Source organism: Ruegeria sp. H7 (assembly GCF_056532945.1).
This window is the reverse complement of record NZ_JBQFNZ010000003.1, coordinates 55,172-168,762: the sequence shown is the minus strand read 5'-3', so window position 1 is coordinate 168,762 and position 113,591 is coordinate 55,172. Positions and strand designations below refer to the sequence as shown.

The following is a 113,591-nucleotide window of genomic DNA, read 5'->3' as shown; positions in this document are numbered from 1 at the left end:
CCGGCATCGCATCCAGCGTCACATTCAGCCCGGCCTGAGTCAGCATGGCGGTGATCGCCTGACAAACCGCTTCATCATTCAGATAGCGATTGTTGGAGCATTTGAAGCTGACCTCGGCCCCCTCTGCCCCCGCTTCGGCAAGCAGCGCCTTGGCCCCGTCGGGGTCATAGGCGTAAGGGTTTGAATTGGCCGCTGAATAGCCGCGCATCGCCGGGCTGACCAACTGGCTGGCTACCTCGGCATTGCCACGCATGATGGTCTGAAGGATGGCCGGAACGTTGACCGCCTTGGCCACCGCCTCGCGGGTTCGCGGATCAAGGAACAGGTCAGAATTACCCTGCCCGGCCTCGCTTGCGCCTTCCTGCTGGTCAAAGCCCAGCATAATCACGCGCGCTTCGATCCCCTGAATGACCTTTACATCCGGGTTGCCCTGCAAACGGGCGACGTCCTGAATCGGGACCGGGTTGATGAAATCCACATCGCCAGACAGCAGAGCCGCCAGAGCGGTCGCCGGGTTCTGGATCGGCACAAGTTCGGCGCGGGTCAGGTTGTGCTCTGCCTCGTCCCACCAGCCCTCGAAAGGCTCAAGGACAGTACGCAGCCCCGGTTCGCGTGCAGTGACGCGAAAGGCACCGGTTCCGTTGGCGTTGAGCGTCGCATGGTTCCCGGCCTCTTTGTCGGGAAGGGCGGCGTCGTTGGCCTCGGCCCAGCCGCTGTCCATGATCATCCAGTTGGCGATGCTGTCAGGAAAGATCGGATTTGGCGCGGTGGTCATCACATCGACGGTGTAATCGTTAACTTTCACCACCTCACTGACCGGCGCGAACCAACTACGGGTGTCTGAATTTTCATCGGACGCGCGCTGATACGAGAAAATCACATCATCGGCATTGAATTCGGACCCATCATGAAATGTCACGCCCTCGCGCAGCTTGAACCGCCAGCCTGCACCGTCCCCGATGGTTTCCCAACTGGTGGCCAGCGCCGGTTCGATGGTCATATCCTTGCCCCGACGCACCAGCCCTTCGTAGACATTGTTCAGGAACCCCAGAACAGGGGCGGAATTCACCGCATGAGGGTCCATCGTTTGCGGATCGGTGGTGACGGCAAAGGTGAACTCTTCGGCCGCAACCGGCATGGCAAGCGCGCCCAAAAGCGCGGCAGTGGTCAGACGTTTCATGATAGCTCCCACTTTTTTGGTGCCGGGCCTCGTACCCCGAGGCCCGGCGACACGGGTTAGTTCAGGCCGAAATGTTTCACCATCGGCTGATCTTCGGGATCGACGTTGATGTCCAGATTCTCGGCCATACCCCAGTTCAGCACCTGATGGTGGATCGGGATATACAGCTGTTCATCCTGCACCACGCGCCAGATCTCGGCGATATCCTGATCGCGCGCAACGAGGTCCGTGTTCGAGGCCAGAGACTTGATCTTGGCGTCCAGCTCGTCATTGTCAAAGCCGGTTCCGTTCCACGTGCCAATGTCGCTTTCACGACCGTGAACCAGGAAGTTGAAGATGTACTCCGAGTCATAGGTCGGAACACCCCAGCCCAGCATGTAGAAATCGGTCTTTCCATCCGTGATCAGCGGGAAGTGCTGCGCCTTGGGCTTGGCATCCAGATTCACCGTGATGCCGATCTGACCCAGCATCCCGACAGCGGCCTGACAGATGCCTTCGTCGTTGATGTAACGGTCATTCGGGCAATCCAGCCGGATCGAGAATCCGTCGGGATACCCCGCCTCGGCCAGCAGGGCCTTGGCGCCTTCGACATCCGTGCTGCTTTCACCGTCCATCTCGGCCGTCCAGCCATTCACGAAGGGCGGCGCGATCATCCCGGCGGGTTGCGACTGACCGCGCATGACCACCTGCTTGATGGCGTCGCGGTTGATGGCCTTGGACATGGCCTGACGCACGCGCACATCGGCCAAAGGATTCTTGCCATCGACATTATCCGCTTCGATGTCATCCCCGCCCTGGTTCATGCCAAAAAAGATCACCCGGTTCTGAGGTGCCTGTTTGACAACCAGACCATCCACGGCATTGACCCGGTCGAGATCCTGAACCGGCATGTCCTGAAGGAAATTCACCTCACCCGACAGCATCGCCGCGACGCGGGTCGCGTCGTTCTGGATCGGCGTATAGATGATTTCGCTGATCGCCATCGGGAACTGATCGCGGCCCCAGTAATCCTCGTTCCGCTGCATCACGGTTTTCACGTCCGGCTCGCGGCTGACCAGTTTGTAGGGCCCGGTACCGTTTACGTTGGTGGTGGCAAAGGTAATCTCTCCGCCTTCGAAATCCTGCACATCGACCGTGTTGTTCGCCTCGGTCCAGCCCTGATCCATGATGAACAGGTCCGTCAGGTTCGCCGGCAGGATCGGGTTCGGGCCGTCGGTCACAATCTCGACCGTGTGGTCATCGACAGCGCGCACTTCGACGATCGAGTTGATCAGTTCCTTCATGTCCGAGTTCGGCTGTTTGGCACGGTTGATGCTGAACACCACGTCTTCCGCCGTGAAATCGGCCCCATCATGGAACTTCACGCCCTGACGCAGGTTGAACACCCAGACATTGGGATCACTCTCACTGGGGGCCCAATCCGTGGCAAGTGCAGGCTCAAAAGCGCCGGATGTATCGCGGATAATCAGCGGTTCATACATCTGATGGCGCACGGTATGCGTGGGCCCTTCGTTTTGCGAATGCGGATCCAGCGTCAGCGCATCGCCCGAGCGCGCCCAGCGCAGGGTTTCCGCACTGGCCAACGTCGTCGACGTCATCAGCACCGCAAGTGCAAGCATTGGTTTGTTCATAATTTCCTCCCTTTTTGCAGTCATTTAGCTGCACCGAATTCACGATGCAGTGCCGCAAATTTCTGTGATTGTTATGGGAGTGGATAGCATACCAACTGCGAGAGCATGTCAATCATTCTGGGTCGGGTCCCCTGAATCGGTCTGGGCCTTGGGCCAAGAGGGCTGGTGTTCGCTCGGATGCGCCGACGGGTTCAATCCCTGTTTTGAGGGTGCTCCGCAGCTGATGGTTATTCCGATAGTGACTGACAACTATTGCGCTGATGATAAAGTAGGGCGCATGCGTGCCTTCGAAATTCTCTGGATCGTTCTGTTTCGCTTCAAGCCAATTGCCAGAGCTTGGGCCATCTGCCTGATACTTGTGAATCTGGCCTCTCTGCTCTTCCTCGATTCCTATTATGCTTGGTTCAACCTTGTCGCGGTCGGGGTCGGTATTTCGCTGATGATCGTGATTTACTTCAGATTGGGTTTTGTCAGGCTGCTTGGCGCAGGCCACTTTCTATGGGTCCCAATGATCGCCTATTTCGTTTCTAATTTGCCGGACAAAGACACGGACCCTGCGCTTTTTTGGTGGGTTTGTGTTCTTGCAGGCTTCAACAGTGTTTCATTGGTCATTGACGCAATTGATGTTGCACGGTTTTTGAAAGGCGAACGCAATCCGCATTACGTATGGCAATAGAGTAAGCCAATGACTGAAGTCAGATCATCAAAGAACCAAACACAGATGCCGCACAAAGATACTCAGGACTGGCTACCGCCCTATTCTCAATCATTGGGGCTAGAGCTGAAATCGGTTGAGCCAGAAAAAGTCATTGCCACTTTGCGTGTCAGACCGGACATGGGCAACCGGAACGGCGTCATGCACGGTGGGGCGATCATGGGGGCAGCGGACTCGATTGGCGGTGTTGCGGCGGCTCTGAACCTCGAAGAAGGGGCCAGCACCACGACATTGGAAAGCAAAACCAACTTTATTCGGCCAATTCAGATCGAAGACCAGATCACACTGACCTGCATTCCGTTGCACCGAGGTCGGAAGACGATGATATGGCAAACCACTGTCGCGCTGTCGGACGGCCGCCCGGCTGCCATTGTGACACAGACGCAGTTGACGCTGACCTGGTCAGATTGATGGTGCTAAGTCGACTTTGACTGTGCTTTTTTCTTTCGACGTTTTGGCAAGTCCCGGTCCATCTCGACAAACGCGACATGAAAGAGATCCCGCAGCTCGTCCTTCTTCAGTCCGGGAGATCCCTGTTCCTCGTCCAATACTATGACGCACTGGTGATCGTGATGATTCACGTCAGCGTTCTCGCTCGTTTGAGCCTTGCGAAGAACAGACAAGACATACGGTATCAAATTCTCTCCTCCCACTTATTTGCCCAAGCTTTGCCGCTGCGGGCCACATCCGAGCGCAACTGGTGAGGCAGGCTCTAGGATCCCCTTCCGTGAGTGCTTCCCGCAGCGACACCGCGGATGTAGGGGTTTCGTTTTGAGACGTAAGGGGGAAGGAATCGACGATTTGCATCAGTTTTTGACCGCGCAGTCAAAATAACCAGCGATAGTTGACGCTTACGTCAACTTGTTAAGGAAAGTGTCAACCAAAGCGACGTTACGTCGTTTTTTCGGGCGTCTCAGATTCAGTGCTGAATGATAGGTCCAATGCCGACCGTCCAACGGTCATCCGAAGCGATTGAGTCCAAAATCGACGGCGTTTTCACTGAGAAGAACTGGTGCCGCTGAAGGGACTCGAACCCCCGACCCCATCATTACGAATGACGTGCTCTACCAGCTGAGCTACAGCGGCACCTTGGGCCACCCGGACCCGGGTGTGAAGGCTCGTTTAAACCGTCGCTCTTGCGCCTGCAAGTCCAGATGCGCGGGAACCGGGCTTTGATCACGCTGCGCAGCGGTGACATCCTGGTTTGTGAAATTTTTGTAACGGCACCAGTCGCGAATTGATCCGTAACTCTTATTTCGATATTTCATGAAATATGATAGAAAGAATCACTGATCAACTGGCCATCCTGGGCCACCCGCAGCGTATCACTGTGTTTCGCATGTTAATGCGACGGTTTCCTGACAGCGTGCCTGCGGGCGAGCTTGCGGGGGAACTGGGCATCAAACCCAGCACCATGTCGAACTACCTGAACGCACTGCAACGGTCGGGGCTGGTCACTCAGGAACGATCCGGAACTTCGCTGCGCTACTCGGTCGACATGAAGAATGTGCAGGGGATGCTGGATTTTCTGATTGTCGATTGCTGCCGGGGCCGCCCGGACATCTGCATGCCTTTCACAAAAGGAAATGACACTATGACAGATCGCAAGTTCAACGTCCTTTTTCTGTGTGTTGGCAATTCTGCCCGCTCGATCTTTGCCGAATCCCTGCTGCGCCAACTCGGTGGGGATCGGTTCAATGTGCATTCCGCCGGAACCCAGCCCGCGTCCGAACTGAACCCGTTCGCCGTTCAGGTGTTGAAGGACAAAGGGCATGACACCTCGGTGCTGCGGTCAAAGCATATGTCCGAGTTCGCAACCGAGGACGCACCGGAAATGGATTTCGTCTTTACCGTCTGCAATCAGGCCGCCAACGAAGAATGCCCGGCCTGGGAAGGTCAGCCCATCAGCGGCCATTGGGGCATGGAAGATCCGGTCAAAGCCACCGGAACCGATGCCGAGAAAAGTCTGGCGTTCCAAAGCGCCTATGGCGCGCTGAAGCACCGGATCGAAGCCTTCACATCACTGCCGGTCGAAAGCCTTGACCGGATCGCGCTGCAATCTGCTGTCGATGACATCGGCAGAAACTCGGTCGGGGAATGATATGACCACATATGCTGTAAACGGCCTTGGCCGAATTGGAAAACTGGCGCTGAAGCCGTTGCTGGAGAAAGGCGCAAAGATCGCCTGGATCAATGACGCGGTCGGCGACCCCGAGATGCACGCGCATCTGCTGGAGTTCGACACTGTCCATGGCCGCTGGGATGCAACATTCGATCATGACGCCGACAGCGTCACCATCAACGGCACCCGTCTACCCTTTATCGGCACCATGGACCTGAACGCGCTGCCATTGGACGGTGTCGATGTGGTGATCGACTGCACCGGCGTCTTCAAGACCGAGGCGAAGCTGGCCCCTTATTTCGACGCGGGCGTGAAGAAGGTTGTCGTCTCGGCCCCGGTCAAGGACGGACCAACCGCCAATATTGTCTTCGGGGTCAATGATGCGATCTACGATCCTGCCGCCCATCAGATCGTGACGGCGGCCTCGTGCACGACCAACTGCCTCGCCCCGGTGGTCAAGGTGATCCACGAGAATCTGGGCATCCGACACGGCTCGATAACGACAATCCATGACGTGACGAATACGCAGACCATCGTCGACCGCCCCGCCAAGGACCTGCGGCGCGCCCGTTCGGCGCTGAACTCGCTGATCCCGACCACAACCGGGTCTGCCACCGCGATCACACTGATCTATCCAGAGCTCAAAGGGCGTCTGAACGGCCACGCGGTGCGGGTGCCGCTGCTAAACGCTTCGCTGACCGATTGCGTGTTCGAAGTCGAGCGCGAGACCACGGTTGAAGAGGTCAACGCCCTGTTCAAAACCGCCGCCGAAGGCGAATTGAAGGGTATTCTGGGCTATGAAACCCGGCCTTTGGTCTCGACTGACTATACCAATGACGAACGCTCCTCGATCGTCGATGCGCCGTCGACCATGGTGGTGAACGGTACGCAGGTGAAAATCTACGCCTGGTATGACAACGAAAAGGGCTATGCCCACCGTCTGGTCGATGTGGCGCTGATGGTCGGGGCCTTGCTGTGACCAACCGGCCCGAGGGACTGTCGGCCTATATCGCGGTCACGGCGGCCTATTGGGCCTTTATGCTGACCGACGGGGCCTTGCGGATGCTGGTGCTTTTGCACTTTCATACGTTGGGTTTCTCGCCGGTGCAGTTGGCGTATCTGTTTGTTCTCTATGAAATCGCCGGGATGGTGACGAACCTGGCCGCGGGTTGGATTGCGGCGCGGTTTGGGTTGACCTCGACCCTTTATGCCGGGCTGGGGCTACAGGTCGCGGCTCTGCTGACAATGACTCAGCTGGACCCGCACTGGACCGTCGCCACATCGGTTGCCTTTGTCATGGTTGTGCAAGGGGCCAGCGGGGTGGCCAAGGATCTGGCCAAAATGTCCTCGAAATCCGCTGTCAAACTGCTGGCTCCGGCCGAGGGCGGTGGGCTGTTTCGCTGGGTAGCCGTGCTGACCGGGTCAAAGAACGCGGTCAAAGGTCTGGGCTTTCTGCTGGGTGCTGCGATGCTGGCAACACTGGGCTTCATGACCGCCATCGTGGTCATGGCTGTTGTTCTGGCAGTGATCCTGTTCGCCGTCATCCGGTTCATGCCGCCGGGGCTGCCCAAAGGGCGCAAAGGCGCGAAATTCTCCGAGGTGTTCTCGAAATCCGCCAACGTGAACTGGCTGTCAGCGGCCCGTGTCTTTCTGTTCGGCGCGCGGGATGTCTGGTTCGTGGTCGGCATCCCGATCTACTTCTACGCCGTGCTGTCCGACGGCACCGAGGACAGCAATCGCGCCGCGTTCTTCATGATCGGCACGTTCATGGCGATATGGGTCATCCTCTACGGCGCGGTACAGGCCAGCGCCCCCAAGATCCTGCGCGCCTCGGACCGCAGCGAGGGCGACCTGATCCGCGCCGCCCGCAGCTGGGCGGCAGGTTTGTTCTGCATTCCTGCGGCTCTGACACTGGCTGTTTTGCTGTCCTCGGGACCCGAGACGTGGCTAACGATCACGTTGGTCATCGGCCTGCTGGTGTTCGGAGCGATCTTCGCCGTCAACTCATCCCTGCATTCCTACCTGATCCTCGCCTTCACCAAATCCGAGCGGGTGACGATGGATGTAGGCTTCTATTACATGGCCAACGCAACGGGCCGGTTGGTCGGCACCGTCCTGTCCGGCCTCACCTATCAGATCGGCGGGCTGTCCCTTGTGCTTGGCACAGCGGCGGTGATGGTTGCGCTGGCTGCGCTGACATCGGGCAAACTGACCGACCAAACATCCGAGGCATATTCATGAGCATTTTCGAACGCTACCTGACCATCTGGGTTGCCCTCGCCATGGTCGCGGGCGTGGTGATCGGGTTGGCTGCGCCCGGCCTCGTCGGGCTGGTCGCCTCGGCTGAGGTCGCCAGCGTCAATCTGGTCGTCGCCATCCTGATCTGGGCCATGGTCTATCCGATGATGGTTGGCGTCGATTTCGGGGCGGTCGCGGGCGTGGCGCGCCAACCAAAGGGGCTGATCGTGACGCTGGTCGTCAACTGGCTGATCAAACCGTTCACCATGGCGCTGCTGGCCGTACTGTTCTTCGACTATGTCTTCGCCCCGTGGATCAAACCCGAGGATGCGGCCCAATACACCGCCGGCCTGATCCTGCTGGGCGCGGCCCCTTGCACGGCGATGGTCTTCGTCTGGTCCCAGCTGACCAAGGGGGATGCGACCTATACGCTGGTGCAGGTTTCGGTCAACGACCTGATCATGGTTGTGGCTTTCGCGCCCATCGTGGCGTTTCTGCTCGGCGTCACCGACATCTCGGTCCCATGGCAGACCTTGGTACTGGCCACGGTTCTGTATGTTGTGCTGCCCCTGATCGCCGGGCTGATCACGCGGCGCAAGCTGGGCTCGCAACAGGCCATCGATGCCTTCTCGGCCCGGGTCAAGCCATGGTCCATCATGGGCCTGATCGCAACGGTTGTGATCCTGTTCGGTCTGCAAGGCCAGACGATCCTGTCGAAACCGATGGTCATCGTCCTGATCGCCGTCCCGATCCTTATCCAAAGCTACGGCATCTTTGCCCTGGCCTACGGAGCCGCCTACGCCCTGAAAGTCCCCCACCGCATCGCCGCCCCCTGCGCGATGATCGGGACATCGAACTTTTTCGAACTGGCCGTGGCCGTCGCCATCAGCCTGTTCGGGCTGAACTCGGGCGCGGCGCTGGCAACGGTCGTGGGCGTTCTGGTCGAGGTTCCGGTCATGTTGTCCCTGGTCGCCTTCGCCAACCGCACCCGCGCGCGGTTTCCAGAGCCAATAACACCCTAAACTGGCGACCCCGGCAGGATTCGAACCTGCAACCTGCCCCTTAGGAGGGAACCGTTCATAGCGCTATTCCTTCTGTGATTTCTTGCTCTTGGGTGTTTGTACAGTGTCTGCCTGTACATGGTTTGTACGAAATCGGGCCCTGACATCGGCCTCATCCGTCTCTGCATGGGCATAGATGCGCATAGGCAAATTCGGGTCTGACCAGCGGCCTGCCTTAGCTGCAGTGACGGGATCGACGCCTTGGCGCACGACCAATTCAGTGAAGAACCCGTGCCGCCCTGCCGGGTGGGCTGAGAGGTACGGAATACCCGCGCTCTTGCAGATCGTCTTCCAGCGGGTGTTGTAGCCTGTAGAGCTTCCGTAGCCAAAAACGCGAGGCTTCATGAACTTGCCAGTCTTGCGGTTCTTTGGTCGCTTCGGTGGCAAGGCCAGCAGCTCGTCCATCATCTGAGGCGAAACAGTGATCCAACTTTCGGGGTGGCCCTTCTGCGCCTTTACCCTGACCTTGTTCTCCGTGGGTCGCAGATCGTCAGGCTCAATTGAGACAGCCTGATCGATCCGCGCCGCCGTCTCGAACATGAACCGAACCAAAGCGGCGTTGTATGCGTCAGCGGCTCGGCAGAAGGCTTCGATCCACTCCTTGTCGGCAGGCTTGCGTTCCACGCGGCTGATCTTCCCGCGCCGCTTGTCCTGAGCGATCCGCTCGAACTTGTCGTAGGGCTTCACCCGGATCAGCGGCGTGCCTTCCAGCTCGTGCGCGTTATTGATGACCGCACTCGCTGGCGTCACGATCTCGCGCCACCAAGTGTCTGTCGATGCCTTTGGTTTTAGTTTGGGGCCAAGGCCTTTCAGCAGCGCACCTGAGATTGCGCCCAAAGGCATATCACCAACCTCTTCGACAATAGGGATCAACTGCTTCGCGGTCTTAGGCGAGGCATTGTAGAGCATGATTGCATCGGAGAACGTCTTGCTCGGTTCGTCGCCAACCACATGGCGGCGTATCTGGAGCTCGGTCTCGCGGTTTATCCAGTCCCGTGCGCCCGCTTCTGTAGATGCCTTAGTGCTTCGCCGGTATGGGCCTGCGATTGGCCTGCCGTTGTACTCGACCCAGCCCTTAGCCCAGTAGAAGCGACCCCGCTTGTAGATTTGGAGCGGCATGCCTGGCCTCCTTCAAAAATCTTGTCGATCTGCGCCGGTGTGATCAGCATGGTTCGTCCAAGGCGGTAGAAAGCGCCGGTGTCGTTTGCCCGCTCCCGCAAGGTGCGCTCGGAAATATCGATCCCCATGCCGGACATGACCTCGACCCACTGTGCAGGAGTTTTGCCTAGGCCAAGGATTTGAGAACCATCTGTTGCGTCCTGATTAAACATGGCTCAGCCCTCTCTGCGCGAGGTTGCCGTTCCCGGTTCGGCTTTGACTGTGAACTGCGCCACATACTTCTCCCAAGCCCCGTTGGGTATTTTCGGGTTCCGTTTTCCAGGCGCTGTGAAGATGTGATCCAGCATGTCTTCGCGGATCAGGTAGCGAACGTTGGTCACAGGAATACCAACGCGCTCGGCAAGTTCTTTCGGTGTTTCAAGAAATTTCGTCATGCGTCACCTCTGGCTGTCTGGACCACGAAACGAAGCAGAAGATTCTCTTTTGCCTTCAGAATGAAACAAAAGTACGCTCGGCATGAGAGAAACGAGCGCATAGCCACGCATCATGGTTACATCTCAAATATGTGACCATATTTGTGGTCAATGCAACTAATTTTAAGGTTGCGCATGACTGTTGAAGGCCTGGGACACCGATTGTCGGCAATAAGACGCCAAGAAAAATTGTCTCAAGAAGAGATGGCTGAGCGTCTCCATGTCAGCCGAAGCGCCTATCAGTACTATGAAAGGGGAGAACGCGATCTGCCCGGATCGCTCTTGTTGAAGGTGTTCCAAGAGTTCGAGGCTGACCCGCTATGGGTGCTGGAAGGCGACGTTGAGCCAGGACTTACCCGGCGTGAACGTGAAATGGCGCGAGCCTACCGCAAGGTTGGGATGGCTGTAGAGCACCGGATCAACGAACGCGGCCTGTCAGTCCCGGATGAGAAAAAGTGGGACGCGATTGATTTTCTCTTCGCGGAGTTCCTCAATCAGGATCCACTCAATACATCCGAGAATGCACCCGACACGCAACGAGTAGACCGCATCCTCGGGCTAGTCGCGTGATGTCCAAGGGTCAGTTGCCATCAAACGTCCACTTGCTGAAGCCACGAACCATTTCGCTCTCAGATAGGCTAGACCAATTTCTTGAGAAGAACGCACTCGCTCCCGACGAAGCACTAATCCGGTGCGATCCAACACGTCCCAAAGCGCCAGGGATCAACGCAATCAGGTGCGCCTGTTGCGGGCAGATGGAGTATCTCACGAGGGAGTATTGTCGTTGCGGGCATTACTTGCTCGGTCAGCTCGAGGATGAATTTCTGGAATGGAAAGATGGCCTCAAAAGAGCTAGCGAAGACATTGCCGAGACTACAGAACAAAGGCTGAGAGCAGTTCGGCTAATGAGCCTTGTCTCCATGCCCTTTATCGTTTCTCCCTTGCTGTATTTTGTATTCAATGGGTCTGAAATAACGATATATTCGATTTTAAGCATCGCGATTGGTGTGATGATCTTGGGCGTGATGGCAATCATAGAAGCCCACATTTGTAAGCCGCTTCGAGCAAGCAATGCCTTGTTAGAAAGCTGCACTTGGCAGCACTTTTTGGAGTTTCGTTCTTGGCATCAAAGCATTTCGAAAAATCTGGATTGACGATGGGCATAGCTTTCAGGGCCTTCACTAGGGCGACGATATGAGCATGAAGTTTATTGATCTTTTTGCAGGTCTAGGCGGGTTTCACAGGGCTCTCCATAATCTTGGACACCACTGTGTATTCGCCTCGGAACTCGATGATCAGCTGGCAGGGATATACGAAAAAAATCACGGCATTCGCCCTTTTGGTGACATAACAAAGGTCTCGGTCGAAAAGGTACCTGCCCACGACATTTTGTGCGCTGGCTTTCCCTGCCAGCCGTTCTCAAAAGCGGGCGCTCAACTTGGAAGGGAGTATCCTGGGTCAGGAACTCTTTTCGATGACGTACTGCGCATTCTACGAACACGCCGCCCCGGTCACGTAATTTTGGAGAACGTTCCCAATCTGTTGCGACACAACAGCGGCCAAACGTGGGCTGGTATGGAAGCTCAACTGGAAAATATTGGTTACGACGTCAAATCCACTCTTCTCTCGCCCCATATGTTCGGCGTTCCCCAAGTTAGAGACCGCGCCATCATCGTTGCAAAGCAAGGCAAGAATTCACTTGAGGATTTCACTTGGCCTGGGCGAAAAAGGGCTAAAGACGAACTGGATATCAGGGATATTTTGGATGATCGCCCGAATGATGCGAAGTACCTTCCGAAGAGCTTCATTTCATATCTGGATGCGTGGCAACGGTTCTTGGACATCTACCCCGAAGATGTTCCTCTTCCTTCGTTTCCGATATGGGCGATGGAGTTTGGGGCTACCTATCCATATGTTGGGCACACCCCTCACTCTTTAATCGAGCAGGCTTTAGCTGGATTGAGAGGCGCTTTTGGCGACCCATTGTCTGGCGACCGTGCATCTGACTTTGCTTCGCTACCGCCCTATGCACGCGAAACCAAACCTCGCTTTGCATCGTGGAAAGAGCGCTTCATTTCTCAGAACCGAGAGCTCTATGGCTTTTCTCCAGGGGCCTTTGATGCATGGTTGCCGTCGATTAGGCAGTTTGCTCCTAGCTTTCAAAAACTTGAGTGGAACTGGAAGGGCGGACCGCGCGATATCCGAAGTGGTATCATACAATTTCGTGCGTCCGGAATTCGGGTGAAGCGACCGACGGTAGCCCCGTCTCTTGTGGCGCTAACAACAAGCCAAGTGCCCGTGATTGGATGGGAACAACGGTATATGACTGTACGCGAATGTGCCCGGCTTCAGAGTATGGGTGACTTTGAATACATGCCAGAGACGAGGCAAGCAGCTTACAAAGCGTTAGGCAATGCAGTGAATGTAGAGGTAGTCCAGTCCGTTGCGGCGCGTCTGTTAGGTCACGATAATTTTTCATCCACTTTACACTAAGGCTCTTTAAATGGCGCTCCGAAAAGTTCCGATTAACCCCGGCGTCAGTGTTCTGGGCGTCTTAAAGCACCTGAACTACAAAGAATGGTTTGCCATCGCTGAATTCGTTGACAACTCAGTGCAGAGTTTTCGAGCCAACAGAAATGCCCTGGCTGCTGCCGGATCGAAATATTTGCGTGTTCAAATCTTGATCTCCGATGATGGCATCATTCGGATCGAAGACAACGCAGCAGGTATACCACTTTCAGAGTTCCCGCGTGCCTTTCGTCCTGCGCAGGCTCCGGAGGACGCCAGTGGCTTGTCAGAGTTTGGCATGGGCATGAAGTCTGCTGCCTGCTGGTTTGCACCTCGTTGGTCGGTCCGCACTAAAGCTCTCGGCGAAGCTGTAGAACGTACGGTAGAATTCGATATTTCCTCAATCGTCGACCAGTCTATTGAAGAGTTGGATGCGGACGAGCGACCTGCGCCAGAACAAGCACACTACACGGTAGTTGAACTACGCGACGTTGCCCGCCTTCCACGCACTAAGACGCTAGGAAAGATCCGCGAGCACCTTAGCGACATTTATCGACAGTTTATCCGGGAAGGTTGGCTGCAACTCGAAATCAAAGGAGAGGCTTTGACCTATGAGGAGCCTCCAATTCTCAATCAGCCTCCAGAATGGGACAAGGAAGCCGAACCTATTGAATGGTATAAAGAAATCGACTTCGATTTTGGTCAGGGTAAGAGCGCCAGGGGGTTCGCTGCACTGTTTGCAACCGCAAGCACGAGACGGGCTGGCTTTGCATTGTTTCGGCGTGGAAGGCTCATTCAAGGCAGTGCGGATGAGGGTTTTAAGCCACAAGCCATTTTCGGAAGCGCAAACAGCTTTAGACGCCAGCGCTTGTTTGGTGAATTAGAGCTCGAAGGTTTTGAAGTCTCACATACAAAAGATGGTTTCCAGTGGGACGAGAGCGAACAAGAAGCGTTCCTGGAACTCCTCAAAGAGAGACTTGCAGAGGACCCCGTCCCGCTCTTGAAGCAAGCTGATGATTTCCGTGCACGGAAAGCGAAGAACGAACTTGCAGTTGTCGCGCAAAAGGCTGCCGCAGAAACGGCGCATGACGCGGAAAAAGGACTTGTATCCGCGTCTACCGACCATGATGCGGTACCGCCAGTTCCGGAAAAAGAACCTGAAGACAATGCGCGAGCGCTGGCAGACGAGCACTTCGAGGCGAACATTGACGGCCAAAAGTGGGAAGTCCACGTCCAACCAACAGTTGATGACGCCGAACGAGACTGGCTAAGGATCGTAGATTCACAACTCAAGGATGGAACCCGGAAAGTTCTAATCCGGGTTTCAGCTCATCATCCTTTTAGCGTGAGGTTCATCGACGATGATGAACGTGCGTGGCAGGTCATGCTCCGGACTGCAGCGTCCATTGCGATTGGCCAACTGCTGGCAAAGCTCGGCAGCAAAGAAGCTGCACTGGGCGCATCCGCCACGGTCAGGGGCGTAAACAAGGCTTTGAGAGGTATGAGTGAATGACAGCGGTATCTGGGGTAGCAACTATCAAAAGCCAATCTCCGAAAGGCGGTTCGTGGAGTCCTGTGGAGGGACCGGAAGTAGGCGACTTGCTTGAAAGAACATTTCCCACTGATCCCATTGCTCGAAGAAGTCTTGCTGAAGCGTCAAGAGCGATCCTGGCACGGTGCGCCGAACCAGTTTCTAACAACGGAAAAACAAGTGAGGCCGGCCTTGCTGTCGGGTATGTCCAAAGCGGCAAAACGTTGTCGTTCACTACAGTGGCTGCGCTTGCCAAAGACAACGGCTACGCGATGGTTATCCTGATTGGCGGCACCTCGTTATATTTGCTTGGGCAAACAGAAGGGCGGCTAACGAACGATCTTGCCTTGGAGGAAAAGCGGACCTGGTTACATGTGCGCGGTCCCCGCTCGGGCATTAGTGAGGCTCAACGCAACGCAGATGTTCAAACAATTCAATCTGCTCTTGACGAATGGGAAGATGATGACTTCGACACCGATGAATGTCGAACCGTGATCATCACCGTAATGAAGCATGCGGGGAACCTCAGCACGCTCGCGAAAATGATCGAGCGCCTGAGAATTCCTTCCGCACCGGTGCTCATAATTGATGATGAGGCCGATCAAGCAAGCCTGGATGGCAATGCGGGTTCACCAAAGAAACCTACAGTTACAAAGACCTACGCTGCGATTTCGGAACTTCGAGATGCAGTGAAACTAGGTGGAGCAAATCATACGTTCTTGCAGTACACCGCCACGCCCCAAGCGAACCTCCTGATTGAGATAAGCGATGCTCTTTCGCCCAGCTTTGTTCAGGTTCTCGAGCCAGGTGATGCGTATGTTGGCGGGAGGGAGCTATTTCTCGAAAAAGAGAACGCCCACATAAGGAGGATTCCTACTGGCGAAGTCGACAGGGCTTTAGAACTGCAAGAAGGGCCGCCGAACAGTTTGCGGGATGCGCTCGCTTCATTCTTGGTTGGCATCGCGGCCGATTACTCTTCTGGGTTTTCCAAAAAACCCAAAGCAAATCGATCGATGCTGGTCCATCCTTCCAGACTCACCGGAGACCACTCCAGATTGCGTGAATGGATGGAACGCATGAAGTCAGACTGGTCCGATCTATTGCATGAAGACGCCGAGCTATCTGCGCCGGAGGAACGAAACGCTCTTTTTGACTTACTGGGCAAAGCGCACAAGGACCTGGTAAAAACAGACGTTTCCCTACCAGCACTTTCAGAACTCGTTCCATTCTTGCGCCGTGCACTTATCAGAACAGAAATCCTGGAGCTCAACAAAGGTGCGCCGCCTGTTCCGTGGAGTCGCCATTTCTCCTTCATACTGATTGGAGGTCAAGCAATCGAACGTGGCTTCACTGTTGAGGGTTTGACCACGACCCATCTCGCCAGAAGCCTTGGCCAAAAGTTAGCGGACTCCATTCAACAGCGCGCACGTTTCTTCGGCTACAAAAGAGGGTACCTCGGCAGAGTAAGGATTTGGATCGATGATGATACGCGCGCTGTGTTCAAAGAATACGCCAAACATGAACAGGACCTACGTTCTCGACTGAAGCCAATTGCGGAAGCGGGACGCCCCCTAAGAGATTGGCGGAGAGAGTTCCTTCTTGACCCAAGCTTGAAAGCGACCCGCAGAAATGTACTTGCCCGTGGCGTTAAGCAGAGACAACTTTCCGACGATTGGTTGACTTTGGACCGGCCAGCGTTGACCGGGCCCGATCTGGAAGAGAACCGTAGGCTTGTAGAACATCTGCAGTCTTCCTTGGAAATGGATGAAGATCATGGGCACAGCGAGCGCACACCTGAGCAACGACATTTGATCTCTTCCCCTATACCCGTTTCTGAACTGCTCGGTATCTTGACAGATGCAAGAGTTGCTGACCTCGATCAACGCGACTTGCTTTACGGAGCAATGCTGCAACTCGACGCTTTCAGCGGTGAACCTGGACGGATGGGTCGAGTGGTCTTGATGGGGAAAGGCAGTCCTCGCGTCCGCAAGATAACCAGCGGAAAAATCGCTCAATTGTATCAAGGGCGAAATCCTCGGTCAGGAGTGCCAATTTATCCAGGCGATCGCGAAATCATGATGCGCGACGAACCAACACTGCAAATACACATGTTGCAGTCAAAGGATGGCACTTTGCTTCAAATACCGGCCTTTGCTCTTTGGGTTCCCCAGAAGTACAAGGTTGGAACCCTAGTCCAATCAAATGCTTGAGGCGTTAGATGGCTATACTCCTGAGAAGCTTGAAGACGCTTAACCCTCCAAAATCCGCTACATTTAGCATTACCCAGTTGAGCAATAGTCCCGTCGTTTACGCCGCTTTGGATCATCTTGGTCGGCCTGCGCTATTGGTTGAGGCGAACGACGCACGATCACGAGAAGTAGTCCGGCGAGGGCTCCGCTTGCAGCATCGAGCTTCCTGCCATGTGGACTTGGACGGGAAAGAAGAACAACTCAACGTTTCGCTGGTCGCCTGCGAGTCCGATGATGTCACCCTTCAAGAGGCATTCATTTCAGTAGGCGAAATCGTGCTGCAACGCCTCCAGTCTGCTGCACAAGCAGACGTTGTTGCGATTTTGGAAGAACTCATTGAGCTTCTCGAGAGGCCTGGTGAACCAAGTCGTGAGGGAGCAATCGGATTGTTCGCCGAACTCCTGGTGCTTTCATTGGCCAATGACCCAATGGTAGCTGTAAGGGCATGGAGGGTAGGAGCGTCTGACAGATTTGATTTGGCGCTAGGTACCGCGCGCATAGAAGTCAAAGCTTCTGGAACAAGAGAACGCCGCCATCGTTTTTCCATGGAGCAATGTGCTCCAGACCCAGGTACGAAGGCTTTTGTCGCTTCCACTCTCGTCCATGAAACCTCTAACGGAACAAGCGTTCGAGAACTGGCGGAGCGAGTTCAAGGGTTAGTGAAGGCTGACGCAGAGCTTGTAATGAAAGTCCAGCGCACACTTTTTTCAGTAATGGGGCTTCCTCGTCCAGGCGAACCGACTTTTGATGAGGCACATGCGCTCACAAAACTAAGCTGGTATGACGTTGAAGATATTCCGGCGATCCGGTCTGCGCCAAAGCATGTGGACCAAGTCCGATATAGGATTGATTTAGAGGTTGCAGGGTCTCTGACCGTCGAAGAGGTCACATCCAGAGCCCCCTGCATTGAGCCATGTCTGCCACATTGAAAGGAGGCGCGGATGAGCTTGCATGAAGACCCGATGCACCCGGGTGAAGTCCTAAAAGAGCTTTACCTCGCCCCCCTCGAGATGGGGGCCACCGCGTTTGCGCGGCGGTTGGGCGTGCCTCGGACGCGGATCGAGCGGTTGATCAAGGGCACGACTGGGGTCACGCCTGACACAGCGCTGCGCCTCGCCCAGGTTTTCAACACGACGGCAGCCTACTGGGTGAACTTACAAACCAACTATGACATGGCGCAGGCAGCGAAAGAGATCGATGTTTCGGATATTGAGCCTCTAGTTGTAACTTAAGCGCTGCTTTGCGGACGTTTCGGAGAAAAACAGGAGCGACAAACTGTTGGCACTTGAGATCAAAGGGGCCGACATTACAAAAGGCAAAGCCAAGAGCGATGGGCCGAACCAAAAAAGAAAACTGCATTCGCGGCTTCGGTGTTTGCCAGTGGGACAGTAATGGCGAGAGAGCCAGATGTGGCTACAGCAAGATATCAGTAACTGCATCGACACGATGTCGACGCGGTTGAGAGACGCAATTCAATTTGCAGGAAGCTGATTGATTACAAAAGAGGGGGCGGTTGTGACAGACCAAGACAGTCCAGAAACTAAGACTTCAAAACTTATAGAGGAATACGTGCAGCAACACTGGGATGACAAAGGTACGGCGCACTACCTGAGCAACCTAGGATCACGGCTGAAGAAAGAGCTGCCGGAAAGCCAAAAGGTCATATCTGATGGTCTTGCTGAGTTCATTCGTAGAAATCCGGTGGTCAAAGTGGTCCAGCATCCTCGGATTTATCAAAAGATTGGAGCGGTCCCGCTTTCTGTAGCCGTTCCTGAGCAAGTCGAAGAGTTGTTTGCCAAGAAGGCCAGTTCAAGCGCCAACTCTGACGGGAAGTGGGGGTCGTATGAGCAGGCTTTTTGGGACGCATTTATCAAGCCTATTGATGGTGAGGTCCGGTTCGTGTGCGTCGATGAGGCAGGGTTTGAAGTGTCTGATAGTCAACCCAATGACGATAAAAGAAATTGCTATGAGATCAGGGCAGGAGATCAAACGAAAGAGCTGACCGGCGCGACCATTTATGAGCGTGTTGCCGCAACTCACGATGCGATCAACTCTTGGCTGGAAAAGAATGCTCTTACGCAAGAATTGTTCTCCGCGCAGAAGCCGAACGTCCATCGTAGAGTTGGTGGTCGAATTGACGAGCTGTTCGACGTGTTTGGGTCTTTGTCGGATAAGGACTTAGCTCGAATTTCGATACCATTGGACATTTTGTTCAAACTCAGTTCGAAGAAGTGACTATCGATCATTACATCGTGTTCATCGGGGCGAATGCTCCCCTGTCGACGGAACTTGGCTCTTTGAGTTCTGGGATTAGGGGAGCGCGGATCGTTGCACCCGCCGTCAAAAGGAAGCAGGTTGGCGCGACCCGACCCGCGATTTCAAAAGCGATGGCCTCACTGGTGTCAGAGCTGGCTAAGGCAGCAAGTCACTCAGAGCCGGCGCGTTTATCGCTCTGGTTCTATGAGCCAGAGAATGCGGATCAGTTTCGTGCCGTATGGGCGGTCTTTGGCCATTCGGCGTGGGTGGAAACCGTTCCGCGGTCACTGGCGAACAAGGTTGGGCCGACACGACAATACATTGAAGATCGGATCAACGTGATCAGACCTTTGCTTCACGAAGTATCTAGTGCTGCCTATGCCAAGCGAAAATCGTCGCCGTTGCCTTTGCCACTCAGGAATTTCAGTTCGCCTATAACGCAGCAACTCAAAACCTATTGGTACAACGATTTGGATGTGGATGGCCTATCAAAGGAAATCCGTTCTTTAAGGGAGAGATTTCGACAGTTGAAGGATCGGACTCTCGATGGCTACAAGGACGAGAAAGCATTGGTCTTTAAACCCGCCAAAGATAACGAGTGCCACGGAATCGCGCATCCAACAGGATCAGGTGGCAAGGCGTTCGCATGTGGTCGTTTCCGCTACGGCGTCGCTCTGTTTCCAGGCTTTCACTATGATGTGTCCGCCGCAAAGTCCCCGACTCTTAAGGTGGATCTTGAAAACTCATCTGGGACTGTTCGATCGCTAAAGAGCGAAAAGAGAAGCTACATAAATATTTTTCCGAACGACCATTTGCTACCCGAGAAATAAAAAACGGAGTATGATTTCATACTCCGTTTGGCGTTCTTTTGAGTTTTTTGCCACGGATTCAACTACTTCGTAGTCGATCGCCGAGTGCAGAAGTCCAGCCTTTTGATCATAGCTGGTGCCGCACTTATGCAGTCCCCTCTAACTCGTTCAACTCAGAATCACGGTTAGAGCTTTCCGCCGGATAAGGCTGTTGCGAGATATATAGGCCAAAAACTAACGAAAAGTCAATGCCAAGGCTTCGCAAGAGGCCGGGAGCAGCACTTCTCACGGAATACCTTATCCGGGTTATGTGGGTAGCGTGGAACTATGTTTCAATGCCTTAACCCACGTTCCGCATGGGCCTCCTGGCTGTCTAGCTGTCCCTCAACCTCTCGGCGGCGGCTTTCGCTAAGGTCAAGCTCTGCTGCAAGGTCTCGTCCAGCGTCTTGTAACTCGCCTCGTCGTTCAGCAATCCGCTCAAGGCCTTCATGGATGCGGCCTGCGAACGAATGAGCAAGGTCACGCAGTCTTTCAAGCCAGCCAGTTCCCTCTCGATCCTGCCGGTCGAGCGTGTCTCCAAGGCGGTGAATTCCTTCGCGGAGGCCTCTGAGGCCGTCACCAACCGCTCGACGCAGGCGAGCAAGTCGCGTTCCAAGGCTGTCAGTTGGGGCATCTAGTCCTCCTCGATCCGAATGCTGGTCACGTGTCTCTCGCCCATCGTGCAGGTGCGCAGGCGGGTCTTCGATGGGTCCAGGATCAGCCAGGTCCCTTCGGGCCGTTCGATCCGTGTCAGGCCCATCTCCGTCAGCTCCGAGCGCGTCAGATGCACCGTCCAGAAAAAGCTCGCGGCCATCATCGAGGCGATCCCCATCAGCACCATCCCTGCGATCAGCCAGGGCGAGATCGTCAGCCAGAGGCGGATCGACCTCAGCCGCGTCTCGAACAAGCTCGCGGTCTCGGTCTGAAAGCGGCGCGTATCGCTCGCGATGGTTTGCTGCGCGGCGCCCACAATGTTCTTCAAATCGATCCTGAAGCTCTTCAGCTGGGACGAAATCGAGGCGACGTGTTCCTGTCTGATCTCGTCGAGCTCCGCGTTCAACTTCTCGCTCAACCGGGTCGGCTTGCCAGTCTTCATGGAAAATCTCTCCTTTCAGCCGCCAGCGCTCGCCAGTCTCGGGATCGCGGGCGGTGATGTAGGCCTTGCCGGTGCGCGGTAGGTCGAAGCCCGCGTCGGTCAGCGCATCGATCATGGTTGTGCGGTTAGTGATCAGGCCCATGTCGATCTGGTCCTGTATCCAGGCGTGCAACTCGTCCCGGCCCTGGGCGCGGGTCGGAGCCTCGATGGTGTCGCGGACGTCCTGTGCCCGCTCTACGTCCATCGGATCGGCCCAGCCGTGGCGCTGGTTCATCACGTCGCGAAAGCTGTCGAAGGCGTCCTGGTAACCGGGTGGCGCGATGTTGAGGCTCTTGCCCGTCGTCAGCTCTAGGCGCGGGGTGCAGAAGTGCAGCTCGACCCGGCCTTCGTGGCGATGGCGGACCCAGAGCACCTCATATTGCTCAGGGTCCAGCCCCGCGAAGGCCAGCCGCTCGAACTGGTCCATCACCTCGGCCTGCTGGTATTCGGTTGGGTCGTCACTGTCCGCGAAGCTGATCACGCCCGCGCGGTAGGTCCACTGGTGGCGGCTGGCATCAATCAGGGTCTCGGTGCGTTCCGTGTTGCCGCGCAGGACCTCGGGCAGCGGGTCGCGGATGACGGTGAATGGCTGGCCATCGGCATCGCGGACCAGGTCGCGATTGCCATCATAGGCCAGCACCCGCTCGGCCACGAGGTACCCGACCGGTCCCGCACCCGCGCCTTTGCCGTTGGGGAAGAACTTGATCAGCACCGCCGCGCCTCATCGAGGAGCGCGGCGAGCTGGCGTTCGATCACCACCAGGCGGCGGGCGACGGTCAACGTATCTAGGTCCGTGCGCCCGACCTTCATGGTGTGGTTCAGCCAGCGGGCGATCTGGTTGAGGTTGCCGCCAATGCGCCCAATGGCGAGCACAAGCGCCGGATCGACGCGCGGCACTGGCTTGCGGCGGCGCGCCTCGGTCAGGCCCAGTGCCTCGCGCAGGAGCGTCGACGCGGGCAGGCCAGCGGCCTCGGCCTTGGCGCGCAGCTGGGCCTTCTCGGACGCGGTGCAGCGGAAGACAAAGGTCTCGGTCAGCGGCTCTTTGGCGGGGGCTTTGCCCACGCCGGTGGGGTTCGAAGGGGAGGCTTGCCGCCCCTCGCAAGGTCCCGTGTCATCGGCGCAGCCGTATGACATGGGTCGCCTTGCTGTTTGCGCTTCGGTCCGATCATTGATGCTCATGATCTGAGGCCCGCCGCCTGGATTTGATCTTGTGTCACCAGCTCGGCGGCCAGTAGCGCATCGACCTGGCCGGGTGTGATGTGGCGACACAGCGGATGGCAGTCCGTCACCCAGTTGGCCAAGCCCGTCAGCATCTCGGCTTCCATCGCCTTCGTCTCTTCTCGGCCCTTGGCGATGTCTTCGACATAGACGCGCCAGCGTCTCGACTTGAACCAGTTGTCCGAGAAACAGACCTTGGAGCGGGTGAAGCCAGCGCTCTCGGTCGCGTAGGCCTTTACGGCCTGCAACAGGTCCTGGACCTCTGTTCCGGCATCCATGGCCTCCCTGATCCGCCCGAGACACTCAGCCTTCCCTCGCATACGGTCGGGCGGATAGGCAGCCAGCACTTTCTCTGCCTCTTCATCCTCCGCCACCACGCGCTCGCGCGTAGGAGGTTTATGGATGGTTTTAGGATGGTTTGGGGGCCGTGGTGGCCCCGGTACCCCGGCCACTGTGGCCCCCGTTCCGGGTCCAGTCTGGACGGGGTCCACTGTGGCCCCCGTCTCGATATCGGGCTCGGCAGTCAGTTCCAGCGCCTCGATCCGGGCCAGATCGATCCGGTAAACGACCGTGAATCCGTTCTTGCAGCCGCGCGCCCCGGTCTCGACCAGGATGCCTTCCTTCAGGAAGTCCCGGATCGTGCGCTTGACGGTGGTCTCGCCAAGCTCTGTATGCCTCTGGATCGTCCCTTTGGAACACCAGATGCCAGAACCATCATCAGACGCCTTGTCTGCCAAGAACATGATGATCTGCTTGCGCGTCGCACTCCCGAACTTCCGCTCCGCACACGCATTCGCTACCCGCCAGCTCATCGGATGACCCCAAAAGCCGCACAGACGTGCGAATTTTGTACAGGTTTTGTACGAGATTTCGGTCGTTTTCGGAGAATTCGGTGGAAAACGAAACGGGCGTTTCTGCACGCTTCTGCGCAACGCCTTGCAAATAAGCCATATTTTTCAGGCAGTTTTGGCGACCCCGGCAGGATTCGAACCTGCAACCTGCCCCTTAGGAGGGGGCTGCTCTATCCAGTTGAGCCACGGGGCCGCGCAAGGGTCTCTGTACCTGTGTTTTTTCGGCTTGTCATGGGGTTTACGGCGGGTTTACGGCGGGTTCGTAGAACAGTTGTAAACTGCGCCCTGTTCACGCTACCATCGGGCAAAACAACAACGCAGGTGCCCTCTCGTGAATACTGAAACTAAACGCCCGCTTACCCTTCGCGATGTATCCGAGGCTTCGGGGGTCTCCGAGATGACCGTCAGCCGGGTCCTGCGTAACCGGGGCGACGTGTCCGACGCCACCCGCACCCGCGTTCTGGCTGCGGCCAAAGAACTGGGCTACGTCCCCAACAAGATCGCCGGTGCGCTGGCGTCCAGCCGGGTCAATCTGGTCGCGGTGATCATCCCGTCGCTGTCGAACATGGTGTTCCCCGAGGTTCTGACCGGCATCAATCAGGTGCTGGAAGATACCGAATTGCAGCCGGTGGTGGGCGTCACCGATTATTTGCCTGAAAAGGAAGAGAAGGTGCTGTACGAGATGCTCTCGTGGCGGCCTTCGGGCGTGATCATTGCGGGGCTGGAACACACCGAAGCGGCGCGGGCCATGCTGGATTCAGCCGGTATTCCGGTGGTCGAGATCATGGATACCGACGGCAAGCCGGTGGACGCAATGGTGGGCATTTCCCACCGTCGCGCGGGTCGTGAGATGGCGCAGGCGATCCTTAAAGCGGGCTATGAACATATCGGGTTCATGGGCACCAAGATGCCTTTGGATCACCGGGCACGGAAGCGGTTCGAAGGGTTTACCGAGGTGCTGGGCAAGCACGGGATCGAGATCGAGGATCGTGAGTTCTATTCCGGCGGCTCCGCTCTGGCCAAGGGCCGTGAGATGACGCAGACCATGCTGGAACGCTCACCCGAGTTAGATTTTCTGTATTATTCCAACGACATGATCGGTGCGGGCGGGCTGTTGTATCTGCTGGAGCAGGGCATCGACATTCCCGGACAAATCGGTCTGGCCGGGTTCAACAACGTGGAATTGCTGCAGGGCCTGCCGCGGAAATTGGCGACGATGGATGCCTGCCGGTTGGAGATTGGTCGCCAGGCGGCCGAGATCATTGCCGAACGGCTTAAAGATCCGAATTCCGAGATCGAAACCCGTGTGACCCTGACCCCCAAGATCAGCTATGGCGATACGCTGAAGCGGCGCTGACCCAATGGCGCTGCGACGGTTAGACAACCGGACGGCGCGGGCGCTGTTTATGGATCGCCACGCGCTGGCCGAGCCACCTGCGGGCGGTGCAAAAGGCGCGGAGTTGCTGGATCTGATCCAGCGGCTGGGTTTTGTACAACTGGACAGCATTAACACCGTCGCCCGCGCCCATGACATGATCCTGTTCTCGCGCAGGCCCAGCTATCGCAGCGGCAACCTCAAACGCCTGTACGAGCGGGATCGGGCCTTGTTCGAACACTGGACCCATGATGCCGCCGTCATTCCGATGGACTACTACCCCCATTGGCATCTGCGGTTTCAGCGCGATGCAGAACTGTTGAAATCCCGCTGGAAAAACTGGCGTCGTGACGGGTTCGAGCAGCAATTCCAGACCGTATTGGATCATATCCGCGACCATGGGCCGGTCTCGTCTTCGGATGTCGGGAAGGACGAAAAGAAGGGCTCTGGCGGCTGGTGGGACTGGCACCCGTCCAAGACCGCGCTTGAGTTTCTGTGGCGCTCTGGCGCTTTGACCGTTGTGGGGCGCGACGGATTCCAGAAACGCTATGACCTGACCGAGCGGGTGATCGAAACACATCTGTGCCCCGGACAGCGACCTTGTGACGAAGGGGCGACGGTCGATTGGCTGTGCAACGCGGCATTGGACCGGCTTGGCTTTGCAACCTCGGGCGAGTTGGCCGCATTCTGGGACACGGTCAGCCCGGCAGAGGCGAAGGATTGGTGCGCCAAAGGGCTGAATTCAGGTGCCCTGGAAGAGATTGAGATCACCTGTGTGGACGGGCGCGCGCGCAAGCTGTTCGCGCGACCCGACCTGATCGACGCTTCGTATGACCTGCCCCAACCCACGGGCCGCATCCGGGTGCTCAGCCCGTTTGACCCGATGCTGCGGGACCGAAACCGGGCCGAGCGGTTGTTTGGCTTCTACTATCGGATCGAGGTTTTTGTGCCCGAGGCGAAACGGACCTATGGCTACTACGTGTTCCCCCTGCTTGAGGGCGACAAGCTGATCGGGCGGATCGACATGAAAGCCCATCGGGATGCGGGCGTTTTGCGGGTCAAAGCCTTGTGGCCCGAGCGCAAGGTCCGGTGGTCGGACGCCCGCACCCGTCGATTGGACGCGGAACTGGATCGGGTCCGCCGCTTTGCCGGTCTGGATAGGGTCGCGTTTGCGCAGGATTGGCTGAAAGACCCCAAATAGGGTCTATTCTGCGTCTGTCAGTGTCAGGCGAATGGGCTCTAACCCGTCAATCCCGCCTTCGATCTTGTCCCCTGCAACCACTGGCCCGACACCGGCAGGTGTACCGGTCAGGATCAGATCGCCGGGGCGCAGGTGATAGAAACCGGACAGGTGGCAGATGATCTCATCGATCTTCCAGATCAGCTCTTGCAGGGTCGCGTCCTGACGGACTTCGGAATTGACGCTCAGGTGGATGCGCTTGTCATCGTCGGGCGACCAAGCGGCGGCCGGGGTCAGCGGCGCAAAGACCGCACCGTTTTCGACGTCTTTGCCCAGATCCCAAGGTCGTTGCTTGTTGCGCTCGCGGATTTGCAGGTCACGACGGGTCATATCCAGCGCGCAGCCATAGGCGTAAACCGCCTCCCACGCCTGTACGCGGGTGGCCTTGAACACCGGTTTGCCGATGGCAACCGCAAGCTCCATCTCGTGGTGGTAGTTCCCGGTGCCGGGCGGATAGGGCACTGTCGCATCCGTCAAAACGGCGTTTGCGGCGGATTTGGTGAAGTAAAAAGGCGCCTCGCGATCAACCTCATGCCCCATTTCGGCAGCATGGGCGGCATAGTTTCGACCGACGCAAAAGATGCGACCGACCGGATAAAGGTCCCTTTCCCCGACAACAGGCAGGCCGAGCGTGTCCGGAACTGGAAACAAATAGTGTTGCATGATGACCCCTAATTGCGTGTTCAGAGGCATCTTAGTTAAGACCGCGCCATCGGCAACCGGCGGAAACACGCCTGTTTTTACCAACGCCTTTAGATTGTTTCGGCATGGAACTGCTCAATTCCGGCACACAACCACAGATATGTTCCCTGAATCTGATCAACCCGGTTTGATCAAGTCCAGAGCGTCTATGCTTTTTGACCCCCGGCACAGATCGTTCAAAGGCATGTGTTGCAGGACCACATGCCTGAATTGAAGAATATAGCTTGGAAACCGCGGCTTTCGCACTAGAACACGTGGTATCGAAGCAAAAAAGACATTTGTCGCACGGCACCTGTCGTCGAGACAGGGAAAGACACACATCCGGTCCTATAGAAGACCGGAACAACAGCACGACCAAACTGACTCGAAGAAACCTCTTGCGGACAACCCCACAAGTCTGCAATTGGACGCGACTGTTTCGGAAGGAGCAAGGGCCAAAGGTCTACCCCCTAGACCCCAAACCCCGGTACTGAGCCATTTTCGGTTCTGCACTTTCTGAAACACGGGCCAGGCACAATTCCAGTCCGGGTCTGGCCACCCCGCCGGAGATTTCCCCCTACCATCTCCGGCGGGGTTTTAATGCAAATCGCGAATTTGCCCCTTAGCTTTCCAGATCTTTCAGCTCGTTCAACAGATCCAGCAGCATTTCATGCTTGTCCGGGCCAAGCTGGGTGCGGATGCGCTCGGCCTGTTCGACGCTGACGGCCAGATTGGCATGGATCACCTGAATACCGTCGGCGCTGATCTCGACGATCTGGCGACGTCGGTCCTGAGGGTGGCTGCGCCGAACAATCAGCTTCTTCTGTTCCAGCTTTTGCAGAATCCGTGTGAGGCTGGGCAACAGAAGACAGGCGCGTTCGGCAATATGGGTGGGTTCTTGCGGGCCTTCTTCGTTCAGCACCCGCAGGACCCGCCATTGCTGTTCGGTGACACCAGCGTCCACCAGCAATTTCCGAATGGGTCCCATAACCTTTTCCCGCGCCCGCAACAAAGCAATGGGCAAAGATCGCGACGTTAGGGGAAGTTCGTCGGTCATACTGAATCCTCACCTAAATCCAGAAATTGCGCAAGTTTTTGCAGTTGAAATTCGTGATACCAATCGATCTGGCTTTGTTTTGTTTAATGGGATGAGGCGGCTAATTCGCGGGGAAAAGAAGTAGAACTTGACCCCGGCCAATTGGCGGAATTCACTGACACCGCAAGAGCCTGAAACAGGAGTGTTCCCAATGCCCGCCCCACATAACCCGTTCAAACAGGCTCTGACACAGGGCAAACGGCAGATCGGCTGCTGGATGAGCTTTGCCGAACCAATCACCGCCGAGATCATGGGAACCGCGGGTTTCGATTGGCTGGTCATCGATGGAGAACACGCGCCAAATGACATCCGCTCGATCCGGGATCAGTTGGTGGCTTTGGCGAACAGCCCCTCGCATCCGGTGGTGCGTGTGCCCGTGGGGGAAACCTGGCTGATCAAGATGGTGCTGGATGCAGGCGCGCAGACTATTCTTGTGCCCATCGTGGAAAGCGCTGAACAGGCCCGCGCGCTTGTCCGCGCCTGCACCTATCCGCCCGAAGGGGTGCGCGGTGTCGGGGCAACCTCGGCGCGGGCGACGATGTATGGGTCCGTCAAAGACTATATCCAAACCGCCGATCAGGAAATCTGCCTGCTGGTGCAGGTGGAAAACCGCGCCGGGATCGCGGCGCTGGACGAGATTTTGCAGGTCGAGGGTATCGACGGGGTGTTCATCGGCCCCGCCGATCTGTCCACGGATATGGGCCACCAAGGCAACAGCGCCGCGCCCGAGGTTCGCGCGGTGATCGCAGACGCAATGAAACGGATCAGGGCTGCCGGCAAGGCTCCGGGCATTTTGGGCACGAATGACGAGGCGACCTCGGCCTATCTTGAGATGGATCCGGCGTTTCTGGCCGTGGGCATTGACGTGATGCTGTTGGCGCAATCCGCCCGTGCACTGGCGGCACAGTGGAAGCCGGAATAACCGCTTAGCCGCGCATGACCGCTGCGGCCTGCGCATATCCACCTGATGCACCATCGACAAAATGCACATGGTCGTCACGGGTGGCTGCAGGGACAAAGCAGGTCATCATCGCCTCATCCTGCGCGTGCAGGCCGTATCTGATCTTGCCGCGCCCGCGCGCCTCTTCCAGCATCTGCTCGATCTGGGCCAACGTCGCCGGGTCGCAATCCAGCGTCATTTTCAGCCCGTCATCGAATTTGCGGAAATCGGCGTTGCGACTGACCATATGCCTGTAATGCCCAGGTTCGAACTGGCCCATGCGTTTGCCGGTCCAGAACAGCATCGCGATCAGCAGGTTCTGACCCAACAGCATCAGCTTTTGCGCCAACAGGTTCCGCCCGGCGCGGGACACATGAGCATCCAAGCCCACATCCGGGGGCGGCCAGGTCATGGGCGGGCCCGTCTCGGGCACCGGATGGCCTGCACGGGCCAACCCGTCCGAGGCGCGCAGAACCGATTGCGCCAGATCGGCAAAGTCGCTTTCGGTGGCGCTTGCGGTCGGCTGCACCACAACCGACACGATGCGACCATGCTGCGCCGGACTGTTGGACCAGCGGCAGGACAGGCCGGTCAGATCCGGTTGGCTGCCCGGCTCAGCCATAGGTACTTCATGCACACCTGCTTTCATCTGCGCCTCGGCCCAGGCCAGTCCGCCGCCCGTGAACATGGCATAATCCACCCCGTTCGAGGGCGCGTAGCGTGCCACGCGCAAATCCTTGCCCGCCTTGCGCAACTCGGCCACCGGCACCAAGGCGGCGCGCAAGGGCATCGAGAATTCCTCCTCCGCCCAGCGCCGCAGGTCAGACAGTGTAGTGCGCGCGGTATCCGCTGCGCTGGGTGGCACCGCAAATCCGGCCCCGTCGCCACCAAAGACATAGGGAAACAGCTTGCCGTCCATGGCGTTGATCATGCCCGAGATTACCGCCGCGCCGACCATGTTGACCGTCTTGTAGCGCCCGCGCGCGATCTCTCCGGTCGAATCGACAATATCGGCGACGCCCAGAATCCAGTCATCGGGAACGGGTGCGAAGGTCGACGGGTCTGCCAGCCGGTTAAAATCCCGCAGCAGCGGAAGGTTTTCATAAAACGCAGAATGGAGGTCTTTCATTGTCCCCCTCAAATTGGCTTGACCCAAAAGCTAGCTCAAACGTGATCGAAGTCCGCCCTCTGCAACATTCTACACGCGCTTGTGCGTTTTGCCACGACGTGCCAAGGATTGGTGCCAAGATGTGAAGGGGATGTTACATGAAGTCAGGGCTGGTTGTACTGTGTCTGGCTTACGTCCTCAGCCAGTTCTTCCGCGCGTTTCTGGCCGTGCTCAGCCTGGATCTTGAGAAGGATATCGGTGCCACGCCCGAGGATCTGGCCTTTGCCTCGGGCCTTTGGTTTCTGGTCTTTGCCGCCATGCAGTTGCCCGTGGGCTGGGCGCTGGACCGGGTCGGCCCGCGCCTGACCGCCGCCGCTCTGCTGCTGGTGGGCGGTGCTGGCGGGGCGGCTGTGTTTGCCGCCGCATCCTCGGCCTTTCATATCAGCGTTGCAATGGCGCTGATCGGGGTCGGATGCTCTCCGGTCCTGATGGCGTCTTACTTCATCTTTGCCCGCGAATACCCGCCTGCCCGGTTTGCAACCCTTGCGGCGGTGATGCTGGGTGTGGGGTCGGTGGGAAATCTGGTCGCCTCTTACCCCACCGCGCTGGCGGTCGAACTGATGGGCTGGCGCGCCACCCTGCTGGGGCTGGCGGTGATCTCTGCCGTGATCGCCCTTGGCATATGGGTCAGCGTTAGCGACCCGGCCAAGGTCGAGACCGAGCATAGGGGATCAGTTCTGGACCTGTTGAAGGAACCCGCCTTGTGGCTGATCCTGCCGCTGATGCTGGTGGCCTATGCGCCCTCTGCCGCGCTGCGGGGATTGTGGGCCGGGCCGTATCTGAACGACGTCTTCGGGCTCAGCACCACTCAGATCGGGACCGCAACTCTGATCATGGGATCGGCGATGATCGGCGGGACCTTTGCCTACGGGCCGCTGGATCGCATACTGGGCACGCGGAAATGGGTGATCTTCGGCGGTAATGCGCTGGGGGCAGCGGCGCTGGGTATGCTGTGCCTGTGGATCGACAGCGCGATATGGGTCTCGGTCCTGCTGCTGGCGGTCATTGGGTTTCTGGGGGCCAGCTTTCCGGTGATCATGGCCCATGGCCGGGCTTTTGTGCCGCCACATCTGGTGGGGCGCGGGGTCACCTTGCTGAACCTCTTTGGCATCGGCGGGGTTGGGATCGCGCAATTCGTGACCGGTCGCATCCATGCGGCCAATACCGCCGCCGGAGCCACCGCGCCTTATCTGGCCATCTTCGGCTTTTTCGCCGTGACCCTTGCCATTGGCTGCGTGATCTATCTATTCAGCCGGGACAACGTGGATTGATTTAGAACCGGAGGGACGGCCCGTGCAGGATATCGAGGTGATCGCACCCAACCTGAAACACAGCCTGTCCGGGGTCACAACCACGGTCATCCGCCTGCTGCCGATCCAGAAAGAGATGATCGGGATCGTCGCCACCGGCCCCGGCCTGCCGGATGACCTGCCGCATATCCGCCTGATCAAGGTTCCGTTCCTGTCCAACCGCACTCGCCGGGTCTGGCACGCGCGGCGCAATACGGAAATGCTGATGGGCCTGTTTCTGCGCAAGGTCCTGCGGCGCAATCTGAAACTTCTGTTCACCTCTGCGGCGCAACGGGATCATTCCGGGTTTACCAAGAAGCTGATCTCGCAAATGGATGCCTTGATCGCGACAACGCCGCAGGCAGCCTCGTTCCTGCAGCACCCTTCGACGGTGATCATGCATGGCGTGAACACCGAACTGTTCCACCCGGCGACCGACAAACAAGCCCTGCGCGACAAGCTGGGCCTGCCCAGCAGTACGCTGATCGGCTGTTTCGGACGCATCAGGCCACAAAAAGGCGTCGATCTGCTGGTCGACGCCGCGCTCAGCGTTCTGCCCAACCATCCCAACGCCCACATCATCTTCACCGGTCGCGCCACCAGCGAATTCGAAGCCTTTCAGGCCGAGCAGGAAGCCAAGCTGCAAGCCGCTGGCTTGTGCGACCGTGTCCATTTTCTTGGCGAACGCCCGTGGGAGGAAATAGTCGAGACCTATCGTGCCCTCGATCTGTTCGTCGCCCCCGCCCGCCACGAAGGGTTTGGTCTGACCCCGCTTGAGGCGATGGCCTCGGGCGTGCCCGCCATCGCCTGCCATGGTGTGGGCGCGTTCAGTGCCCAGATCAAGGACACTGAGACCGGACGGCTGGTTGAAAAAGACAACGCCCCGGCATTGGCCGAGGCGCTGGATCAGATGCTGTCCGACCCGGCCCAACTGGCCACCGCCGGACAGGCCGCACGCGCCCATGTGGAACAGAATTTTCGAATCGAAGGCGAGGCCGAAGCCATCGTAAAGGTCTACCGCTCTCTGCTGGATGCGGAATAAGCGCAGCGAACCGCCTCAAATCCGCGTCAATCGGTGAAATACCCTGCGAAAGCCCTTTTTTCTTCGCTGCAACGCGGCTATGAACGCGCGTCCTTAACTTTGGAGACATGAAATGGGCTATCGCGTCGTCGTCGTCGGCGCCACGGGTAACGTGGGCCGCGAAATGCTGAACATCCTGGCGGAACGCCAGTTCCCCGTGGACGAACTTGCCGCTCTGGCAAGCCGCCGTTCGCTGGGCACTGAGGTGACTTTTGGCGACAAGACACTCACGACCAAAGACCTGGACACCTTTGATTTCACCGGCTGGGACATCGCCCTGTTTGCCGTAGGCTCTGCCGCGACCAAGGATTATGCGCCCAAGGCCGCTGCGGCGGGCTGCGTGGTGATCGATAACTCGTCGCTCTATCGCTACGACCCGGACATTCCGCTGATCGTGCCCGAGTGCAACCCGCAGGCGATCCACGATTACAAGAACAAGAACATCATCGCCAACCCCAACTGCTCGACCGCGCAGATGGTCGTCGCGCTGAAGCCGCTGCATGACCGCGCCAAGATCAAGCGCGTTGTCGTCTCGACCTACCAGTCGGTGTCCGGTGCGGGCAAAGAGGGTATGGACGAGCTGTGGGATCAGACCAAAGCCGTCTACAACCCGATCAACGAGGTTGAGCCGAAGAAGTTCCAGAAGCAGATCGCTTTCAACGTCATCCCTCAGATCGACGTCTTCATGGAAGACGGCTCGACCAAAGAAGAGTGGAAGATGGTTGTCGAGACCAAAAAGATCGTCGATCCATCGATCAAGGTCACGGCCACCTGCGTCCGCGTTCCGGTCTTCGTCGGCCATTCCGAGGCCATAAACATCGAGTTCGAGGAATTCCTGGACGAAGACGAGGCCCGCGACATCCTGCGCGAAGCGCCGGGCATCATGGTGATCGACAAGCGCGAAGCCGGCGGTTACGTCTCGCCCGCCGAATGTGTTGGCGATTTCGCCACATTCATCAGCCGCATCCGTCAGGACTCGACCGTCGAGAACGGCATCAACCTGTGGTGCGTCTCGGACAATCTACGCAAGGGTGCTGCGCTGAACGCGGTGCAGATCGCGGAACTGCTGGGCCGTGAGGTTCTGAAGAAGGGCTGAGCCCACTGAAGGATCAAGGACTTTGAAACAGACCCTGCCACTTCGGTGGCGGGGTTTTTTTGTGCGGTATGAGCGAATTCAGGCCTATGTAACCACTTCGCGACAAAACGCTATTGCCGGGCAGCAGAGAAAACCCAGTTTTCGGTGGTCACTTATTCCCCCTGCTTTCAGCAACTTGCATGCCCTGCCTTGTTTGATATTCAGCAAATCATCCAAATCGGTTTCTCAGCGCCCGCCGCGAAACAGGAGGCACAATGTCCTGGTCAGAACTGCATTTCGTCGAGGCCGGTAAGCTTGAAATTGCTTATCATGAGTTCGGTCCAACCGATGGTAAGCCGGTCATTCTGCTGCACGGCTTTCCCTATGACGTGCGCTCTTACGATCCGGTTGCACCGGATCTCGCCGGACAGGGGTTTCGGTGTTTTGTGCCGTACTTGCGCGGCTACGGTCGAACGCGGTTTCTGTCCCCCGACACGATGCGTTCAGGGCAACAGGCAGCAATCGCCGCTGATTTGCTGGCCTTCATGGATGCGCTGAGGATCGAACGTGCAACGCTTGGCGGCTATGACTGGGGTGGCCGGGCCGCCTGCATTGTGGCCGCGCTTTGGCCGGAACGCGTCAGTGGTTTGGTCAGTTGCGGCGATGGCTACAACATTCAGGACATTCCAAACGCATGGAAACCGGCATCGCCCGAGAAAGAAGCCCGCTACTGGTATCAGTATTATTTCCACACCGACCGCGGGCGTACGGGTCTGATTCAGCAGCGGTATGATCTGTGCCGCCACATATGGTCCCTTTGGTCGCCCAGTTGGGCGTTCGATGAAGTGACGTTTGCAACCACCGCCGCATCATTCGAAAACCCCGATTTCGTGGACATCGTGCTGCATTCCTACCAACACCGCTATGGCGGGGTTTCGGGTGACCCCGATTACAACGAGATCGAGCAGCTTTTGACCGGGCAACCCGACATCACGGTCCCCAGTATTGTTTTGTTGGGGCGCGACGATGGGGTTGAGCCTCCGTCTGACGAAGACCTCGATCAGCGCCACTTTATCGGCCCATACCAGCGCCGGATCATCGACGGAGTCGGCCACAATCTGCCGCAGGAAGCCCCGCAGGCGTTTGCGGCGGCGATCTCAGATTTGCGGGCCACGGCTGACTGAACGGATTCTGGTGGCGGGCGGTCAGTTTCTGACGGGCAAGCCGCGCGCAAAGCTGGTTCTGTCACCCCTGCCCCTCGACCAGTGCCTTCAGGTTGGTTAATCCGCGCTCATAATCTCCGCCGACCCAGCCATCCATCATCAGCCCCATCCAGCGCGTCATCGGGTTCAGGCCCAGATCGGATGTGAATCCCCAAGTGACCTGCGTCTGCCCGCCTTCGGGTTGCAGGGTAAACGACGCCGTAGCCGTGCCCATCGGGCCGAAATCCAGCGCTGTCTGGACGCTCTGGTTCTCAACACTCTCTACAATTTCTTGCGAGCCGGTACCAACCTGCGGGTGGTCCGACGCCCAGTTCAGAGTATTGCCGACACCCGACGCTGGCCCCGAATAGGACAGCTGGGTTTCGGGATCACGGTGCAGCCAGGGCGACCATTGCTCGGTCTCTTGCATGGAGTTCACATAAGGAAAGATCGCCTCGGGCGGAGCATCGATGGTGATGCTGCGGGACACTTCGGCTTTGCCGGGCAGCAGGTAAGAGATGCCCACAAGCGCCAGAACAAGCACGATCAGGCTCAGAACAATGCGTTTAATCCATTTCATAATATGCTCCGGAGATTGCGATCAATGACCTAAGCATACCGGAATACAACTGAAAACCAGACCCTGAACTGCACCTGATGCCTGCGCTGGCGGTTCGGCGCTGTCAGACCGGCACGAATCTCTTCTGGTGCGGATCGAAACACTCCAGCCCGCCCGCACCGATATCCGTCCAGAGCCCGTGCAGGCTGAGCGTGTCGTCTTCGACCGCTGACGCCACAAATGGGAAGGTCATCAGGTTCTCCAGCGACGCCACAACCGCCTGCCGTTCGAACTGGCGGGCCTGGTCGGCGCTGTCTTCGATATCTGCGACCAGATCATATTTGGGCTTCAGGATGTCCATCCAGCGGCCGACAAAGCTTTCCTTGGCCTCAAGTTGCGGGGCCTGCCCCTTGCACATGTCGATACAGCCCTGCACACCGCCGCATTGCGAATGCCCCAACACGATCAGATGCGCCACTTTCAGGGCCGTCACGGCGTATTCGATGGCGGCGCTTGTGCCATGATGGTCGCCATCGGGCGCGTAAGGCGGGACAAGATTGGCGATATTGCGGTGAATGAAGAACTCACCCTGATCCGCCCCGAAGATCGAAGTCACATGCACCCGGCTGTCGCAGCAGGAAATCACCATGGCTCGGGGGCGCTGCCCCTCATCCGCCAGACGCCGATACCAGACCTGATTTTCGGAATATGTCGTCGCCTTCCAGCCGTGATACCGTTTCACCAGATAGGTTGGCAAAGGTTTGGCTATATCCATTTCGGTGTTCCTGTCTTCAATTGCTTAGGCCGCTGTAAACTGAATTCAAGGAAAATTCGAGCCATTATCCGAACTCCGCGCAAGGATTTGCAAAGAATTTCCCGCCAAACATCAGGCCTACGCCGTGGGGGCGACTGAACTAGGGTGAATGTGGTGGATAAGATACTCACACTTGAACATAAGGAAACCGTGCGACTGGACCCGGATCGCCTCAGCGGGCTGTACCGGCAACTGGGCGACAAGAACGCGTTGGATGTGCTGTGCCGCACGGTCGAGGAACTGGCCGTGCGCCTGTCGAATTGCGAACGGTTCTGGCGGCAGCGCGATTGGGAGAACCTGCGCAAATGCTCGAAATCGCTGGTGGCGATCGCCGATCAGGTCGGGATGACCGCACTGGCGCGGGTTGCGGGCGACGTGGCAGGCGCGGTCGATGCCGGGGATGCGGTGGCGGCTGGCGCAACGCTGGGGCGGCTGATCCGCGTGGGTGAGCGGTCGTTGACCGCCGTTTGGGATCAGCAGGACCTTTCCGTCTGACGGGGGTTGCGGGCGGGTCGCAGGTGGCTAGTCTGGGCGCAAATTCAATCAGCCGAGACGCCCATGACCCTAAGCTTTGCCCCGCCCTCTGACGTTTCTGTTCCGCTGCATGTGCTTGGTCAATCCGATCTGGACGGATGGCTTCAGGACCAGCCGGATCATGTTCGTGATTGGGTGGAGGTGAACGGGTTCACCGGTGCAATAGGTCAGGCGCTTTTGGTGCCGGGCAAGGATGGCCGGGCCGGGTTTGCGCTGGCGGGCTATGGAACGCAGGCCAAACGCGCCCGCAAACGGTTCCCTCTGGCCGCCGCTGCCGAGGCGCTGCCCGAAGGCACGTATCACCTCGGGTCCGATGTCCCGCCCGATCAGTTGGAGATGGAGTGTCTGGGCTGGCTGCTGACCGGCTATGCGTTTGACCGCTACGCCAGCCAATCTCCGGCCAAGGCGCGTCTGGTCGCGCCGGATACTGTAGATGCCGCGCGGCTTGAGGCGATGGTCAATGCCGAGGCGCTGACCCGCGATCTGGTCAACACCCCGGCCTCGGACATGGGACCCGACCAGTTGCAACAGGCGGCGGAAGCGCTGGCGCAGGAGTTCGGGGCGACATGCAGCACCATCACCGGTGATGCGCTGCTGGAGCAGAATTTTCCGATGATCCACGCAGTTGGCCGCGCAGCGGATCAGGCCCCGCGTCTGATCGAGATGGGCTGGGGCAACAAAGGGCCCAAGCTGACGCTGGTCGGCAAGGGTGTGTGTTTCGATACGGGTGGTCTGAACCTGAAACCCGGTGCCTCCATGGGTCTGATGAAGAAGGATATGGGCGGCGCGGCGAATGTGCTGGGGCTGGCCCGGATGATCATGGAGCTGAATCTGCCGCTGCAACTGCGGGTGCTGATCCCGGCGGTTGAAAATGCGGTGGCAGGCAACGCCTTCCGCCCCGGTGACATCCTGACCTCGCGCAAGGGTCTGACGGTCGAGATCAACAACACCGATGCCGAGGGGCGGTTGGTGCTGGCCGACGCGCTTGCGCTGGCGGATGAGGGGCAGCCGGATCTGGTGATCTCGATGGCAACCCTGACAGGGGCCGCGCGCGTGGCCGTCGGCCCGGATCTGGCCCCGTTCTATACGGATGACGATCAGGCGGCGGCGGCCCTGACGCAGGCCGCGCAACGCTCGGCCGATCCGGTCTGGCGGATGCCGTTCCATACACCGTATGAGGCGATGATCGAGCCGGGGATCGCCGATCTGGACAATGCGCCCTCGGGTGGGTTCGCGGGATCCATAACCGCCGCCCTTTTCCTGCGCCGCTTTGTCGAAAACAGCGCTTATATGCATTTCGACATCTATGCATGGCAGCCCAGCAAGTCGCCCGGACGCAGCAAAGGCGGTTTGGGCCAAGGCCCGCGCGCCGTGCTGGGTGCACTGCCGGAGATATTGGGCCTGTGACCCGCCTGCGCGTCATCCGACCCGTCATTGACCTGCTGCGCAGTCCAGACGGCGCGCGTGACCGGCAATTGCTGTTCGGAGACACCGTGCAGGTCGCCGAAGAACAAGACGGGTGGAGCCGGATCACCGCCGACAAAGATGGCTATCCCGGCTGGGTCCGGTCTGCCCAATTGGGGCCGGAGGTGCCGCAGACCCACCGGATCACTGCTCTCGCAACCCATGCCTATGAACAGGCGGATATGAAAACCCGCGATCTGGCCTCGCTGAGCTTTGGCAGCACCGTGCATGCTCTGTCGCAGACGGACAGGTTTCTGGAAACCGAGTTGGGATACATTCCAACGGTCCACACTGCGCCGATCTCGGACATTCAAACCGACCCGGTGGCCGTGGCCGAGCTGTTTCTGGGCACGCCCTATCTGTGGGGCGGCAACAGCCGGTTCGGGATCGACTGTTCCGGGCTGGTTCAGGCCGGGTTGCTGGCTTGCGGTATCGCGTGTCCGGGTGACAGTGGCGATCAGGAGCAGGCAGTTGGCACTGCGCTACCTGATGGCACACCGCCCCAACGCGGCGACCTGCTGTTCTGGAAGGGTCATGTGGCATGGGTTTCAGGGCCGAACATGCTGTTGCATGCGAACGCGTATCACATGGCAGTGGCCTATGAGCCTATGGATCAGGCAATCGCCCGCATTCTGGCCCAAGGCGACGGGCCTGTGACAGCCCACAAAAGGCTCTAATCCGGCGAAACCGAGCGGATCAGCTTACGCTCCAGCACCCTCAGTACCGTGCGCAGATCATGGCCGCGTTTCAGGATACGTCCGTCCATACCGACAACCGAATACATCCCTTGTTTCTGCCGCAGGCGTGGGTGCTTTTCGATGCGATAGATCGGATGTTCCGCCGTGCGCCGGAAAATCGAGAAAATCGCCATGTCACACAGGTTGGAAATTCCGTAATCGCGCCATTCTCCGGCGGCGACCATCCGGCCGTATACGGACAGGATATGGGACATCTCGCGCCGGTCGAACGCGACGGGCATCTGGGCCGAGTTTGCAGAAAACCGGCTGGGAGGCTGCATGTTCATACCCCAAGCCTTGCCGGAAATCGCGCCCGAATCAAGCCTGTTGCGCTGCTATGCTTCAATTCGTCAAAAGGTGTTACCGGCGTCCGACCTGTCGGCAAATCAGGATCACGGGCAGCAATCCGACGGCCAGAATGACCAATGAGGGCACCGCCGCGCCCTCAAGCCGCTCGTCCGAGGCCAGCCGGTACGCCTGCACCGCCAGCGTATCAAAGTTGAAAGGCCGCATGATCAGTGTGGCGGGCAGTTCCTTCATCACATCGACAAAGACGATCAGCAATGCAGTCAGCAGCGATGGCGTCAGAATGGGCAGATGCACCCGCCGCAGAGTGCCCAAGGGCGTTTGCCCCAGGGATCGCGCGGCGGCGTCCATATTGGCGTGAACCGTGCTCTGCCCGCCTTCATACGCGCTCAGCGCTGCTGCCAGAAACCGCACCATGTAGGCCGCAACCAACAACCAGATCGAGCCGGTGACCAGCAGGCCGGTTGAGATATCAAACGTCTGGCGCATCCACGCATCGAGCGCGTTGTCGAAGGCAGCAAAGGGGACGATCAGCCCAACCGCGATCACCCCACCCGGAACCGCGTAACCAAGACGCGAGATATAAGCCGCACCTGACGAGGCGCGACCGGGGCGAAGGCGCTGAAAAAACCCGACGCTGATGGCGGCAGACACGGTGACAACCGCTGCGGTCCCCGCAAGGATCAGTGAGTTGCGGATGAACCCGAGATAACGCTCCGACAGCAGGTTCTGCTCGGATTCCATTCCCATCTCAACAAGAATGATCACCGGCAGCAGAAACCCGAACAGCACCGGGACAGCGCATAGAACAAAGGCACCGACAGCGCGCCAGCCGGTCAGATGTGCGGCGGGCTGCGCTGCGTGCTGCTTGCCCGCCTGATAGTATTTTGCCTTGCCCCGCTGCGTGCGTTCAGCCACTGCCATGACCAAAGCAAAGGTCAAAAGGCATAAGGCCAGTTGCGCGGCACCCGCGCGATCGGCCAGCGAAAACCAACTGGTATAGATACCCGTCGCAAAGGTCTGGACACCGAAATAGGACACGGTGCCAAAATCCGCGATGGTCTCCATCACCGCCAACAGCACGCCGCCCGCAATCGCCGGGCGCGCCATCGGCAGAGACACGCGCCGAAACGCGAGCCATGGGTTGTTGCCCAACGCACGCGCCGCCAGAAAGGCGGTTGCGCTTTGCTGCAAAAAGGCCGCGCGGGCCAGCAGGTAGACATACGGATACAGCACAAGGATCAGCATCGCCGCCGCACCCTCGGTCGAGCGGATCTCGGGGAACCAGTAATCGCGCGGGCCCCACCCCGTTACATCGCGCAGGGTGGATTGCACGATCCCCGGATGATCCAGAATAAAGGTATAGGCATAGGCCAGCACATATGCCGGAAAGGCCAGCGGCAGAACCAGCGCAATCTCAAGCAAGCGTACGCCGGGAAACCGGGTCATCGTGACCAGCCACGCGGCCCCGGTGCCAATGCTGAACGTACCCGCAGCGACCAAAACAACCAGGATGAGCGTGGTCACCGTGTACCGGGGCAGCACCGTCTCGGCCAGATGCGCAATCGTGTCGGTCCCGCCGGTCAGCGCCGCCAGAACAACGGCCACCATCGGCAACAGGCAGGCCGCTGCAACCACATAGGCCAGCCCGGCCAAAAGCCGGGTGCCGCGTACGCCGCGGTTCCGCGATCCGTTTTCAGAATAGTCGATCTGGGTCATCCGGCGTCTTCAGAATGCTCTGAGTGTCCTTTTCGACTAAAATCGTCGGGATTGCCAGCACCAATACAGCTAACTACCGCTCCCGAGTTTGCTCAATCCCCCATTCGTGACTTGTACGTGATAAGGGATTCCAGACTTGCTGCCGGACAACGCTTCTGTTCGGCTGAGGCATTACGCCAAGATTGGATATGCAATGCCCTGCCGAGTTTTTCTGACCATGTCGATATTAGCGCTGGCGGGCTTTCCAGTGCGGGCAGAAACAATCGTCGACACCGAATTCGCGAAAGCATGCTTGGTAGCAGAGGATGAGACTTTGGAAAATTCGACCCTAAACTGGCAAAAGATCAGATTTCTGGAAGAATTGGACTATTGCTTGATCGCCGTCGCCCAGCACCTGTCGAGCCCAAACAAACTGATCAGTTGGATGAAGGCCAGCGGCTTCCATGTGTCCAATCCTATTGCCTATTCGCGAAAAATTATGTGGGCATCATATAAGTACGACGGAGAGGGAGTTTTGATCAACGGTCGCATTCCAAAGAGGGAATTTCAGTGGAGCATTCACCCTTTGAGAACTTTCGGCGCCTACAGCCTACATTCCGGGATATTGCTTAGGAACAATGGCCATCCGGAATTGGTAACCAGCGTTCTGAACACCAAATGAGTTCGTCAAACGTAAGGCGAAGAAAACCTCGCCTTACGCGGGTGTCATTCATAAACCCGCTGATCCTCGATCACCAAACCGTCTTTCGGCAGCGATCCGGGGGCGACAACCTCGATGGCGCCTTTCAGTTTCAGCACCTCGGCGACCGATTTGGCATAGGCCGTGTCATCCCCGCCCGGGCTTTCGATCTGGACGGTCATGGTGTCCATCTCGCCCTGACGCGCGGCGATCACGCGAGCTTTGACGATCTCGTCGTGTTTTTCGACCAGAGCCGCCACCTGTTCGGGCCGCACGAACATGCCCTTGATCTTGGTGGTCTGATCGGCACGGCCCATCCAGCCCTTGATCCGCATATTGGTCCGACCGCAGGGCGAGACGCCGGGCATCAGCGCCGACAGGTCTCCGGTCGCAAACCGGATCAGGGGGTAGTCGGGGTTCAGCGAGGTCACGACAACCTCACCCACTTCACCAATGGCCACAGGAATGCCGGTTCCGGGGGTGACGATCTCGACGATGACATGCTCGTCGATGATCATTCCTTCCATCGCGGCGCTTTCATAAGCGACATTGCCCAGATCAGCCGTGGCATAGCATTGCAGGCAGGAAATCCCGCGATCCGCATATTCCTGCCGCAGTGACGGGAACAGCGCACCGCCGCCCACGGCCGCCTTCGAGAAGTTCAGCGCAACGCCCATCGCGTCCGCCTTGTCCAGAATGACCTTCAGATAGTCCGGCGTGCCGGCATAAGCGGTGCATCCGACATCGCGCGCCGCCGTGACCTGCAATTCGGTCTGGCCGGTTCCGGCGGGCAGAACCGCAGCGCCAACCGCGCGTGCGCCGTTTTCAAAGATCATGCCCGCAGGTGTCAGGTGATAGCCGAAACAGTTCTGAACGATATCGCCAGCCCCAACACCCACTGCGTTCAGGAACCGCCCCATGCGCCACCAATCGTGATCGGTGCTGCCCGGCTCGTAAATCGGGCCGGGAGATTGGAACACGTGATGAAAGTGCCGCGCCGGTTTCACCGTGAAGCCGCCAAAAGGCGGACGACTGGCTTGCGCGCGGGTCAGGTCCGATTTGCGCAGCACTGGCAACTTGGGCAGATCATCCGCAGATTCCACCTTATTAGTGTCTTTTCCTGCCAGATGCGCCGTAAAGCCCGGAGAAGATTTCGCCCGTTCCAGCTGCGCGCGCAAAGCGGCGGCCTGATCCGAGGCGCGTTCGTCGGCTGAGCGCGTTTCGAGTGTGTCGAAATAGGTCATCGCCATATCCTCCATCAGATCACAACCACCGCTTGCGGCGACGGTACGAGCGGACGTCGCGAAAGCTCTTGCGGCCTTCCTCCGACATGCCAAGGTAGAATTCTTTCACATCCGGGTTTTCGCGCAGCTCGGCGGCGGGCCCGTCCATCACCACGCGGCCCGATTCCAGAATGTAGCCGTAGTGCGCAAAGCGCAGCGCCACATTGGTGTTCTGTTCGGCCAGCAGGAAAGACACGCCCTCTTTCTCGTTCAAATCCTTCACGATGCCGAAAATCTCTTCGACCAGCTGCGGCGCAAGACCCATCGAGGGTTCGTCCAGCAGGATCGTCTCGGGTCGTGACATCAGCGCCCGGCCCATCGCCACCATCTGCTGTTCCCCACCCGAGGTATAACCGGCCTGGGATTTGCGGCGTTCTTTCAGACGGGGGAAATAACTATAGACCAGTTCCAGATCCTGTTGGATCGCGGCATTGCCGTCTTTACGGGTATAGGCCCCGGTCAACAGGTTTTCCTCGACCGTCAGGTGTTCGAAACAGTGGCGGCCTTCCATCACTTGGATGACGCCTTTTTCCACCAAATCGGCGGGGTCGCTTTCATGCACGCTTTGGCCGCGATATTTGATCGAGCCCTTGGTGACCTCGCCCCGTTCCGAATGCAGCAGGTTCGATACAGCTTTCAGCGTTGTTGTCTTACCCGCACCATTGCCACCCAGCAAAGCCGTGATACCGCCCTTGGGTACGGTCAGGCTGACGCCTTTCAGCACAAGGATCACATGGTTGTAGATCACCTCGATATTGTTGACCTCAAGCAGGGTTTCTGCCTGCACTTCGGTGGTGTGTGCCGCATCAAGCATCAGCGCGTGTCCTCGTGCCTGCCCCCGAAGGGGCTGTTCGTGAGGAGCGGCAGTGCAACCGCCGCTCCGGATTTTCAGCGCCCCGGATCAGGACCGGGACAGGGGGTCGCTTATTCGCAACGCCCTTCGATGTTGTTTTCGGCGGCATAAGCGGCCGAGTCTTCCTCGATCAGCGCGTTGATCACCTCGACATCGGTAGGCTTGAAGTCCTGAACCGAATTCCAGGTTCCTGCGGCGGCATCCCACTGCACGACGCCGACCAGGCCGGGGCCACCATGGTTGTCACAGCTGACCGAGAATTCAGGCCCGAAGCCCGACATGCCCAAGCCTTCCATCTTGGCGCTGGTGATTTCCAGTGCCTCCATGCCATCGCGCATCATCGACGCGTCGATTTCAGCAGTTCCGTGCATGTCCTGCGCAGTCTTCACCGCCTCGGCAGCCAGCATCGCAGCATAGAGACCACGGTTGTACTGAACCGTACCAAGCTGATCACCTGCGCCTGCCGCTTTGCCCGCATCGACGACATATTTCTGCAGGTCGTCATAGACCGGATAGTCCATGCCGAGACCGGTGAAGGTCAGCGCCTTGTAGCCAGTGGCTTTATCACCCGCAGGTTCCACGTCGAATTCAGCGCCAGACCACCAGACACCGATGAAGTTTTCCATCGGGAAGCGGATATTGGCGGCTTCTTGCACGGCAACCTGGTTCATCACGCCCCAGCCCCACATGATCACATAATCGGGCTTTTCACGGCGGATCTGCAGCCACTGCGACTTTTGCTCTTGCCCCGGATGATCCACGGGCAGCAGGGTCAGGTCATAGCCATGCTTTTCGGCCAGTGTTTCCAGCGTGCGGATCGGTTCCTTGCCGTAAGCCGAGTTGTGGTAGACCAGCGCGATTTTCTTGCCGTTCAGGTCGCCGCCATTCTCGTCCAGCAGATAGTTGATCGCGCCCGACGCACCGTTCCAGTAGTTGGCCGGATAGTTGAACACATGGCTGAACACCTTGCCGTTCGCAGCCGAGGTCCGACCGTAGCCCATCGTGTGCAGCGGAATGCCATCTGCGGTCACTTTGGGGATCAGCTGATAGGTAATCCCGGTCGACAGCGGCTGATAGACCAGCGCGCCTTCGCCCTTGGTTGATTCATAGCATTCCACGCCTTTTTCGGTGTTATAGCCGGTTTCGCATTCGATCACGCGGGCTGAGACACCTCCGATGCCACCATCGCGCTCATTCAGCAGGGTGAAATAGTCGGCATAGCCATCCGCAAACGGAATACCGCCTGCCGCATAGGGTCCGGTCCGATAGCTGAGCGACGGGAACACAAGGTCGGCCATGACCGGACCTGCGGCCATCACAGCGCCCAGCGCCAGGGTTGCCAGTTTCTTGTTCATCGGGTGTCTCCTCCCTTGGTTGATCCGATGTTGGTTTCGGGCTTTCCGCCCGTCTTTTTGATTGGGCCAGCCCCTTAGTGCGGGAACGGCCAGAGTCTGAGTTTCTCTTTCGCCACGCGCCACAGCTGTGCCAGCCCGTGCGGTTCAAGGATCAGGAACATGATGATCAGCGCACCCACGATCACGAGGTTCAGGTGCGCCACGATATCGGTGGGCCAGCCCAGCACATCGACGCCGACCACCTTCAGCACCACCGGCAGCAGCACAAGGAAGGCCGCCCCGGCGAAGGACCCGAAAATCGATCCTAACCCGCCGATAATCACCATGAACAGCACCAGGAATGACTTCTGGATGCCGAACACTTCGCCCACTTCGACCGCGCCCAGATAGACCGCAAAGAACAGCGCACCCGCGATGCCGACAAAGAAAGAGCTGACGGCAAAGGCGCTGATCTTGGCCTTGAGCGGGTTCACCCCGATGATCTCGGCCGCGATGTCCATGTCGCGGATCGCCATCCAGGTGCGCCCCGTGGTGCCGCGCGTCAGGTTGCGGGCGATGATGGCGGACACAGTCAGGAAGATCAGGCAGAACAGATAGGTGGCCCAGGCCGGAGCATTGGGTCCGGTGATGATGATCCCGAACACGTCCCGCTCGGGCGCGTTGATCTGGCCCGAGGCCGAGTAGTTGTAGAACCACGGCACCCGGTTGAACAGCCACACCAGAAAGAACTGCGCCGCCAGTGTGGCCACCGCCAGATAGAACCCCTTGATCCGCAAGCTTGGCAGACCGAACAACACGCCGACAATGGCGGTGATCCCGCCCGCAAGCAGCACATGGACGAACATGCTGACATCGGGAAAGGCGGTCATCAGCTTGTAGCAGGCATAAGCCCCCACAGCCATGAACCCGCCGGTGCCCAATGACACCTGCCCGCAATAGCCCACCAGAATGTTCAGCCCGATGGCCGCGATGGCATAGATCAGGAACGGCAGCAGCAGGGCGTTGGCCCAGTAATCGTTGATGATGAACGGAATGATCCCGAACGCCACCGCCAGCACGACGTAGTACCGATACCGGTCAAACTTGATCGGGAAAGTCTGGCTGTCAGCGACATAGGAGGTTTTGAAATCTCCGGCCTCACGATAGAACATATCTTACTTTCCCCATTCTTCCTGCGCCCGGTTCCGGGTCGCGGCGTCCAGTTGTTTTGATCCCTTGGCGTATCCGCTCGCCTCGGACGAACGCACCAGTTTCATGTAGGCCATGATGCCCGTGACCAGCCCGGCAAAGGCCAGGATCGCCGCGACCACCAACTGAGCGTCCGTCAGGCCTTCGGCGGTGATGGCGATATAGCCAAAAGCCCAGAAGCCGGCCCATGCGATCACGTTGATGATGGCGATCAGCTTTTGCACAGCCTACACCCTCTCAATGATCTTCTCGCCGAACAGACCCTGCGGCCGGAAGACAAGGAAGATCAGCGCCAGCACATAAGCAAACCAGTTCTCGGTCGCGCCACCCAATGCGGGGCCCAGCGCAAACTCGAACAGCTTCTCGCCCACGCCGATGATCAGCCCGCCAACGATGGCCCCGGGGATCGAGGTGAACCCGCCCAGCATCAGCACCGGCAACGCCTTGAGCGCGATCAGGCTCAGCGAGAACTGCACGCCCGACTTGGTGCCCCACATGATCCCCGCGACCAGCGCCACGAACCCGGCCACCGACCAGACCATGACCCAGATGAAGTTCAGCGAAATCCCCACCGACAGCGCCGCCTGATGGTCATCAGCCACCGCGCGCATCGCCCGGCCTTGCTTGGTGTACTGGCTGAACGCAACCAGCGCGGCCACCAACAGCGCGGCAATGACCGTTGCCACAATATCCAGATTGTCGATGAAAAAGCCGTAGTCGAAGATGTTAAAGGTGGTCTCGTCAATCCACAGGTTGATACCCTGCGGCAGCCCCACATCCAGCGTCTTGATCTCGGACCCCCACATCAGGTCGGCCACACCTTCGAGGAAATAGGCCAGACCGATTGTGGCCATGAACAGGATGATCGGTTCCTGCCCGACTAGATGGCGCATGACGAACCGTTGCACCGCCCAGGCCAGCAACACCATCACTGCCATGGTCAGAATAACCGCAAGCAGCGCGGGCACGTTCCAGCCGAAATAATGGATATGCGTGCCGAAAATCGCGTTGATCAGATGCGCAAACGGCACCTGTCCGTTCATGATCCCCACCAGCGTCATCGCCGCAAACAGGGCCATTACCCCTTGGGCATAATTGAAAATCCCCGACGCCTTGTAGATCAGCACAAAGCCCAGCGCGACCAGAGCATAAAGCACCCCGGCCATCAGACCGTTGAGGATGACCTCCATCGCAAAAACGAGTTGTTCAGGCATGCTCGCCTCCCCAAATATCTGCCCGGATATCAGTCATGGCTGACCCCCAGATAAGCGTCGATGACTTCCTGATTGTTGCGCACCTCATCGGGTGTGCCGTCGCCAATCTTCTTGCCGTAATCCATCACGACCACCCGGTCGCTCAGGTCCATCACCACGCCCATATCATGCTCGATCAGGGCGATGGTGGTGCCGAACTCGTCATTCACGTCGAGGATAAAGCGGCTCATGTCCTCTTTCTCTTCGACATTCATCCCCGCCATCGGTTCGTCCAGCAGCAGCAGTTTGGGCTCTGCGGCCAGCGCGCGGGCCAGTTCGACGCGCTTTTTCAAACCGTAAGGCAGGCGCGCGACGGGTGTCTTGCGGATGTGCTGGATTTCCAGAAAATCGATGATCTTCTCGACCGCCTCGCGGTTTTCGGTCTCTTCCGCCTCGGCCTTGCCCTTCCACAGTGCCTGTTGAAGGATGTTGGTTTTCATATAGTTCAGCCGCCCGGTCATGACGTTGTCCAGCACGCTCATGCCTTCGAACAGGGCGATGTTCTGGAACGTCCGCGCGATCCCCTGCCGCGCCACTTCATAGGGACGCATCGGCGGGCGTTTCGCGCCGTGAAACCAGACCTCGCCTTCCTGCGGGACATAAAAGCCCGAAATCACGTTCAGCATCGAGGATTTACCCGCCCCGTTCGGCCCGATGATGGCCCGGATTTCACCCTCGCGAATGTCGAACGAGATATCCTTGATCGCCACCACACCGCCGAACCGCAGGGTGATGTTCTTCATCTCCATCACCACACCGCCGATCTTGCGGCCGTCTTCGGTGACATATCCTTCGGAACTATCCAGCATCAGTCACTCCCTGACACAAAAAACGGGACGGCGGGCGGGGCGATGACCGCAGGTCGAGCGGCGCTCGAACGGCCCTCATTCCGCCGCCACCTTATGCTGTGCGACCGGCACAACCGGCGCGTCGACAATCTCCAGCGTGGCGCTGATCGAGCCCTTGCGACCGTCCTCATACGTCACCTCGGTGGTGGTCGAGACCGACTGGGATCCGTCATAAAGCGCATCGATGATGTCCTGGAATTTCTCTTCCACGAACCGACGCCGCACCTTGCGCGTCCGGGTCATCTCACCATCATCCGCGTCCAGTTCCTTGTGCAGCACCACAAAGCGATGCACCTGACAGCCCGACAGCATCTCATCGGCGGCAACGGATTTGTTCACCGCTTCCACATGGGCCTTGATCGTCTCTAACACACGGGGATGACCCGCCAGTTCCTGATAGGACGCATAGGCCACATTGTTGCGCTCTGCCCAGTTGCCCACCGCCGTCAGGTCGATATTGATGAACGCCACGCAGCGATCCTTGCCGTTGCCAAACAGCACGACCTCAAGAATGTCGGGATAGAATTTCAGCTTGTTCTCGACATATTTCGGCGCAAACATCGACCCGTCAGCCATTTTGCCAACGTCCTTGGCGCGGTCGATGATCCGAAGATGGCCGCTGCCTTCCTCGATGAACCCCGCATCCCCGGTCGCAACCCAGCCTTCGGCATCCTTGGTCGAGGCGGTTGAATCCGGGTTGTTGTAATACTCAACAAAAACCCCGGGCGAGCGGTAGTGAATCTCGCCGCTGTCGTCGATTTTCAACTCAACATCCGGCGCAGGCACGCCCACCGTATCCGCACGTACTTCACCATCCGGCTGCACGGTAATGAACACCGTCGCTTCGGTCTGGCCATAAAGCTGCTTTAGATTGATCCCAAGCGAGCGGTAAAAGTCGAAAATCTCCGGCCCGATCGCCTCGCCCGCGGTATAGCCCACGCGGAAACGACCATAGCCCAGCGTGTCCTTGAGCGGTCCATAAACCAGCAGATTGCCCAGCGCGTATTTCAACCGGTCGCCAAAACCCACCGGTTTGCCGTCCAGCAGCAAGCCACCAACCTTCTTGGCATGTGCCATGAAGTGACGGAACATGCGCTGCTTCAGCTTGCCCGCATCCTCCATCCGGATCATCACATTGGTCAGCTGAGTCTCAAAAACGCGCGGCGGGGCAAAGAAATAGGTTGGCCCGATCTCGCGCAGGTCGGTCATCATCGTGTCGGCGCTTTCGGGGCAGTTCACGCAGAAACCGCACCAATAGGCCTGACCAACGGAAAAGATGAAATCGCCCACCCAGGCCATCGGCAGATAAGACAGGATGTCTTCGTTCCGGGTCAGGTGATCGAATTCGGCCGAGTTCTTGGCGCTTTCGATCACGTTCCGGTTCGACAACACCACGCCCTTGGGCTTGCCGGTGGTGCCGGAGGTATAAAGCATCACGCAGGTGTCGTCATAGGTGATCGCGGAGATACGCTTGTCCAGTTCCGCATCAAACCGCGCGTGACCGGCGCTGCCCTCGGCCATGATGTCCTCAAGCGCATTCATCTGGGAATGGTCGTATTTCCGCATCCCTCGCTTGTCGGTATAGAGGATGTGTTTGACCTGATGCACGTTTTCCTGAATTTCGATGACCTTGTCGACCTGCTCCTGATCGCCGCAGACAACGTATTTCGCGCCGCAATGTTCCAGCACATAGGCCATCTCTTCGGCGACCGAGTCCTGATACAGCGGCACAGGCACCGCGCCGACCATCTGTGCGGCGACCATCGACCAGTAATGCGCCGGGCGGTTGCGGCCTATGACGGCGATATGGTCGCCCTTTTCAACACCCAGCTCCAGAAAGCCCAGCGCGATGGCGCGGATTTCCCGCGCGGCCTCGGCCCAGGTCCAGCATTGCCAGATCCCGAATTCCTTTTCGCGGTACGCCGGGGCATCCCCGAACTGCGTGACATTGCGGTGTAACAGCGCCGGAAGGGACTGCATCCCCTCAGCGCCCGACTGCGTCTGAGCCAATCTTCCTCTCCTCCCCATCCGGCCCCTCCTCCGGGCCGGAAATGGCGGGTCCGGGTCGTTGCCCGAACACCTGCGCCCCGATAAGGGACAGTTGCACGATCAGCGTCAACTTTTTCCTGATGTTTTCTCAATTCTTACGAATTGTAACAGGGGTCGTGCCGCCAATCCGGGTGACCTTGGCAACGCCCTTCTTCCCAACGCCTGCAAGCAATGCTATGTGGCCCGTCAAGCTCTTTGGCGATGGCGTCGCCAGAGGTAAATCAGCGACGAACCCCATATCCTGTACGCCGGGACTTTCAATCAGGAGATTGAGGGCCCCGTCCTGATCTCCGCCACAACAGGAGACAGCCATGGCCTGGTCCCCCGACAAAACCGAAGTCAAAAGCTGGAATGAATGGGACACCCTGCGCCACGTCATCGTGGGCCGCGCGGATGACTGCCACATTCCGCCCGAGGAACCCGCGCTGGACGCCAAGGTGCCCGAGGACAGCGACATGCGCGGCCAGTGGGGCCGCCGCCCGCAGGAAACCATCGACCGGGCCAACGAGTTGCTGGACAATTTCGCCGATCAACTGCGCAAGCGCGGTATTCGCGTGGATCGCCCGACGTCGATTGATCATTCGCAACCGGCTACCACACCGGATTTTCACACCGACAGCCAGTTTGGCTGCATGCCCCCGCGCGATGTGCTGCTGACCGTCGGACACGAAATCCTCGAAGCGACGATGTCCTATCGCTGCCGCTGGTTCGAATACCTGAACTATCGCCCGCTAATGCAACAATACTGGGACGAAGACCCGAACTTCCGCCACGAGGCCGCGCCAAAGCCGCGCCTGACCGATGCGGATTACCATCCCGATTACCTCAGCGACAAAATCGGCGTCGAAAAGCGCCTGCAATGGGCGGCCGAGAAATTCTTTGTCACCACCGAGGAAGAGCCGCTGTTCGACGCCGCCGATGTGCTACGTTTTGGCCGCGATCTGGTGGTTCAGCATGGGTTTACGACGAACCTGAAAGGGATCGAGTGGCTGCGCCGTCACTTCCCCGATCACCGGGTCCACACGGTGAACTTCCCCGGCGACCCCTACCCGATCCATATCGACGCCACCTTCACACCGCTGCGCCCCGGCCTTATCCTGAATAACCCGCAGCGTCGCCTGCCCGAAGATCAGCGCGGCATGTTCGAGAAAAACGGGTGGGAGATCGTGGACGCCGCCCAACCGGCCCACAACACGCCGCCGCCTTTGTGCTATTCCTCGACCTGGCTGTCGATGAACGTGCTGGTGCTGGACCCGAAGACCGTCTGTGTCGAGAAATCCGAGGTCTATCAGGCCGAACAGATGGACAAGCTGGGAATGGAAGTGGTCGAGGTCGAGCTGCGCGACGCATATGCCTTTGGTGGCGGTCTGCATTGCTGTACGGCGGATGTCTATCGTGATGGCGAGTGTGAGGATTACTTCCCCAATATGTAACACTTTCTACCTAACAACAGGGTGCCCGGGGATCCTCGGGCACCAGCATCCTGTCTCTGAGGACGGTATTGCCTTGGTGTCCTAGGAGTGGCGGCTTTGAGCCCTAATCGACCGTTCCTTGATTGTATTTAGCTCGCTAGGTAACTCTTCCATTTCAAATACGGGAGAAGTTACTTGATGAATTCATTGAAGGCAAAAGCGAAGAAAGGTCTCGTAGAAGTCGAAGACATTACTCGATTGGCGAAGAAGCCATCGCCTGAGAACGGCGTTTTGCTAAGAGAATTGACCATGCGGTACGGCTGGAAGCACCATCCGTGTTTTCCCAATGCCCCCTTGGCCACATGGTCAGAGATAGTTTCCACCTATTGCATCAGTGGATTTGACGGGATCATTTTGCTAGCTGATGATCAAGTGATACGACCCCTCGTGTTCAGTTTCTTGGAAGATATTCCTTCGGATCAGGCGCTTACAACGCTCCTCAAGATTGCCGAACGTGAGATATCGTCGGTCGAAACTGACCTTGAGATGTCCGTCAAGACTGCAAGCGTGCTCAATGTGTTTGGATCGAGCAAATTTCGTTCTCAGAGCACTGCAATGGTGCGTGAGTTTCTGCATCGGTTATTGGTGGCGGTCAAGGACGAGGCCGACGTTGGCACCGTCATGTGCGCACTTCGCTGGTACGGCGATGGGCAATCAATTGAATTGATCCGCTCCAAACCAACCATGTCAGACCACTGGGAGAGCGCCCGTAGCGCAGCGATCCGAGCTATTAGGGAGCGAAACCGATAGGCCTTCGCAAATGCCAGCTTAGTCCGCAATCCAGAAAATTTACCCCAAGGCGGTACTAAGTGACGACTACAACCAATCCCGCAAAATCGGGATCAGGGGTACATCCGCTGCAGGCATCGGATAGTTCCGAAGATCATTCCCACGCACCCATTTCAAAGCCTGCCCTTCCTTAGACTGCGGAATCCCCTCCCATTTGCGGCAGGCAAACAGAGGCATCAGCAGATGGAAATCGTCATAGCTGTGGCTGGCGAAGGTCAGCGGCGCGAGGCATGAGGTCCAGGTATTGATGCCCAGCTCTTCTTCCAACTCGCGGATCAGCGCGGACTCGGGGGTTTCGCCTGGTTCGATTTTGCCGCCGGGGAATTCCCAGAGGCCTGCCATGGATTTGCCCTCGGGACGTTGGGCCAGCAGAACGCGGCCCTCGATGTCGATCAGGGCGACGGCAGACACTAATACAGTTTTCATGGTCGCAATCCCGGACGCAAAACCGGGCTCCACTTTTGCTGGAATTGCTCCGGTTTCACGAGCGATAATCCGCGTTGATCTCGATATAGCCGTGGGTCAGATCGCAGGTCCAGACGGTGGATTTGCCCGCGCCCAGCCCCAGATCGACGGCAATCACCAGATCCCGACCTTTCATATAGGCGGCGGCGTCATCCTCGCGGTAATCGGGACTGACCCAACCCTTTTCGGCGACCAGAATGTCTCCGAAGGAAATGCTCAGCAGATCACGATCCGCTGCTGCACCGGACTTGCCGATGGCCATGACAATGCGGCCCCAGTTCGGGTCCTCGCCCGCGATGGCGGTTTTCACCAGCGGAGAGTTGGCAATCGCCAGACCGTGTACCTTGGCGTCTGCGTCCGAGGCGGCCCCGGCCACACGAATTTCCACGAATTTCGTGGCCCCCTCACCGTCACGCACCACTTGCTGCGCCAGATCCAGCATCACGCGTTCCAGCGCTTCGGCAAATGCCGCGTTGGTGGTGGCATCGACACCCGACGCCCCGGTAGCACACAGCAGCAGGCTGTCCGAGGTCGACGTATCGCTGTCAACGGTGATGCAGTTGAACGTCCGATCCGTCTGCGCGCCCAGCATCGCCTGCAGGGCCGATTGGTCCACCTGTGCGTCGGTGAAGACGTAGACCAGCATCGTCGCCATATCCGGCGCAATCATGCCGGAACCCTTCGCAATCCCCGCAATAGAGACTGTTTTGCCATCAATCTCGACCTCCGCCGACGCCCCTTTCGGGAAGGTATCCGTGGTCATGATGGCCTTCGCGGCGTCTTCGATGGCGTGCCGGCTGAGGCCCGCCTTCAGCGTCTCAAGCTGGGTCACGATACGCTCATGCGGCAGGGGTTCCCCGATCACGCCGGTGGACGAGGTAAAGACGCGGTTGACCGGGACGCCGGTGGCATCCGCAACGGCCTGCGTCACCTCGGAAACCGAGGTCTGGCCGTAATGCCCGGTGAAGGCGTTGGCGTTGCCCGAGTTCACAAGGATAGCCGCCGGGCCGTCACTTGGCCCGCCGATCTTGTCCTGACAATCCAGCACCGGAGCGGCGCGGGTGGCGGATTTGGTGAATACGCCTGCCACAGATGTTCCGGGGTCCAGCACGGCCAGCATGACATCCGTGCGACCCTGATACCGCACACCTGCCGCGACGGTGGCAAAGCGCACACCGTCAATCGCAGGCAGATCGGGGAAACTGGCCGGGGCCAGCGGCGAAACCTTGGTGATCGTGGCCACGGCAGATTACTCCTGCAGCAGTTCGATCTGGCGCAGCGTTTCGGGGCCTGCCCCTTCCAGCGCCGGACGCTCGATCTGAGCCTGCTGGGTCAGTTCATCGATGCGGGCCTGGATCGCCTCTTGCTGGATGGTCTGAGCCAGTTGATCGCGGATCGTGTCCAGCTCGGGCGCTTCGGATTTGCGGGTATCGTTCAGAATGATGACATGCCAGCCGAACTGGGTTTGAACCGGATCCGACACCTGACCTTTTTCCAAGCCAATCACGGCCTCTTCAAATGCAGGCACCATCTGGCCCTTGCCAAACCAGCCCAGCGCACCGCCATTGGGGCCCGAGGGGCCTGTGGACCGTTCACGCGCAAGCTCGGCAAAATCGGCACCATCGTCCAGTTGCGATTTGATGACCTTGGCCTCTTCCTCGGTATCTACCAGGATATGGCTGGCGTCGAACTCATCCTCGCCCGCAAAATCGGCAAACTGGGCGTCGTAAGCGGCCCGAATGGCCTCATCCGTGACGGCGGCATCGGTCAGGGCCTCGACCGCCTGCACCGCTTTCAACGAGCGACGCTCATTTTCAAGCGCGATTTCGTTCAGTTTGGACAGGTCGCCCTGTTCCTGGCTCAGCAATTGCTGCTGGATCAGCTGTTCCAGGATGAAGTCGAACAGCACGTCATCTTCAGCCTGCTGATACTGCGCCGGAAGGTTCGTGGCCATGGCGATGACGTGACCCAATGTGATCTCATCCCCGTTCACACGGGCGACGACGGTGCCTGCATCAGGCTTGGTTTCGGCGGCCAGCGGCAGGGCCATCACGGCAGCAAGCGCCAGAGATGGCAGAAAAGTGAGGCCTTTGGGCATGGATCAATCCTATTTCTTTGCCGCGACAGGGCGCAGCGTTGACACTTCAGAACCTGCCGCTTACATCGCTTTGAAGCCTTGGACAGGGCCGCCTTTCACCCCCCGTATCTATGGGTTGCGCGCAAGGTGGGCAAGCCTGTCGCAACCAAGACAAGAACAGATCCGCTGGAGTGAACATGCTGGGACTCGGAACGCTCGCCAAAAAGGTGTTCGGAACACCGAACGACCGCAAGATCAAGGCGACCCGCCCCCTGATCGAAAAGATCAACGCGCTGGAGCCCGAGTTCGAGAACCTGTCCGACGAAGGGCTGATCGAAAAGACCGCCGAGCTGCGCAAACGCGCGCTGGATGGCGAAAGCCTGGATGACCTGCTGCCCGAAGCCTTTGCCAATGTGCGCGAAGGGGCCAAGCGCGCGCTGGGTCTGCGCGCCTTTGACGTGCAGCTAATGGGCGGTGCGTTTCTGCATCAGGGCAACATCTCGGAAATGAAAACGGGTGAGGGCAAAACACTGGTCGCCACCTTCCCCGCCTATCTGAACGCGCTGACCGGCAAGGGTGTGCACGTCGTCACCGTCAACGAATACCTCGCCAAGCGGGATGCCGAGTGGATGGGCAAGGTGTTCGCCGCCGTGGGTATGACCACCGGCGTGATCTGGTCCGGCCAACCGGATGCCGAGAAAAAGGCCGCTTATGCCTGTGACGTGACCTATGCCACCAATAATGAGCTGGGTTTCGACTATCTGCGCGACAATATGAAGGCCGATCTGGCCGAGATTTACCAGAAGCACCACAATTTCGCGATTGTGGACGAGGTCGACTCGATCCTGATCGATGAGGCGCGGACACCGCTGATCATCTCGGGCCCGTCGCAGGACCGCTCGGATCTTTACACCGCGATTGATGCGCTGATCCCGTCGCTGAGTGACGATCATTTCTCGCTGGATGAAAAGTCCCGCAACGTGACCTTCACCGATGAGGGCAACGAATTCCTTGAACAGCAATTGCTGGACGCGGGACTGATCCCCGAAGGCCATTCCCTGTATGATCCGGAAAGCACCACGGTGGTGCATCACGTCAACCAGGGTCTGCGCGCGCATAAACTGTTCCAGCGCGACAAGGATTACATTGTCCGTGACGGCAATGTGGTGTTGATCGACGAATTCACCGGCCGAATGATGCCGGGCCGCCGCCTGTCCGAAGGTCTGCATCAGGCGATTGAGGCCAAGGAAAACGTCCAGATCCAGCCCGAAAACGTGACGCTGGCCAGTGTGACCTTCCAGAACTACTTCCGCCTTTATGACAAGCTGGGCGGCATGACCGGCACGGCGCTGACCGAGGCCGAAGAATTTGCTGAAATCTACGGCCTGGGCGTCGTCGAAGTGCCGACCAATAAACCGATTGCCCGTCTGGACGAGGACGATCAGGTCTATCGCACCGCGATGGAGAAATACGGCGCGATCATCCAGGAGGCGAAAGAGGCCAGCGCCAAGGGTCAGCCGGTGCTGATCGGCACCACCTCGATCGAGAAATCCGAAGTGCTCAGCCAGATGCTGACCAAAGAAGGCATCGAGCATAACGTCCTGAACGCCCGCCAGCATGAACAAGAGGCCCAGATCGTTGCCGATGCTGGCCGCTATGGCGCGGTGACCATCGCCACCAACATGGCCGGTCGGGGCACCGATATTCAGCTGGGCGGCAACGTGGAAATGAAGGTTCTGCAGGCACTGGCCGAAAACCCCGAGGCCGATCCCGTCGAACTGCGCGCTGCGGAAGAGGCGCGTCATGCTGAAGAAAAACAGAAGGTGCTGGAGGCCGGTGGCCTTTACGTCATGGCCTCGGAACGGCACGAAAGCCGCCGTATCGACAACCAGCTTCGCGGCCGCTCGGGCCGTCAGGGCGACCCGGGCCGCACTGTGTTCTACCTGAGCCTCGAAGACGACCTGATGCGCATCTTCGGCTCGGAACGGCTGGACAAGGTGCTGACCACGCTGGGCATGAAGGAAGGCGAGGCCATCGTCCACCCCTGGGTGAACAAGTCGCTGGAACGGGCGCAATCCAAGGTCGAAGGCCGTAACTTTGACATGCGCAAGAACGTGTTGAAGTTCGACGATGTGATGAACGATCAGCGGAAAGTGGTCTTTAGCCAACGGCGCGAGATCATGTCCGCAGACGACCTGTCCGAGATCGTGTCGGACATGCGCGAGCAGGTGATCGACGATCTGATCGACGAATACATGCCGCCGAAATCCTATGCCGATCAGTGGGATACCGATGGTCTGCACGAGGCGATCAAGGACAAGCTGACCATTGACGCGCCGGTTCAGGACTGGGCCGCCGAGGAAGGCGTGGATGACGAACAGGTCCGCGAGCGTCTGATCAAGGCCGCCGATGAGATGATGGCGCAGAAGGCCGTGGCCTTTGGCCCCGAGAACATGCGCAACATCGAAAAACAGGTCCTGCTGCAAACCATCGACAGCAAATGGCGCGAGCATCTGCTGACGCTGGAGCATCTGCGTTCAGTCGTGGGTTTCCGCGGGTATGCCCAGCGCGATCCGCTGAACGAATACAAGACCGAAAGCTTCCAACTGTTCGAAGGCATGCTGGACTCCTTACGCGAAACCGTATCGCAGCAACTGTCTCGCGTACGCCCGCTGACCGAGGAAGAGCAAAAGGAAATGCTGGCCCAGATGGCCGCGCAACAGGCGCAGGCGCAGCAGGCGGTCGATCAGGCCGCAGGTCAGGCCGAGGCAAAGGCAGAAGCCGCCGCCTCGGGCGATGCGTTGCCGGGCTTTGACGAAAACGATCCCGCGACCTGGGGCAATCCAAAGCGCAATGATCCCTGCCCGTGCGGGTCTGGCAAGAAATTCAAACATTGCCATGGCAGACTGACCTAACGTCAACGTTAACCAATCACAATGAGTCCGTCTCGCGGCCACAAATTGGCCTCGATTCGGGGCGAATGTCCGACTCGCTCCTTCAACTGGGGAGGGTGTCTTGTTTGTAGTACGGAATTACGTGACCATGTGCGGCACAGTAGCCTGTGCCCTGGCGATTGGTTACCTGATGCAAAATGGAAGTGCTGCGCAGCCGAACGGGGCGCAGGATACTGCCTCTTTGACCAATCAGAATTCGGTTCTGGCAGGGCTGGACAGCATCGTCCTGACATCTGCCTCCCCCAATGACGCCGACAGCGGCCAAAAGACCGTCACAGTTGAACCCACGCGCGCTGAACCGCAGGCCAGAGAACCGCATCAAAACTGCAACCTGACCGCGCGGGCCATTGCCGTACCCGGTGCGCAGGCCCGGCTAAGCATCAAATCCCCCTGCCAAAGCAACGCACGGGTGAATATTCATCACAGCGGCCTGACCGTGACTCAGATCACCGACGAAAACGGTGCGCTGAACGTGACCATCCCGGCGCTTTCGGAATACGCGATCTTCCTGATCTCGTTCCCGGATCAATCCGGTACCGTCGCCACAACCCATGTGCCGGACATCAACCAATTCGACCGCGTCGCGCTGCAGTGGCAAGGCGATGCAGCCCTGCAGATCCACGCATTGGAATTTGGCGCAAACTATGGCGGCGACGGCCATGTCTGGGCGGACAGCACAACCGCTGGGGCGGGCAGCGTCGTAAGCCTGGGCCACACCGGTCTTGTCGATGCCAATAATATCGAGATCTACTCTTTCCCGGCGGGCCAATCGCAACAATCCGGAACCATCGATCTGACGGTCGAGGCCGAGGTCACAGAAACCAACTGCGGCCGCGATTTGAACGTGCAATCCATCGAATTGCGGGCAGACAACCGCCTGCGGTCCCGCGACCTGAGCCTCGCCGTGCCGGACTGCACGCAAACCGGTGAGTTTCTGGTGTTGAATAATCTGCTCTCAGACCTGACAATTGCGGCAAAGTAATCCGCAGGCAGGCTCGACTCTCTTATGACATTCTTCCGTGTGGCGGTGGCCGCGCTGATTTCCGCAATCCTTGGAACCGGTGCGGCAGCACAGGACATCACGCTCACCTCGCATGACGGCAAGGTCGAAATCACTGGCAACTTGCTGGGTTTCGACGGCGAATTCTACCGCGTCGACACGCAGTTCGGCGAGCTGACGGTCGACGGCTCGGGCGTCACCTGCGACGGCCCCGCTTGCCCGAACCTGATCGATTTCGTGGCCGAGGTCCGATTTTCCGGCTCGTCCGTGATGGCCGAAACAGTTCTGCCCGCGCTGATCATCGGCTTTGCCCGGCAAGAAGGGCTGACCGCTACGCCAAAGCGCGTGGATGAACGCACCTTTGCATACGAGCTGTTTCAAGCCGACCGGCAGGCCCCGCTGGCCCGTCTGTTCTTCCGCGTAGGCAATACGGATCAGGGATTTGCCGACCTGACCCAAAACACCGCCGACATCGTCATGGCCCTGCGCGAAATCCGCGACGGCGAAGTTGACGCGGCGCAAGAGGCCGGGCTGGGCGATCTGACCCGCGCGCGGCGATCTCGCGTTATTGCACTGGATGCTATCGTGCCGGTGGTGGCCAAAGACAACATCGCGGCGCAGATTTCCCCGTCTGATCTGGCCCGCGTGCTGACGGGTGAAGTCACTAACTGGTCCGATCTGGGCGGGCCCGACGCGCCGATCGCATTGCATATGCCCGATGCCGGGTCTGGTCTGGCGCAGGCGGTTGAGGACCAGATTTTGTCACCCGTGGGCACAGACCTGACATCCGGCGCAATACGCCACGCGCGCAACAGCGATCTGGTGCAGGCGGTGGCAAAGGACTCATTCGCCATTGGTATCACCAGCCATGCCTCGGCTGATGCCGCCCGCGCCCTGCCCCTGACGGGCGGATGCGGCCACGGGCTGGCCGCAACGCGCCACGCCATCAAGACCGAAGATTACCCGCTGACCCTGCCCATGTTCCTCTATCTGCCGGAACGCCGCCTGCCCCGGATCGCGCGGCAATTTCTGGCCTATAGCCAAAGCGCTGACGCCCAGATGGCGATCCGGCAAGCCGGGTATGTGGATCAGGCGCCTGAAACCACGCGGATCGGATTGCAAGGGGATCGTCTGTCCAACGCCATCGTCTCGGGCGGGGCCGAGGTCGGGCTGGAGGAAATCCAGCGCATGATCGACGCCCTGCGCCCCATGGCCCGCCTGTCCCTGTCGGTTCGGTTCGAGCCCGGATCGTCCCGTCCAGATGCGCAATCGCGGTCGAACATCCTGTATCTGGCACAGGCGCTGGAGACCGGCACCCTGAACGCGCGCAAGCTGGCCTTTGTTGGCTTCAGCGATGGGGACGGGGCCGCCGCCACCAATGCCCGCATTGCCCTGCGCCGCGCTCAAACCGTTCGCAACGCTGTCCTGGCTGCGGTTGAAACCGAAATCCCCGACAGTATCGACATCTCGGTCGAAGGCTTTGGCGAGGCCATGCCCATGGCCTGCGATGACACTGAATGGGGCCGCAAGGTCAACCGGCGTGTCGAAATCTGGATCGAGTAACTCCCGCATCTTCTTCTCGTAAAAAATACGGTGGGGGTGAATTGACCCGCAGGATCAAAAGGGGGCAACGCCCCCTACAAATACCCCTCGGACCGAAAACTCAGCTCGGTCGATTTTCCGATGATCAGATGATCATGCAACGTCAGACCCAGCGCCGTGCAGGCATCGTGAATCCGGTTGGTCATGTCGATATCCGACTGAGACGGAGTCGGGTCGCCGGACGGGTGATTATGCACCAGTATCAGGGCCGAGGCATTCAGCTCCAACGCCCGTTTCGCGACCTCGCGCGGATAGACAGGTACATGATCCACCGTCCCCTTGGCCTGCTCCTCATCCGCGATCAGCACGTTCTTGCGGTCCAGATAGAACACCCGGAACTGTTCGATCTCGCGATGGGCCATGGTGGTGTGGCAGTAGTCCAGCAGGGCATCCCATCCGGAAATCACATGCCGCTGCATCACCCGCGCGCGGGCCATCCGGTGGGCGCAGGCTTCGAGGATTTTCAGGTCGGTGATCACTGTCTCGCCAACACCTTTGATCTGGCGCAGCCGTTCTTCGGGCGCGGTCAGCACGCGATTGAAATCCCCGAACGTATCCATCAGCCGCCGCGCCAGGGGTTTCACGTCCTGCCGGGGGATCGAGCGGAACAGGACCAGTTCCAGCAACTCATAATCCGGCATCGCTGCCGACCCGCCCGACATGAACCGCTCACGCAGTCGTTTGCGGTGGTCCTTGATGTATGACGGCAACCTGCCACTCGGCAGTGGCTGTGCTGGTGCTTCGTCCGTGTCGAACAGCATGGGGGCTTCGGCAAAGGCGTCCTGTGTCATGGGCTAACCTTGACGCAGAATCGGTTTCTGATTGGTTAACGCACCTCACCCGCCAGCCGCGTCGTGGCCCGGCGAACCCCCATGTGCAGCAGGATGGAAAAGACCCCCAAAGTCAGCATCGCCGCAAACATCAGGTCCGTCTTCGCGCGGCCATTGGCCAGCAGCATCAGATAGCCCAACCCTTGCGACGACCCCACCCATTCACCGATCACCGCCCCGATGGGCGCATAGACCGCCGCCAGACGCATCCCCGAGGCCAAGGACGGCAACGCCGCCGGAATACGGATATGCCACAGCACCGCCCGTTTGCTGGCCTGCATGGTCCGCGCAAGGTCCAGATAACCGGGCGGCGTCCGCATCAGACCGTCGAAGAAAGACGAGGTGATCGGGAAATAGATGATCAGCACCGCCATCGCCACCTTGGACCAAAGCCCATAGCCCAGCCACAGGGTCAGCAGCGGGGCCAGCGCAAAGACCGGCAGCGCTTGGGTGAACACCAGCATCGGTTGCACCAGCACCCGCGCCGCCCGCGAATTGGCCAATTGCAGCGCCGTGACGACGCCCAGCACCGTACCAACACCCAGACCGATCACCACTTCGACCGCGGTGATCCATGTGTGTTCGGCGATCAGCCAGCGGTTCTGCCACCATGTCTCGGCCACAAGCGCCGGGCCGGGCAGGATGAATTTCGGCAGGCCGGTGATCCAGACGATCCCCTGCCAAACCACCACCGCGAACACAGCCGCCGCAAGGGCCGAAAGATATCTCATGCCGCCTCCCGCAACAGGCGCAACAGGGCCCCTTGGGTTTCCAATGTCTCAAGATCGTCCACATGGCGCGGCGCCGGCGCGCACGGAGGTTCACACGCAGTCAGCCCCTGCTGCGTCATCACCACGATGGACTGACCCAGCCGCGCGGCCTCGGCCGGATCATGGGTGACCAACAGCACGGTCCGGCCCTGCAACGTCTCTGCCGCCAGATCCTGCATATCCGCGCGCGTGCGGGCATCGAGGGCCGAGAATGGCTCATCCAACAGCACAATCGGCCGATCCTCCATCAGCGTTCGGGCCAAAGCCACGCGCTGTCGCTGGCCGCCAGACAATTCACAAGGTTTCTTGGCCATGTGGTCCTGCAGACGCATCCGCCGGATAAGGCGGTCGCGCCGCCCCAGGTCGGGTTTTTCACCCCGCAGCCGTGCACCCAACGAGACATTCTGCGCCACTGTGGCCCAAGGCAGCAGCAAATCGTCCTGCGCCATATAGGCCACGCGGTCCGGGACTGGTTGCGCGTCGCTGGCGGTGATTTCGCCGGTGAACGCCGCTCCGGTTTCCAAACCGGCAATCAGGCGCAGGACCGTGGTTTTGCCAACGCCCGATCCGCCCAGCAGGCAGGTCCACTGCCCCGCCGCAAGGGTCAGGGTCAGCGGCGCGAACAAAGGCGCGTCGCCAATATTCGCCCGCCCATTGACGGTCAGATCGGGTGCGGGAGTCACGGGGTCAGGCCCATCTGCCAGAAATTGACCTCCAGCTCGGTGGCGGTGCGGAAGGTCTGGCACAGGCGGTCCCAACGGGGTGAGGCCTTGAAATCCGGTCCAATCCGCCGTGTCAGAGCCGAATCCATCAACTCACCAATCGCCTTGCACCCGGCTTGGTACTCGTCTCTGGCATAGGTGTTGATCCAATCGCGATATGTCTCGGATGTGGCCTCGGACGCCAACCGGGTGCCAATCTCGCCATATCCCATAACGCAGGGCGCCAAAGCGGTAAGCAGATCCAGCAGATCCCCGCTATACCCCGCCTCAAGCACAAAGCGGGTATAGGCAAGGTTCTCGGTCCGTTCGGGCGTCGCGAACAACGCCTCCTGAGTAATCCCGGCCGCCTTACATATCCCGATATGCAACTGCATCTCTTCCCCGACCAGGGCGTTTACGGTTTCCGCTGCCGCCAGCATTTCCGCATGCGTCTCGGACTTGACCACCGCCAGCGCCCAGGCGCGGCTGAAATGGATCAGGAACACATAATCCTGACGCAGGTAATGCAGGAACGCGTCGCGCGGCAGCGTCCCGTCCTTCATCCCTTCGACAAAGGCGTGGCGGGTATAGTCCCGCCACGGCCCTTGCGCCGCGTCACGCATCAGCGCGAAGGCGTTGCCGTATCCGCTCATTGCGCGGTCACGTCGATGGTGATGTCGCTGACCGGCGTAAGACTGTCGACCATGCCGCTTTCGTTCAGAAACGCCTCGAACCTTGCATATCGACCGGCGTCAAAGCCAGCCGGACGCAGCGCAAAACGCGGCAGCGTGTCGACCCAGGCACGGGCGTTCAGCTCATCCTGCAACTCGGGCGAGGTAGAGGCAAAGATCTCCCAGCTTTTTTCCGGGTTGTTGACGATGAACTGCGTCGCCTTTTCGGTGGCCGCCAGGAACCGGGCGATCATGTCTTTGTCCATCGTCTCGGGGTTTGCGACATAGATCAGCTCGTCATAGGACGGCACGCCCTCTTCCTCGATATAGAAACAGGTGCCCGGACGGCCTTCGATATCCATCTGGTTCAGCTCGAAATTGCGATAGGCGCCGATGACGGCATCCACCTGCCCGGACATCAGCGAGGGCGAGAGCGAGAAGTTGACGTTGATCAGTTCAACGTCGTCCAGCGTGACGTCGTATTTGCCCAGCACGGTGCCCAGAACAGCCTCTTCCACGCCCGCAACTGAATACCCGATTTTCTTGCCCTTCAGGTCCGCAGGCGATTTGATCGGACCGTCTTTCAGCACCAGAAGGCAACTCAACGGGGTCGCGACCAGCGTTCCAACACGTTTCAGCGGCAGACCCTCGTGGATCTGAAGATGCAGTTGCGGCTGATAAGACACGGCAAGTTCCGCCTGACCGGCGGCCACCAGACGCGGCGGGGCCGAGGGGTCGGCGGGCGGAATGATCTCGACCTGCAATCCTTCGTCGGCGAAATAGCCGTTTTCCTGCGCCACGATGATCGGGCCATGGTCGGGGTTGATGAACCAGTCCAGCAGCACGGTCATCTTGTCTTCGGCCCAGGCCGGCGCAGCGGCCAGCAGGGCGATGGCTGTCATCAGCTTTTTCATATCTCGCGTTTCCTTTTCACTCACGAGGTTGAGGCCGCGACGAGGACAATCTCGCCCGGCCAATCCGGTTCAATCTGTTCTGCAGCGCGCCAGGCCCGCAGGCCGGTCGCGCAGCACAAAGCCAGTCTTTTATCCTTGTTAGGCTCTATTTTTAGATCTTCGACACTCAGGCGTTGCGCCAACGGGTGGATCGGTTCCGGGGCTTCGCCCGTGTCCCGCAATTCGACGATCATGTTACTGGCGTCCAGTTGCGAGGCGGCCAGAAAGGGAAAGACCCGCTCGGGCTCGGGCGCTGCGTCGAACCGGAAACTGGTGCTGCGCAGGTTGCGTGCATCGAGCTGCACCATTTGACCCAGCGGCGAGGGGTCGATCCCCAAAATCAACGCCAGCGCCATCTGCGCCTGCATCGCGCCGATCACCCCCACGACGGGCCCCAGAACGCCCGCCGTGGCACAGCTTGCCCCGCTGTCCGGCGCATCCGGAAATACCGCACGTAGTGAGGGTGCACCGCCGCAAAACCCGCCGACATAGCCGGACAGGCCCAGAACCGAGGCGCTGATCAGCGGCTTGCCCGCGATCATACAGGCATCCGACAAAATGTAGCTGGCGGCATAGCTGTCTGCACAATCGAGGATCACATCGGCCTGCCCGATGAAATCCATTACTTTGCTGTTTGTTAGAGCCTGTTTTTGACCAATAGCCACTATCCCGGAATTCAGCGCACGGCAGCGTTCCGCCGCGACCTCGGCCTTTGGGCGACCGCATTCCGCCTCGGCAAACAACGTCTGTCGATGCAGGTTCGACAGGGCGACATGATCCGCGTCCATGATCGTAAGATGTCCGACACCCGCCCCAACCAGCAACGGCAGGACCGGAGCCGCCAGCCCGCCCGCGCCCACAACCAGAACCCGCGCGCGCGACAGGCGGGCCTGCCCTTCGGCACCGACCTCGGGCAGGATCATCTGGCGGGCGTACCGGTTCATCTGGTGACCTCGATCCATTGGCGCACGCGCGCCTCGGAGTCGGGGTTCAGGGTGATGTCTGTCACGACCGAAACGATGTCTGCCCCAGCCTCAAGTACACCTTCCGCGCGCTCAACGCTCATGCCGCCGATCCCGACCAGAGGGATGTCGCCCACGCGCGCCTTCCACTCGGTGACCCGGGGCAGGCCCTGCTGTTCCCATTTCATCTTCTTCAGAATCGTCGGATAGACCGGGCCCAGCGCCACATAGTCGGGGTCCATGGTCAGCACACGCTCAAGCTCATCATCATCATGGGTCGAGACGCCCAGCTTCAGCCCAGCCTTGCGGATCGCTTTCAGATCAGCGTCGTCCAGATCCTCCTGCCCCAGATGGATCCAGTCACAGCCTGCATCGATGGCGGCTTGCCAATAGTCATTGACAACCAGCACCGCGCCATACTCGTGGCAGAGATCGCGAGAGGTCACGATCTGCGCCCGAACAACCGCGTCCGGTTGATCCTTGATGCGCAGCTGCACCAACTTCACACCCAAGGGCAGCATCCGCCGCAACCAATCTGAGTGATCGAAAATCGGATAGAAACGGTCCAGCGTCATGACAGGAACGCCTTTCCTATGACGGGGGTTGAGGGTTCGGCCATATCCCGCGCCTCGATCGGGTCGGCCTGATGCGCCAGTTGCCCGGCCTCAACCGCCATCGCCATTGCTTGCGCCATTCGCACCGGATCACCGGCCCGCGCGACTGCGGTGTTCAGAAGAACGGCGTCATAACCCAGTTCCATCGCATGGGCCGCATGGCTGGGCAGGCCAATCCCGGCATCGATAACCAGCGGCACATCGGGAAATTCCGCTCGCATCGCACGCAATGCGTATTCGTTGTTCAAACCGCGCCCCGAACCGATAGGAGCACCCCAGGGCATCAGAACCTCGCACCCGGCCCCTAACAACCGTTCGCCCACGATCAGATCATCGGTGGTATAGGGAAAAACCTGGAACCCGTCCTCAGCCAGGATCCGAGCCGCCTCGACCAGTTGGAACACGTCCGGTTGCAGGCTGTCGGTATGGCCGATCAGTTCCAGCTTGATCCAAGGGGTCTCGAACACTTCGCGCGCCATATGCGCGGTTGTCACCGCCTCTTTTACAGTGTGGCACCCGGCGGTGTTGGGCAGCACCCGCACCCCCAGATCGCGGATCATCTGCCAGAATGTCTGCCCCGCCCCGGATTCGCGCCGCAGAGACACCGTGGCCACGCCAGCACCACTTGCGCGGAAGGCCTGTTCCAGAATCGCAGGGCTGGGATATTGCGCGGTGCCCAGCATCAGCGGATTGGGCAAGTCGATACCATAGAAACTGCGCATCCTCACCCCCCCTGCATCGGCGACAGGATTTCGACCCGGTCGCCTTCGTTCAAAGCATGGGCAATGCGCAGGCCCGAAGGCACAAATTCTTCATTCACCGCCGTCGCGACGCGACCCGAGAAACCGCATTCCTCTAACAACTCGGCCAAAGTGACGGCCATCACGTTCTTGGGTTCACCGTTAAGCACGATCTTCATCGACCATCTCCGACTGTTTGTTGTCCAACGCCAGATCGGCCACGCCCTGCGCCAGCGCCGGGGCCAGCAAATAGCCGTGACGGTAGAGCCCGTTGGCATAGATCGTCCCGCCCAGACGCCGAATGCGCGGCAGGTTGTCCGGGAAGGCGGGGCGCAGATCGACACCGATTTCCAGCACCTCGGCCTCGCCAAATGCAGGGTTCAGGGCATAGGCGGCGCTGAGCAGTTCCAGCATCGACCGCGCCGTGATGCGGCTGCTGTCTTCGCTTTCGATCATCGTGGCACCCAGCATGTAGATGCCATCGCCACGCGGCACGATATAAAGCGGGATACGCGGATGCAGCAGACGCACCGGACGCGTCAGGGTCACGTCAGGGCAGCGCATGACCAGCATCTCTCCCTTCACGCCGCGCAGATCCTGCAACACATCCCGCGCCGTCAGCCCGCGGCAGTCGATGAGGTTATCCAACTGCGCAGGCGCGTGATCGTTGCGGAATTCGACACCCTGTTCCTTGAGATTGCGGTACAGGTCATGCAGCGCCTGTCGTGGATCAAGGTGAGCCTCTCGTTCAAAAAACAAGCCCTGTCCGAATCCATGCATATCAGGCTCTAATTCGGCTAATTTTGCATGATCCAATTCGGTAAACGCTTCGGTCCGACGCGCGAAGCGGCGCAAGTCCGGCAGATCCCTGGCATTCGCCACGACCAGAGTGCCATTGCGATGCACCTGCGTTCGCTCTGCCCACCAATTGATGGCCTTCTGACCCAACCGCAAAACGGGTTCCTCGGCGTTTTCGTATTCGCACCAAGGGGCCAGCATGCCGCCCGCCCACCACGAACACCCATGCGGACCGGGCGGACCAGCGGGGTCAAAGACCTGCACCTGTTCGCCGCGCGAGACCAGCTCGCTGGCAACGGCCAATCCGGCAACCCCGGCCCCTATGACAGACCAGAGCGTCACGCGGGCCAAACCCGGTGAAAGTGATGCACCGGCCCGTGCCCCGATCCGACATTCAACTCATCCGCCCGCGCAATCGCGCCTTGCAGATAGTCATGCGCTTCGGCCACCGCCTCGGGCAGCGCCAAACCCTTCGCCAGACCGGCCACAATCGCCGAGGACAGGGTGCAACCCGTTCCATGCGTGTTTCTGGTGTTTTGCCTTGGTGCCTGAAACTCGGCCACAACACCTGTTTCACCGATCAGCATATCGTGGCAGATGTCACCTGTGCCATGGCCACCCTTCATCAGAACCGTCCGCGCTCCCATTGCGCACAGCGCCTTGCCCTGTTCGATCATCTCGCTTCGCGACGCCGCAGCTTGCTGATCCAGCAGGCAAGCCGCCTCGGGCAGGTTCGGTGTCAAAACACTCGCGCGGGGCACCAGGACGTCACGGAGGGTCTGCACAGCCGCGTCCGCCAGCAAGGCGTCGCCGGATTTCGCAATCATCACCGGGTCTAGAACGATGGGGCCGTCAAACCCCGATAGTGCCCGCGCTACGGTTTGGATGATTTCAGGCGTTGCCAGCATGCCGATCTTGATCGCGCCAACGTTCAGATCGGTCAGCACCGCCTCGACCTGCGCGGCGATCACGTCCGGCGGGATACCGTGCACAGCCGTAACCGCCTGCGTGTTCTGCGCCGTGACTGCGGTGATGACGCTGGATCCATAAACGCCCAAAGCCGACATCGCCTTCAGATCGGCCTGAATCCCCGCGCCGCCGCCGCTGTCGGATCCTGCTATGGTCAGGGCAATTGCTGCCACGTCGTCGCTCCATCATTTTGGGGGCAACGCGGGCATGGAAAACGTCTGTATGCGTTAGACCGTTCCCTACGCCGGTATTGCCCGGATCAGGTTCGATGGGTTAACGCATTCACGCCTCTCAGCCCTTTGATCAGGGCACCCCAACGGTTGATGCGGACAATCTCAGGGCAGGCGCTGGAAATCAAGCGTCAATCCACAGGTCATAAGGCCACTTTGGGCAAGAGGTTAAGACCAAAGCGGCGTTTGAATTGCGGAGGAAAATGCGAGGCTCTGCCTCGCGCTCCGAGGTATTTTGGGCCAGATGAATAAAGGATCCCTTGCTTCATCTGGCCACAAATATCTCGGGGGAGACGCCCGGTACGGGCGGCGGGGGCAGAGCCCCCAATAGCGGACGACCGCCCTAATAGAGGCAGTCCGCCTTAACCCTTCATCCCGTCCCAAAAGGACTTGACGGACGAGAAAAAGCTTTTGGATTCCGGGTGGTTATCTTCCCCCAGATCATCAAACTCACGCAGAAGCTCTTTCTGTCGGCTGGTCAGGTTGACCGGAGTTTCCACGGCCAGTTCGATGAACATGTCGCCAACACCGCCACCGCGAAGGGCGGGCATGCCCTTGCCGCGCAGACGCATCTGACGGCCCGACTGGCTGCCTGCCGGGATTTGCACCCGACCGCGGCCACCGTCGATGGTTGGAACTTCGATCGACCCACCCAGCGCAGCCTTGGCCATGCTGACCGGCACGCGGCAATACAGGTTCACGCTGTCGCGTTCGAACAGCTTGTGATCCGAAACCTCCACAAAGATATAGAGATCACCCGGAGGGCCACCGCGCATTCCGGCTTCGCCTTCACCGGCCAAGCGGATACGGGTACCGGTTTCAACACCGGCAGGGATGTTCACCGACAGGGCGCGTTCTTTTTCGACACGGCCCGCGCCATTGCAGGATTTGCATGGGTTCTTGATGATCTGGCCCAATCCCGAACAGGTCGGGCAGGTGCGTTCAACGGTAAAGAACCCCTGCTGCGCGCGAACCTTGCCCATGCCGGAACAGGTCGGACAGGTGGTGGGCTCTGCGCCGCCTTCGGCCCCCGTTCCTTCGCAGGATGAACAGGCCACTGCGGCGGGTACGTTGATGGTTTTCTGCAGCCCCGCGTAAGCCTCTTCCAACGACACACGCAGATTATAGCGCAGGTCCGAGCCGCGCGCGGCCCGACGTCCGCCGCCACCGCCCCGCTGCCCACCCATGAAATCGCCGAACAGATCGTCGAAAACGTCCGAGAACGCGCTGGAAAAATCACCCTGACCAAAGCCGCCGCCGGGACGGCCGCCGCCGCCCATACCGTTTTCGAATGCGGCATGACCAAACCGGTCATAGGCCGCTTTCTTGTCGGCGTCGCGCAGCACGTCATAAGCCTCGTTGGCTTCCTTGAACTGCGCCTCGGCATCCGGGTTGTCCTTGTTGCGGTCGGGATGCAACTCTTTGGCTTTCTTGCGAAAACCCTTTTTGATCTCGTCCGCCGATGCGCCCTTGGTCACGCCGAGCACATCGTAGTAGTCGCGTTTTGACATCAGTGTTTCCTTCTGCCTCAACGTAATCGGGCCGGCCCGGCAACCGGACCGGCCCGCATTGGCCCGGTTACCCGTTAGTTACGCTTGTCGTCGTCCAGATCTTCGAACTCGGCGTCGACAATGTCATCATCGCCCGGCGCGGCATCTGCTGCTGCCGGTTCTTCTTCGCCCTCTTCGGCTTGCGCCTTGTAGATGGCTTCGCCCAGCTTCATGGCGGCTTCGGTCACGTTCTGAATGCCCGACTTGATCTTGTCGGCATTTTCGGTCTCCAGCTCGTCCTTCAGCGCGGCAATTGCCAACTCGATGGCTTCGATGGTGGTCGGGTCAACCTTGTCGGCATGCTCTTCCATCGACTTTTCGGTCGAGTGGATGAGGCTTTCCGCCTGGTTCTTGGCATCGACCAGCTCGCGGCGTTCCTTGTCGGCTTCCGCGTTCTCTTCGGCGTCCTTGACCATCTTTTCGATGTCCTCGTCGGACAGGCCGCCAGATGCCTGGATGGTGATCTTCTGCTCTTTGCCGGTGCCTTTGTCCTTGGCCGAAACCGAGACAATGCCGTTGGCGTCGATGTCAAACGTCACCTCGATCTGCGGCATACCGCGCGGTGCGGGCGGGATGTCTTCAAGGTTGAACTGACCCAGGATCTTGTTGTCCGAGGCCATTTCACGCTCACCCTGGAACACACGGATGGTCACGGCGTTCTGGTTGTCTTCGGCGGTCGAGAAGACCTGAGACTTTTTCGTCGGGATGGTCGTGTTGCGGTCGATCAGACGGGTGAACACGCCGCCCAGAGTTTCAATCCCCAGCGACAGCGGGGTCACGTCCAGCAGAACAACATCCTTGACGTCGCCCTGCAGAACACCGGCCTGAATGGCGGCGCCCATGGCGACCACTTCGTCCGGGTTCACCCCCTTGTGCGGCTCTTTGCCGAAGAATTTGGTGACCTCTTCGATCACTTTCGGCATCCGGGTCATACCACCGACCAGAACAACCTCATCGACGTCGCCCGCCGACAAGCCGGCGTCTTTCAGCGCGGCGGCGCAGGGCTTCATCGATTTCTTGATCAGATCGCCCACCAGCGATTCCAGCTTGGCACGGGTCAGTTTCATGACCATGTGCAGCGGCTGACCGTTCGAACCCATCGAGATGAACGGCTGGTTGATCTCGGTCTGCGAGGTCGAGGACAGTTCGATCTTGGCCTTTTCAGCGGCTTCTTTCAGACGCTGCAGAGCCATCTTGTCCTGGCTCAGATCGACACCGTGTTCCTTTTTGAACTCATCCGCCAAGTAGTTGACGATGCGCATGTCAAAGTCTTCACCACCCAGGAAGGTGTCACCGTTGGTCGATTTGACCTCGAACAACCCGTCGTCGATTTCCAGAATGGTCACGTCGAAGGTACCACCACCAAGGTCATAAACCGCGATGGTTTGGGTGTCTTCCTTGTCCAGACCATAGGCCAGCGCGGCCGCGGTCGGTTCGTTGATGATCCGCAGCACTTCGAGACCGGCGATTTTGCCGGCGTCTTTGGTGGCCTGACGCTGTGCGTCGTTGAAATAGGCGGGAACGGTGATAACCGCCTGCGTGACGTCCTCACCCAGATAGCTCTCGGCGGTTTCCTTCATCTTGCCCAGAGTGAAGGCCGAAATCTGGCTTGGGGAGTATTTTTCACCGCGGGCTTCGACCCACGCGTCGCCATTGCCGCCATCGACGATGGCGTAGGGCACCATTTTCTTGTCTTTTTCGACTTCTGCATCATCCACACGACGACCGATCAGGCGCTTGACGCCAAAGATCGTGTTGTCGGGGTTGGTGACCGCCTGACGTTTCGCAGGCTGACCGACCAGACGCTCTTCTTCGGTGAAGGCGACGATCGAGGGCGTGGTCCGCGCCCCTTCGGCGTTTTCGATGACCTTCGGCTGCGAGCCGTCCATGATGGCCACGCACGAGTTTGTGGTACCGAGGTCAATCCCGATGACTTTTCCCATTTTTGCAATCCCTTTCTCTTCAAGGCGATGTCCCGAGGGCCGGACCCGTTATGGCATCCTGTCCCCGATCTGATGTGCGCGACAGCACTACACCAACGCGCGTCCCGGCGTATATAAGGGCCGGACCAGAGGCCTGCAAGCACTCTGAATCGCAGCTTTTCGCGAATCTGCGGCCTTTTTGGGCAAGGATTAAGTAAGGAATGGGGAATCTGGGATGGCGCGGCTGCTTTTGCGGGGGTTCGACATCAGGAAAGGGTATCTGGACAGCGCCGAGCAGACCCGGGTGATCGAAGCGCTGCGCCCGATTCTGAAAGCCGCGCCGCTGTTCCGGCCCGTGACGCCGTCGGGGAAAGAGATGTCCGTGCGCATGACCTCGGCCGGGGATCTGGGTTGGGTCACCGACAGATCGGGCTATCGCTATCAGGATCGCCACCCCAAAGGCGCCAAATGGCCTGCCATACCCGAGGCGGTTCTGACCATCTGGCGCGATCTGGTCAGCCCGGATCGCGCGCCCGATTGTTGCCTGATCAATTACTATGACGAGGACGCAAAGATGGGGCTGCATCAGGACAAAGATGAGGCTGATTTTTCCTGGCCCGTTCTGTCCGTGTCACTGGGCGACGACGCGCTGTTCCGGATCGGCAATACGACACGCGGCGGCAAGACGGAATCGATCTGGCTGAGTTCGGGCGACGTCGTCATCATGGGCGGCCCGGCCCGGCTGACCTATCACGGCGTTGATCGCATCCGGCCCGGATCATCGCGGTTGTTGCCCAAAGGCGGACGGATCAACCTGACGATGCGCATGGCAACCTAACGGCGGGCGTTCCAGCTTTGGGACATGTGCTTGCGGGAAAAAAACTCGCCCAGCAAACCGATCATCAGCAGCGCTATTCCAACCCACAACGCGTATTCCCAACTGGTGTTGCGGGGGAAATAGTTGCGAAACACGAAGCCCCGACACTGATCGATCAGGTGAAACAGAGGGTTCCACGCAAACATCAACAGAACGCTTCCGCCCAATGCGTTGGCAATGAACATCTTACCGGAAAACACCATGTTCAGACGGCGGTAAATGTTGCTGAGCATCCCGGCGGCCGTCGGAAACCATGGGGTTAAGGCCATAAACACCAAACCAACCGAACAGCCGGTGAACCAGGACAGAATGAACATCCCAAACGCGCCGCCGGGATCCTGAACCTCAAGCGGCGCGACCGCCAGGCTGTAGACGAACAGGATCACCAGAACTGACATCAATTGCTTGTAAAGCGTGCCGAACGCGGCGGCCAGGATCATGACCATCGGGTTCATGGGCGAGTGCAGCATCATCGGACTGTTCTTGCCGCCAAGTTTCGAAATGCTGCCAACCGATTGAATATGCGTCATGAACAGGAAAACACCTGACAAAACATACAGGACAAATTCGCCCCGGATTTTGGCGACGCGTGTACCCATGAAGGACATGATCAGGTAAAACACCGAAGCCATCAGAACGACCTGCAAAATGTTGATCAGGATCGCAATAACCGCGTTGGAATGCCGCGCGCGCACGCTGCGCACCACGGCGTGGAACACCAGTTCGGCTGTGGTGAACGCACCGCTCAGCAGCGTTTGGTTACGCCTAAAATAAAACACTCGAAGGGTCTTTCCCGTTTTGCTGCCGTCAATCTGGCACGAATACCTTGCCGTTCGGTAACCGGCACATCATAAGTCCGTCAGAGATTTGGATCAACAAACCACGTAAACGGAGCTTTTTTGTGACCTACGACGCGCTTATCCCCGTCATCCGACGTCTGGCCCTGGAAGCAGGCGACAAGATCATGGAGATCTACAACTCGGATGATTTCGACGTAAAGGTCAAATCTGACGCCAGCCCCGTGACCGAAGCGGATGAGGCCGCAGATGCCCTGATCTCGGCCGGGCTGCGCGCAGCGTTTCCCGATATTCTGCTGGTGACCGAGGAGCAAGCCGCCTCGCATTCCGAGAAAGGTGACACTTTCCTGATCGTCGATCCGCTGGATGGCACCAAGGAATTCATCAACCGGCGTGGGGATTTCACGGTCAATATTGCCCTGGTCGAAAACGGGGTTCCGACGCGGGGCGTTGTTTACGCGCCAGCCAAGGGGCGCATGTTCTACACGCAGGCCGATGGCCAATCGGTCGAGGAAACCGGTGCGCTGGATAAGGACCAGCCCGGCGACCTGACCGCAATATCAGTCTCTGAACCAGACAATTCGGCGCTTTTGATCGTTGCGTCCAAATCGCACCGGGATCAGGCGACCGAGGATTACATCAACAAATATCAGGTGCAGGACAGCAAAAGCGCGGGCTCGTCGCTGAAATTCTGTCTGGTGGCAACGGGTGAGGCTGATCTTTACCCCCGTGTCGGGCGCACGATGGAGTGGGATACCGCCGCCGGTCACGCGGTGCTGGCGGGCGCGGGCGGTCAGGTGGTTCGCTTTGACGACCATTCCCCGCTGACCTACGGCAAGGACGGCTATGCAAATCCGTTCTTTATCGCCTACGCTCCGGGTGTTGAGTTGAAGGAAGCCTGATGTCTGTTCTGATCGCCATCCCCGCCCGCTATGCCTCGACCCGGTATCCCGGCAAGCCTCTGGTTCCGTTGACCGGCGCGACCGGTAAGGCGATGACACTGATCGAACGGTCCTGGCGCGCGGCCTGTTCCGTCTCGGGCGTCGACAAGGTGGTTGTTGCCACCGATGACGACCGTATCCGCGAGGCCGCCGAGGCCTTCGGGGCCGAAGTCGTCATGACTTCCGAAGCATGCCAGAACGGCACCGAACGCTGCGCCGAAGCGCATGCCGCACTGGGCGGTGGCTATGAGATCGTCGTGAACCTGCAAGGCGATGCACCTTTGACGCCACATTGGTTTGTCGAGGATCTGATCTCGGGCCTGCGCGCGGCACCTGATGCGGGTGTGGCCACCCCGGTTCTGCGCTGTGACGGCGATGCGCTGAACAGTTTGCTGAACGACCGCAAACATGGGCGTGTCGGCGGCACCACAGCCGTTTTCGCGCGCGACAACAGCGCGATGTATTTCTCGAAAGAAGTCGTGCCGTTCACAGCCGAAACCTATGAAGACGACGCACCCACCCCGGTCTTTCATCACGTCGGCGTCTATGCCTATCGGCCCGATGCTTTGGCCGCCTATCCCGGCTGGCCAACCGGACCGCTGGAACAGCTGGAAGGTCTGGAACAGCTGCGCTTCATGGAAAACGGGCGCAAGGTTCTGTGCGTCGAGGTCGAAGCCAAAGGTCGCCAGTTCTGGGAGCTGAACAACCCGCAGGACGTACCGAAGATCGAAGAGATGATGGCCGCTATGGGTCTGGAGTGACCTCTTTTCCCCATGACCTTCGCACCTGCCATGGCGTAGGAACCTCCAACTCTGACCTTACGGATCGCATATGAAAACTGTTCTTGTAACCGGTGGCGCTGGCTATATCGGATCCCATGCCTGCAAGGCGTTGTCACAGGCCGGGTATGTGCCCGTCACCTATGACAACCTGATCACCGGCTGGCAGGATGCGGTCAAATTCGGCCCGTTCGAACAGGGCGACCTTCTGGATCGCGCCCGTCTGGACGAGGTTTTCGCGAAACACCAGCCAGTGGCGGTGATGCATTTCGCCGCGCTCAGCCAGGTGGGCGAGGCGATGAAAGAGCCCGGTAAATACTGGTCCAACAACGTGACCGGCTCGCTGACGCTGATCGAGGCCGCGGTTGCGGCAGGGTGTCTGGACTTTGTGTTCTCATCGACCTGCGCCACTTATGGTGAGCATGACAATGTGGTGCTGGATGAGACAACCTCGCAGCACCCGCTGAACGCCTATGGCGCGTCCAAGCGCGCGATCGAAGATATCCTGCACGATTTCGAGGCCGCGCATGGGCTGCGCCACGTAATCTTCCGCTATTTCAACGTCGCGGGCGCGGACCCGGATGGCGAAGTGGGTGAGTTTCACCGCCCTGAAACCCATCTGGTGCCGCTGATGCTGGACGCAATTGACGGCAAACGGGACGGGCTGACTGTATTTGGCACCGATTACGACACGCCGGACGGCACCTGTATCCGCGACTATGTCCATGTCTGCGATCTGGTTGACGCGCATGTGCTGGGTTTGAACTGGCTGGAAGAGGGCAAAGGCAGCCGGGTCTTCAACCTTGGCACCGGCTCGGGCTTTTCGGTTCTGCAAGTCATCGAACATTCCAAGGCCGTTACCAACCGCGCGGTGCCCTATACGGTCGGGGCGCGTCGCGAAGGCGATTGCACCAAGCTGGTTTCCGGCTCTGTCCGCGCCGAGGCCGAGTTGGGGTGGAAGCCCAAAAGGTCAACGTTAGAGACGATGATTGCCGACGCATGGCGCTGGCATCAGAACGGCCATTACGAGCAATGAGGCCCGATTGACCAGCGCATCGGTACAGCCCCTGCCCCAAATCGGATGGGCCCAGATGTACCGTCTGCGCTGGAAACGCCGCCGTCTGCTAATGCGCGCATGGCGCAGCCGACATCAACTGAACAGCGTGAACGATCAGACCGACAAGATCACGCGCGGCAGCATTCTGGCCTTCACCACGCTGCGCAACGAAATCACGCGCCTGCCCTGGTTTCTGCACCATTATCGCAGCCTCGGGGTCGATCACTTTCTGATCGTGGACAATGGCAGCGACGATGGCTCGGCTGAATTGCTGCTGGATCAGCCCGATGTCTCGCTATGGCAAACCCATGCAAGTTATCGGGCTTCGCGCTATGGGTTGGACTGGCTGACATTGCTGCAAATGCGCCATGGCCATCGCCATTGGTGTCTGATGGTGGATGCGGATGAGTTGTTGATCTATGCCCATCACGACACACGCTCGCTGCGCGATCTGACAAAATGGCTGGACCAGACAGGGCGCGGGGCGTTTGGCGCGCTGATGCTGGACTTGTATCCCGACGGCCCGTTGGGGGATCAAAGCTATGACCCCGACAGCGATCCGACAGCAGTGCTGAGTTGGTTCGATGCCGGGCCATATCGGGCCCAGCGTCAAAGCCCGGCGGGCAATCTGTGGGTTCAGGGTGGTGCGCGTGAACGCATGTTCTTTGCCACGACGCGACAGCGATCTCCGACCCTGAACAAGATCCCGCTGATACGCTGGTGCCGCCGCTACGCCTATGTGAATTCCTGCCACTCGGCCCTGCCCCGGCACTTGAACGCAGCCTATGACGGACCCGGAGGCTCGGCACCTTCCGGTATCTTGCTCCACACGAAATTCCTGCCCGAGATCGTCGAGAAGTCGCGGATCGAGAAGCAGCGCCGCCAGCATTTTCATGACCCTGACCAATTCGGGCCATATTATGATGGGATTATCAATCGCCCGACCCTTTGGACCGCTCAATCGACGCGCTATGCAGGGTGGGAACAATTGCAGCAACTTGGGTTAATGAATGCCGGAGGATGGACGTAATGGGCGAAAACATGTGCATAAAAACCATGTTCACCGCTAACCGGTTCTAAATCCATTGCCCTGCAAGATGCATAGGTGGCATAAATCGGCATTAACCCGACCCTTTTTGCACGTTGAGGGGGGCGGAGGACGCTCGCGGCAAAACAAAGGTTGGATAATCACGTGAGCCTGTGGGACTCGTATCGGATGAGGTTGCGGCGCAAACGCCGTATCCTGCGCGGCGTCAGACGACGGCGCGAGCTTGGGCCCGTCAGCAACAACACCGCCGCCATTCGCCGCGAAGATATTCTGCTGATGAGCGTGGTGCGCAACGAAAAGATACGCCTGCCCTTTTTTCTGGACTACTACCGCAAACTGGGTATCGACCATTTTTTGTTTGTGGACAATGACAGCGATGACGGCACTTGCGAGTTCCTGAAATCACAACCCGATGTCTCGGTCTGGCGAACAAAGACCAGCTATAAACGCGCGGGGTTCGGGCTGGACTGGTCGAATTACTTGCTGCGCAAATACGCCCATAAACACTGGGTACTGACCGTCGATCCCGATGAGTTCTTCATCTATCCCTTCTGCGACACACGGCCCATCCGGGCGCTGACCGATTGGCTGGATGGATGCGCGGTGCGCAGTTTCGGGACCATGCTGATTGATATGTATCCGCAGGGGCCGGTGGACGCAGAGCCTTATCACGAAGGGCAGGACCCGTTCGAAATCGCGCGCTGGTTTGATGCCGGCAATTACATGATCACCAAGAACCCCGAGTATAAGAACCTGTGGATTCAAGGCGGCCCCCGCGCGCGCGTGTTCTTTCGCGACAACCCGTCAAAGGCGCCTGCGCTGAACAAGATCCCTCTGGTGAAATGGGACCGGCGCTATGTCTATGTCAGCTCGACCCATTCGCTGCTGCCGCGCGGCTTGAACCAGGTCTATGACGAATGGGGCGGTGAAAAAGCCAGTGGCGCGTTGCTACATGCCAAACTGATCGACACGCTGGGCGACAAGGCGCGTGAGGAGTTGCAGCGCGGTCAGCATTATCGCGGGTCGGGCGAATACAAAGCCTATGTCGATGGTCTGGACGAAAAGCCCGTCTTCTGGTGCGACTGGTCCGAAACCTATATCAACTGGCGACAGCTTGAGATTCTGGGCCTCATGTCAAAAGGAAACTGGGCATGAGTTCTTTGGGCATCGTCATGCTGGTGCATACCGCATTGGACCGCGCCGAACAGGTCGCCCGGCATTGGACGGCAGCGGGATGCCCGGTGGTGATCCATGTGGATCGTAAGGTGCCGGGCGATGTGTTCTCGAAATTCGTCGCCTCTTGCGCGGATGATCCGCTGATCGTGTTTTCCGAGCGTCACAAATGCGACTGGGGCGGTTGGGGCATCGTTGCCGGATCGCAGGCCGCATCCGAACTGATGTTGGAGCGGTTTCCGGACGTGCGGCATGTGTTCCTGTCCTCAGGGGCCTGCCTGCCGCTGCGCCCGGTGCAGGAGCTGGTTGACTACCTGTCCGACCGGCCCCGCGTCGATTTCATCGAAAGCGCCACCACCGCCGATGTCAGTTGGACCATTGGCGGGCTGGATCACGAACGCTTCACGCTGCGCTTTCCGTTTTCATGGCGTAAGCAGCGCAAATTGTTTGATGCCTATGTCAAGCTGCAACGCCGCTTGGGCCTGCGCCGCAGTATCCCCGAGGGACTGGTTCCCCATATGGGCAGCCAATGGTGGTGTCTGACCCGCCAAACCCTGTCCGCGATCTTGCAGGACCCGAAACGCAAGACCTATGACCGCTATTTCCGGCAGGTCTGGATACCCGATGAAAGCTATTTCCAGACGCTGGCGCGGCTGTATTCGACACATATCGAAAGCCGCTCGCTAACCTTGTCCAAGTTCGACTATCAAGGCCGGCCGCATATCTTCTACGACGATCACCTACAGTTGCTGCGCCGGTCGGATTGCTTTGTTGCGCGCAAAATCTGGTGGCGGGCGGATCGGTTGTATCAGGCCTTTCTGACCGATCAGACCGGCGCGATGAAACCGGCCGAGCCGAACCCCGGCAAGATCGACCGGGTGTTTTCCAAAGCGGTCGAGCGGCGCACCCATGGCCGCGACGGTCTTTACATGCAGGGCCGCTTCCCCAGGCATGGCAGTGAAAACGGCCTGACCTCATCGCCTTATTCCATGTTTCAGGGCTTTGGCGAATTGTTCGAGGATTTTGAAACCTGGCTGACCTCGGTCACCGGGGCACGGGTGCACGGGCGGTTGTTCGGACCCGATCGGGCCGAGTTCGCCCAAGGCCAGACAATCACCAACGGCGCGCTGAGCGATTGCGCCACCCTTCGGGACTACAACCCGACCGCCTTTCTGTCGAACCTGATCTGGAACACGCGGGGTGAGCGTCAGTGTTTTCAGTTCGGCCCAAATGACACGCAGGCCATCAACTGGTTCATGGCCCGCGACAAGAACGCCCAGGTCTCGGTCATTACCGGGGCATGGGCCATTCCGCTCTTCCGCTCGAACATGAACTTCGCGGATATCCGATGCGAGGCTGCGCGCCTGCAACGGATCGAAAGCAAACAGCTTGAGGTTCTGACCTCGGTCTGGACCAAGGCGAACGTCCGCAGCTGGACCCTGGCGGATTTCATCGAGGCCCCGATGGAGCCTTTGCAGACAATCATTGATGAGATCGGCACCCAAGGTGCCAGTCACCTGACGGAAGCGCCGACCATGGTCGATCTGTCCGGCTTTGGTCAATTCCTGCAAAACCTGAAGAACCAGGGCATGCACCCGCAATTGATGGGGGATTTCCCTGCCGACGACGTTTTCGGCACGCAGACCAAGCCATATCGCAAACCCTATCTGGTGCAGTGATCGCCGATGACGCGTAAGTTTGACTATTTCATCGTATTGGCTGCGATGCGAACCGGTTCGAACCTGCTGGAGTCGAACCTGAACGCACTGAACGGAATCACCTGCCATGGCGAGGCGTTCAATCCCCATTTCATTGGCCGCGTCAAAGCGCAGGACGTGCTGGGCATCTCGCTGGAAGAGCGCGACGAAAATCCGACGCGGCTTATCGAGGCCATGCGCGCAGATACAGGCGATCTGAACGGTTTTCGCTATTTTCAGGAACACGACCCAAGGGTGCTGGACCCGGTCCTGAACGACCCGCGCTGCGCCAAGATCATTCTGACGCGTAACCCTCTGGACAGTTACCTGTCGCTGAAGATCGTGCGCAAAACCAAGCAATGGCAATTGAAGAACATCAAACGGCGGCTTGAGGCACAGGTCGAGTTTGATGGGCCAGAGTTCTCGGACTATCTGGATCAGTGCCAAGGCTTCCTGCGTCAGGTCCACACCCACCTGCAACGCACCGGCCAAAGCGCATTTTACATCGATTATGACGATCTGACCCGGTTGGACCTTCTGAACGGGCTGGCCGACTGGCTGGGCATTCCGGCGCGCCTAAGCCAGTTGGACGACCTGCTGAAACCGCAAAACCCGATCCCGGCGCTGTCCAAGGTCACAAATCCGGACCAGATGCAGAGCGACCTGTCCGGGCTTGACCTGCTGTCCATGCACCGCAGCCCGTATTTCGAACCAAAACGCGGACCGGCGGTTGAAGGGTATGTGATCGCGCCAAAATCTCGGCTGCTTTATATGCCGGTGCACGGCGGAATCGATCCGGTCATTCATCAGTGGATGGCCACGCTGGACAATGTTGGCACAGATGGCCTGATAACAAGCCCCTCGCGGCAGGAGGTGCAAGACTGGATGCGCGCCACGCCCGGACACCGTAAATTCACCGTGCTGCGCCACCCGCTGGCGCGCGCGCATACGGCCTTTTGTCGACATATCCTGAACACCGGACCAGAGTGTTACGAGGACATCCGCAAACAGTTGCGCAACCGCTTCAAACTGCCAATCCCCGGTCAAATCCGCGCGCACAACTATTCAATGGACCAGCATTATGAGGCGTTTTCCGCCTTCCTGACCTTCCTGCGCCATAACCTTGCCGGGCAGACGCCGATCCGGGTGGATGCAACTTGGTGCACCCAATCAGAAGCGCTGGCAGGGGTTTCGAAATTCGCCCTGCCCGACCTGATCCTGCGCGAAGACGACCTGAACCCAGCCCTGCCTGATCTGGCGCGCGGATTGGGCCACGCAAACCCGCCGATGCCCAAAAATGGTACTCCGGAAGAACCCTATGGCCTGGACGAAATCTGCGATGCCAAAATGCAGACGCTGGCAGCAGAAACCTATCAGCGCGACTTCGTGCAATTCGGATTCGGCGATTGGCGACCGATCAGGGGCGCAGAGTGATCAGCGTACCCCGGCCAACCATCGCGTAGATCTCTTCCATCTCGTCATTCTTGACCGCGATACAGCCCGCTGTCCAATCCGGCGTCTTTTTCGCGCGCCGCAGTTCTGACCGCAGGTTGGGCTGGCCGTGAATGAAAATGTCGCCGCCCGGATCGACACCTGCGGCCTTGGCCTGCGCGATGTCTTCCGAGTTGGGATAGGAAATCCCCAAAGACAGGTGATACCGGCTACGCGGGTTGCGGCGGTCGATCAGATAGGTGCCTTCGGGCGTGCGACCATCGCCACGCTTGGTCTTGGTGCCCCGGGGCGCAAAACCCAGATCAACGTCATAGTCACGCAAGACCTGCTCGTTATGCAAAAGATAAAGCTTGCGCGCGCCCTTGTTCACCACAAGAGACGTCACCTCGGGTCCGTTATAGGTCAGAAATCTGGGGCTGGCTGAGGCACAAGCCGAAAGGCTCAGCGTTGCCATCGCCCCCAATCCAAATGCTCGACGATCCATGTTTCACTGCCTGCTGCTCTTTTTTTGCGTATTATGCCAAAAAATCAAAAAACTGAAATCACTTTTTGATGTTTGATTGCTGAATAAGTCGTTGTTCAATGGCTTCCAGCCGTTCCAGCACCTCATCCCGGTAGGCGTCGGTTTTCACCTCATCCTCGGCATGGTGCGCATCCTGCATCGAATTCACGATCAGACCGACCAGCAGGTTCACCACAGCAAAAGTGGTGACCATGATGAAGGGCACAAAGAACAGCCAGGCGTAGGGATAAACCTCCATCACCGGGCGCACGATGCCCATGGACCAGCTTTCCAGTGTCATGATTTGGAACAGCGTATAGGCCGACAGACCCAGATCGCCGAACCAGTCCGGGAAGGAATACGAGAACAGCTTGGTCGAGATCACCGCGCCGATATAGAACAGGATCGCCATCAGCAGGAATACGCTGGCCATGCCCGGCAGGGCCGAGATGAACCCTTCGACCACCCGGCGCAGTCGCGGCGCGACCGAGATCACGCGCAGAACCCGCAGGATTCGCAGCGCCCGCAACACGGACAGGCCACCCGCACTGGGGACAAGGGCAACGCCCACGATCAGAAAATCAAACAGGTTCCAGCCGCTTTTGAAGAAGTTACGCCCGGTGGCGATCAGCTTCATCGCAATTTCGGCGACAAAGATCGCTAGGCACAACTTGTCGAGCGTCACGATCAGCGGGCCTGCAGCTTCCATCAGCACGGGCGAGGTTTCCATCCCCAACAGAATCGCATTGAAGATGATGACGCCGGTGATGAACCGACCAAAAGCCGGTGCCTCGATAATGTTCAGCAAACGCTGTTTGGACCCCATGCCTTGCCTGTCTCCTTAGGATGCGGGGTTCAGCACGAACCGCGCGGCCAGTTCCGTATGTGACGACCACCGAAATTGGTCAACGACCTGCACCCATTCAAGGGTATAGCCCGCATCGACAAGCGCTTTGGCATCGCGCGCAAAGGTGACCGGATTGCATGAGACATAGGCAATGACCGCTGGGCGTGCCTGCGCCAGTTCTGCCACCTGTGCCTCGGCCCCGGCGCGGGGTGGGTCAAGAACAACGGCGTCGAACGGCTTTAGTTCATCCGGCATCAAGGGGCGGCGAAACAGGTCGCGCGCCTCGACCGTGATGCGTTTCAGACCGGTCGTGCTGCGCCAGCCCTGATCCAAGGCTTGCGTCATCTCGGCCTCGCCCTCGACCGCATGAACCTCGGCCATCTGCGCCAGTGGCAGTGAGAATGTGCCGCTGCCTGCAAACAGGTCGACGACCCGCTTTGCCCCTTGAGTTGCCTCCAAAACAGCCTGTGTTAGAGCCTGCTCTCCGTCCTTTGTCGCCTGCAAAAACGCCCCGGGCGGGGGCGTGACTGCGGCCGATCCGAACCGCTGCGACGGGGCCTGCCGCATCGCGATCACCTCGCCATCCCAGCTGAGCCTTGCCAGCCCGTGTTTCTCGGTTTCTTGCGCCAGAGCCAGCTCCAGCGGGCCGTCCAGCGGTTTACCGCCTTTGACCGCCGCATCCAGCCCGCCCTCGGACAGGGTCAGCGTCACAGCCAGCACACCCTTGCGGCTGCCACCCAACAGGGCCAAAGCCTCGGCCGCCGGAATGGCGGCGATCAATGCGGGGTCCAGCAGGTGACAATCCGGGATATCGGTGATCGTGTCCGACGCCCGTCCGTGAAATCCGGCCAGCGCGCCCTTTTTCGTCCGCCGTACGGCAATCGTCGCCCGACGACGGGACCGATCGGGCGACGTGTGAATGGGCCGCATCGGGGCATCGAGCCCCTGCGCGGCCAGCGCGTTGCGCACCACCGCAACCTTCCAGTCGGCCACGAACGCGTCTGAGGCATGCTGCAATTGGCACCCACCGCAGGCCTTGTAATGCCGACATGGGGCCTTCACGCGCTGATCGGATGGGCTGTCCACCCGGATATCGGTCAGAACCTGACCGTGCAGAGTACCGCTCACCACCTCACCGGGTAAGGTTCGCGGAGCATAGACGGGGCCATCGGCGATACCGTCGCCCTGATGCCCCAGGCGGATTATGGTGAAGGTCTGCGTCATGACGTGGCTGATAACGGCGGTTTGCCCGCAACAAAACCCCCTAGGGCACTTTGCGTTTACTTTGGATCGCAATACGCTGCCTCTCCCTTCGGTCGAACGCGCATTTCGATGCTGTTTGGTTCAAGAACCGCAAAGGCCCCTATTCCGCAGCTTCAGCCTGAATGAACCCGCCCGACTGGCGATGCCAGAACCGCGCATACAGCCCGCCCTGATCCAAAAGCGCCTCATGCGTGCCGGTTTCAACGATCCGCCCGTGATCCAGAACAACGATCCGGTCCATCTCGCTGAGAGTTGACAGGCGGTGCGCGATCGCCAGAACGGTTTTGCCCTGCATGACCCGATGCAACGCGGTTTGGATCGAAGCCTCAACTTCGGAATCCAGTGCCGATGTCGCCTCGTCCAGCACCAGAATTGGCGCGTCTTTCAGGATGGCGCGGGCTAAGGCGATCCGCTGCCGCTGACCACCGGATAGCTTCACACCACGCTCGCCCAGATGCGCATCGTATCCTTTGCGACCCTGCGCATCTTCAAGGCTCAGAATGAACTCATGCGCCTCGGCCTTTTCGGCGGCTTCGATCATGTCCGCCTCGGACGCATCCGGGCGACCATAGAGGATATTCTCACGGGCCGAACGGTTGAACATCGCGGTTTCCTGCGTGACCATGCCGATCTGACGGCGCAGACTGTCCTGCGTCACCTGCGACACGTCCTGCCCGTCGATGCGAATAGCGCCGTTTTCCCCGTCATAGAGCCTGAGCAGAAGCGACACGAGCGTCGATTTCCCTGCCCCGGACGCGCCGACGATGCCCAGTTTCTCACCCGGTTTGACGGTCAGATTCAGGTCGGCCACACCGCCGATATCGCGGCCATAGGCAAAGCTGACCGCGTCAAAGGCGATGCCACCTTCGGTCACCACCAAGTCCGTGGCCTGCGCGGCATCCTCGACCCGGTCGCGCTTGGCCAGTGTCTTCATCCCGTTCTCGATCTCACCGACATTTGCGTAAAGGCCCATCAGCGTAAAACTGACCCAACCGGTCATCTGCGCGATCCGGATCGAAACAGCACCTGCGGCCACGATATCGCCAGCGGTTGCCATGCCGAACTGCCACAGCCACAGGGTCGCGCCCAGCAGTAGCACGGGCAAAACGCCAGCCAATGTCATCAGGATGAAACGGAAACTGGCAGAGAGTTTGCCGAAATCCAGCGACCGCTCGCGCAGTTCCACCATCGAATCACGCGCGGCCTGATCCTCGAACGCGGAATGGGCGAACAGCTTGACCGTTTTGATGTTGGTGATCGTGTCAACGACCTGTCCCGACACCATCGCCCGTGCCCCGGCCCGAGCCCCCGACAGCTTGCGAATGCGCGGCAAGTACCAGCGAACCAGCAGAAAATAGACCGCCAACCAGCCGGCGAAGGGCAGCATCACCAGCGGATGAATAGACCCTAACAAAAGCAAAGAACCGACCAATGAAGCCAACGCAAACACAATCGCGCTGATCGTTTCCGAGACGACCGAGGCCATGGCGTTGGACGTTTGCATCTGCTTCTGGGCGATCCGCCCGGCGAAATCATCGTCGAAATAGGTCACCGACTGGCCCAGCGTCCAGCGGTTCAGCTTGGCCAGAACCAAAGGTGGGATATTGGGCATGACGATATAGTTGTTCGACACCGACGAGAGGCCAAACAGGATCGGACGCAGCAGCATGAAAAAGACCACCGCTGCGAAGATCATCCACATGTTCTCGGCGGTCAGAAAGTTTTCGGGGCCGCTGGAGGTTGCGACATCGATCACCTCGCCCAGAATCCAGGCCGTGACCGCCTCCATCGCGCCAGCGGTGGCCGAGAAGAAGGCCGCGACAAACAGCATGGGCCAGGCGCCGGACAGGCTCCAGCGAATGAACGCCCCCAACGTCTGCGGTGGGGGCGTTTCGATGTTTTTGAACGGGATTATGAGGTCAGCAACCCTCATTCCGCGGCCTCCGGGTTCATGAAGCCGCCAGATTGCCGCGCCCAGAACTGCGCGTAAAGGCCACCCTGCGCCAAAAGATCGGAATGCGCGCCCTCTTCGACGATGCGACCGGCATCCATCACCAGAATGCGGTCCATCTGCGCAATGGTGCTGAGCCTGTGGGCAATGGCGATCACGGTTTTACCTTGCATCATGCCGTAGAGGGTTTCCTGAATCGACGCTTCGACCTCGGAATCTAGGGCAGAAGTCGCCTCGTCCAACAACAGGATCGGCGCGTCCTTCAGAATCACCCGTGCCAGAGTTACCCGTTGCCGTTGACCGCCGGACAGCTTAACGCCCCGCTCGCCCACATGGGCGTCATAGCCGGTGCGGCCCTGCGGGTCTTGCAGGTCCAGAATGAACTCATGCGCTTCGGCCTGTTTTGCTGCGGCAACCATCTGTTCTTCGGTCGCGTCGGGACGACCATAGAGGATGTTGTCGCGCACCGATCGATGCAGCAATGCGCTGTCCTGCTGGACCATCCCGATATGACTGCGCAAGCTGTCCTGTGTGACACCCGCGATGTTCTGGCCGTCGATCAAAATCGCACCGCGTTCAACGTCGTAAAACCGCAAAAGCAGCTTAACTAGGGTCGATTTCCCCACACCGGACCGCCCGATCAGGCCGATCTTTTCACCCGGATGGATGGTCAGGTTGATGTGATCCAGACCACCGGTTTCACGGCCATAATGATGCGACAGGTCGCGAATTTCGATCTCACCTTTGCCCAGCTGTAATGGCTTTGCATCAGGTGCATCCAGCAATTGGATCGGCTGCGCAATTGTCTCCAACCCCTCGGCCACGACACCAAGCTGGCGGAACAGGCTGGTCAGCGCCCACATGATCCAACCGGTCATGGCGTTCAAACGCAGGGTCAGAGCGGTTGCCGCTGCCACAACACCAACTGAGGCTTGGCCTTGCATCCACAGAACGATGGCCCAGCCGACTACGCCCACAATCAGGAAGCCATTCAGAACGACCAGAATGGCGTCCATGATGGTGAAAATCCGCATCTCGACCTGAACGGTGCGACGCGTTTCGGAAATCGCTTCCTTCGCGTAGCCCAACTCTTGATCGGCATGCGCGAACATCTTGACCGAGTGAATGTTTGTATAGCTGTCCACCACGCGGCCCGTCACGGTTGAACGCGCATCCGATGCGGCCTGTGACGCCGGACCGACGCGCCGAACCGCCCAGTTGACCAGCACGACATAAAGCGCAAACCAGATCAGCAGCGGCAACAACAGCCGCGTGTCTGCGGCCATAAGCAGGATTGCAGCCCCGACCAGATAGGCCAGCGAGAAAGAAATCGCGTCGAAAACCTGAAACACCACCTCGCCAGCGGCGGGCGGGGTCTGCATGATCCGGTTGGCGATGCGCCCGGCAAAGTCGTTTTCAAACCAGCTAACCGACTGGCGCAGAACGTGCTTGTGGGCCCGCCAGCGAAACAGAGTGCCATACTGAGGCAGGATCGCGTTGTTGATCACAAGCACGTCCAGAATGTGCAAAATTGGCCGCAACAAAAGGATAAACGCAGCCATCAACAGCAATTCTGTCCCGTGTTCTTTCCATACATTGGCCGGAGACCCGCCAAGCAAGTCCACAACGCGTCCCATGTAGTAGATCAGGCCGACCTCGACCCCAGCGACAACAATGGACAGCAGCGTTGCCCATACGAACACGCGGAAGAATGGCCGCGAGTATTCCAGCATGAAGGGCCACAGCCGCGTCGGCGGCGTGTCGGTCTCATGATAGGCGACAAAAGGGTCAACAAGGTTTTCGAAGTAGCGAAACATGGAAGCGTGCTCCGATTGAGCAAAACAAAAGACGTGCGAAGAAGAATGGCGCCTGAACACCACCCTTTACGGGGCAAGTGTCCCGGCTTTAGCCGAACCAGATCCCGTAATACATTCGCATTCCTCCATCCATGTGTCAGGCGCACGTAACCACAAAGCTGTTGGTTTGTCATCCCCTTTTGAGACTTCCCGTCAGCCGGTCAGCAAATCCTCGCGGGTCAGGGTGAAGCCCGACGCGATCCAGCGCGCCTCAAGCTCTGCCAGTTTTTGGCCCAGCGCGGGGCCGGTGAAATCGGGGATCAGATCTGCCGCCTTGATCGGAAAGCGTGCGGCTGCGCCGCTGTGCAACTGGGTCCTCAGGTCGTCGGACCATGGTTCTTCCAGAAACGCGCAGCGCAACAGGGTCTCGTGCAGGCCGCCCTCATCTCCGTATCGATAGCCCAGTTCGGCCACGCTGGTCGGTGCCTGAGCTTCGTCCCGCATTCGGGTCAGCCGTTGCAATTGAGACCGGCTGAGGCGCAGGGTCGCGGCATCCTCGGGCGTGGCGATGGCGGCAAGGCGGCGCACTGGCTCGGGTTCGGCCCCTGCGGCCTGTTCAATCGCCACCAAGGGCGCAAGCGCGCGGTCATTCGCGCCGGGCAACAGACGCGCCAGAACGCCGGTGCTGCGCATCGCGGCAACTGACGGGGCCGGATCGGGCGCAGCCAGCAGTTTCAGCAACTCGGCCCCGACGCGTTCGCGGGACAGGGTGGACAGCCCGTCCAGATTGCCCGCAATCGCCGCCAAGGCATCCGCATCGAACCCGGCCTCGGCATCGCCGTACCAGGCGTGAAACCGGAAGTACCGCAGAGAACGCAGATAATCCTCGCGGATACGGTTTTGGGCGGTTCCGATAAAGCGCACGCGGCGTGCCTCAAGATCGGGCAGGCCCAAAAGCGGGTCTAACACGGTGCCATCTGGCCGGGCATAGATCGCATTCATGGTGAAATCGCGCCGCGCTGCGTCTTCCTCGACCTTCTCGGAAAAGGCGACAACGGCCCGGCGACCATCGGTTTCAACATCGCGGCGAAAGGTGGTGATCTCATGCGGGATGTGATCGCAGACCACGGTGACTGTACCATGGTCAATCCCGGTCGGAATCGCCTTGAGGCCTGCGGCTTGTGCCAGCTCAACCACCCGGTTCGGCAGCGCATCGGTCGCAATGTCGATATCCGAGACCGGCGCGCCCAGCAGGGCATTGCGCACGCAGCCCCCGACAAACAGGGCTTGCGCCCCGCCTTCGGTCAGGGCCGCGCAAACCCTCTGAGTTGCTGGGTCCGAAACCCAGGCCGCGCTGATCTGCTTCATTCACTCACCCGTGCCGCCAACCCGCGCAATATGCGGGCGGTCGCGCCCCAGATGTAATAGGGGCCATAAGGCACGGCATAGTATCTGCGCCGTTGACCCCGCCATCTGCGCGACTCGATCACATAATTCGCAGGGTCCAGCACATGTGCAAGCGGAACCGAGAAAACCTCGTCGACTTCGCCGGGTTCGGGCACGGGGTCAAACCCCTGCCGGACGATGGCAACCACCGGGGTCATCGAAAACGAAGTCACGGTTTCATGGTCAGGCAAAAACCCGATCACTTCGGGCAGATCGGGCGGCAGGCCGATTTCCTCGCGCGCCTCGCGCAAGGCTGCGGCGGTGATGTCCACATCCCCTTCATCCTGCTTGCCACCCGGAAAGGCGATCTGACCGGGATGGTGTTTCAGGGCAGATGATCGTTTGGTCAGGATCAGATGCGGCTCATCGCCGGTCAGCAGGATCGGCACCAACACCCCCGCCGGACGCAATTTGCGCCCGGGCGGAAGCACGGTTTCCGGGTTCAGGTCAAAGTCGCTGGACCCGTAACCCGGACGACGCAAGGCCGCAGCAATGCGGGCGGTAAGGTCATGCACCGCTGGCGTCTTCTGCATCAAATCCAACCGTTGCGGGATCGAGCACATAGTGGGCCCCGCAGAACTGACAATCGGCTGTCACCTGCCCTTCGGGCGTGGTCATCTTTTCGATGTCCTTGGCCGAATAGATCGACAGGCTTTGGCGCACACGTTCCTCGGAGCAGGTACAGCCAAACTGCACCGCCTGCGCGTCATAGACACGGGGGCCTTCCTCGTGGAACAGGCGAACCAAAAGGTCGGTGGGCGCGACCGAGGGACCGATCATCTCAAGATCTTCGACCGTATCCAGCAGGATGTTGACACGGCCCCAGTTTTCGCCCTCTTCGCCATCAACCAGATCATTTGCGGTCAGGATCTCGCCGGTACCCTCGCCCGAGGCCGCAAAGGGCGAGGCTTTGGGCATGTGCTGCAACATGATACCGCCCGCGCGCCAATGTTCGCCCACACCCGGCTCGGTCGATTTGCCGAAGCTGAGCGAGAAGCGGGTCGGCAACTGTTCTGACTGGGCAAAATACGCTTCAGCGCAGGCGCTGATCGAGCCTCCGGCCAGCGGGGTGATGCCCTGATAGGGCTGGGTGCCTTCGCCCTGATCGATCATGATCGCAAAATACCCCTCGCCCACCTGATCGAAGGGGGCGGAATCTGTCAGGCGATCCCGGTCGAAACTGGCATAGGCCCGGATGCGGGCCGGTTCGCCCTCGACCTTCGGCGCGTAGTAGTCCGTGGCGATCATCCGCACCGCGCCCTTGGATTGCACCTGCAAGGACAGTTTCCAGCGCAACGAAACGGTCTGGCCGATCAACGCGGTCAGCAGGGCCATCTCGGCCACCAAAGCCTCAACCTGTTCGGGGTAGTCATGCTGCTTCAGGATGCCGTCCAGCACGCCATCCAGACGGGCCACGCGCCCGCGCATATCCGATACATCGAGTTGAAAGGGCAGGACGGTATCGTCCCACGCGATTTTTGTTCCAAGAGACATGGGGTTTCCTTACACGCCAAGGGTTGGCATACCGGCACCATATAGGTCGCAGAGATTGGGTTGTAAGGGGCCATACATGATCAGACGGTTTGGCGAAACCCCCGAACCCGGGCGCAGATACACCCAAAGGGTTGGTGTTTACGCTTTGCTGCCGCGCGGCAGAAGCCTGCTGCTGACCTGCCAGACCGAACCGGGCCCGGATCTGCAACTGCCCGGCGGCGGGATCGACCCAGGCGAATCGCCTGTTACCGCGCTGCACCGCGAGGTTTATGAGGAAACAGGTTGGCGCATCGCCAAACCGGAACGCGTGGGGGCGTTTCGCCGGTTCACCTATATGCCGGAATATGACCTGTGGGCCGAGAAGGTCTGCCTGATCTATCGTGCCCGCCCGGTCCGCCGCATGGGTCCGCCGACCGAAGATATTCACGAGGCGCTTTGGATGGACACCGCGGATGCGGTGGAACTGCTGGGCAATGACGGTGATCGCCACTTTGCCAACCTGCATCTTGGCCGCCTTTAGGGGCCGTTATATTCGAAATACACCGCCGACACGTCATCACCCATACCGTCCTCGGGCGACATGAGCTGTGTCAGGCGCCAGAACATATCGTCCAGAAATTCGGACCCACCGCGCCCGGTGGCGCAGTCGAGGGCCATGTCGCGCAAACCCTCCTCTTCCAGCAATCCGCCCTCTGCCAGATGGCATTCGGTGAACCCATCGGAATACAGCAATAGCCGATCCCCCGGATGCAGTTGGGTTTCGATCTGTTGAAACGACACGTCCGAGATCAACCCGATTGGCAGCCCCCCTTCGCCCAGAAACTCGGTGCTGCCATCCTTGCGCAAAACCAACGGGTGAGGGTGCCCGGCCTGTACCAGCTTCATATGCCCGTTGCGCAGATCGACGATGGCGTAAACCATCGTGAAGTACTCCTCGATACCGGCATCCGCCATCAACCGCATATTCAGCATCCCGGCCACCTCATCCGGCGGCAACAGGGCGTAGAATTTATCGAAACGACGCTCCATCGCCACGTTCTGATCGAAATGCTTGCTGGACAGATAGCCACCCAGCCGCGCCGTCATCATGGCCGAGGTGATGCCATGGCCCGACACGTCAATGCTGTAGAAACCCAGCCGGTTTGGACCGGGTGAGAACATGCCCACCAGATCACCACCAATATGACCGCAGGGTTTCGACAACAGACTGACGCGGGATTTGCCGAATGTCTGCGTCAGTTCAGGCACCAGCGATTCCTGAATCTTGCGGGCCTGCATCAGGTCCTTGTCGATAGCGTCATGTGCCAGCTTCAACTCGTCCAAGGCGGATTCGATCAGCCGGTTCTTTTCGGACAATTCGCGCTGCATATCCAGAATTCGCGCCCCTGCCGATATACGGGCGCGCAGTTCATCGGCCTCAAGCGGTTTGATCAGGAAATCATCGGCCCCGGCATCAAGGCCGCGCGCGACCTCCTGCTTTTCGCTTTTTGAGGTCAACAGGATGAAATAGCTGTAATGCTCGGCCTCAAGCGCGCGGAAGGCGCGGCAGAACTCCAGCCCGCTCATCCCCGGCATGACCCAATCGCTGAGCACAAGATCGGGCACGGACCGGGCGCATAACTCGATAGCGGCTTCGCCAGTGTCGGCCTCAAGCACCTCGAAGCCCCATTTCTTGAGCGAGGCAACCAGAATCCGACGTTGCAGGCGGCTGTCATCCACAACCAGCACCTTTCGGATCGCGCCGAAATCCAGATCCGATCTGGTTTCCTCAAGATTTGCCGCTGGCACTCTGCAACCCCATGCTGTTCCTCTGACCGGGACAGGGTGACCGTATCGCCCGGGGGTTTAACATCAGGTGAAGGCCCTCGGGCCCCTCGGAGTTTAACCCGACATTTACCCGTACCGAGTTACCAAGGGTCAGCCCAATCCGATGCAGGAGGATGACAATGATCCACTGGCCCCGAGTCAGACAGTTGCGGGACGAGGTCGGCGCGGATGAGTTTGACGAGGTTATCCAGATCTTTCTGGATGAGGTGCAAGAGGTCATCGCCCGCCTGCACGCCGATACCCAGCGGCTTGAGCTGGAACAGAACCTGCATTTCCTGAAAGGCAGCGCGCTGAGCCTTGGGTTCGACCAGTTCTCAAGACTCTGTCAGGATGGTGAGCGGCGCGCCGCAGCCGGTCATGCGGCCGAGGTGGATCTGTCCGAAATCCTGTCCGTCTATGACGCATCCAAATTGGTGTTTCAGGCGGATCTGGCCCGGAACCTGACCTAGATCACAAACTGCGCCAGGGTCTCATCCTCGGTGATGTCGGTATAGGTGAACCCGGCCTCATCCAGATGCGCAAACAGGCGCATGAAATTCTCGGGCTTGCGGGTTTCGATCCCGATCAGGACCGAGCCGAAGTTGCGGGCCGATTTCTTCATGTATTCGAATCGGGCGATGTCATCCTCGGGGCCGAGGATGTTCAGGAACTCTTTCAACGCGCCGGGGCGCTGCGGCAGGCGCAGGATGAAGTATTTTTTGACCCCGGAATAGCGCTGAGCCCGCTCCTTGACCTCGGGCAGGCGTTCAAAGTCGAAATTACCACCTGAGGTAACGCAGACCACCGTCTTGCCCCGGACAAAGCTTTGCACATCGCCCACCGCCTCAACCGCCAGCGCCCCGGCGGGTTCCAGAACGATGCCTTCGACATTCAGCATTTCGATCATGGTGGCGCATATGCGATCCTCGGACATCACCAGAACATCCGACAAATGGCGAGAGCGCAGCAGGTCAAAGGGTTTCGCGCCGATCCGGCCAACGGCGGCCCCGTCGACGAACGTATCCACCTGATCCAGTGACACCGGATGCCCTGCCGCCAAAGCCGCGCGCAGGCACGCCCCGCCCGCAGGCTCGACAAACAGGCAATGCGTGCGATCGCCGAACCACGTTGCTACGCCCGCCGACATACCGCCGCCGCCCACCGGCAACAGCAGATGATCGGGTACATCACCAAGCTGTTGCTCGATCTCGACCGCCAATGAGGCCTGCCCTTCGATCACGTCTTCATCATCAAAGGGCGACAGGAAATGCCCGCCCTTTTGCGCGCACCAGGCCTGCGCGGCGGCCAGAGTGTCATCGAAATAGTCGCCGGTCAGATGAATCTCGATATTGTCCCCGCCAAAGATGCGAGTCTTCTGGATCTTCTGCTGCGGGGTTGTCACCGGCATGAAGATCACGCCTTTGACGTCCAGATGCTTGCACATGAAGGCCACGCCCTGCGCGTGATTGCCTGCGCTGGCGCAGACGAACAGGTCCTGCCCCTGCTGCTTGCGCATGGCATTGAACGCGCCGCGAATCTTGTAAGACCGCACCGGGCTGAGGTCTTCGCGCTTGAGCCAGATATCGGCGCCATAACGGTCAGACAGATGCGCATTCCGCTGCAACGGCGTTGCAGGGAAAACAGTGCGCATCGCCTGTTCGGCAGCGCGGGCGCGGGTCATGAAATCACTCATGACCGTTTCACTGACCCATCCCGACTAAAAGGGCAAGGAATACATATGTGTACGCGGGTCAGGAAAGCTCGCGCTTTTCGACGAAAACACCGTACATCGTGGTCAGGATGCTGACATTGACAAGGTAGAGGATCAACGTGACTGCAAAAACAACCAGCGCTCCGACAATCGAAACACCCATCAATGGCGCTGTGATGAGGTTCACCGCACCCTGAATAAGCCCGGACACGATCAGCAAAACAAAGATCGCGCCCTCGGTACCTCGGGTTGCGTCCCATGCCTGTTTGAACGTCAGGGGCTGACCAATCGCGGCAGCTGGCAGCAACACGACCAGCCGGTACAGGCAGACGATTACGCCCAGCGCCCCAAGACCCAGCACAACAATGCCCGACGACTGAGACATTGATGAGGCAATGCCAGAGGCAATCGCGACTGGTATCAACAGGATAACGGCGGCAAGACCCAACAAAAACCCGTGGCCGACATAGGACAACACGCGATCAACCCGGAACTGCGGAATCCATCCCGTCGGGTATTCGGCCAGCAATACAAATCGGTGCCATTCGACAACGATCCAGCATGCCGTAATCAGCATGCCAATCCAGATCACGATCAGGACTAGGAAGATCGTTGCATTCCCTGATGAGAACAGATCGTTTTCCGGTCCCCCGGGGGACATCATCCTTTGCAAAATACTCGCCGCGACAAACACGACAATTGCACCGCCAAACCAGAGTGCAACAGGAACGAGACCGATCTGCAAGGCCTGCCTGAAATTGCCCAAAACCATCCGCACCGAATGCACAAATATCTTCCAGCCCAACATCCGAAAACCGCGCCTCTCAACCAATTCTTGTTCTCTATCGCCTCGTTTCACCCTAATTCCCGGACGTGGTCAACGCACATAACTTGCCCCCGCGTTCAAAACCCGTTAGGGGCCAATCGTCTTACGAATAAGGGGAAGTCAGATGTCCGCGCCCAAGAAAGTTGTTCTGGCCTATTCCGGTGGCCTTGATACCTCGATCATCCTGAAATGGTTGCAGACCGAATATGGCTGTGAGGTCGTCACCTTCACCGCCGATCTGGGTCAGGGCGAGGAACTGGAACCCGCCCGCCAAAAGGCCGAGCTGCTGGGGATCAAGCCCGAGAACATCTATATCGAGGATATCCGCGAGGAATTCGTCCGCGATTTCGTCTTCCCGATGTTCCGCGCCAATGCGCAGTACGAAGGCCTGTATCTGCTGGGCACCTCGATCGCGCGGCCGCTGATCTCGAAACGTCTGGTCGAGATTGCGCAAGCCACCGGGGCCGATGCAGTTGCACACGGTGCAACCGGCAAGGGCAACGATCAGGTGCGGTTCGAACTGGCGGCTTATGCGCTGAACCCCGACATCAAGGTGATCGCGCCGTGGCGCGAGTGGGATCTGACCAGCCGCACCAAGCTGCTGGAATTTGCTGAACAGAACCAGATCCCGATTGCCAAGGACAAACGCGGTGAGGCTCCGTTCTCGGTCGATGCCAACCTGCTGCACACCTCGTCGGAAGGGAAAGTTCTGGAAGACCCCGCCGATATGGCGCCCGATTACGTCTATCAGCGCACCGTCCACCCCGAGGACGCACCCGATCAGCCCGAGTTCATCGAGATCGGCTTTGAAAAAGGCGACGCGGTCAGCATCAATGGCGAGGCGATGAGCCCCGCGACCATCCTGACCAAGCTGAACGAATATGGCGGCAAGCACGGCATTGGTCGTCTGGACCTCGTCGAAGGCCGTTTTGTCGGCATGAAGTCGCGCGGTATCTACGAAACCCCCGGCGGCACCATCCTGCTGGAGGCGCATCGCGGCATCGAATCCATCACCATGGACCGCGGCGCGATGCACCTGAAAGACCAGCTGATGCCGCAATATGCGGAACTGATCTATAACGGTTTTTGGTACAGCCCCGAGCGCGAGATGCTGCAGGCCGCCATCGACAAATCGCAAGAACATGTCACCGGAACCGTGCGGGTGAAGCTGTACAAAGGTCTGGCCTCGACCGTGGGCCGCTGGTCGGATCATTCGCTCTATTCCGAGGCACATGTGACCTTTGAGGAAGACGCCGGTGCCTATGACCAGACCGATGCGGCGGGCTTTATCCAGTTGAACGCGCTGCGCCTGAAACTGCTGGCGGCGCGGGATCGTAGAACAAGCTAAAGAAATGGGCAGCGCTTGCTGCCCACCCCTATTTCTTACGCCGCCTGTTGTTCGTGAACAGGAGCATTGTATGCTGATTTCGTAAGATTAATGCCGTGCTCAGCATCCGCTTTGCGCACATAACTCTCAGACGAAACAGCAATGGGTTCGTGGTTGGAAGCTTTCAGCGTCCATCGCCAGTACCCGGCAGAGTCTTTATAAAGAACGTAATACATTCTCGTGTCTCCACTATGTTGCCGCGGCCCCGACGGAAGTGCCGGAACCTGCTAGGACGCCGCAACATGCTTGACGGGACTCGCGATATCGTTGAGAATCGCAGTGTCTATACCAGACAGAATGCCCGTTTGCGGCAGTCTTGGGGCACCTATTCCACTAGGTGCCCCTTTATGATTGCGAGTCCGAGCCCGCGAGTCGAGTCTTTTTCTATGTGGTATTACAACATGTTGGGCTAGAAGCTTCGCCGCATACCGGATATTCGACAACGTACGCTCTCGATTCAGCGACTCAAAATACAAGAAGCTCTTACGCTTCCAGCTTGGTCAACCTTGCCAAATTCATCTCTTTATTATTACGCAAGCGTCAATCAAGAGAAGGACAGATCATGCTGCAAGACATCGCCGACGGAATTCAGAAAGGCCTGAACGGCAAAAGCTTTGACGGCTCGCTCAAATTCGATTGCGGCGACGATGGGGTGATCGTTCTGGCCGACAATACCGCCAGCACTCAGGATCGCGACACCGATTGCACGATCCGGATTTCCAAAGACAATCTGGGCAAACTGCTGACCGGCAAGCTGAACCCGATGACCGGCGTCGCGATGGGGAAACTCAAGATTTCGGGCAATATGGGCGTTGCGATGAAACTGGGGCAGTTGCTGGGCTGAGGTCAGCCCACCCCCAGGCTAGTCGTCGCCTTTGTAATACCCGATCACGTCATTCTCGGTCGTGGCCCCCAGCCCGTTCAGCAACCGGTTGGAATAGTTGAAATACGCGCAGACCTGATTGACCTCGAGGATTTCGCCATCCTCGCACCCGGCGATTTTCAGCGCCTCGAAATCCGATTTCACCATCTTTCCCACATCCGTGGTCAGCTTGGCCGCATAGCGCAGCAAGGCCAGTTCCTTGCCGTCGAACTCATCTTCGGGCCGATGCGCCTTGAGCGCGACAAAGATCCGGTCGCTGCGCGGCTGATCCTTCAGCAGATTGCGCACATTCATGAAGTGATGCGTCAGCGAATAGGTACAGTCGTTCAGGATCGAGGTATAGCTGGCCACCACCTCAAGAAACCAGAACGGCAGCTTGTTGTCCTGTGAATGCAGGACCGACCGATACAGCGTGACGTGCCCGTTCATCGTCTCGGGCCGCAGCGAATGCACCCGCATCACGGTGTCGACAGTGCCGTGCGGGGTCCGCGCCTTGTCCAACAGCTCTTTCAGGCGACCTTCGGCTTGTTCATCGGAGATCATGTCGATCCAGGCGCTCATCTGGGGTTCTCCTGCGGTTAATTGCCGGTGTTTTTGGGAGTGTCAGTAAAAGTTTTTACTGGCAAGAGATTTTTGATTATAACAAAATCGTGAACAGACCAGCGAGTCTTGGGATCATTCTTGGTAAGGGGCAGACGGAATGCACCGGTCTGATTTGTATTCAGGCGCTGAAAACCTGTTGCTGCGATGCGGTGGCCTGTCCCGGGGCGATCGCCTGCTTGTTCTGTGCGAAGACCCCGGAAACGCCTACTACGATGAAGAGATCGGACAGGCCATTCTGGACTGCGCCCGCACCCTGCAGATCGACACATCGGTACAAACAGTGCCTTTTGACCCGATTGAGGTCAAACTGTCCGACCAATTGATTGCCGATATGAAGGCTGCGGATCGAACGCTGTTCCTGTCCCGCACCGGCGACCAGATCAGGTTTGATACGGGCTTGTCGGGCATTCAGCCCATAATGTCATATGCGTTGGACGCGCAGATGCTGGCCTCGGGCTTTGGCCGGGCGAACTATACCGGGTTTGTTGCGCTGAAAAACGCGGTGAACGCTGTTATGGCCGGGGCCGAGCGCATCCACGTCACCTGCCCCTTGGGCACGGATTTCAGCGGGCCGGGGGCCGCATATCCTAAGCAAGGCGCCACGGATGTCAGCGTGGCGCGCTTTCCGATGTCCGTTTTTGCGCCCGTCCCGGCCCAGGGCTTTTCCGGCATTGTGATGCAGGATGGATTTCTTGTGGGGACCGGGTCGAAATTCTATCAGCCTTATGGCTGCGACCTGAGGGAGCCATTGGCGGTTCACTTCGACGGCGGGCGTTTGACCGGATTTTCCGGTCATGACATGGACGTGCACTGCGCACAGATGCATTATCAGAAGGTCGGGCAGATGTTTGATCTGGACCCGATGACCATGCACTCGTGGCATGCAGGCATTCATCCGGGATGCGCCTACACCGCGCCTGCTTTCGAGAATTTCGAACGGTGGAGCGGATCGGCCTTTGGCAACCCCCGCCTGTTGCATTTTCACACCTGCGGGCATTACGCACCGGGTGAGATTTCGCTGAACGTGCTGGACCCGACGATTGCCGTGGATGGCATGGCGATTTGGGACAATGGTATTTTCAGGCCCGAGCTGATCCCCGGCGGGCAGGCAGTTCTGGACGAATACCCCTGTATCAGAGCCGTTTTTGACGCGCCCGAACAGCGGGTCGGTCAGGGCGCAAATGGCCGGTTGTCAGCCCACTGATTCGGACGCGATCATCTTCGCCACCCGCGACCGGAACCGCATCGCGCCCGCATCCAGCCCAAGGTTGATATAGCCGGATTTGCGCTGCGCCATACCGGTCTGGACGTATTCCAGCACCTCTTTGTCCTCGTTGAACGCCATAACCGCGCCGTCGAACATCCGCTGGGACATAGCCGCGTCATCGGCATGCATGTTGCGATGCTGGAACCAGAAATAGCGTGCGCTTTCGTGATCCACCGGCGTGATGAAGTTGTAAGAGATATTGATGAACGCATTGTCCGAGATGGGACGATCCGCCCCGCCTTCCCCCACCGGCGTATAGATGGACATGTTGATCGCGGTGGACGGCAGGCGGCATTCGTAATGCTGCTTGCGGTCGCAGGTTGGGCCAAAGGGCAGGATCGGCGCATAGTATGGCGGTGCAGGTTCGTCCGCGATCCAGCGTGAGACGATGACGCCGCTTTCGGTCTCTTCCAGATCAAGGGGCCGATTGTCGGTTCCGGCCCCGGCAAATGAGGTCAGATGCACCCAGGCCACATGGCTGGGGTCCAGCAGGTTGTCGATGATGTACAGGTAATGGCACGCCATCTCCATCGCGCCGGTCTGGGTTTTGCCCCAGCTTGGGTTGTCGAAATTCGGGATGTCGATGATGTCATCCGGATTGGCCTGCGCCGGGTCGCCCATCCATAGCCACAGGAACCCCCAGCGATCCTCGGCCGGGTAGGAATGCACAGCGGCGCGGCGCGGGGGGTTGTCCAACTGCGTTGGCGCGATCACACATTCGCCGCTGCAATCGAAGGTCAGCCCGTGATAGCCGCAAACAACATGATCGCCCTCGATCGTTCCGCGCGACAGGGGCAGTTTGCGGTGCGGACAGGCATCTTCCAGCGCAATGGCCGCGCCTTTGGTGTCGCGGTAGATCACGATCTCTTCGTTCAGCATCCGCACGGGGCTGAGATCGCGACTGAAATCCCCGCTGCGCCCTGCAACGTACCAGCAGTTTCGGATAAAACCCTCGGCTCCGGCCAGATCAGGACGCATGGGGGCTACTCCGAAAACACATCAAAGGCTTTCAGGGCCTTTGCACTGTATCCGAAGGATGGGCCTCCACCCATATAGGTTGCCATGGCGAGCGCCTCGCACAGCTCCTCGCGCGTGGCACCCAGGCGGACGAGCGATTTCACGTGAAACCCGATGCAGCTGTCGCATTTTGTGGCAACGGCAATGCCCAGCGCGACAAATTCCTTGGTCTTTTCGCTTAGCGCACCATCGGTCTTGGCGGCCTTTCCCATGATGCCAAAACCGCGCACGGTTTCGGGCACTTCTTTCGAGAAGGTGCCGATATTGGCCTCGGTCTCGGCCATGAAGTCTTTCCAGCCCATTTATTATCTCCGTCTTAACCGCGTTCATCCGCGCCCATGCGGCGTTCCAGCCAGCGCACACCGGCGCTGATGATCAGAACCAGGATCAGGTATTCGAAAATCAGCAATGTGTAGATTTCCAGCGGGCGGTATTCCGTCACCACCAGCTCGTTCGCGCGGCGGGTCAGCTCCTGCATGCCGATGACGCTGGCAAAGGCGCTCATCTTGACGATGTAGATGAACTGGTTTGCCAAGGGGGGCAGAATGCGTCGGATCGCCTGCGGCAGGATCACGTAGCGCATGGTTTGCACATAGTTCAGCCCGATGGTCTGCGCAGCTTCGCGCTGCCCGCGTGCGATGGATTGAATGCCCGCGCGGTAAATTTCAGCCGTGAAGGCGCTGTCGGAAATCGCCAGCGTGATGATTGCACCCCAGAACGGATCGATTGGGATATTCATGCCCATCGACTGGAACACAATCGGCAGGCCGTAGAACACCCAAAACAGCATGGGCAGCAGCGGAATCGCGCGGATGAACTCGACATAGACCCTGTTCAGCAACCGCCAGCCGCGTTTTTCGGACAAACCGGGCAAGGCGACCAGCAGACCGATCACAATCGACAGAACGGCGGCGATCAGAGAGATCTGGATCGTCGCCCCCATGCCCGAAATCAGGAATTTCACATTGGTCCAGCCCGTATCCGTCGTGGGGTCGATCACGTACCAGCCCCAGGTCTGGGACGAGGAACAACCGGTCAGCAACAAGAGCGGCACGATCATCAGAAGCTTTTTCATCATGCCCACCTAATGCTGCAAAATCTGGCTCAGGAACTTCCGGCACCGATCCGATGTGGGATTGGTGAAGAAATGTTCCGGCTTGCCCTGTTCCACGATCTCACCCGCATCCATGAAGATCATGTTGTCGGCAACCTTGCGGGCAAATCCCATCTCGTGGGTGACAACAACCATGGTCATGCCTTCATTCGCCAGTTCGACCATCACATCGAGCACCTCGGCGATCATTTCGGGATCAAGGGCCGAGGTCGGCTCGTCAAACAGCAGTACCCTGGGCTCCATGCACAGGGACCGGGCAATCGCCACGCGCTGTTGCTGGCCGCCAGACAGTTGGATCGGGCGTTTGTCGGCCTGATCTGGGATATGCACCCGCTCAAGGTAATGGCGCGCGCGGTCTTCGGCGTCTTTCCGGCTGAGGCCGCGCGCCTTGATCGGGCCCAGCGTCAGGTTTTCCAGAACGGTCAGATGCGGGAACAGGTTGAACTGCTGAAACACCATGCCGACCTCGGACCGGATCGTGGCCACGGATTTGGCATCGTCCTTCAGTTCGACCCCATCGATGCGGATGGTGCCTTTCTGGTGCTTCTCCAACTGATTGATACAGCGCACAACAGTGGATTTGCCCGACCCCGAAGGTCCGCAGATCACCACCTTTTCGCCGCTGTTGACCGTCAGATTGATGTCCTTGAGAACGTGAAACGTATCGAACCACTTGTTCACATCAACAAGCTCGATGGCGGCGTCTGGCATTGGCTGACCTGCCCTTATTTTATTCACAGTGGAATATTTTCTTGAGGTTATCTTCCCCTTCGCGCTTAAATCAAGGAACAATATGGCAGCAAGACCCAACCGCCACCAACGGGAGAAATAAATGAACACGATTTGGAAAGCTGCGGCAGCCGCAGCGCTTGGACTGGTATTGTCGGGCGCGGCACATGCACAATCGGCCCTGAACGAAGTGCTGGATTCGGGCGTTCTGAAAGTCGGCACAACCGGCGACTGGAACCCGATGTCCCTGCGCGATCCGGCGACGAACAGCTACAAGGGCTATGACATCGACATCATGAACGAACTGGCCACCGATCTGGGGGTCGAGGTCGAATATGTGCCGACCGACTGGAAAACCCTGGTCAATGGCGTGGTTGCGGGCAAGTACCACCTGACCGGCTCGGCTTCGATCTCGCCGCCGCGCATGAAGGTTGCCGGGTTTTCGGACAGCTATATCGCGGTCGAGTTGTTTCCCTACACCACCAAGGACAAGGCCGACAAATTCGACGGCTACGACTCGATCAACCAACCCGACGTGACGGTTGCCACCACTTTGGGCACCACCTTTGAAAAGCGCGTGCGTGAATGGTTCCCGAATGCGGAAATCAAGGTTGTCGAAGCGCCGGCCCGTGGCTTTCAGGAGGTTATCGCCGGACGTGCGGACGTGTTCATCACATCGAACATCGAAGGCTCGACCCTTGAAGACAAATTCCCGGTTGTCCGCGTGAAGAATGCGGGCCCCCGTTCGCCTTCGCCCATCGCCATGATCCTGCCGCAGGACGATCAGGTCTGGATCAACTACGTCAACAACTGGATCGAGGTGAAGAAGGCGCAGGGTTTCTTCGAAGCGAATCGAGAGAAATGGGGTCTCTGACCTGACCAGCGCCCGGCCAACCGCCGGGCGTTTTCAATTTCCGCTGGGCACGGCCTTGGCCACAACGGTTATGAAACTGACCTTGTCCGTCTTCAGCTCAACCGGCCCATGCGCTGCGTTTGAATCAAAGCTTAAGGAGTCGCCGGGGCGCATATGATAGGTCTCATCCCCGCAGCCATAGACCATCTCACCATCGGTGACGTGGATGAACTCGATCCCCTGATGTTGATATGACGGTCGTGGCCCCAGAGGCGAGTCCAGCGTTACGCTGAAGCTTTCGAAACTGACATGCTTGGCCTCGGCGCGGCCGATCAGCTTGTAGCTATGACCGTAACCACTGCCCAGCCGCTGCACCGTCACACCCTCGCCCGCCGCAACAAAGGACACGTCGGACCGTTCGACCGTTGCGGCAAAGAAATTGATCAGGGGGACACCGATCCCGTTTGCCAGCGCATCCAGCGTTCCAAGCGAGGCCGAGACCTGTCCGCGCTCGATCTTGGATATCATCGCGGTCGAGACCCCGGACTGACCCGACAACTCGGCCAGCGTCAGACCTGCAAGCATACGATGGGTTTTGACGGCCAGCCCGATCACATGATCAAGCGGCGGCTTCTGGGTTTCAATGGTACGTGGCTGTTCCATGCGCTCAGCGTATCGGCGTGTTGCCAAAAGGAAAAGCGATAGTCAGGCTGTCACCATGAAACTGGATCATATGACATGGTATGAGGTCGAGGCCCGGATCGAGGCCGGGGCCGCAATCCTGCTGCCCGTAGGATCGACCGAGCAGCATGGGCCGATGGGCCGGATCGGAACCGACACGATCTGCGCCGAAGCGATAGCGCTGGCCGCAGCCAAGCGGTGCGACGCCATCGTGGCTCCGGCGCTGGCCTACACCCCGGCCCCGTTCAACACGGCCTTTCCCGGTACGGTCTCCCTGTCGGAGCCGATTTTTCAAACCATGGCGAGCGAGGTCATCTCGGGCCTGCTGGCGCAAGGGTTTACCGGTGTTTTTGTTGTGAATGGTCACGGCGCCAATCTGGCACCGTTGAACCGCATCGCTGACGCCCTGCCCGCAGATCGGATTCAAATTGTCAGCTGGTGGGAGCCGCCCAGCGTCAACGCCCTGCGCCAGAACCTTTATGGCGCGTGGGAGGGGATGCACGCCACCCCGTCCGAGATCGCGATCACGCAAAGCCTGTTGGGGGCTCTGCCAGCGGGATTGGCCGCCGATCCCCCCGTGAAACTCAGCCCTGAATACATCCGCGCCCATAGCGGCGACCGTCACGGCCCGCCCAATGAGCACCGGGCCGCGTTCCCGGATGGCCGCGTCGGATCCCATTCCGCGCTGGCCACGCCCGAGGATGGCGCGCGCCTGCTGGACACCGCCGCACAGGCGATCGCAGAACAGTTTGCAGCGTTTCAGGATCTGGCGAGACAGGTTGGTTAGGCGACGGATAAACTCGTCTCACCAGCGCGTGACAATCGATGTCAGGCAATTGCAACGGGTCGGTTCTCGGGCCACTTTCAGTCTCGGAAGGAGACCTGCCATGACCCGAACTGCCTACCTCGATTTTGTGAAACCTGCCCTGTTGCTGACGTTTTTAGCTCTGGCCGCGATGTTGCGAGTCCTGCCCGCTCAGGCGGCAGGCACCGAGACACTGACCGTTGCGGGCGGGTGTTTCTGGTGCGTCGAATCCGATTTCGAATCCGTTCCCGGCGTTGTGGGCGCGGTGTCGGGATATACCGGTGGCAAATCGGCCAACCCAACCTACGATCAGGTCTCAAAAGGCGGTACAGGCCATTACGAAGCGGTTCAGATCACCTTCGATCCTGCCCGGGTTTCCCGTGAAACGCTTTTGAACATGTTCTTCCGCTCGGTCGATCCCACCGATGCGGGTGGCCAGTTCTGCGACCGGGGTGACAGCTATCGCACCGCGATTTTCGTCTCTAACTCAGGCGAAAAGGCACAGGCGGAAAAAGCTAAGGCACAGGCGCAGGCCGCATTGGGTCAGACGGTGGTGACGCCAATCTTGCAGGAATCTACCTTTTACCCGGCCGAGGCCTACCATCAGGACTATTACAAAGGCGAAAAACTGGTTCTCACCCGCTTTGGTCCGAAACGTCAGAAGAACGCCTATAAGGCCTATCGCAATGCCTGCGGTCGGGATGCGCGTGTGAAACAGCTTTGGGGCACAGACGCGCCCTTTGCCGGGTCTTAATCGAAAGACGCGTCGCGCACTTCGCGCAGATCAGGAATAACATCCGCCGTACCGTGCCGCGTGACCATCAGGGCCGCGGCACGGTTTGCTTGCAGGATCGCCTGTTCCATCGGCATTCCCCGGTCCATCCCGGCCAGAACATAACCCGTGAACGTGTCCCCCGCACCGGTCGTATCGACCGCCTGAACCTTGTGGGCCGCGAAATCGACCGGATCACAGCCCTGTTGCAGATACCGCGCGCCATTTGCGCCAAGGGTGACGATGACATGGCGCACCGGCAGTTGCGCGGCGTCCAGCCCGGTTTCCTGCCGCAACTGTTCGGCCTCAACCTCATTCAGGATCAGAAAATCCAGATAAGGCAGAACGTCCTGTACGGCCTGGGCCTGAAACGGCGCTGCCGCGTAGCAGACGGTCAGGCCCAGCTCGTGCCCCATCCGGGCAGCTTCGACCTGCGCGTTGGTTTCGTTCTGCAGAACCAGAAGGTCCCCGGTATTTGCAGATGCCAGCGCCTGCCCGACCTGCGACACCTCCAGCGCGTGGTTGGAGCCGGGGAAGAGGACGATCAGGTTCTCACCCTGCGCATCCACGGCCACGATGGCATGACCGGTGGGCACATCGACTTCGGCAATGAACCTTGTGTCGACGCCATATTCGGTCAGCCGATCCTTCGCCCAGCGCCCGTCGGCCCCGACCGCGCCAATATGGCTGACCCGTGACCCGGCCCGCGCTGCCGCGACCGACATATTGGCCCCCTTGCCGCCCAGAAAACGCTCCAGCCCGCTGGCCGCCAGCGTCTCCCCCGGCGCAGGCAGATGCGGCAGGGCATAGACCATATCCGCATTGATCGAGCCGAGGTTCCAGATCGTCATGGCTTATCCAATATCGCAAGAGGCCAGAATGGCCATGTTCAGAATGTCATTCGCCGTCGACACGGTCGAGCAGATCTGGATCGGCTTGTCGACACCGGACAGGATCGGGCCGATCACGGTGGCGCCGCCCATTTCCTGCATCAGCTTGGTCGAGATGCTGGCCGAATGGCGTGCAGGCACGATTAGGATATTTGCCGGGCCGGTCAGGCGCGAGAAGGGGTACGCCTCTTGCTGATCGAGGTTCAGCGCCACATCGACGGTCATCTCGCCTTCGTATTCGAAATCGACGCCGCGACGGTCCAGAACTTCGGGCGCGACATGCATTTTCTCGGCCCGTTCCGATACCGGATAGCCGAAGGTCGAGAAGCTGACGAAGGCCACACGCGGCTCCAGCCCCATATGACGCGCCACAGCGGCCGAGCGTTCTGCGATGTTGGCCAGATCGTTTTCGTCCGGCCATTCATGCACCAGCGTATCGCCGATCAGCACGATGCGGCCCTTATGCAGCAACGCAGTCACGCCCGCCGCGCCATGGGCGGCATCGGCGTCGAATACATGGTTGATCCGGTCCATCACATGGGCCGATTTGCGCGTGGCACCGGTGACCAACCCGTCCCCATGCCCATGTGCCAGCATCAGCGATGAGAACACGTGCCGGTCGCGGGCCGCAAGGCGGTGGATGTCTTTGCGATCGAACCCTTTGCGCTGCAAACGCTTGTAAAGGAAATCCTTATAGGTCTCGAGATGCGTGGTGTTCGCAGCGTTGACCACATCAAGCTCACGCACGGCGTCGCCCAGACCTGCCTCTTCCAGCTTGGTTTTCACCTCGTCGGGCCGACCGACAACCAACGCCTTGCCAAAGCCCGAGCGCTGATACATCACCGCCGCGCGCAGCACGCGGGGATCGTCGCCCTCGGCAAAGATCATTCGGCTTTGCGCCTGACGGGCGCGGGCGTTCAACCCGCGCAGAATGCTGGCCGTCGGGTCCATGCGGGATTTCAGGCTCAGCTCATAGGCGTCCATGTCGATGATCGGACGCCGCGCCACGCCGGTATCCATCCCGGCCTTGGCGACCGCAGGCGGGATACGGTGGATCAGGCGCGGATCGAACGGCGTCGGGATGATGTAATCGCGGCCAAAGGTCAGCGATTTACCATAGGCCATGGCGACTTCATCCGGCACATCCTCGCGCGCCAGACGGGCCAGCGCATGGGCACAGGCGATCTTCATCTCGTCATTGATGGCGCGGGCATGGATGTCCAACGCGCCACGGAACAGGTAGGGGAAGCCCAGAACGTTGTTCACCTGGTTCGGGTAGTCGCTGCGCCCGGTGGCGACGATGGCATCGACGCGGACCTCGTGCGCTTCTTCCGGCGTAATCTCGGGATCCGGGTTGGCCATGGCGAAAATCACCGGGTTGTCGGCCATGCTGGCGACCATATCCTGCGTCACCGCACCTTTGACCGACACGCCCAGGAACACGTCCGCGCCCTTCATGGCCTCTTCCAGCGTGCGCAACTCGGTGGTGATCGCGTGGGCCGATTTCCACTGGTTCATGCCCTCGGTCCGGCCCTGATAAATCACGCCCTTGGTGTCACAGACGATGCAATTTTCATGCTTTGCACCCATCGCCTTGAGCAGTTCGATACAGGCAATCCCCGCAGCGCCTGCCCCGTTCAGAACGATCTTCACATCCTCGATCTTCTTGCCCGAGATATGCAGCGCGTTCAGCAGACCCGCCGCACAGATCACCGCCGTGCCATGCTGGTCGTCGTGGAAGACGGGGATGTCCATCTCTTCCTTCAGGCGCTGCTCGATGATGAAACATTCCGGCGCCTTGATGTCTTCCAGGTTGATACCACCAAAGGTCGGCCCCATCAGCTTGACCGCGCGGCAGAACTCATCCGGGTCCTCGGTGTCCAGTTCGATATCGATCGAGTTCACGTCAGCAAACCGTTTAAACAGGACGGATTTCCCCTCCATCACCGGTTTCGAGCCCAGCGCGCCAAGATTACCCAGGCCCAATACGGCGGTCCCGTTCGAGATCACGGCCACCAGATTGCCCTTGTTGGTATAGTCATACGCCGTCTCGGGCGCTTCGGCGATGGCTTCGCAGGGAACCGCCACGCCGGGGCTGTAGGCCAGCGACAGATCGCGCTGGGTGGTCATGGGGACGGTGGCTTGCACCTCCCACTTGCCGGGGGTGGGGTCCAGGTGAAAGGCCAGCGCCTCTTCTTTGGTGATCTTCGCTTTGGGCATTTTAAACGTCGGTTCCATGACTTCGGGGCTGATGCCTCATAGCGCAGGCGGGGCTGCGCCTCAACGGGAATACGTTTTCACCTTTCGTCGCGGGGGCCGCGTTTGTAAGGTCGCGCCCGGAATACGCCAGAAGGGGGCCGCTTTTGTCCACAGTCACGCCGATGATGGCGCAATATCTCGAGATCAAAGAGGCCCATGCCGATGCCCTGCTGTTTTATCGCATGGGCGATTTCTACGAGATGTTTTTCGAGGATGCGGTGAATGCCGCCGAGGCGTTGGATATCGCCCTGACCAAACGCGGCAAGCATAACGGCACCGACATTCCGATGTGCGGCGTGCCGGTTCATGCCGCCGAGGGCTATTTGCTGACCCTGATCCGCAAAGGGTTCCGCGTGGCCGTCTGCGAACAGATGGAAAGCCCGGCCGAGGCGAAGAAAAGAGGCTCTAAATCGGTGGTAAAGCGCGATGTCGTACGTCTGGTGACACCCGGCACTCTGACAGAGGACGCGCTGCTTGAGGCCCGCCGCCACAACTTTCTGGCCGCTTATGCCGAGGTCCGGGATGAGGCCGCTTTGGCCTGGGCCGACATTTCCACCGGTGCGTTTCACGTGATGCCTTTGACGTCCATACGCCTCAGCCCCGAACTGGCCCGGCTTGCCCCGTCCGAGTTGATCGTGGCAGACGGGTCGGAACAGCCTCTGCAGGAATCCGTCCGCGATCTGGGCATTTCACTCACTCCCATCGGGCGCGCCAGTTTCGACAGCACCGCGGCAGAAAAACGCATCTGCGGGTTGTTTCACGTGGGCGCTTTGGACGCGTTCGGCACGTTTGGACGCGCCGAGATTTCGGCAATGGGCGCGCTGATCGACTATCTGGAGATCACGCAAAAGGGCAAACTGCCCCTGCTGCAAACGCCTCTGAAAGAATCTGAAGACCGAGTGGTCCAGATCGACGCCGCCACCCGGCGCAATCTGGAACTGACCCGATCTTTGTCCGGCGGACGCGCCGGATCGCTGCTGTCGGTGGTCGACCGCACAGTCACACCGGGCGGCGCGCGGCTGCTGGAACAGCGCCTCTCCAGCCCCTCGCGCAATCTCGACGTCATCCACGCCCGTCTGGACGCGGTGAGCTTCGCCACCGAAGACAGCCTGACCGCCTCGGACCTGCGCGAGGCGTTGCGCAAAACCCCCGATCTGGACCGCGCCCTGTCGCGGCTTTCGCTGGAACGCGGTGGCCCCCGCGATCTCGCCGCCATCCGCAACGGTCTGGCGCAGGCGGCGACCATCGCCGAACTCTGCGCCCCGCAAGACCTACCCGTCCTTCTGGCCACCGCCGTGCAGAACCTGACCGGTTTCGACGACCTGCTGACCCTGCTGGACGACGCCCTTGTCGCCGAACCGCCCCTGCTGGCCCGCGACGGTGGCTTCATCGCCCCCGGTTTCGACAGCGAGTTGGACGAGGCCCGCACCCTGCGCGACGAAGGCCGATCCGTCATTGCAGGGTTTCAGCAGAAATACGCGGAACATACCGGCATCACATCGCTGAAGATCAAACACAACAACGTGCTTGGCTATTTCATCGAAACCACGGCAACCCATGCCGAAAAGATGCTGAACCCGCCGTTCTCCGAGACCTATATCCACCGCCAGACCACCGCCAATCAGGTGCGGTTCACCACCGTTGAACTGTCCGAGATCGAAACCCGCATCCTGAATGCGGGTAATCTGGCGCTGGAGATTGAAAAAAGGCTCTATCAAAGGATTTCTGGTGAGATTCTGGCCAAAGCTGCGCATCTGAATCAAGCCGCCCGAGGGCTGGCCGAACTCGATCTGACCACCGCGCTGGCCGATCTGGCACGCGGCGAAAACTGGTGCTGCCCGCAGGTCGACACCTCGCGCGCCTTCGACGTTCAGGGCGGTCGCCACCCGGTTGTCGAACACGCCCTGCGCCAGCAAGGTGGCGATGCCTTCATCGCCAATGACTGCGACCTCAGCGCCGACAAGGGTGCCGCCATCTGGCTGCTGACCGGCCCCAACATGGCGGGTAAATCAACCTTCCTGCGCCAGAACGCCCTGATCGCCTTATTGGCGCAAATGGGCAGCTACGTCCCGGCAGAGAAGGCCCATATCGGCCTCGTCAGCCAGTTGTTCAGCCGTGTCGGCGCATCCGACGATCTGGCACGGGGCCGCTCGACCTTCATGGTGGAAATGGTAGAAACCGCCGCCATCCTGAACCAGGCCGACGACCGCGCGCTGGTGATCCTCGACGAGATTGGCCGCGGCACCGCCACTTATGACGGGTTGTCGATCGCCTGGGCCACATTGGAACATCTTCACGCGGCCAACCAATGCCGCGCGCTCTTTGCGACCCACTACCACGAACTCACCGCGCTGGCCGGTAAACTCGAAGGCGTCGACAACGCCACCGTGGCGGTCAAGGAGTGGGAAGGCGAGGTGATCTTCCTGCACGAGGTCCACAAAGGCGCCGCCGACCGGTCCTACGGCGTACAGGTCGCCCAGCTTGCAGGCCTGCCCGCATCGGTGGTGGACCGGGCGCGTATCGTACTGGACCAGCTGGAAAAAACCGAACGCGAAGGCGGCAAGCAAAAAGCCCTGATCGATGACCTGCCCCTGTTCTCCGCCGCGCCGCCCCCGCCGCCGCCAGCCCCCAAGGCTTCCCCTGTCACCGACATGCTGGCGGATATTCTGCCGGACGAGCTTACCCCGCGCGAGGCCCTCGACCTGATCTACAAACTGAAAGAGGCGGCCAAATCCTGACCGCCCCTTCTTCTGTTCAAAAATACCTCCGCCGGAGGCTTGGCCTCGCAGAGGCCAATCAGCTCGCAGGTGTCGACGACACCCCAACCTGCGCCGGACGCAGCAACCGGTCATGCAGCATGAACCCTTCGGCAGAAACCTGAATGATATCGCCCGCGCGGGTCCCCGGCACCGGAGCCTCAAACATCGCCTCATGCACATTCGGATCGAAACGGTCGCCAACTTCGGGCGTGATCACCTCGATCCCGTGCTTCTGGAACACATCCTTCAGCGCCCGCATGGTCAGCTCAACACCTTCCAGCAAACCGGCAGCCACTTCTTTCTGCTCATCCGTTGCCGCCTCAAGCGCGCGTTTCATGTTGTCGTAAACCGGCAGCATGTCGCGTGCCAGTTTCGATCCGCCATACTGTTCCGCATCGCGGCGCGCCTTGTCGCCACGCTTGCGCGCATTCTCGGCATCCGCCAGCGCGCGCATGAACTTGTCCTTGTAATCGTCCCGCTCGGCACGCAGCGCGTCGATCTCCAGCGCCTCTTCGCTGATATCCATCAGCTCTTCGGCCAACTCTTCCGCCTCGGCGGTTGCGATATCGTCCAGAAAATCTTCGTTCTTGGGCTCTGCCATCTCTTACCCTCTAGCTCCGGTCGGATATCAGCTTGCCGACCAGTTGCGCCGTATAATCCACGATCGGCACGATCCGTCCATAGTTCAGACGCGTGGGCCCGATGACCCCAACCGCACCGATAATCTTTCGATCAGCGTTCATATATGGAGACACCACCAAAGAGGAACCCGAAAGTGAGAAAAGTTTGTTCTCGGAGCCGATAAAAATGCGCACACCGTCGCCTTCTTCGGTCAATTCCAGAAATTCCGCGATGTCACGTTTGCGTTCCAGATCGTCAAACAGGGTGCGGATACGGTCCAGCTCCTCGGCCTCGCCCGAGTCACCCAGCAGATTCGCCCGCCCCCGCACGATCAAACGGGCCGAGTCGCCCCCGTCCCCATCCCAGGCGGCCATGCCGCTTTCGACCATCTCACGCGCCAGCACGTCGATTTCCTGTTTGCGCGCGTCGATCTGGCTTTGCATCTGACGGCGAACTTCGCTCAGCGTGCGCCCCTCGATCAGCGCATTCAGGAAATTCGCCGCCTCGCGCATCGAACTGGGCGTCTGTCCGGGTGGTGGCGTGAACAGGCGGTTTTCCACATGCCCGTCCGAGAACACCAGAACCACCAGCGCGCGATCATGCGCCAGTGAGACAAACTCGATATGTTTGATCTCGGTCTCATGTTTGGGGGTCAGAACCAGCGAGGCCCCATGTGTCACGTGTGACAAGGCCGACCCCACTCGGTCCAGCATTCCGCCCACATCGCCCGCGTTAGAGCCTAAAGTCTCATCCAGTTTCTGCCGATCATCGGCGCCGAGATCGCCGACCTCCAGCAGCCCATCAACAAACATCCGCAAGCCCATCTGCGTCGGTACGCGGCCCGCGCTGACATGGGGGCTGTCGAGCAGGCCCAGAAACTCAAGATCCTGCATCACGTTACGCACGGTCGCGGCGCTGACTTTCTCGGACAGCGTACGGGTCAGGGTGCGGCTTCCAACGGGTTCACCACTGTCCAGATAGCTTTCGACGATCAGCCGGAACACCTCACGCGACCGGTCATTCATCTCGTCCAGAATTCTGCTTGCTTCGCTCATCTGCGTTCCCCTGCTGGGCCGTCATTAAATCGCAGGCAAATGAAAGGTCAATCGGGGTTGCATCGTAACGCTGCGGGGCGTTATCCCCAACCCAGCAAACAAAGGATTTTCCATGCGACCCTCAGGACGTGATCTAAACGAAATGCGCGCGGTTTCAATCGAGACCGGCTTTACCAAACATGCCGAAGGTTCCTGCCTGATCAAGATGGGCGATACCCATATACTGTGCACCGCCACCATCGAGGATCGCGTGCCGCCGTTCATCAAGGGCTCGGGTCTGGGCTGGGTTACTGCCGAATACGGAATGCTGCCCCGCGCGACCAACACAAGGATGCGGCGTGAGGCGGCAAGCGGCAAGCAAGGCGGGCGCACCGTGGAAATCCAGCGCCTGATCGGCCGCGCCCTGCGTGCCGGTGTGGATCGGGTTGCCTTGGGTGAACG

110 protein-coding genes, 2 tRNA genes and 1 riboswitch (2 of these 113 running past the window's edge) are annotated in these 113,591 nt (G+C 59.2%); of the genes, 49 read left to right on the top strand and 63 right to left on the bottom strand.

The features are described from left to right. Both ACR0AC_RS09650 and ACR0AC_RS09645 read right to left on the bottom strand, forming a co-directional pair. On the bottom strand, positions 1–1,180 hold the 5' portion of the coding sequence (locus ACR0AC_RS09650; protein WP_480873042.1) for an ABC transporter substrate-binding protein. It extends 374 nt beyond the left edge of the window; the window shows 1,180 of its 1,554 coding nt (coding positions 1–1,180); the start codon lies at positions 1,178–1,180; its stop codon lies off the left edge, out of view. 56 nt (positions 1,181–1,236) lie between these two features. Next, positions 1,237–2,811 carry an ABC transporter substrate-binding protein gene (locus ACR0AC_RS09645; RefSeq protein ID WP_170631438.1) on the bottom strand — a complete coding sequence of 525 codons (1,575 nt, stop codon included), beginning with the start codon at positions 2,809–2,811 and terminating at the stop codon, positions 1,237–1,239. A gap of 238 nt (positions 2,812–3,049) precedes the next feature. Here ACR0AC_RS09645 and ACR0AC_RS09640 point away from each other — a divergent pair, with 238 nt between their 5' ends. Together ACR0AC_RS09640 and ACR0AC_RS09635 are read left to right on the top strand one after the other, a co-directional pair. Continuing rightward, positions 3,050–3,487 carry a hypothetical protein gene (locus ACR0AC_RS09640; protein ID WP_480583467.1) on the top strand — a complete coding sequence of 146 codons (438 nt, stop codon included), beginning with the start codon at positions 3,050–3,052 and terminating at the stop codon, positions 3,485–3,487. A 45-nt stretch (positions 3,488–3,532) separates the two neighbouring features. After that, entirely contained in the window at positions 3,533–3,937 is a 405-nt protein-coding gene (locus tag ACR0AC_RS09635) for a PaaI family thioesterase (RefSeq protein WP_170735618.1), read from the top strand. Between the two features lie 599 nt (positions 3,938–4,536). On the opposite strand, the gene ACR0AC_RS09630 is transcribed toward ACR0AC_RS09635, so the two are convergent. Beyond that, positions 4,537–4,612 (bottom strand) — tRNA-Thr (locus tag ACR0AC_RS09630). A gap of 187 nt (positions 4,613–4,799) precedes the next feature. On the opposite strand from ACR0AC_RS09630, the gene ACR0AC_RS09625 reads away from it, so the two are divergent. The 4 genes from ACR0AC_RS09625 to arsB are packed head-to-tail and all read left to right on the top strand — an operon-like array spanning position 4,800 to position 8,908. Further along, on the top strand, positions 4,800–5,627 hold the full coding sequence (locus ACR0AC_RS09625; protein ID WP_170735616.1) for an arsenate reductase/protein-tyrosine-phosphatase family protein: 828 nt from the start codon (positions 4,800–4,802) through the stop codon (positions 5,625–5,627). A 1-nt stretch (position 5,628) separates the two neighbouring features. Next, positions 5,629–6,627 carry an ArsJ-associated glyceraldehyde-3-phosphate dehydrogenase gene (locus tag ACR0AC_RS09620; protein WP_480873039.1) on the top strand — a complete coding sequence of 333 codons (999 nt, stop codon included), beginning with the start codon at positions 5,629–5,631 and terminating at the stop codon, positions 6,625–6,627. Next, entirely contained in the window at positions 6,624–7,889 is a 1,266-nt protein-coding gene (arsJ, locus tag ACR0AC_RS09615; RefSeq protein ID WP_480873037.1) for an organoarsenical effux MFS transporter ArsJ, read from the top strand. The genes ACR0AC_RS09620 and arsJ overlap by 4 nt, the downstream gene beginning before the upstream one ends. Then, the gene (arsB, locus tag ACR0AC_RS09610) at positions 7,886–8,908 is read left to right on the top strand and encodes an ACR3 family arsenite efflux transporter (protein WP_480873035.1); all 1,023 of its coding nucleotides are present in this window, start codon (positions 7,886–7,888) and stop codon (positions 8,906–8,908) included. Before arsJ ends, arsB begins: the two co-directional genes overlap by 4 nt. Before the next feature lie 63 nt (positions 8,909–8,971). On the opposite strand, the gene ACR0AC_RS09605 is transcribed toward arsB, so the two are convergent. Together ACR0AC_RS09605 and ACR0AC_RS09600 are read right to left on the bottom strand one after the other, a co-directional pair. Then, on the bottom strand, positions 8,972–10,066 hold the full coding sequence (locus ACR0AC_RS09605) for a tyrosine-type recombinase/integrase (protein ID WP_480873033.1): 1,095 nt from the start codon (positions 10,064–10,066) through the stop codon (positions 8,972–8,974). Between the two features lie 215 nt (positions 10,067–10,281). Then, entirely contained in the window at positions 10,282–10,500 is a 219-nt protein-coding gene (locus ACR0AC_RS09600) for a hypothetical protein (protein WP_480873031.1), read from the bottom strand. A gap of 174 nt (positions 10,501–10,674) precedes the next feature. Between ACR0AC_RS09600 and ACR0AC_RS09595 the strand changes: the two genes are divergently transcribed. The 9 genes from ACR0AC_RS09595 (at position 10,675) to ACR0AC_RS09555 (ending at position 19,913) form a co-directional block, all read left to right on the top strand. Continuing rightward, complete coding sequence (locus ACR0AC_RS09595) at positions 10,675–11,109, top strand: helix-turn-helix domain-containing protein (protein ID WP_480873030.1); 435 nt, start codon at positions 10,675–10,677, stop codon at positions 11,107–11,109. A gap of 185 nt (positions 11,110–11,294) precedes the next feature. Then, positions 11,295–11,693 (top strand): hypothetical protein, encoded by a 399-nt coding sequence (locus tag ACR0AC_RS09590; RefSeq protein ID WP_480873028.1) that lies wholly within the window; start codon positions 11,295–11,297, stop codon positions 11,691–11,693. A gap of 40 nt (positions 11,694–11,733) precedes the next feature. After that, positions 11,734–13,032 carry a DNA (cytosine-5-)-methyltransferase gene (gene dcm / locus ACR0AC_RS09585; protein WP_480873026.1) on the top strand — a complete coding sequence of 433 codons (1,299 nt, stop codon included), beginning with the start codon at positions 11,734–11,736 and terminating at the stop codon, positions 13,030–13,032. Positions 13,033–13,042: 10 nt separating this feature from the next. Beyond that, complete coding sequence (locus ACR0AC_RS09580) at positions 13,043–14,560, top strand: ATP-binding protein (RefSeq protein ID WP_480873023.1); 1,518 nt, start codon at positions 13,043–13,045, stop codon at positions 14,558–14,560. Further along, the gene (locus ACR0AC_RS09575) at positions 14,557–16,788 is read left to right on the top strand and encodes a Z1 domain-containing protein (RefSeq protein WP_480873020.1); all 2,232 of its coding nucleotides are present in this window, start codon (positions 14,557–14,559) and stop codon (positions 16,786–16,788) included. Before ACR0AC_RS09580 ends, ACR0AC_RS09575 begins: the two co-directional genes overlap by 4 nt. Before the next feature lie 8 nt (positions 16,789–16,796). Continuing rightward, entirely contained in the window at positions 16,797–17,756 is a 960-nt protein-coding gene (locus ACR0AC_RS09570; RefSeq protein WP_480873018.1) for a PD-(D/E)XK motif protein, read from the top strand. Between the two features lie 12 nt (positions 17,757–17,768). Then, the gene (locus ACR0AC_RS09565; RefSeq protein ID WP_480873015.1) at positions 17,769–18,059 is read left to right on the top strand and encodes a HigA family addiction module antitoxin; all 291 of its coding nucleotides are present in this window, start codon (positions 17,769–17,771) and stop codon (positions 18,057–18,059) included. A 283-nt stretch (positions 18,060–18,342) separates the two neighbouring features. Continuing rightward, positions 18,343–19,062 carry a hypothetical protein gene (locus ACR0AC_RS09560; protein WP_480873014.1) on the top strand — a complete coding sequence of 240 codons (720 nt, stop codon included), beginning with the start codon at positions 18,343–18,345 and terminating at the stop codon, positions 19,060–19,062. Beyond that, positions 19,059–19,913: a hypothetical protein gene (locus ACR0AC_RS09555; RefSeq protein ID WP_480873012.1), complete on the top strand. Its 855-nt coding sequence runs from the start codon at positions 19,059–19,061 to the stop codon at positions 19,911–19,913. Before ACR0AC_RS09560 ends, ACR0AC_RS09555 begins: the two co-directional genes overlap by 4 nt. A gap of 311 nt (positions 19,914–20,224) precedes the next feature. Here the strand turns inward: ACR0AC_RS09555 and ACR0AC_RS09550 are convergent, their stop codons facing one another. The 4 genes from ACR0AC_RS09550 to ACR0AC_RS09535 all read right to left on the bottom strand — a co-directional run bounded on the left by ACR0AC_RS09550 (position 20,225) and on the right by ACR0AC_RS09535 (position 23,328). Further along, positions 20,225–21,778 (bottom strand): relaxase/mobilization nuclease domain-containing protein, encoded by a 1,554-nt coding sequence (locus ACR0AC_RS09550; protein WP_480873011.1) that lies wholly within the window; start codon positions 21,776–21,778, stop codon positions 20,225–20,227. Next, positions 21,772–22,245 (bottom strand): plasmid mobilization protein, encoded by a 474-nt coding sequence (locus tag ACR0AC_RS09545; protein ID WP_480873009.1) that lies wholly within the window; start codon positions 22,243–22,245, stop codon positions 21,772–21,774. Before ACR0AC_RS09545 ends, ACR0AC_RS09550 begins: the two co-directional genes overlap by 7 nt. Next, positions 22,242–23,096 carry a hypothetical protein gene (locus ACR0AC_RS09540; RefSeq protein ID WP_480873007.1) on the bottom strand — a complete coding sequence of 285 codons (855 nt, stop codon included), beginning with the start codon at positions 23,094–23,096 and terminating at the stop codon, positions 22,242–22,244. Before ACR0AC_RS09540 ends, ACR0AC_RS09545 begins: the two co-directional genes overlap by 4 nt. A 155-nt stretch (positions 23,097–23,251) precedes the next feature. Next, a tRNA-Arg gene (locus ACR0AC_RS09535) sits at positions 23,252–23,328 on the bottom strand. 138 nt (positions 23,329–23,466) lie between these two features. Between ACR0AC_RS09535 and ACR0AC_RS09530 the strand changes: the two genes are divergently transcribed. Further along, positions 23,467–24,492 carry a LacI family DNA-binding transcriptional regulator gene (locus tag ACR0AC_RS09530; RefSeq protein ID WP_170521041.1) on the top strand — a complete coding sequence of 342 codons (1,026 nt, stop codon included), beginning with the start codon at positions 23,467–23,469 and terminating at the stop codon, positions 24,490–24,492. A 4-nt stretch (positions 24,493–24,496) separates the two neighbouring features. After that, positions 24,497–25,711, top strand: a complete 1,215-nt coding sequence (locus ACR0AC_RS09525; protein WP_480873004.1) for a winged helix-turn-helix domain-containing protein — start codon at positions 24,497–24,499, stop codon at positions 25,709–25,711. Between the two features lie 3 nt (positions 25,712–25,714). Here the strand turns inward: ACR0AC_RS09525 and ACR0AC_RS09520 are convergent, their stop codons facing one another. Both ACR0AC_RS09520 and hpaR read right to left on the bottom strand, forming a co-directional pair. After that, positions 25,715–26,413, bottom strand: coding sequence for a fumarylacetoacetate hydrolase family protein (locus ACR0AC_RS09520; protein ID WP_170453437.1), 699 nt, complete (start codon positions 26,411–26,413; stop codon positions 25,715–25,717). 640 nt (positions 26,414–27,053) lie between these two features. After that, positions 27,054–27,488, bottom strand: coding sequence for a homoprotocatechuate degradation operon regulator HpaR (hpaR, locus tag ACR0AC_RS09515; RefSeq protein ID WP_170453436.1), 435 nt, complete (start codon positions 27,486–27,488; stop codon positions 27,054–27,056). A gap of 190 nt (positions 27,489–27,678) precedes the next feature. Between hpaR and ACR0AC_RS09510 the strand changes: the two genes are divergently transcribed. Next, positions 27,679–28,449, top strand: coding sequence for an HpcH/HpaI aldolase family protein (locus ACR0AC_RS09510; protein WP_170623416.1), 771 nt, complete (start codon positions 27,679–27,681; stop codon positions 28,447–28,449). A gap of 4 nt (positions 28,450–28,453) precedes the next feature. Here ACR0AC_RS09510 and ACR0AC_RS09505 read toward each other — a convergent pair whose 3' ends face one another. Next, positions 28,454–29,596: a DUF3095 domain-containing protein gene (locus ACR0AC_RS09505; protein WP_480626509.1), complete on the bottom strand. Its 1,143-nt coding sequence runs from the start codon at positions 29,594–29,596 to the stop codon at positions 28,454–28,456. A 137-nt stretch (positions 29,597–29,733) separates the two neighbouring features. On the opposite strand from ACR0AC_RS09505, the gene ACR0AC_RS09500 reads away from it, so the two are divergent. The 4 genes from ACR0AC_RS09500 to ACR0AC_RS09485 all read left to right on the top strand — a co-directional run bounded on the left by ACR0AC_RS09500 (position 29,734) and on the right by ACR0AC_RS09485 (position 34,264). Further along, on the top strand, positions 29,734–30,906 hold the full coding sequence (locus ACR0AC_RS09500; RefSeq protein ID WP_480626508.1) for an MFS transporter: 1,173 nt from the start codon (positions 29,734–29,736) through the stop codon (positions 30,904–30,906). 22 nt (positions 30,907–30,928) lie between these two features. Then, a complete protein-coding gene (locus ACR0AC_RS09495; RefSeq protein ID WP_480872999.1) occupies positions 30,929–31,966 on the top strand; it encodes a glycosyltransferase family 4 protein in 1,038 nt (345 codons plus the stop codon). A gap of 112 nt (positions 31,967–32,078) precedes the next feature. Then, a complete protein-coding gene (locus ACR0AC_RS09490; protein ID WP_480872997.1) occupies positions 32,079–33,101 on the top strand; it encodes an aspartate-semialdehyde dehydrogenase in 1,023 nt (340 codons plus the stop codon). 254 nt (positions 33,102–33,355) lie between these two features. After that, entirely contained in the window at positions 33,356–34,264 is a 909-nt protein-coding gene (locus ACR0AC_RS09485; protein ID WP_480872995.1) for an alpha/beta fold hydrolase, read from the top strand. Between the two features lie 61 nt (positions 34,265–34,325). Here the strand turns inward: ACR0AC_RS09485 and ACR0AC_RS09480 are convergent, their stop codons facing one another. After that, positions 34,326–34,862, bottom strand: coding sequence for an SRPBCC family protein (locus ACR0AC_RS09480; protein ID WP_170453430.1), 537 nt, complete (start codon positions 34,860–34,862; stop codon positions 34,326–34,328). 103 nt (positions 34,863–34,965) lie between these two features. Next, entirely contained in the window at positions 34,966–35,616 is a 651-nt protein-coding gene (locus tag ACR0AC_RS09475) for a carbonic anhydrase (RefSeq protein WP_170453429.1), read from the bottom strand. A gap of 144 nt (positions 35,617–35,760) precedes the next feature. Between ACR0AC_RS09475 and ACR0AC_RS09470 the strand changes: the two genes are divergently transcribed. The 3 genes from ACR0AC_RS09470 (at position 35,761) to ACR0AC_RS09460 (ending at position 38,330) form a co-directional block, all read left to right on the top strand. Beyond that, complete coding sequence (locus ACR0AC_RS09470) at positions 35,761–36,150, top strand: hypothetical protein (protein ID WP_170735601.1); 390 nt, start codon at positions 35,761–35,763, stop codon at positions 36,148–36,150. 63 nt (positions 36,151–36,213) lie between these two features. Beyond that, positions 36,214–37,596, top strand: a complete 1,383-nt coding sequence (locus tag ACR0AC_RS09465; RefSeq protein WP_480872993.1) for a leucyl aminopeptidase family protein — start codon at positions 36,214–36,216, stop codon at positions 37,594–37,596. Continuing rightward, positions 37,593–38,330, top strand: a complete 738-nt coding sequence (locus ACR0AC_RS09460) for a C40 family peptidase (protein WP_170453426.1) — start codon at positions 37,593–37,595, stop codon at positions 38,328–38,330. The genes ACR0AC_RS09465 and ACR0AC_RS09460 overlap by 4 nt, the downstream gene beginning before the upstream one ends. Here ACR0AC_RS09460 and ACR0AC_RS09455 read toward each other — a convergent pair. Continuing rightward, positions 38,327–38,677: a DUF2794 domain-containing protein gene (locus ACR0AC_RS09455; RefSeq protein ID WP_170521016.1), complete on the bottom strand. Its 351-nt coding sequence runs from the start codon at positions 38,675–38,677 to the stop codon at positions 38,327–38,329. The genes ACR0AC_RS09460 and ACR0AC_RS09455 overlap by 4 nt on opposite strands. A gap of 73 nt (positions 38,678–38,750) precedes the next feature. Continuing rightward, positions 38,751–40,415: an ABC transporter permease gene (locus ACR0AC_RS09450; RefSeq protein ID WP_480583421.1), complete on the bottom strand. Its 1,665-nt coding sequence runs from the start codon at positions 40,413–40,415 to the stop codon at positions 38,751–38,753. Between the two features lie 136 nt (positions 40,416–40,551). Between ACR0AC_RS09450 and ACR0AC_RS09445 the strand changes: the two genes are divergently transcribed. Further along, positions 40,552–41,076 carry a hypothetical protein gene (locus tag ACR0AC_RS09445; protein WP_480583418.1) on the top strand — a complete coding sequence of 175 codons (525 nt, stop codon included), beginning with the start codon at positions 40,552–40,554 and terminating at the stop codon, positions 41,074–41,076. Positions 41,077–41,120: 44 nt separating this feature from the next. Here the strand turns inward: ACR0AC_RS09445 and ACR0AC_RS09440 are convergent, their stop codons facing one another. The 8 genes from ACR0AC_RS09440 to ACR0AC_RS09405 form a co-directional block, all read right to left on the bottom strand. Beyond that, on the bottom strand, positions 41,121–42,338 hold the full coding sequence (locus ACR0AC_RS09440; protein ID WP_480872992.1) for a phenylacetate--CoA ligase family protein: 1,218 nt from the start codon (positions 42,336–42,338) through the stop codon (positions 41,121–41,123). Between the two features lie 19 nt (positions 42,339–42,357). Continuing rightward, on the bottom strand, positions 42,358–43,191 hold the full coding sequence (locus tag ACR0AC_RS09435) for an ABC transporter ATP-binding protein (RefSeq protein ID WP_170453422.1): 834 nt from the start codon (positions 43,189–43,191) through the stop codon (positions 42,358–42,360). A 110-nt stretch (positions 43,192–43,301) separates the two neighbouring features. After that, on the bottom strand, positions 43,302–44,585 hold the full coding sequence (locus tag ACR0AC_RS09430; protein ID WP_170521011.1) for an ABC transporter substrate-binding protein: 1,284 nt from the start codon (positions 44,583–44,585) through the stop codon (positions 43,302–43,304). Positions 44,586–44,659: 74 nt separating this feature from the next. Further along, the gene (locus tag ACR0AC_RS09425; RefSeq protein WP_170521009.1) at positions 44,660–45,736 is read right to left on the bottom strand and encodes a branched-chain amino acid ABC transporter permease; all 1,077 of its coding nucleotides are present in this window, start codon (positions 45,734–45,736) and stop codon (positions 44,660–44,662) included. 3 nt (positions 45,737–45,739) lie between these two features. Then, entirely contained in the window at positions 45,740–45,997 is a 258-nt protein-coding gene (locus ACR0AC_RS09420; protein ID WP_170453419.1) for a hypothetical protein, read from the bottom strand. Positions 45,998–46,000: 3 nt separating this feature from the next. Beyond that, entirely contained in the window at positions 46,001–46,987 is a 987-nt protein-coding gene (locus ACR0AC_RS09415; protein ID WP_170453418.1) for a branched-chain amino acid ABC transporter permease, read from the bottom strand. A 29-nt stretch (positions 46,988–47,016) separates the two neighbouring features. Then, positions 47,017–47,835, bottom strand: coding sequence for an ABC transporter ATP-binding protein (locus ACR0AC_RS09410; RefSeq protein WP_170453417.1), 819 nt, complete (start codon positions 47,833–47,835; stop codon positions 47,017–47,019). 75 nt (positions 47,836–47,910) lie between these two features. Further along, complete coding sequence (locus ACR0AC_RS09405; RefSeq protein WP_480873220.1) at positions 47,911–49,854, bottom strand: AMP-binding protein; 1,944 nt, start codon at positions 49,852–49,854, stop codon at positions 47,911–47,913. A 380-nt stretch (positions 49,855–50,234) separates the two neighbouring features. Between ACR0AC_RS09405 and ACR0AC_RS09400 the strand changes: the two genes are divergently transcribed. Further along, entirely contained in the window at positions 50,235–51,356 is a 1,122-nt protein-coding gene (locus ACR0AC_RS09400) for a serine/threonine protein kinase (RefSeq protein WP_480543623.1), read from the top strand. A 177-nt stretch (positions 51,357–51,533) separates the two neighbouring features. Next, entirely contained in the window at positions 51,534–52,145 is a 612-nt protein-coding gene (locus tag ACR0AC_RS09395) for a hypothetical protein (RefSeq protein ID WP_480872987.1), read from the top strand. Positions 52,146–52,211: 66 nt separating this feature from the next. Here ACR0AC_RS09395 and mutT read toward each other — a convergent pair whose 3' ends face one another. The 3 genes from mutT to ACR0AC_RS09380 are packed head-to-tail and all read right to left on the bottom strand — an operon-like array spanning position 52,212 to position 54,747. Continuing rightward, positions 52,212–52,610, bottom strand: a complete 399-nt coding sequence (mutT, locus tag ACR0AC_RS09390; protein ID WP_480872985.1) for an 8-oxo-dGTP diphosphatase MutT — start codon at positions 52,608–52,610, stop codon at positions 52,212–52,214. 55 nt (positions 52,611–52,665) lie between these two features. Then, positions 52,666–53,892: a bifunctional glutamate N-acetyltransferase/amino-acid acetyltransferase ArgJ gene (gene argJ / locus ACR0AC_RS09385; protein WP_480626499.1), complete on the bottom strand. Its 1,227-nt coding sequence runs from the start codon at positions 53,890–53,892 to the stop codon at positions 52,666–52,668. Positions 53,893–53,898: 6 nt separating this feature from the next. Further along, positions 53,899–54,747: a peptidylprolyl isomerase gene (locus ACR0AC_RS09380; protein ID WP_170453412.1), complete on the bottom strand. Its 849-nt coding sequence runs from the start codon at positions 54,745–54,747 to the stop codon at positions 53,899–53,901. 176 nt (positions 54,748–54,923) lie between these two features. Here ACR0AC_RS09380 and secA point away from each other — a divergent pair, with 176 nt between their 5' ends. From secA to ACR0AC_RS09365, 3 genes are all read left to right on the top strand, one after another. Then, positions 54,924–57,641: a preprotein translocase subunit SecA gene (secA, locus tag ACR0AC_RS09375; protein WP_170453411.1), complete on the top strand. Its 2,718-nt coding sequence runs from the start codon at positions 54,924–54,926 to the stop codon at positions 57,639–57,641. Positions 57,642–57,741: 100 nt separating this feature from the next. After that, complete coding sequence (locus ACR0AC_RS09370; protein WP_480872983.1) at positions 57,742–58,662, top strand: hypothetical protein; 921 nt, start codon at positions 57,742–57,744, stop codon at positions 58,660–58,662. A gap of 24 nt (positions 58,663–58,686) precedes the next feature. Next, positions 58,687–60,243: a phosphate ABC transporter substrate-binding/OmpA family protein gene (locus ACR0AC_RS09365; protein ID WP_480872981.1), complete on the top strand. Its 1,557-nt coding sequence runs from the start codon at positions 58,687–58,689 to the stop codon at positions 60,241–60,243. 74 nt (positions 60,244–60,317) lie between these two features. On the opposite strand, the gene radC is transcribed toward ACR0AC_RS09365, so the two are convergent. From radC to dnaK, 13 genes are all read right to left on the bottom strand, one after another. Beyond that, positions 60,318–61,073: a RadC family protein gene (gene radC / locus ACR0AC_RS09360; RefSeq protein ID WP_170453408.1), complete on the bottom strand. Its 756-nt coding sequence runs from the start codon at positions 61,071–61,073 to the stop codon at positions 60,318–60,320. A gap of 35 nt (positions 61,074–61,108) precedes the next feature. Continuing rightward, positions 61,109–61,843, bottom strand: coding sequence for an ABC transporter permease (locus tag ACR0AC_RS09355; protein ID WP_480872979.1), 735 nt, complete (start codon positions 61,841–61,843; stop codon positions 61,109–61,111). Continuing rightward, a complete protein-coding gene (locus tag ACR0AC_RS09350) occupies positions 61,840–62,565 on the bottom strand; it encodes an ABC transporter ATP-binding protein (protein WP_480872977.1) in 726 nt (241 codons plus the stop codon). The genes ACR0AC_RS09355 and ACR0AC_RS09350 overlap by 4 nt, the downstream gene beginning before the upstream one ends. Next, a complete protein-coding gene (gene tenA / locus ACR0AC_RS09345) occupies positions 62,562–63,236 on the bottom strand; it encodes a thiaminase II (RefSeq protein WP_480872975.1) in 675 nt (224 codons plus the stop codon). Before tenA ends, ACR0AC_RS09350 begins: the two co-directional genes overlap by 4 nt. Then, a complete protein-coding gene (locus tag ACR0AC_RS09340; protein WP_480872973.1) occupies positions 63,233–64,168 on the bottom strand; it encodes an ABC transporter substrate-binding protein in 936 nt (311 codons plus the stop codon). Before ACR0AC_RS09340 ends, tenA begins: the two co-directional genes overlap by 4 nt. Before the next feature lie 20 nt (positions 64,169–64,188). Further along, a complete protein-coding gene (locus tag ACR0AC_RS09335) occupies positions 64,189–65,151 on the bottom strand; it encodes a HesA/MoeB/ThiF family protein (protein WP_480872971.1) in 963 nt (320 codons plus the stop codon). Next, a complete protein-coding gene (locus ACR0AC_RS09330) occupies positions 65,148–65,744 on the bottom strand; it encodes a thiamine phosphate synthase (protein ID WP_480872969.1) in 597 nt (198 codons plus the stop codon). The genes ACR0AC_RS09335 and ACR0AC_RS09330 overlap by 4 nt, the downstream gene beginning before the upstream one ends. After that, positions 65,741–66,505: a thiazole synthase gene (locus ACR0AC_RS09325; protein WP_170520976.1), complete on the bottom strand. Its 765-nt coding sequence runs from the start codon at positions 66,503–66,505 to the stop codon at positions 65,741–65,743. Before ACR0AC_RS09325 ends, ACR0AC_RS09330 begins: the two co-directional genes overlap by 4 nt. Positions 66,506–66,507: 2 nt before the next feature. Then, a complete protein-coding gene (thiS, locus tag ACR0AC_RS09320) occupies positions 66,508–66,702 on the bottom strand; it encodes a sulfur carrier protein ThiS (protein ID WP_170520974.1) in 195 nt (64 codons plus the stop codon). Next, positions 66,686–67,663 carry a glycine oxidase ThiO gene (thiO, locus tag ACR0AC_RS09315; protein ID WP_480872966.1) on the bottom strand — a complete coding sequence of 326 codons (978 nt, stop codon included), beginning with the start codon at positions 67,661–67,663 and terminating at the stop codon, positions 66,686–66,688. Before thiO ends, thiS begins: the two co-directional genes overlap by 17 nt. Further along, positions 67,660–68,463, bottom strand: a complete 804-nt coding sequence (thiD, locus tag ACR0AC_RS09310; protein WP_480872964.1) for a bifunctional hydroxymethylpyrimidine kinase/phosphomethylpyrimidine kinase — start codon at positions 68,461–68,463, stop codon at positions 67,660–67,662. Before thiD ends, thiO begins: the two co-directional genes overlap by 4 nt. A 46-nt stretch (positions 68,464–68,509) precedes the next feature. Further along, positions 68,510–68,616: riboswitch (TPP riboswitch) on the bottom strand. 266 nt (positions 68,617–68,882) lie between these two features. Continuing rightward, positions 68,883–70,031, bottom strand: coding sequence for a molecular chaperone DnaJ (gene dnaJ, locus ACR0AC_RS09305; protein ID WP_170631510.1), 1,149 nt, complete (start codon positions 70,029–70,031; stop codon positions 68,883–68,885). Between the two features lie 74 nt (positions 70,032–70,105). Beyond that, positions 70,106–72,013, bottom strand: coding sequence for a molecular chaperone DnaK (gene dnaK / locus ACR0AC_RS09300; RefSeq protein WP_170453396.1), 1,908 nt, complete (start codon positions 72,011–72,013; stop codon positions 70,106–70,108). Between the two features lie 214 nt (positions 72,014–72,227). On the opposite strand from dnaK, the gene ACR0AC_RS09295 reads away from it, so the two are divergent. Beyond that, on the top strand, positions 72,228–72,830 hold the full coding sequence (locus ACR0AC_RS09295) for an alpha-ketoglutarate-dependent dioxygenase AlkB family protein (RefSeq protein WP_480626492.1): 603 nt from the start codon (positions 72,228–72,230) through the stop codon (positions 72,828–72,830). Here the strand turns inward: ACR0AC_RS09295 and ACR0AC_RS09290 are convergent. After that, positions 72,827–73,648 (bottom strand): ABC-2 transporter permease, encoded by an 822-nt coding sequence (locus tag ACR0AC_RS09290; protein WP_170453394.1) that lies wholly within the window; start codon positions 73,646–73,648, stop codon positions 72,827–72,829. The two genes, ACR0AC_RS09295 and ACR0AC_RS09290, sit on opposite strands and share 4 nt — an antisense overlap. A gap of 122 nt (positions 73,649–73,770) precedes the next feature. Here ACR0AC_RS09290 and cysQ point away from each other — a divergent pair, with 122 nt between their 5' ends. The 7 genes from cysQ (at position 73,771) to ACR0AC_RS09255 (ending at position 81,795) form a co-directional block, all read left to right on the top strand. Beyond that, positions 73,771–74,568: a 3'(2'),5'-bisphosphate nucleotidase CysQ gene (gene cysQ / locus ACR0AC_RS09285; RefSeq protein ID WP_480780807.1), complete on the top strand. Its 798-nt coding sequence runs from the start codon at positions 73,771–73,773 to the stop codon at positions 74,566–74,568. After that, positions 74,568–75,368, top strand: a complete 801-nt coding sequence (locus ACR0AC_RS09280; protein WP_480780808.1) for a 3-deoxy-manno-octulosonate cytidylyltransferase family protein — start codon at positions 74,568–74,570, stop codon at positions 75,366–75,368. The genes cysQ and ACR0AC_RS09280 overlap by 1 nt, the downstream gene beginning before the upstream one ends. Before the next feature lie 70 nt (positions 75,369–75,438). Further along, positions 75,439–76,422 carry a UDP-glucose 4-epimerase GalE gene (gene galE / locus ACR0AC_RS09275; protein ID WP_170735571.1) on the top strand — a complete coding sequence of 328 codons (984 nt, stop codon included), beginning with the start codon at positions 75,439–75,441 and terminating at the stop codon, positions 76,420–76,422. Between the two features lie 7 nt (positions 76,423–76,429). Continuing rightward, a complete protein-coding gene (locus ACR0AC_RS09270) occupies positions 76,430–77,473 on the top strand; it encodes a glycosyltransferase family 2 protein (protein WP_480872960.1) in 1,044 nt (347 codons plus the stop codon). A gap of 186 nt (positions 77,474–77,659) precedes the next feature. Beyond that, positions 77,660–78,646 (top strand): glycosyltransferase family 2 protein, encoded by a 987-nt coding sequence (locus ACR0AC_RS09265; protein WP_170453690.1) that lies wholly within the window; start codon positions 77,660–77,662, stop codon positions 78,644–78,646. After that, positions 78,643–80,343, top strand: coding sequence for a DUF5927 domain-containing protein (locus ACR0AC_RS09260; RefSeq protein WP_170453390.1), 1,701 nt, complete (start codon positions 78,643–78,645; stop codon positions 80,341–80,343). Before ACR0AC_RS09265 ends, ACR0AC_RS09260 begins: the two co-directional genes overlap by 4 nt. Positions 80,344–80,349: 6 nt before the next feature. Then, positions 80,350–81,795, top strand: a complete 1,446-nt coding sequence (locus ACR0AC_RS09255) for a nodulation protein NodH (protein ID WP_480872958.1) — start codon at positions 80,350–80,352, stop codon at positions 81,793–81,795. Here ACR0AC_RS09255 and ACR0AC_RS09250 read toward each other — a convergent pair. The 8 genes from ACR0AC_RS09250 to hslO form a co-directional block, all read right to left on the bottom strand. Next, positions 81,779–82,297, bottom strand: coding sequence for a L,D-transpeptidase family protein (locus tag ACR0AC_RS09250; RefSeq protein ID WP_170453388.1), 519 nt, complete (start codon positions 82,295–82,297; stop codon positions 81,779–81,781). The genes ACR0AC_RS09255 and ACR0AC_RS09250 overlap by 17 nt on opposite strands. Before the next feature lie 58 nt (positions 82,298–82,355). Next, on the bottom strand, positions 82,356–83,141 hold the full coding sequence (locus ACR0AC_RS09245; RefSeq protein WP_170453387.1) for an ion transporter: 786 nt from the start codon (positions 83,139–83,141) through the stop codon (positions 82,356–82,358). Between the two features lie 15 nt (positions 83,142–83,156). After that, complete coding sequence (locus tag ACR0AC_RS09240; protein WP_480872955.1) at positions 83,157–84,386, bottom strand: class I SAM-dependent RNA methyltransferase; 1,230 nt, start codon at positions 84,384–84,386, stop codon at positions 83,157–83,159. Between the two features lie 139 nt (positions 84,387–84,525). Further along, the gene (locus ACR0AC_RS09235) at positions 84,526–86,358 is read right to left on the bottom strand and encodes an ABC transporter ATP-binding protein (protein ID WP_480872953.1); all 1,833 of its coding nucleotides are present in this window, start codon (positions 86,356–86,358) and stop codon (positions 84,526–84,528) included. Further along, on the bottom strand, positions 86,355–88,193 hold the full coding sequence (locus ACR0AC_RS09230) for an ABC transporter ATP-binding protein (protein WP_480872951.1): 1,839 nt from the start codon (positions 88,191–88,193) through the stop codon (positions 86,355–86,357). The genes ACR0AC_RS09235 and ACR0AC_RS09230 overlap by 4 nt, the downstream gene beginning before the upstream one ends. A 192-nt stretch (positions 88,194–88,385) precedes the next feature. Next, positions 88,386–89,540 (bottom strand): CCA tRNA nucleotidyltransferase, encoded by a 1,155-nt coding sequence (locus tag ACR0AC_RS09225; RefSeq protein ID WP_480872949.1) that lies wholly within the window; start codon positions 89,538–89,540, stop codon positions 88,386–88,388. After that, on the bottom strand, positions 89,537–90,151 hold the full coding sequence (locus tag ACR0AC_RS09220; RefSeq protein ID WP_480583312.1) for a CoA pyrophosphatase: 615 nt from the start codon (positions 90,149–90,151) through the stop codon (positions 89,537–89,539). Before ACR0AC_RS09220 ends, ACR0AC_RS09225 begins: the two co-directional genes overlap by 4 nt. Beyond that, positions 90,126–91,112, bottom strand: coding sequence for an Hsp33 family molecular chaperone HslO (hslO, locus tag ACR0AC_RS09215; protein ID WP_170520939.1), 987 nt, complete (start codon positions 91,110–91,112; stop codon positions 90,126–90,128). Before hslO ends, ACR0AC_RS09220 begins: the two co-directional genes overlap by 26 nt. Positions 91,113–91,188: 76 nt before the next feature. Here hslO and ACR0AC_RS09210 point away from each other — a divergent pair, with 76 nt between their 5' ends. Next, complete coding sequence (locus tag ACR0AC_RS09210) at positions 91,189–91,632, top strand: NUDIX hydrolase (RefSeq protein WP_170453380.1); 444 nt, start codon at positions 91,189–91,191, stop codon at positions 91,630–91,632. Here ACR0AC_RS09210 and ACR0AC_RS09205 read toward each other — a convergent pair. Next, positions 91,629–92,900: a PP2C family protein-serine/threonine phosphatase gene (locus tag ACR0AC_RS09205; protein WP_480872946.1), complete on the bottom strand. Its 1,272-nt coding sequence runs from the start codon at positions 92,898–92,900 to the stop codon at positions 91,629–91,631. The two genes, ACR0AC_RS09210 and ACR0AC_RS09205, sit on opposite strands and share 4 nt — an antisense overlap. A 158-nt stretch (positions 92,901–93,058) precedes the next feature. Between ACR0AC_RS09205 and ACR0AC_RS09200 the strand changes: the two genes are divergently transcribed. Then, positions 93,059–93,388, top strand: a complete 330-nt coding sequence (locus ACR0AC_RS09200; protein ID WP_480872944.1) for an Hpt domain-containing protein — start codon at positions 93,059–93,061, stop codon at positions 93,386–93,388. Here ACR0AC_RS09200 and ilvA read toward each other — a convergent pair. Further along, positions 93,385–94,611 carry a threonine ammonia-lyase IlvA gene (gene ilvA, locus ACR0AC_RS09195; protein ID WP_480872942.1) on the bottom strand — a complete coding sequence of 409 codons (1,227 nt, stop codon included), beginning with the start codon at positions 94,609–94,611 and terminating at the stop codon, positions 93,385–93,387. The two genes, ACR0AC_RS09200 and ilvA, sit on opposite strands and share 4 nt — an antisense overlap. A gap of 58 nt (positions 94,612–94,669) precedes the next feature. Continuing rightward, positions 94,670–95,290 (bottom strand): threonine dehydratase, encoded by a 621-nt coding sequence (locus ACR0AC_RS09190; RefSeq protein ID WP_480872940.1) that lies wholly within the window; start codon positions 95,288–95,290, stop codon positions 94,670–94,672. 289 nt (positions 95,291–95,579) lie between these two features. Between ACR0AC_RS09190 and ACR0AC_RS09185 the strand changes: the two genes are divergently transcribed. Further along, entirely contained in the window at positions 95,580–96,803 is a 1,224-nt protein-coding gene (locus tag ACR0AC_RS09185; protein WP_480626485.1) for an argininosuccinate synthase, read from the top strand. A 35-nt stretch (positions 96,804–96,838) separates the two neighbouring features. Here ACR0AC_RS09185 and ACR0AC_RS09180 read toward each other — a convergent pair whose 3' ends face one another. Then, positions 96,839–97,018 (bottom strand): YegP family protein, encoded by a 180-nt coding sequence (locus ACR0AC_RS09180; protein ID WP_480626484.1) that lies wholly within the window; start codon positions 97,016–97,018, stop codon positions 96,839–96,841. A 386-nt stretch (positions 97,019–97,404) separates the two neighbouring features. Here ACR0AC_RS09180 and ACR0AC_RS09175 point away from each other — a divergent pair, with 386 nt between their 5' ends. Further along, positions 97,405–97,686 (top strand): SCP2 sterol-binding domain-containing protein, encoded by a 282-nt coding sequence (locus ACR0AC_RS09175; RefSeq protein ID WP_480872937.1) that lies wholly within the window; start codon positions 97,405–97,407, stop codon positions 97,684–97,686. A gap of 18 nt (positions 97,687–97,704) precedes the next feature. On the opposite strand, the gene ACR0AC_RS09170 is transcribed toward ACR0AC_RS09175, so the two are convergent. Beyond that, the gene (locus ACR0AC_RS09170) at positions 97,705–98,286 is read right to left on the bottom strand and encodes a carboxymuconolactone decarboxylase family protein (RefSeq protein ID WP_480872935.1); all 582 of its coding nucleotides are present in this window, start codon (positions 98,284–98,286) and stop codon (positions 97,705–97,707) included. 139 nt (positions 98,287–98,425) lie between these two features. On the opposite strand from ACR0AC_RS09170, the gene ACR0AC_RS09165 reads away from it, so the two are divergent. Next, entirely contained in the window at positions 98,426–99,532 is a 1,107-nt protein-coding gene (locus ACR0AC_RS09165) for a hypothetical protein (protein WP_480872933.1), read from the top strand. Here the strand turns inward: ACR0AC_RS09165 and ACR0AC_RS09160 are convergent. From ACR0AC_RS09160 to ACR0AC_RS09145, 4 genes are read right to left on the bottom strand one after another with little or no spacing between them, the layout of a single operon-like run. Continuing rightward, on the bottom strand, positions 99,521–100,573 hold the full coding sequence (locus ACR0AC_RS09160) for an aromatic ring-hydroxylating dioxygenase subunit alpha (RefSeq protein ID WP_480872931.1): 1,053 nt from the start codon (positions 100,571–100,573) through the stop codon (positions 99,521–99,523). The two genes, ACR0AC_RS09165 and ACR0AC_RS09160, sit on opposite strands and share 12 nt — an antisense overlap. A 5-nt stretch (positions 100,574–100,578) precedes the next feature. Further along, entirely contained in the window at positions 100,579–100,914 is a 336-nt protein-coding gene (locus tag ACR0AC_RS09155; RefSeq protein WP_480872929.1) for a carboxymuconolactone decarboxylase family protein, read from the bottom strand. A gap of 14 nt (positions 100,915–100,928) precedes the next feature. After that, positions 100,929–101,687: an amino acid ABC transporter permease gene (locus ACR0AC_RS09150; protein ID WP_480872928.1), complete on the bottom strand. Its 759-nt coding sequence runs from the start codon at positions 101,685–101,687 to the stop codon at positions 100,929–100,931. A gap of 9 nt (positions 101,688–101,696) precedes the next feature. Next, positions 101,697–102,437: an amino acid ABC transporter ATP-binding protein gene (locus ACR0AC_RS09145; RefSeq protein ID WP_170453368.1), complete on the bottom strand. Its 741-nt coding sequence runs from the start codon at positions 102,435–102,437 to the stop codon at positions 101,697–101,699. Between the two features lie 121 nt (positions 102,438–102,558). On the opposite strand from ACR0AC_RS09145, the gene ACR0AC_RS09140 reads away from it, so the two are divergent. Further along, a complete protein-coding gene (locus ACR0AC_RS09140; RefSeq protein ID WP_170453367.1) occupies positions 102,559–103,329 on the top strand; it encodes a transporter substrate-binding domain-containing protein in 771 nt (256 codons plus the stop codon). 33 nt (positions 103,330–103,362) lie between these two features. Here ACR0AC_RS09140 and ACR0AC_RS09135 read toward each other — a convergent pair whose 3' ends face one another. Next, on the bottom strand, positions 103,363–103,971 hold the full coding sequence (locus ACR0AC_RS09135) for a helix-turn-helix domain-containing protein (RefSeq protein WP_480872925.1): 609 nt from the start codon (positions 103,969–103,971) through the stop codon (positions 103,363–103,365). A 55-nt stretch (positions 103,972–104,026) separates the two neighbouring features. Here ACR0AC_RS09135 and ACR0AC_RS09130 point away from each other — a divergent pair, with 55 nt between their 5' ends. Next, on the top strand, positions 104,027–104,776 hold the full coding sequence (locus tag ACR0AC_RS09130; RefSeq protein WP_480872924.1) for a creatininase family protein: 750 nt from the start codon (positions 104,027–104,029) through the stop codon (positions 104,774–104,776). A gap of 100 nt (positions 104,777–104,876) precedes the next feature. Beyond that, positions 104,877–105,548: a peptide-methionine (S)-S-oxide reductase MsrA gene (gene msrA, locus ACR0AC_RS09125; protein WP_480872922.1), complete on the top strand. Its 672-nt coding sequence runs from the start codon at positions 104,877–104,879 to the stop codon at positions 105,546–105,548. Here the strand turns inward: msrA and ACR0AC_RS09120 are convergent. Beyond that, positions 105,545–106,417, bottom strand: a complete 873-nt coding sequence (locus ACR0AC_RS09120; RefSeq protein WP_480872919.1) for a ribokinase — start codon at positions 106,415–106,417, stop codon at positions 105,545–105,547. The two genes, msrA and ACR0AC_RS09120, sit on opposite strands and share 4 nt — an antisense overlap. Before the next feature lie 3 nt (positions 106,418–106,420). Continuing rightward, positions 106,421–108,676 carry an NADP-dependent malic enzyme gene (locus ACR0AC_RS09115; RefSeq protein WP_480872917.1) on the bottom strand — a complete coding sequence of 752 codons (2,256 nt, stop codon included), beginning with the start codon at positions 108,674–108,676 and terminating at the stop codon, positions 106,421–106,423. A gap of 161 nt (positions 108,677–108,837) precedes the next feature. Here ACR0AC_RS09115 and mutS point away from each other — a divergent pair, with 161 nt between their 5' ends. Beyond that, on the top strand, positions 108,838–111,453 hold the full coding sequence (gene mutS, locus ACR0AC_RS09110) for a DNA mismatch repair protein MutS (protein WP_170453689.1): 2,616 nt from the start codon (positions 108,838–108,840) through the stop codon (positions 111,451–111,453). Between the two features lie 58 nt (positions 111,454–111,511). Here the strand turns inward: mutS and ACR0AC_RS09105 are convergent, their stop codons facing one another. Both ACR0AC_RS09105 and hrcA read right to left on the bottom strand, forming a co-directional pair. Beyond that, positions 111,512–112,075 (bottom strand): nucleotide exchange factor GrpE, encoded by a 564-nt coding sequence (locus ACR0AC_RS09105; RefSeq protein ID WP_170453361.1) that lies wholly within the window; start codon positions 112,073–112,075, stop codon positions 111,512–111,514. A 10-nt stretch (positions 112,076–112,085) separates the two neighbouring features. Then, positions 112,086–113,150: a heat-inducible transcriptional repressor HrcA gene (gene hrcA / locus ACR0AC_RS09100; RefSeq protein WP_170735535.1), complete on the bottom strand. Its 1,065-nt coding sequence runs from the start codon at positions 113,148–113,150 to the stop codon at positions 112,086–112,088. 112 nt (positions 113,151–113,262) lie between these two features. Between hrcA and rph the strand changes: the two genes are divergently transcribed. Next, positions 113,263–113,591, top strand: the beginning of a protein-coding gene (gene rph / locus ACR0AC_RS09095) for a ribonuclease PH (protein WP_480780822.1). 385 nt of this gene lie beyond the right edge of the window; the window shows 329 of its 714 coding nt (coding positions 1–329); it begins with the start codon at positions 113,263–113,265; its stop codon lies off the right edge, out of view.

Coding starts and splice junctions, on each gene's coding strand:
- ACR0AC_RS09645 (WP_170631438.1), bottom strand. CDS start 2,811: ATGAACAAACCAATGCTTGCACTTGCGGTGCTGATGACGTCGACGACG.
- ACR0AC_RS09635 (WP_170735618.1), top strand. CDS start 3,533: ATGCCGCACAAAGATACTCAGGACTGGCTACCGCCCTATTCTCAATCA.
- ACR0AC_RS09625 (WP_170735616.1), top strand. CDS start 4,800: ATGATAGAAAGAATCACTGATCAACTGGCCATCCTGGGCCACCCGCAG.
- ACR0AC_RS09620 (WP_480873039.1), top strand. CDS start 5,629: ATGACCACATATGCTGTAAACGGCCTTGGCCGAATTGGAAAACTGGCG.
- arsB (WP_480873035.1), top strand. CDS start 7,886: ATGAGCATTTTCGAACGCTACCTGACCATCTGGGTTGCCCTCGCCATG.
- ACR0AC_RS09605 (WP_480873033.1), bottom strand. CDS start 10,066: ATGCCGCTCCAAATCTACAAGCGGGGTCGCTTCTACTGGGCTAAGGGC.
- ACR0AC_RS09600 (WP_480873031.1), bottom strand. CDS start 10,500: ATGACGAAATTTCTTGAAACACCGAAAGAACTTGCCGAGCGCGTTGGT.
- ACR0AC_RS09595 (WP_480873030.1), top strand. CDS start 10,675: ATGACTGTTGAAGGCCTGGGACACCGATTGTCGGCAATAAGACGCCAA.
- ACR0AC_RS09590 (WP_480873028.1), top strand. CDS start 11,295: ATGGAGTATCTCACGAGGGAGTATTGTCGTTGCGGGCATTACTTGCTC.
- dcm (WP_480873026.1), top strand. CDS start 11,734: ATGAGCATGAAGTTTATTGATCTTTTTGCAGGTCTAGGCGGGTTTCAC.
- ACR0AC_RS09580 (WP_480873023.1), top strand. CDS start 13,043: ATGGCGCTCCGAAAAGTTCCGATTAACCCCGGCGTCAGTGTTCTGGGC.
- ACR0AC_RS09575 (WP_480873020.1), top strand. CDS start 14,557: ATGACAGCGGTATCTGGGGTAGCAACTATCAAAAGCCAATCTCCGAAA.
- ACR0AC_RS09570 (WP_480873018.1), top strand. CDS start 16,797: ATGGCTATACTCCTGAGAAGCTTGAAGACGCTTAACCCTCCAAAATCC.
- ACR0AC_RS09565 (WP_480873015.1), top strand. CDS start 17,769: ATGAGCTTGCATGAAGACCCGATGCACCCGGGTGAAGTCCTAAAAGAG.
- ACR0AC_RS09545 (WP_480873009.1), bottom strand. CDS start 22,245: ATGAGCATCAATGATCGGACCGAAGCGCAAACAGCAAGGCGACCCATG.
- ACR0AC_RS09540 (WP_480873007.1), bottom strand. CDS start 23,096: ATGAGCTGGCGGGTAGCGAATGCGTGTGCGGAGCGGAAGTTCGGGAGT.
- ACR0AC_RS09525 (WP_480873004.1), top strand. CDS start 24,497: ATGGCGCTGCGACGGTTAGACAACCGGACGGCGCGGGCGCTGTTTATG.
- ACR0AC_RS09520 (WP_170453437.1), bottom strand. CDS start 26,413: ATGCAACACTATTTGTTTCCAGTTCCGGACACGCTCGGCCTGCCTGTT.
- hpaR (WP_170453436.1), bottom strand. CDS start 27,488: ATGACCGACGAACTTCCCCTAACGTCGCGATCTTTGCCCATTGCTTTG.
- ACR0AC_RS09510 (WP_170623416.1), top strand. CDS start 27,679: ATGCCCGCCCCACATAACCCGTTCAAACAGGCTCTGACACAGGGCAAA.
- ACR0AC_RS09505 (WP_480626509.1), bottom strand. CDS start 29,596: ATGAAAGACCTCCATTCTGCGTTTTATGAAAACCTTCCGCTGCTGCGG.
- ACR0AC_RS09500 (WP_480626508.1), top strand. CDS start 29,734: ATGAAGTCAGGGCTGGTTGTACTGTGTCTGGCTTACGTCCTCAGCCAG.
- ACR0AC_RS09490 (WP_480872997.1), top strand. CDS start 32,079: ATGGGCTATCGCGTCGTCGTCGTCGGCGCCACGGGTAACGTGGGCCGC.
- ACR0AC_RS09485 (WP_480872995.1), top strand. CDS start 33,356: ATGTCCTGGTCAGAACTGCATTTCGTCGAGGCCGGTAAGCTTGAAATT.
- ACR0AC_RS09480 (WP_170453430.1), bottom strand. CDS start 34,862: ATGAAATGGATTAAACGCATTGTTCTGAGCCTGATCGTGCTTGTTCTG.
- ACR0AC_RS09475 (WP_170453429.1), bottom strand. CDS start 35,616: ATGGATATAGCCAAACCTTTGCCAACCTATCTGGTGAAACGGTATCAC.
- ACR0AC_RS09465 (WP_480872993.1), top strand. CDS start 36,214: ATGACCCTAAGCTTTGCCCCGCCCTCTGACGTTTCTGTTCCGCTGCAT.
- ACR0AC_RS09455 (WP_170521016.1), bottom strand. CDS start 38,677: ATGAACATGCAGCCTCCCAGCCGGTTTTCTGCAAACTCGGCCCAGATG.
- ACR0AC_RS09450 (WP_480583421.1), bottom strand. CDS start 40,415: ATGACCCAGATCGACTATTCTGAAAACGGATCGCGGAACCGCGGCGTA.
- ACR0AC_RS09440 (WP_480872992.1), bottom strand. CDS start 42,338: ATGACCTATTTCGACACACTCGAAACGCGCTCAGCCGACGAACGCGCC.
- ACR0AC_RS09435 (WP_170453422.1), bottom strand. CDS start 43,191: ATGCTTGATGCGGCACACACCACCGAAGTGCAGGCAGAAACCCTGCTT.
- ACR0AC_RS09430 (WP_170521011.1), bottom strand. CDS start 44,585: ATGAACAAGAAACTGGCAACCCTGGCGCTGGGCGCTGTGATGGCCGCA.
- ACR0AC_RS09425 (WP_170521009.1), bottom strand. CDS start 45,736: ATGTTCTATCGTGAGGCCGGAGATTTCAAAACCTCCTATGTCGCTGAC.
- ACR0AC_RS09415 (WP_170453418.1), bottom strand. CDS start 46,987: ATGCCTGAACAACTCGTTTTTGCGATGGAGGTCATCCTCAACGGTCTG.
- ACR0AC_RS09410 (WP_170453417.1), bottom strand. CDS start 47,835: ATGCTGGATAGTTCCGAAGGATATGTCACCGAAGACGGCCGCAAGATC.
- ACR0AC_RS09405 (WP_480873220.1), bottom strand. CDS start 49,854: ATGCAGTCCCTTCCGGCGCTGTTACACCGCAATGTCACGCAGTTCGGG.
- ACR0AC_RS09400 (WP_480543623.1), top strand. CDS start 50,235: ATGGCCTGGTCCCCCGACAAAACCGAAGTCAAAAGCTGGAATGAATGG.
- ACR0AC_RS09395 (WP_480872987.1), top strand. CDS start 51,534: ATGAATTCATTGAAGGCAAAAGCGAAGAAAGGTCTCGTAGAAGTCGAA.
- mutT (WP_480872985.1), bottom strand. CDS start 52,610: ATGAAAACTGTATTAGTGTCTGCCGTCGCCCTGATCGACATCGAGGGC.
- ACR0AC_RS09380 (WP_170453412.1), bottom strand. CDS start 54,747: ATGCCCAAAGGCCTCACTTTTCTGCCATCTCTGGCGCTTGCTGCCGTG.
- secA (WP_170453411.1), top strand. CDS start 54,924: ATGCTGGGACTCGGAACGCTCGCCAAAAAGGTGTTCGGAACACCGAAC.
- ACR0AC_RS09365 (WP_480872981.1), top strand. CDS start 58,687: ATGACATTCTTCCGTGTGGCGGTGGCCGCGCTGATTTCCGCAATCCTT.
- radC (WP_170453408.1), bottom strand. CDS start 61,073: ATGACACAGGACGCCTTTGCCGAAGCCCCCATGCTGTTCGACACGGAC.
- ACR0AC_RS09355 (WP_480872979.1), bottom strand. CDS start 61,843: ATGAGATATCTTTCGGCCCTTGCGGCGGCTGTGTTCGCGGTGGTGGTT.
- tenA (WP_480872975.1), bottom strand. CDS start 63,236: ATGAGCGGATACGGCAACGCCTTCGCGCTGATGCGTGACGCGGCGCAA.
- ACR0AC_RS09340 (WP_480872973.1), bottom strand. CDS start 64,168: ATGAAAAAGCTGATGACAGCCATCGCCCTGCTGGCCGCTGCGCCGGCC.
- ACR0AC_RS09335 (WP_480872971.1), bottom strand. CDS start 65,151: ATGAACCGGTACGCCCGCCAGATGATCCTGCCCGAGGTCGGTGCCGAA.
- ACR0AC_RS09330 (WP_480872969.1), bottom strand. CDS start 65,744: ATGACGCTGGACCGTTTCTATCCGATTTTCGATCACTCAGATTGGTTG.
- ACR0AC_RS09325 (WP_170520976.1), bottom strand. CDS start 66,505: ATGCGCAGTTTCTATGGTATCGACTTGCCCAATCCGCTGATGCTGGGC.
- thiS (WP_170520974.1), bottom strand. CDS start 66,702: ATGAAGATCGTGCTTAACGGTGAACCCAAGAACGTGATGGCCGTCACT.
- dnaJ (WP_170631510.1), bottom strand. CDS start 70,031: ATGTCAAAACGCGACTACTACGATGTGCTCGGCGTGACCAAGGGCGCA.
- dnaK (WP_170453396.1), bottom strand. CDS start 72,013: ATGGGAAAAGTCATCGGGATTGACCTCGGTACCACAAACTCGTGCGTG.
- ACR0AC_RS09295 (WP_480626492.1), top strand. CDS start 72,228: ATGGCGCGGCTGCTTTTGCGGGGGTTCGACATCAGGAAAGGGTATCTG.
- ACR0AC_RS09280 (WP_480780808.1), top strand. CDS start 74,568: ATGTCTGTTCTGATCGCCATCCCCGCCCGCTATGCCTCGACCCGGTAT.
- galE (WP_170735571.1), top strand. CDS start 75,439: ATGAAAACTGTTCTTGTAACCGGTGGCGCTGGCTATATCGGATCCCAT.
- ACR0AC_RS09265 (WP_170453690.1), top strand. CDS start 77,660: ATGAGGTTGCGGCGCAAACGCCGTATCCTGCGCGGCGTCAGACGACGG.
- ACR0AC_RS09260 (WP_170453390.1), top strand. CDS start 78,643: ATGAGTTCTTTGGGCATCGTCATGCTGGTGCATACCGCATTGGACCGC.
- ACR0AC_RS09255 (WP_480872958.1), top strand. CDS start 80,350: ATGACGCGTAAGTTTGACTATTTCATCGTATTGGCTGCGATGCGAACC.
- ACR0AC_RS09250 (WP_170453388.1), bottom strand. CDS start 82,297: ATGGATCGTCGAGCATTTGGATTGGGGGCGATGGCAACGCTGAGCCTT.
- ACR0AC_RS09245 (WP_170453387.1), bottom strand. CDS start 83,141: ATGGGGTCCAAACAGCGTTTGCTGAACATTATCGAGGCACCGGCTTTT.
- ACR0AC_RS09240 (WP_480872955.1), bottom strand. CDS start 84,386: ATGACGCAGACCTTCACCATAATCCGCCTGGGGCATCAGGGCGACGGT.
- ACR0AC_RS09235 (WP_480872953.1), bottom strand. CDS start 86,358: ATGAGGGTTGCTGACCTCATAATCCCGTTCAAAAACATCGAAACGCCC.
- ACR0AC_RS09230 (WP_480872951.1), bottom strand. CDS start 88,193: ATGTTTCGCTACTTCGAAAACCTTGTTGACCCTTTTGTCGCCTATCAT.
- ACR0AC_RS09225 (WP_480872949.1), bottom strand. CDS start 89,540: ATGAAGCAGATCAGCGCGGCCTGGGTTTCGGACCCAGCAACTCAGAGG.
- ACR0AC_RS09220 (WP_480583312.1), bottom strand. CDS start 90,151: ATGCAGAAGACGCCAGCGGTGCATGACCTTACCGCCCGCATTGCTGCG.
- hslO (WP_170520939.1), bottom strand. CDS start 91,112: ATGTCTCTTGGAACAAAAATCGCGTGGGACGATACCGTCCTGCCCTTT.
- ACR0AC_RS09210 (WP_170453380.1), top strand. CDS start 91,189: ATGATCAGACGGTTTGGCGAAACCCCCGAACCCGGGCGCAGATACACC.
- ACR0AC_RS09200 (WP_480872944.1), top strand. CDS start 93,059: ATGATCCACTGGCCCCGAGTCAGACAGTTGCGGGACGAGGTCGGCGCG.
- ilvA (WP_480872942.1), bottom strand. CDS start 94,611: ATGAGTGATTTCATGACCCGCGCCCGCGCTGCCGAACAGGCGATGCGC.
- ACR0AC_RS09190 (WP_480872940.1), bottom strand. CDS start 95,290: ATGTCCCCCGGGGGACCGGAAAACGATCTGTTCTCATCAGGGAATGCA.
- ACR0AC_RS09185 (WP_480626485.1), top strand. CDS start 95,580: ATGTCCGCGCCCAAGAAAGTTGTTCTGGCCTATTCCGGTGGCCTTGAT.
- ACR0AC_RS09180 (WP_480626484.1), bottom strand. CDS start 97,018: ATGTATTACGTTCTTTATAAAGACTCTGCCGGGTACTGGCGATGGACG.
- ACR0AC_RS09175 (WP_480872937.1), top strand. CDS start 97,405: ATGCTGCAAGACATCGCCGACGGAATTCAGAAAGGCCTGAACGGCAAA.
- ACR0AC_RS09170 (WP_480872935.1), bottom strand. CDS start 98,286: ATGAGCGCCTGGATCGACATGATCTCCGATGAACAAGCCGAAGGTCGC.
- ACR0AC_RS09165 (WP_480872933.1), top strand. CDS start 98,426: ATGCACCGGTCTGATTTGTATTCAGGCGCTGAAAACCTGTTGCTGCGA.
- ACR0AC_RS09160 (WP_480872931.1), bottom strand. CDS start 100,573: ATGCGTCCTGATCTGGCCGGAGCCGAGGGTTTTATCCGAAACTGCTGG.
- ACR0AC_RS09155 (WP_480872929.1), bottom strand. CDS start 100,914: ATGGGCTGGAAAGACTTCATGGCCGAGACCGAGGCCAATATCGGCACC.
- ACR0AC_RS09150 (WP_480872928.1), bottom strand. CDS start 101,687: ATGAAAAAGCTTCTGATGATCGTGCCGCTCTTGTTGCTGACCGGTTGT.
- ACR0AC_RS09145 (WP_170453368.1), bottom strand. CDS start 102,437: ATGCCAGACGCCGCCATCGAGCTTGTTGATGTGAACAAGTGGTTCGAT.
- ACR0AC_RS09140 (WP_170453367.1), top strand. CDS start 102,559: ATGAACACGATTTGGAAAGCTGCGGCAGCCGCAGCGCTTGGACTGGTA.
- ACR0AC_RS09135 (WP_480872925.1), bottom strand. CDS start 103,971: ATGGAACAGCCACGTACCATTGAAACCCAGAAGCCGCCGCTTGATCAT.
- ACR0AC_RS09130 (WP_480872924.1), top strand. CDS start 104,027: ATGAAACTGGATCATATGACATGGTATGAGGTCGAGGCCCGGATCGAG.
- msrA (WP_480872922.1), top strand. CDS start 104,877: ATGACCCGAACTGCCTACCTCGATTTTGTGAAACCTGCCCTGTTGCTG.
- ACR0AC_RS09120 (WP_480872919.1), bottom strand. CDS start 106,417: ATGACGATCTGGAACCTCGGCTCGATCAATGCGGATATGGTCTATGCC.
- ACR0AC_RS09115 (WP_480872917.1), bottom strand. CDS start 108,676: ATGCCCAAAGCGAAGATCACCAAAGAAGAGGCGCTGGCCTTTCACCTG.
- mutS (WP_170453689.1), top strand. CDS start 108,838: ATGATGGCGCAATATCTCGAGATCAAAGAGGCCCATGCCGATGCCCTG.
- ACR0AC_RS09105 (WP_170453361.1), bottom strand. CDS start 112,075: ATGGCAGAGCCCAAGAACGAAGATTTTCTGGACGATATCGCAACCGCC.
- hrcA (WP_170735535.1), bottom strand. CDS start 113,150: ATGAGCGAAGCAAGCAGAATTCTGGACGAGATGAATGACCGGTCGCGT.